This is a genomic window from Candidatus Accumulibacter meliphilus (assembly GCF_036625345.1).
Lineage (GTDB): Bacteria > Pseudomonadota > Gammaproteobacteria > Burkholderiales > Rhodocyclaceae > Accumulibacter > Accumulibacter meliphilus.
The window spans coordinates 1-115,343 of record NZ_JAZKTZ010000012.1; the positions used below are offsets into that span (position 1 = coordinate 1).

At 62.6% G+C, this 115,343-nt stretch carries 98 protein-coding genes, 1 tRNA gene and 7 pseudogenes (1 of these 106 running past the window's edge); 37 read left to right on the plus strand and 69 right to left on the minus strand.

The annotated features are described in order from the left end of the window. Window positions 1-530: pseudogene (locus V5B40_RS20370) on the minus strand (DUF1269 domain-containing protein); the annotation flags it as partial. A 448-nt stretch (window positions 531-978) separates the two neighbouring features. Here V5B40_RS20370 and V5B40_RS20375 point away from each other — a divergent pair. Together V5B40_RS20375 and V5B40_RS20380 are read left to right on the plus strand one after the other, a co-directional pair. Beyond that, a complete protein-coding gene (locus tag V5B40_RS20375) occupies window positions 979-1,542 on the plus strand; it encodes a hypothetical protein (RefSeq protein ID WP_332356222.1) in 564 nt (187 codons plus the stop codon). 175 nt (window positions 1,543-1,717) lie between these two features. Then, on the plus strand, window positions 1,718-2,344 hold the full coding sequence (locus V5B40_RS20380; RefSeq protein ID WP_332356223.1) for a TMEM165/GDT1 family protein: 627 nt from the start codon (window positions 1,718-1,720) through the stop codon (window positions 2,342-2,344). Between the two features lie 153 nt (window positions 2,345-2,497). Here V5B40_RS20380 and V5B40_RS20385 read toward each other — a convergent pair whose 3' ends face one another. The 3 genes from V5B40_RS20385 to V5B40_RS20395 form a co-directional block, all read right to left on the minus strand. Beyond that, the gene (locus tag V5B40_RS20385) at window positions 2,498-2,965 is read right to left on the minus strand and encodes an alkaline phosphatase family protein (protein ID WP_332356224.1); all 468 of its coding nucleotides are present in this window, start codon (window positions 2,963-2,965) and stop codon (window positions 2,498-2,500) included. A gap of 431 nt (window positions 2,966-3,396) precedes the next feature. Next, entirely contained in the window at window positions 3,397-3,597 is a 201-nt protein-coding gene (locus tag V5B40_RS20390) for a type II toxin-antitoxin system YafQ family toxin (RefSeq protein ID WP_434735895.1), read from the minus strand. A gap of 2 nt (window positions 3,598-3,599) precedes the next feature. After that, window positions 3,600-3,863 carry a type II toxin-antitoxin system RelB/DinJ family antitoxin gene (locus V5B40_RS20395; RefSeq protein WP_332356226.1) on the minus strand — a complete coding sequence of 88 codons (264 nt, stop codon included), beginning with the start codon at window positions 3,861-3,863 and terminating at the stop codon, window positions 3,600-3,602. Window positions 3,864-4,006: 143 nt separating this feature from the next. Between V5B40_RS20395 and V5B40_RS20400 the strand changes: the two are divergent. Continuing rightward, window positions 4,007-4,259: pseudogene (locus V5B40_RS20400) on the plus strand (Tn3 family transposase); the annotation flags it as partial. A gap of 376 nt (window positions 4,260-4,635) precedes the next feature. Here the strand turns inward: V5B40_RS20400 and V5B40_RS20410 are convergent. After that, the gene (locus tag V5B40_RS20410) at window positions 4,636-4,911 is read right to left on the minus strand and encodes a type II toxin-antitoxin system RelE/ParE family toxin (protein WP_332356228.1); all 276 of its coding nucleotides are present in this window, start codon (window positions 4,909-4,911) and stop codon (window positions 4,636-4,638) included. Beyond that, window positions 4,911-5,180: a CopG family ribbon-helix-helix protein gene (locus tag V5B40_RS20415; RefSeq protein ID WP_332356229.1), complete on the minus strand. Its 270-nt coding sequence runs from the start codon at window positions 5,178-5,180 to the stop codon at window positions 4,911-4,913. Before V5B40_RS20415 ends, V5B40_RS20410 begins: the two co-directional genes overlap by 1 nt. A 394-nt stretch (window positions 5,181-5,574) precedes the next feature. Between V5B40_RS20415 and V5B40_RS20420 the strand changes: the two genes are divergently transcribed. Next, window positions 5,575-5,706, plus strand: coding sequence for a DUF6904 family protein (locus V5B40_RS20420; protein ID WP_332356230.1), 132 nt, complete (start codon window positions 5,575-5,577; stop codon window positions 5,704-5,706). A 38-nt stretch (window positions 5,707-5,744) separates the two neighbouring features. On the opposite strand, the gene cydB is transcribed toward V5B40_RS20420, so the two are convergent. The 25 genes and pseudogenes from cydB to V5B40_RS20540 form a co-directional block, all read right to left on the minus strand. Next, complete coding sequence (cydB, locus tag V5B40_RS20425) at window positions 5,745-6,752, minus strand: cytochrome d ubiquinol oxidase subunit II (protein ID WP_332356231.1); 1,008 nt, start codon at window positions 6,750-6,752, stop codon at window positions 5,745-5,747. Further along, window positions 6,749-8,164: a cytochrome ubiquinol oxidase subunit I gene (locus tag V5B40_RS20430; RefSeq protein ID WP_332356232.1), complete on the minus strand. Its 1,416-nt coding sequence runs from the start codon at window positions 8,162-8,164 to the stop codon at window positions 6,749-6,751. Before V5B40_RS20430 ends, cydB begins: the two co-directional genes overlap by 4 nt. A gap of 18 nt (window positions 8,165-8,182) precedes the next feature. Beyond that, a complete protein-coding gene (locus V5B40_RS20435; RefSeq protein ID WP_332356233.1) occupies window positions 8,183-8,950 on the minus strand; it encodes an SDR family NAD(P)-dependent oxidoreductase in 768 nt (255 codons plus the stop codon). Window positions 8,951-9,016: 66 nt separating this feature from the next. Further along, window positions 9,017-10,222: an MFS transporter gene (locus tag V5B40_RS20440; RefSeq protein ID WP_332356234.1), complete on the minus strand. Its 1,206-nt coding sequence runs from the start codon at window positions 10,220-10,222 to the stop codon at window positions 9,017-9,019. 12 nt (window positions 10,223-10,234) lie between these two features. Next, window positions 10,235-11,781: pseudogene (locus V5B40_RS20445) on the minus strand (GMC oxidoreductase). Continuing rightward, window positions 11,778-13,655, minus strand: coding sequence for an MGH1-like glycoside hydrolase domain-containing protein (locus tag V5B40_RS20450; RefSeq protein ID WP_434735893.1), 1,878 nt, complete (start codon window positions 13,653-13,655; stop codon window positions 11,778-11,780). The pseudogene V5B40_RS20445 and the gene V5B40_RS20450 overlap by 4 nt, the downstream one beginning before the upstream one ends. Continuing rightward, window positions 13,652-14,533 carry a hypothetical protein gene (locus V5B40_RS25340; protein ID WP_434735894.1) on the minus strand — a complete coding sequence of 294 codons (882 nt, stop codon included), beginning with the start codon at window positions 14,531-14,533 and terminating at the stop codon, window positions 13,652-13,654. The genes V5B40_RS20450 and V5B40_RS25340 overlap by 4 nt, the downstream gene beginning before the upstream one ends. Window positions 14,534-14,547: 14 nt before the next feature. Further along, on the minus strand, window positions 14,548-16,005 hold the full coding sequence (locus tag V5B40_RS20455; RefSeq protein WP_332356235.1) for an efflux transporter outer membrane subunit: 1,458 nt from the start codon (window positions 16,003-16,005) through the stop codon (window positions 14,548-14,550). Next, window positions 16,005-16,337 carry a hypothetical protein gene (locus tag V5B40_RS20460; RefSeq protein WP_332356237.1) on the minus strand — a complete coding sequence of 111 codons (333 nt, stop codon included), beginning with the start codon at window positions 16,335-16,337 and terminating at the stop codon, window positions 16,005-16,007. Before V5B40_RS20460 ends, V5B40_RS20455 begins: the two co-directional genes overlap by 1 nt. Further along, a complete protein-coding gene (locus tag V5B40_RS20465) occupies window positions 16,334-17,164 on the minus strand; it encodes an HlyD family secretion protein (RefSeq protein WP_332356238.1) in 831 nt (276 codons plus the stop codon). The genes V5B40_RS20460 and V5B40_RS20465 overlap by 4 nt, the downstream gene beginning before the upstream one ends. 15 nt (window positions 17,165-17,179) lie before the next feature. Next, the gene (locus V5B40_RS20470; protein WP_332356239.1) at window positions 17,180-17,572 is read right to left on the minus strand and encodes a DUF3302 domain-containing protein; all 393 of its coding nucleotides are present in this window, start codon (window positions 17,570-17,572) and stop codon (window positions 17,180-17,182) included. 208 nt (window positions 17,573-17,780) lie between these two features. Continuing rightward, window positions 17,781-18,701, minus strand: a complete 921-nt coding sequence (locus V5B40_RS20475) for a hypothetical protein (protein ID WP_332356240.1) — start codon at window positions 18,699-18,701, stop codon at window positions 17,781-17,783. 12 nt (window positions 18,702-18,713) lie between these two features. Further along, complete coding sequence (locus V5B40_RS20480) at window positions 18,714-18,893, minus strand: hypothetical protein (RefSeq protein ID WP_332356241.1); 180 nt, start codon at window positions 18,891-18,893, stop codon at window positions 18,714-18,716. Between the two features lie 10 nt (window positions 18,894-18,903). Next, window positions 18,904-20,304, minus strand: coding sequence for an aspartate ammonia-lyase (locus V5B40_RS20485; protein ID WP_332356242.1), 1,401 nt, complete (start codon window positions 20,302-20,304; stop codon window positions 18,904-18,906). Between the two features lie 380 nt (window positions 20,305-20,684). Beyond that, the gene (locus V5B40_RS20490) at window positions 20,685-21,137 is read right to left on the minus strand and encodes an ion channel (RefSeq protein WP_332356243.1); all 453 of its coding nucleotides are present in this window, start codon (window positions 21,135-21,137) and stop codon (window positions 20,685-20,687) included. Between the two features lie 5 nt (window positions 21,138-21,142). Continuing rightward, window positions 21,143-22,174, minus strand: a complete 1,032-nt coding sequence (locus V5B40_RS20495) for a DUF2955 domain-containing protein (RefSeq protein ID WP_332356244.1) — start codon at window positions 22,172-22,174, stop codon at window positions 21,143-21,145. Window positions 22,175-22,181: 7 nt separating this feature from the next. After that, window positions 22,182-23,315, minus strand: coding sequence for an HlyD family secretion protein (locus V5B40_RS20500; RefSeq protein ID WP_332356245.1), 1,134 nt, complete (start codon window positions 23,313-23,315; stop codon window positions 22,182-22,184). Then, a complete protein-coding gene (locus V5B40_RS20505; RefSeq protein ID WP_332356246.1) occupies window positions 23,312-24,877 on the minus strand; it encodes an efflux transporter outer membrane subunit in 1,566 nt (521 codons plus the stop codon). The genes V5B40_RS20500 and V5B40_RS20505 overlap by 4 nt, the downstream gene beginning before the upstream one ends. Before the next feature lie 4 nt (window positions 24,878-24,881). After that, entirely contained in the window at window positions 24,882-26,015 is a 1,134-nt protein-coding gene (locus V5B40_RS20510; RefSeq protein ID WP_332356247.1) for an AI-2E family transporter, read from the minus strand. 305 nt (window positions 26,016-26,320) lie between these two features. Then, entirely contained in the window at window positions 26,321-26,446 is a 126-nt protein-coding gene (locus V5B40_RS20515; protein ID WP_332356248.1) for a hypothetical protein, read from the minus strand. 10 nt (window positions 26,447-26,456) lie between these two features. Further along, complete coding sequence (locus V5B40_RS20520) at window positions 26,457-27,857, minus strand: aspartate ammonia-lyase (protein WP_332356249.1); 1,401 nt, start codon at window positions 27,855-27,857, stop codon at window positions 26,457-26,459. A 208-nt stretch (window positions 27,858-28,065) separates the two neighbouring features. Beyond that, a pseudogene (locus V5B40_RS20525) lies at window positions 28,066-28,296 on the minus strand (IS1634 family transposase); the annotation flags it as partial. A gap of 377 nt (window positions 28,297-28,673) precedes the next feature. Next, on the minus strand, window positions 28,674-31,097 hold the full coding sequence (locus tag V5B40_RS20530) for a hypothetical protein (RefSeq protein ID WP_332356251.1): 2,424 nt from the start codon (window positions 31,095-31,097) through the stop codon (window positions 28,674-28,676). 73 nt (window positions 31,098-31,170) lie between these two features. Beyond that, window positions 31,171-33,234 (minus strand): putative transposase, encoded by a 2,064-nt coding sequence (locus V5B40_RS20535; RefSeq protein WP_332353452.1) that lies wholly within the window; start codon window positions 33,232-33,234, stop codon window positions 31,171-31,173. Window positions 33,235-33,584: 350 nt separating this feature from the next. Beyond that, a pseudogene (locus tag V5B40_RS20540) lies at window positions 33,585-34,586 on the minus strand (hypothetical protein); the annotation flags it as partial. Window positions 34,587-34,857: 271 nt separating this feature from the next. Between V5B40_RS20540 and V5B40_RS20545 the strand changes: the two are divergent. Continuing rightward, window positions 34,858-35,373: a hypothetical protein gene (locus V5B40_RS20545; protein ID WP_332356252.1), complete on the plus strand. Its 516-nt coding sequence runs from the start codon at window positions 34,858-34,860 to the stop codon at window positions 35,371-35,373. 234 nt (window positions 35,374-35,607) lie between these two features. On the opposite strand, the gene V5B40_RS20550 is transcribed toward V5B40_RS20545, so the two are convergent. Both V5B40_RS20550 and V5B40_RS20555 read right to left on the minus strand, forming a co-directional pair. Then, on the minus strand, window positions 35,608-36,129 hold the full coding sequence (locus V5B40_RS20550; RefSeq protein WP_332356388.1) for a hypothetical protein: 522 nt from the start codon (window positions 36,127-36,129) through the stop codon (window positions 35,608-35,610). Window positions 36,130-36,385: 256 nt separating this feature from the next. Further along, window positions 36,386-36,904, minus strand: coding sequence for a hypothetical protein (locus V5B40_RS20555; RefSeq protein ID WP_332356398.1), 519 nt, complete (start codon window positions 36,902-36,904; stop codon window positions 36,386-36,388). 134 nt (window positions 36,905-37,038) lie between these two features. Between V5B40_RS20555 and V5B40_RS20560 the strand changes: the two genes are divergently transcribed. After that, window positions 37,039-37,455 carry a hypothetical protein gene (locus V5B40_RS20560; RefSeq protein WP_332356253.1) on the plus strand — a complete coding sequence of 139 codons (417 nt, stop codon included), beginning with the start codon at window positions 37,039-37,041 and terminating at the stop codon, window positions 37,453-37,455. Between the two features lie 264 nt (window positions 37,456-37,719). Further along, a complete protein-coding gene (locus V5B40_RS20565) occupies window positions 37,720-38,787 on the plus strand; it encodes a PEP-CTERM sorting domain-containing protein (protein ID WP_332356255.1) in 1,068 nt (355 codons plus the stop codon). Between the two features lie 65 nt (window positions 38,788-38,852). Here V5B40_RS20565 and V5B40_RS20570 read toward each other — a convergent pair whose 3' ends face one another. Beyond that, window positions 38,853-40,166 carry a tetratricopeptide repeat protein gene (locus V5B40_RS20570; RefSeq protein WP_332356257.1) on the minus strand — a complete coding sequence of 438 codons (1,314 nt, stop codon included), beginning with the start codon at window positions 40,164-40,166 and terminating at the stop codon, window positions 38,853-38,855. A 460-nt stretch (window positions 40,167-40,626) separates the two neighbouring features. Beyond that, a pseudogene (locus tag V5B40_RS20575) lies at window positions 40,627-40,767 on the minus strand (IS1595 family transposase); the annotation flags it as partial. Between the two features lie 509 nt (window positions 40,768-41,276). On the opposite strand from V5B40_RS20575, the gene V5B40_RS20580 reads away from it, so the two are divergent. Continuing rightward, the gene (locus tag V5B40_RS20580; protein ID WP_332356390.1) at window positions 41,277-41,555 is read left to right on the plus strand and encodes a Druantia anti-phage system protein DruA; all 279 of its coding nucleotides are present in this window, start codon (window positions 41,277-41,279) and stop codon (window positions 41,553-41,555) included. A 122-nt stretch (window positions 41,556-41,677) separates the two neighbouring features. Here the strand turns inward: V5B40_RS20580 and V5B40_RS20585 are convergent, their stop codons facing one another. From V5B40_RS20585 to V5B40_RS20600, 4 genes and pseudogenes are all read right to left on the minus strand, one after another. Then, on the minus strand, window positions 41,678-43,966 hold the full coding sequence (locus V5B40_RS20585) for a nitric oxide reductase activation protein NorD (RefSeq protein ID WP_332356258.1): 2,289 nt from the start codon (window positions 43,964-43,966) through the stop codon (window positions 41,678-41,680). Between the two features lie 28 nt (window positions 43,967-43,994). After that, a complete protein-coding gene (locus tag V5B40_RS20590) occupies window positions 43,995-44,798 on the minus strand; it encodes a CbbQ/NirQ/NorQ/GpvN family protein (protein ID WP_332356259.1) in 804 nt (267 codons plus the stop codon). A 120-nt stretch (window positions 44,799-44,918) separates the two neighbouring features. Beyond that, window positions 44,919-46,298 (minus strand): ribulose-bisphosphate carboxylase, encoded by a 1,380-nt coding sequence (locus V5B40_RS20595; RefSeq protein WP_332356260.1) that lies wholly within the window; start codon window positions 46,296-46,298, stop codon window positions 44,919-44,921. A gap of 31 nt (window positions 46,299-46,329) precedes the next feature. Further along, a pseudogene (locus tag V5B40_RS20600) lies at window positions 46,330-46,512 on the minus strand (hypothetical protein); the annotation flags it as partial. A gap of 276 nt (window positions 46,513-46,788) precedes the next feature. On the opposite strand from V5B40_RS20600, the gene tkt reads away from it, so the two are divergent. From tkt to V5B40_RS20650, 10 genes are all read left to right on the plus strand, one after another. Beyond that, window positions 46,789-48,774 (plus strand): transketolase, encoded by a 1,986-nt coding sequence (tkt, locus tag V5B40_RS20605; protein WP_332356261.1) that lies wholly within the window; start codon window positions 46,789-46,791, stop codon window positions 48,772-48,774. 20 nt (window positions 48,775-48,794) lie between these two features. Beyond that, window positions 48,795-49,796, plus strand: a complete 1,002-nt coding sequence (gene gap / locus V5B40_RS20610; RefSeq protein ID WP_332356262.1) for a type I glyceraldehyde-3-phosphate dehydrogenase — start codon at window positions 48,795-48,797, stop codon at window positions 49,794-49,796. Between the two features lie 313 nt (window positions 49,797-50,109). Then, window positions 50,110-51,549: a pyruvate kinase gene (gene pyk, locus V5B40_RS20615; RefSeq protein ID WP_332356263.1), complete on the plus strand. Its 1,440-nt coding sequence runs from the start codon at window positions 50,110-50,112 to the stop codon at window positions 51,547-51,549. Between the two features lie 166 nt (window positions 51,550-51,715). Continuing rightward, window positions 51,716-52,654 carry a phosphoribosylaminoimidazolesuccinocarboxamide synthase gene (locus tag V5B40_RS20620; RefSeq protein WP_332356264.1) on the plus strand — a complete coding sequence of 313 codons (939 nt, stop codon included), beginning with the start codon at window positions 51,716-51,718 and terminating at the stop codon, window positions 52,652-52,654. Window positions 52,655-52,712: 58 nt separating this feature from the next. Next, window positions 52,713-53,537, plus strand: a complete 825-nt coding sequence (locus V5B40_RS20625; protein ID WP_332356265.1) for a DUF2189 domain-containing protein — start codon at window positions 52,713-52,715, stop codon at window positions 53,535-53,537. 63 nt (window positions 53,538-53,600) lie between these two features. After that, window positions 53,601-55,688, plus strand: coding sequence for a M3 family metallopeptidase (locus tag V5B40_RS20630; protein WP_332356266.1), 2,088 nt, complete (start codon window positions 53,601-53,603; stop codon window positions 55,686-55,688). A 135-nt stretch (window positions 55,689-55,823) separates the two neighbouring features. Then, window positions 55,824-56,342: a glutaredoxin family protein gene (locus V5B40_RS20635; protein ID WP_332356267.1), complete on the plus strand. Its 519-nt coding sequence runs from the start codon at window positions 55,824-55,826 to the stop codon at window positions 56,340-56,342. Next, on the plus strand, window positions 56,339-57,115 hold the full coding sequence (xth, locus tag V5B40_RS20640; RefSeq protein WP_332356268.1) for an exodeoxyribonuclease III: 777 nt from the start codon (window positions 56,339-56,341) through the stop codon (window positions 57,113-57,115). Before V5B40_RS20635 ends, xth begins: the two co-directional genes overlap by 4 nt. Continuing rightward, a complete protein-coding gene (locus V5B40_RS20645; RefSeq protein ID WP_332356269.1) occupies window positions 57,115-57,795 on the plus strand; it encodes a Crp/Fnr family transcriptional regulator in 681 nt (226 codons plus the stop codon). Before xth ends, V5B40_RS20645 begins: the two co-directional genes overlap by 1 nt. A gap of 169 nt (window positions 57,796-57,964) precedes the next feature. Then, window positions 57,965-58,162, plus strand: a complete 198-nt coding sequence (locus V5B40_RS20650; RefSeq protein WP_332356270.1) for a YgaP family membrane protein — start codon at window positions 57,965-57,967, stop codon at window positions 58,160-58,162. A gap of 49 nt (window positions 58,163-58,211) precedes the next feature. Here V5B40_RS20650 and rsmA read toward each other — a convergent pair whose 3' ends face one another. From rsmA to V5B40_RS20670, 4 genes are read right to left on the minus strand one after another with little or no spacing between them, the layout of a single operon-like run. Further along, window positions 58,212-58,991, minus strand: coding sequence for a 16S rRNA (adenine(1518)-N(6)/adenine(1519)-N(6))-dimethyltransferase RsmA (gene rsmA / locus V5B40_RS20655; RefSeq protein WP_332356271.1), 780 nt, complete (start codon window positions 58,989-58,991; stop codon window positions 58,212-58,214). Further along, the gene (pdxA, locus tag V5B40_RS20660) at window positions 58,988-60,028 is read right to left on the minus strand and encodes a 4-hydroxythreonine-4-phosphate dehydrogenase PdxA (RefSeq protein ID WP_332356392.1); all 1,041 of its coding nucleotides are present in this window, start codon (window positions 60,026-60,028) and stop codon (window positions 58,988-58,990) included. Before pdxA ends, rsmA begins: the two co-directional genes overlap by 4 nt. Before the next feature lie 5 nt (window positions 60,029-60,033). Beyond that, window positions 60,034-61,341 carry a peptidylprolyl isomerase gene (locus tag V5B40_RS20665; protein ID WP_332356273.1) on the minus strand — a complete coding sequence of 436 codons (1,308 nt, stop codon included), beginning with the start codon at window positions 61,339-61,341 and terminating at the stop codon, window positions 60,034-60,036. 8 nt (window positions 61,342-61,349) lie between these two features. Then, entirely contained in the window at window positions 61,350-64,142 is a 2,793-nt protein-coding gene (locus V5B40_RS20670; protein WP_332356275.1) for an LPS-assembly protein LptD, read from the minus strand. A 150-nt stretch (window positions 64,143-64,292) separates the two neighbouring features. Between V5B40_RS20670 and V5B40_RS20675 the strand changes: the two genes are divergently transcribed. The 12 genes from V5B40_RS20675 to hemF all read left to right on the plus strand — a co-directional run bounded on the left by V5B40_RS20675 (window position 64,293) and on the right by hemF (window position 76,285). Further along, a complete protein-coding gene (locus V5B40_RS20675; protein WP_332356276.1) occupies window positions 64,293-65,327 on the plus strand; it encodes an aminoglycoside phosphotransferase family protein in 1,035 nt (344 codons plus the stop codon). Next, entirely contained in the window at window positions 65,327-66,019 is a 693-nt protein-coding gene (gene murU / locus V5B40_RS20680; protein ID WP_332356277.1) for an N-acetylmuramate alpha-1-phosphate uridylyltransferase MurU, read from the plus strand. The genes V5B40_RS20675 and murU overlap by 1 nt, the downstream gene beginning before the upstream one ends. Beyond that, complete coding sequence (locus V5B40_RS20685) at window positions 66,016-67,323, plus strand: aminopeptidase P N-terminal domain-containing protein (RefSeq protein WP_332356278.1); 1,308 nt, start codon at window positions 66,016-66,018, stop codon at window positions 67,321-67,323. Before murU ends, V5B40_RS20685 begins: the two co-directional genes overlap by 4 nt. Next, complete coding sequence (locus tag V5B40_RS20690) at window positions 67,316-68,527, plus strand: FAD-dependent monooxygenase (protein WP_332356279.1); 1,212 nt, start codon at window positions 67,316-67,318, stop codon at window positions 68,525-68,527. The genes V5B40_RS20685 and V5B40_RS20690 overlap by 8 nt, the downstream gene beginning before the upstream one ends. 149 nt (window positions 68,528-68,676) lie before the next feature. After that, entirely contained in the window at window positions 68,677-69,504 is an 828-nt protein-coding gene (gene minC, locus V5B40_RS20695; protein ID WP_332356280.1) for a septum site-determining protein MinC, read from the plus strand. Window positions 69,505-69,615: 111 nt separating this feature from the next. Further along, window positions 69,616-70,437, plus strand: a complete 822-nt coding sequence (gene minD, locus V5B40_RS20700) for a septum site-determining protein MinD (protein ID WP_169065499.1) — start codon at window positions 69,616-69,618, stop codon at window positions 70,435-70,437. A 2-nt stretch (window positions 70,438-70,439) separates the two neighbouring features. Beyond that, window positions 70,440-70,709 (plus strand): cell division topological specificity factor MinE, encoded by a 270-nt coding sequence (gene minE / locus V5B40_RS20705; protein ID WP_332356282.1) that lies wholly within the window; start codon window positions 70,440-70,442, stop codon window positions 70,707-70,709. A 250-nt stretch (window positions 70,710-70,959) separates the two neighbouring features. After that, window positions 70,960-72,012 carry a tRNA dihydrouridine synthase DusB gene (dusB, locus tag V5B40_RS20710; protein WP_332356283.1) on the plus strand — a complete coding sequence of 351 codons (1,053 nt, stop codon included), beginning with the start codon at window positions 70,960-70,962 and terminating at the stop codon, window positions 72,010-72,012. After that, the gene (locus V5B40_RS20715; protein WP_332356284.1) at window positions 72,009-72,260 is read left to right on the plus strand and encodes a helix-turn-helix domain-containing protein; all 252 of its coding nucleotides are present in this window, start codon (window positions 72,009-72,011) and stop codon (window positions 72,258-72,260) included. The genes dusB and V5B40_RS20715 overlap by 4 nt, the downstream gene beginning before the upstream one ends. A 49-nt stretch (window positions 72,261-72,309) precedes the next feature. Beyond that, window positions 72,310-73,875 (plus strand): bifunctional phosphoribosylaminoimidazolecarboxamide formyltransferase/IMP cyclohydrolase, encoded by a 1,566-nt coding sequence (gene purH / locus V5B40_RS20720; protein ID WP_332356285.1) that lies wholly within the window; start codon window positions 72,310-72,312, stop codon window positions 73,873-73,875. A 141-nt stretch (window positions 73,876-74,016) separates the two neighbouring features. Then, a complete protein-coding gene (purD, locus tag V5B40_RS20725; protein ID WP_332356286.1) occupies window positions 74,017-75,324 on the plus strand; it encodes a phosphoribosylamine--glycine ligase in 1,308 nt (435 codons plus the stop codon). A 43-nt stretch (window positions 75,325-75,367) separates the two neighbouring features. Then, a complete protein-coding gene (hemF, locus tag V5B40_RS20730; RefSeq protein ID WP_332356287.1) occupies window positions 75,368-76,285 on the plus strand; it encodes an oxygen-dependent coproporphyrinogen oxidase in 918 nt (305 codons plus the stop codon). Window positions 76,286-76,361: 76 nt separating this feature from the next. Here hemF and V5B40_RS20735 read toward each other — a convergent pair whose 3' ends face one another. The 7 genes from V5B40_RS20735 to V5B40_RS20765 form a co-directional block, all read right to left on the minus strand. Next, the gene (locus V5B40_RS20735) at window positions 76,362-77,606 is read right to left on the minus strand and encodes a heme biosynthesis HemY N-terminal domain-containing protein (RefSeq protein WP_332356288.1); all 1,245 of its coding nucleotides are present in this window, start codon (window positions 77,604-77,606) and stop codon (window positions 76,362-76,364) included. Continuing rightward, complete coding sequence (locus tag V5B40_RS20740; protein WP_332356289.1) at window positions 77,603-79,075, minus strand: uroporphyrinogen-III C-methyltransferase; 1,473 nt, start codon at window positions 79,073-79,075, stop codon at window positions 77,603-77,605. The genes V5B40_RS20735 and V5B40_RS20740 overlap by 4 nt, the downstream gene beginning before the upstream one ends. Further along, entirely contained in the window at window positions 79,075-79,848 is a 774-nt protein-coding gene (locus V5B40_RS20745; RefSeq protein ID WP_332356291.1) for a uroporphyrinogen-III synthase, read from the minus strand. The genes V5B40_RS20740 and V5B40_RS20745 overlap by 1 nt, the downstream gene beginning before the upstream one ends. Then, window positions 79,845-80,792 carry a hydroxymethylbilane synthase gene (hemC, locus tag V5B40_RS20750; protein WP_332356292.1) on the minus strand — a complete coding sequence of 316 codons (948 nt, stop codon included), beginning with the start codon at window positions 80,790-80,792 and terminating at the stop codon, window positions 79,845-79,847. The genes V5B40_RS20745 and hemC overlap by 4 nt, the downstream gene beginning before the upstream one ends. A gap of 192 nt (window positions 80,793-80,984) precedes the next feature. Further along, on the minus strand, window positions 80,985-81,659 hold the full coding sequence (locus tag V5B40_RS20755) for a c-type cytochrome (protein ID WP_332356293.1): 675 nt from the start codon (window positions 81,657-81,659) through the stop codon (window positions 80,985-80,987). Between the two features lie 81 nt (window positions 81,660-81,740). After that, the gene (locus V5B40_RS20760; protein WP_332356294.1) at window positions 81,741-82,523 is read right to left on the minus strand and encodes a LytR/AlgR family response regulator transcription factor; all 783 of its coding nucleotides are present in this window, start codon (window positions 82,521-82,523) and stop codon (window positions 81,741-81,743) included. After that, window positions 82,520-83,500: a sensor histidine kinase gene (locus V5B40_RS20765; RefSeq protein WP_332356295.1), complete on the minus strand. Its 981-nt coding sequence runs from the start codon at window positions 83,498-83,500 to the stop codon at window positions 82,520-82,522. The genes V5B40_RS20760 and V5B40_RS20765 overlap by 4 nt, the downstream gene beginning before the upstream one ends. 124 nt (window positions 83,501-83,624) lie before the next feature. Between V5B40_RS20765 and argH the strand changes: the two genes are divergently transcribed. The 3 genes from argH to V5B40_RS20780 all read left to right on the plus strand — a co-directional run bounded on the left by argH (window position 83,625) and on the right by V5B40_RS20780 (window position 86,901). After that, window positions 83,625-85,010, plus strand: coding sequence for an argininosuccinate lyase (gene argH / locus V5B40_RS20770; protein WP_332356297.1), 1,386 nt, complete (start codon window positions 83,625-83,627; stop codon window positions 85,008-85,010). A 23-nt stretch (window positions 85,011-85,033) separates the two neighbouring features. Further along, the gene (locus tag V5B40_RS20775; RefSeq protein WP_332356299.1) at window positions 85,034-86,320 is read left to right on the plus strand and encodes a serine/threonine-protein kinase; all 1,287 of its coding nucleotides are present in this window, start codon (window positions 85,034-85,036) and stop codon (window positions 86,318-86,320) included. Window positions 86,321-86,535: 215 nt separating this feature from the next. Beyond that, complete coding sequence (locus V5B40_RS20780; protein ID WP_332356301.1) at window positions 86,536-86,901, plus strand: carboxymuconolactone decarboxylase family protein; 366 nt, start codon at window positions 86,536-86,538, stop codon at window positions 86,899-86,901. 95 nt (window positions 86,902-86,996) lie between these two features. On the opposite strand, the gene grxD is transcribed toward V5B40_RS20780, so the two are convergent. From grxD to V5B40_RS20845, 13 genes are all read right to left on the minus strand, one after another. Next, on the minus strand, window positions 86,997-87,320 hold the full coding sequence (grxD, locus tag V5B40_RS20785; RefSeq protein WP_332356302.1) for a Grx4 family monothiol glutaredoxin: 324 nt from the start codon (window positions 87,318-87,320) through the stop codon (window positions 86,997-86,999). Between the two features lie 322 nt (window positions 87,321-87,642). Further along, window positions 87,643-89,163 (minus strand): transposase family protein, encoded by a 1,521-nt coding sequence (locus V5B40_RS20790; protein WP_332352691.1) that lies wholly within the window; start codon window positions 89,161-89,163, stop codon window positions 87,643-87,645. Continuing rightward, window positions 89,160-90,062: a DUF4338 domain-containing protein gene (locus V5B40_RS20795; protein WP_332352692.1), complete on the minus strand. Its 903-nt coding sequence runs from the start codon at window positions 90,060-90,062 to the stop codon at window positions 89,160-89,162. Before V5B40_RS20795 ends, V5B40_RS20790 begins: the two co-directional genes overlap by 4 nt. Before the next feature lie 146 nt (window positions 90,063-90,208). Next, a complete protein-coding gene (gene prmC, locus V5B40_RS20800; RefSeq protein WP_434735896.1) occupies window positions 90,209-91,030 on the minus strand; it encodes a peptide chain release factor N(5)-glutamine methyltransferase in 822 nt (273 codons plus the stop codon). 87 nt (window positions 91,031-91,117) lie between these two features. Further along, complete coding sequence (gene prfA / locus V5B40_RS20805; protein ID WP_332356304.1) at window positions 91,118-92,200, minus strand: peptide chain release factor 1; 1,083 nt, start codon at window positions 92,198-92,200, stop codon at window positions 91,118-91,120. 80 nt (window positions 92,201-92,280) lie between these two features. Next, the gene (gene hemA, locus V5B40_RS20810; RefSeq protein ID WP_332356305.1) at window positions 92,281-93,543 is read right to left on the minus strand and encodes a glutamyl-tRNA reductase; all 1,263 of its coding nucleotides are present in this window, start codon (window positions 93,541-93,543) and stop codon (window positions 92,281-92,283) included. 121 nt (window positions 93,544-93,664) lie between these two features. Continuing rightward, window positions 93,665-96,544, minus strand: a complete 2,880-nt coding sequence (locus tag V5B40_RS20815; protein WP_332356306.1) for a bifunctional diguanylate cyclase/phosphodiesterase — start codon at window positions 96,542-96,544, stop codon at window positions 93,665-93,667. A 9-nt stretch (window positions 96,545-96,553) separates the two neighbouring features. Then, complete coding sequence (locus tag V5B40_RS20820) at window positions 96,554-97,726, minus strand: hypothetical protein (RefSeq protein WP_332356307.1); 1,173 nt, start codon at window positions 97,724-97,726, stop codon at window positions 96,554-96,556. Window positions 97,727-97,739: 13 nt separating this feature from the next. Then, entirely contained in the window at window positions 97,740-98,210 is a 471-nt protein-coding gene (locus tag V5B40_RS20825) for a hypothetical protein (RefSeq protein WP_332356308.1), read from the minus strand. Window positions 98,211-98,481: 271 nt separating this feature from the next. Continuing rightward, entirely contained in the window at window positions 98,482-99,615 is a 1,134-nt protein-coding gene (pbpG, locus tag V5B40_RS20830; protein WP_332356310.1) for a D-alanyl-D-alanine endopeptidase, read from the minus strand. 373 nt (window positions 99,616-99,988) lie between these two features. Beyond that, window positions 99,989-101,509: a transposase family protein gene (locus V5B40_RS20835; protein ID WP_332352691.1), complete on the minus strand. Its 1,521-nt coding sequence runs from the start codon at window positions 101,507-101,509 to the stop codon at window positions 99,989-99,991. Beyond that, a complete protein-coding gene (locus V5B40_RS20840; protein WP_332352692.1) occupies window positions 101,506-102,408 on the minus strand; it encodes a DUF4338 domain-containing protein in 903 nt (300 codons plus the stop codon). Before V5B40_RS20840 ends, V5B40_RS20835 begins: the two co-directional genes overlap by 4 nt. 268 nt (window positions 102,409-102,676) lie before the next feature. Further along, window positions 102,677-104,977 carry an NADP-dependent malic enzyme gene (locus V5B40_RS20845; RefSeq protein WP_332356311.1) on the minus strand — a complete coding sequence of 767 codons (2,301 nt, stop codon included), beginning with the start codon at window positions 104,975-104,977 and terminating at the stop codon, window positions 102,677-102,679. Between the two features lie 365 nt (window positions 104,978-105,342). Here V5B40_RS20845 and V5B40_RS20850 point away from each other — a divergent pair, with 365 nt between their 5' ends. Then, a complete protein-coding gene (locus V5B40_RS20850; RefSeq protein WP_332356313.1) occupies window positions 105,343-107,178 on the plus strand; it encodes a phosphoenolpyruvate carboxykinase (GTP) in 1,836 nt (611 codons plus the stop codon). 120 nt (window positions 107,179-107,298) lie between these two features. Further along, window positions 107,299-108,459, plus strand: a complete 1,161-nt coding sequence (locus tag V5B40_RS20855; RefSeq protein WP_332356315.1) for a pyridoxal phosphate-dependent aminotransferase — start codon at window positions 107,299-107,301, stop codon at window positions 108,457-108,459. Window positions 108,460-108,498: 39 nt separating this feature from the next. Here the strand turns inward: V5B40_RS20855 and ampD are convergent, their stop codons facing one another. The 6 genes from ampD to V5B40_RS20885 all read right to left on the minus strand — a co-directional run bounded on the left by ampD (window position 108,499) and on the right by V5B40_RS20885 (window position 113,588). Further along, window positions 108,499-109,074: a 1,6-anhydro-N-acetylmuramyl-L-alanine amidase AmpD gene (ampD, locus tag V5B40_RS20860; protein WP_332356394.1), complete on the minus strand. Its 576-nt coding sequence runs from the start codon at window positions 109,072-109,074 to the stop codon at window positions 108,499-108,501. Between the two features lie 2 nt (window positions 109,075-109,076). Then, window positions 109,077-110,432 carry a sigma-54-dependent transcriptional regulator gene (locus V5B40_RS20865; RefSeq protein WP_332356396.1) on the minus strand — a complete coding sequence of 452 codons (1,356 nt, stop codon included), beginning with the start codon at window positions 110,430-110,432 and terminating at the stop codon, window positions 109,077-109,079. Window positions 110,433-110,437: 5 nt separating this feature from the next. Beyond that, window positions 110,438-112,027: a two-component system sensor histidine kinase NtrB gene (locus tag V5B40_RS20870; protein WP_332356317.1), complete on the minus strand. Its 1,590-nt coding sequence runs from the start codon at window positions 112,025-112,027 to the stop codon at window positions 110,438-110,440. Window positions 112,028-112,036: 9 nt separating this feature from the next. Beyond that, a complete protein-coding gene (locus V5B40_RS20875) occupies window positions 112,037-112,276 on the minus strand; it encodes a PP0621 family protein (RefSeq protein WP_332356318.1) in 240 nt (79 codons plus the stop codon). 254 nt (window positions 112,277-112,530) lie between these two features. Further along, a tRNA-Pro gene (locus V5B40_RS20880) sits at window positions 112,531-112,607 on the minus strand. Window positions 112,608-112,625: 18 nt separating this feature from the next. Continuing rightward, window positions 112,626-113,588: a polyprenyl synthetase family protein gene (locus V5B40_RS20885; RefSeq protein ID WP_434735897.1), complete on the minus strand. Its 963-nt coding sequence runs from the start codon at window positions 113,586-113,588 to the stop codon at window positions 112,626-112,628. Between the two features lie 241 nt (window positions 113,589-113,829). Between V5B40_RS20885 and V5B40_RS20890 the strand changes: the two genes are divergently transcribed. Together V5B40_RS20890 and V5B40_RS20895 are read left to right on the plus strand one after the other, a co-directional pair. Continuing rightward, the gene (locus V5B40_RS20890) at window positions 113,830-114,732 is read left to right on the plus strand and encodes a DUF4338 domain-containing protein (protein WP_332352692.1); all 903 of its coding nucleotides are present in this window, start codon (window positions 113,830-113,832) and stop codon (window positions 114,730-114,732) included. Next, a protein-coding gene (locus V5B40_RS20895; protein ID WP_332356321.1) for a transposase family protein crosses the window boundary here: on the plus strand, window positions 114,729-115,343 show its start. The gene runs 906 nt beyond the window's last position; 615 of the gene's 1,521 nt are visible here — the first part of the coding sequence; it begins with the start codon at window positions 114,729-114,731; the stop codon falls past the right edge of the window. Before V5B40_RS20890 ends, V5B40_RS20895 begins: the two co-directional genes overlap by 4 nt.

Consider the following 115,343-nt stretch of genomic DNA (forward strand, 5'->3'; position numbering starts at 1 on the left):
CGGCAGCCTGCGTGCCGTCAGCCGGCAGCCGGTAAGCTGTACCTTGGCGGTGTCTGAGCACGGCCTGCAGCTTGTCTTCCTCTTCGTGCGTCAGCGAAGTCTTGATGACCTTGCCGCCGGTACCCTGCAACTCGGCCAGCACCTTGTCGGGTGTCGCCTTGCGGACCAGCACGAAGAGCACCGAAGTGCCGTTCTTGAACGATGCGGCGAGGTTCTTCATGAAGTCGTCGTTGATGCCGACGTCGGTCAAGGCGCCACTGACCGCGCCAGCACCTGGCGCCAACGGCCATGCCGAGCAGCGGGCTCATGAAGATCAGGCCGATCAGGGCGCCCCAGAAACCGCCGCTCAAGGCGCCGGCGGCGGCAAGTTTGTACATCTGATGCAGCTTCACCTTGCCCTGGTCGTCCTTGACGGCGACCACTGCATCTTCGAGATCGATGAGGTATTCCTGCTGCATCTTGCGCAGCATGGTGCGGACTTCCTCGGCTTTGAATTGGTCTTCGTAGGCGATGACTACCAGGTTGCTCATCAAGAATTCTCCTGTGCTGCGGTTGGCTTGCGGTAATTACCCGGGAGCACCGGCCCGTCGCCGGTCGCGGCGCCTTTCAATTTTTGCCAGAAACCAGCTTGCGTGGCCTTCAATGGCGACCATCACGGCTTCGCGCTGGCCGCTCTTCGCGTAGGCCCTTGCAGCGTGGACGACCTGCGGCGAATTGCGCCATCATCATAAACCCTGGCACGGCGAAGTGTTTCGGCGCCCGACATTCTACCTCAGCGCAGTGCGACCGGATGAAGCAGGCCGAAGCACATGCACGGCAAATTCGTCTGGTCGCACGACACAGAACACAAGCAGCCGAGCTTGGCAGGCCCGTCCTGGCAAACCGCTGCCGCAGACGAAGAAGTGCCTGAAAATGCTATATTTCCCATATTCCGTTTCGCCGCACCACCCTGAGCCGCAGCACAACTGGATGATTGACATGAAAACCATTCATTACTTCCTCCTCGGGATTTTCGTCTCGGCAAGCGCCGCCGCGCAAACAATCTACGAAACGCCAGGCAAGAACGGCCCCGTCTTCTCGGACCTGCCGAGTGAAGGCAGGGACTTGCCGAGTCCAGAGACGACCGAGATGAAGCTGCCGCCGCTCAACCTCAGCGACTCACCGCCTACCTCCCCGCCGGCCCAGCCGACGCCGGCTCCCGCCGCCGCGCCCTACCAGTCGCTAAGCATCAGCCAGCCAGCCAGCGGCGGCACGATCCATTCGAATACCGGCCAGTTTTCCGTCCAGGTGGCCATCGATCCGGCGCTGCAGGTCGACCAGGGAGATGTCCTGGTCGTCAGCCTCGACAACTATGTGCTGCCCAGGACGCATACAACGCTGCAGTTCGAGATCAGCGCCTCGGAATGGCAGATGGCGGTAGCCGATAATGTCGAGCATCAATTGCAGGTCTCGGTAATGGACCGTTCGGGCAAGCTGCTGCTCACCTCTGCGCCGCAGAACTTCTACGCCCACCGCGCAACCCGAAGCCACCGCGCACGATAGACTCGGCGGCGTAGAAATGGCGGCGATCGCGCGCCTTCAACATGCCTACGGACTTATTCCCGACGAGTTATACTCGCGCCGGCCTCGGGGTGTTGATCATTGAGCACCCCCAGCGTGGCTTGACCACAGTCAGGCGGCTTTTCCCGAAACCAGGATCGACCGGCGGCAGAACCTCATGGAATCTTTGGCATCCCTACTGAGTACTGGCAATCTCGTCGACCTGTCGGCCACGGCGGCAACCAGCTTTGCCCTGATCGCCGCCGCCGAGGTCGGCGACAAGAGCCAGCTGGTGTGCATGACGCTGGCCTCGCGACACCGCCCGGCGCCGGTGATGCTCGGTGCCCTGGCCGCCTTCTCCTTGCTGAATACGCTGGCGGTGGTCTTCGGGGTGGCCATTGCCAACTGGTTACCGCAATACGTGGTGGGCGCGATCGTCGCCATCCTGTTCGCCCTCTTTGGCCTGCATGCCTTGCGCGCCAAAGACGACGAAGACGATGAAGAAGTCGAGGAGAAAAGCGGCCATGGCATTTTCTTCACCACCTTCGTCTTGCTGACCGTGGCCGAGTTCGGCGACAAGACGCAACTCGCTGTCGTCGCCCTGAGCAGTACACAGCCTCCAGCCGCCGTCTGGCTCGGCGCCACCCTGGCACTGGTCGCCACCTCAGCGCTGGGAATCCTGGCCGGTCGCACCCTCCTGAAGAAAATCCCGATCGCGCTGCTACACCGGATCAGCGGCGCTTTCTTCCTGATCCTGGCGCTGGTCGCCGCCTGGCAGGCTTACACGGCGTACAGCGGAACGTAGTAGTAGCAGCGATGCTTCCCGGATGGCACCGCTTGCCCGCTGCGCGTGCTTCAGCCTGTCGGCTGGCTTTGCCCTCAGCGAGCTTGGGCGGGGGTGTCGAACTCGGGCGGCAGCTGCATCCCAACTCCCTGGCGTGTGCCACCAGGCCGGGGATCACGCTCTTCCCGAGGCTGCTGCTGCATCGGCCGATGACGTCGGGGTCCACGGTCCACTCCGGCACCGGTTGGGCGGGGAACTCGGGCCACGTGTGCGGGGGTCGCGTGGCTCATCGCGGGTGAAGACGCCCGCGAAGCTGCGGGCGGTCGCGTCACGCCCAGTGAGAGGCTCGCCGAGATCCCACATCTTGCGGAGCGTCGCGATCAGCGAGGTGTGCCGGTATTCCTCGTTGAACACCGAGCCGGGCTCGACCCAGGGCGAAACGATGATCGCCGGGACGCGGTAGCCGGAGCGGTCGAAGGTGAACCCGAACTCACCGGCCGGCGCGGCGGGGTCGGGTGGGGAGACGCGGCCGGGTGGCACATGGTCGTAGGTCCCGCCTGGCTCATCCCACCCGATGAGCAGGGCGGTGTTCCAGACGTTCGTGCCGGTCTCAGAGGTTGCTGACCGGTAGGCCTCGAACACCCGTTCCAGCAACTGGCCGTGATGAACATCTATCCATAACCGCCATTAGTAGACACCTCGAGAATGGTGAACACAAACGGCGCGACGGTCAGGTGGTCACCAACCTGCAGATCGCCGAAAACCACCGTAATCCTGAAAAGCAATGATCGCGAGCCCGTATCGTCTACAACTGTGGGCGGGGCGACGATCCGGCCACGGTGGAGCGACGTCGCCGACTGGCGCGAAGTCTCCTGCGTCGCTGTTCTCCCGAGGAGATCGTCGCGAAGGGGTCGAGTGGTCGTTGGTCTGTGCTTTGGGTTGTAAGCCGGAACCGCCGAAAATTCCATCATCTCCACGCCGGCCCTGCCACGAGCGCATCCAGGCCCAGATCGATCACCTTGCCGTCGCTTTGGAAGGTGTAGTGTTCGTTCCACATTGATGATCTGGCTTGCTCACAGGCCAAGTTCGCTGTACGAACCGAGACGGACGAGCTGGAGTACGTTGTCGTCCGGTTTTCTGTAAATCAAGACCAAGTCGGGCTTGACGTGACAATCCCGGTGGTCCATCCAATCCCCACTGAGCGAATGATCATGGCGCTTGTCGGTGCGGCCCCTTGGTTTCGCGCTTGTAGTCACGCTTGAACTGGCCTGCATGTTCAAGCTTCCGCATTCAGATCCGCCATGAGGTCCTCGACCGTGGCGAACGACTTCAGGCCACCATTGCGCGCCTCCTTCATCGCTTCGATAGTATCGATGTTCGGAACCAGTGGCTCGAACGGTAGTGCCTTCTCGAGGGCGACGCGGGTCAGCATGATGCGGAAAGCATCCGACACGGTCAGCCCCATCGCCGCAAGCACGGCGGTCGCCTCTTCCTTAATGTCCTCGTTGATTCTGGCACGGACAACAGCATTTGCGGGCATGATCTGATCCTCCAAGTTAATGAGCCACATTGTAGCTCACGCGACACTAAGGCGCATCCGTTGCGCTTTGGCCGGATGGCGGAAAGCATCCGTTTTTGGTATCTGAACGATCAACCCGAGGACACCTCCAAGTGGCCACGTCGGTCGGTGGAAAGAAGGAATTGACCGGCGCACTGACATCGAAATCGAGACCAGCAACCAGTGCGCACGCCTGATCGCCAACGCCCTCATCTACTACAACTCGGCCATCCTGTCGCGGCGGCTGACAAAGTTCGAGGCAGGCGGCAATACCAAGGCACTGGCGCTGATCACGCAGATTTCGCCAGCAGCCTGGCGGCACATCCTGCTGAGCGTGCCAAGGTGATCGACCTGGATGCGCTCGTGGCGGAGCTGGGGGAACGGAATTTTCTGGGGTTCCGGCTTACACCCCCTGTTCCCTACGGCGAACGCGGCGCAGCCAAAGCCGCCGGAGCTTTGTGGGACAAAGGGCCACGAAATCCTGGCTTGCCGGCGCGAGACGAGTTCGCTGAGGCTTTGCGCTCGATCGGCTGTGTCGTGAGCGGCGAGCAACCCATGATGGATGGCAAGAAACAGCGCATCAGCCTCGAAGGCGAGAAGCTCAGCGAGAAAGCCAGCTCAGGCTTCTATGTTGGCCACTTTCTTGCAACGTTGGCTCACCGGAAAACACCTGCAGACTGTTCTTGATTGGCGCTCCCCTTTCACGATCCTGCGCCGTGGCCTAGCTCACCCACCAGGTTGGCGGCAGGACCTATCAGCGATCCTCTCGGGTGTGCCACAGCCGCAGCACGTAGATGGAAGTTTCCGTAAGTTCATAGCGCATCTCGTAATGCCCCACGAGAATCCGGCGCACCTCGCGCGGCTCGAACTCATCAATCCGTTCGCCGATGCGTGGGTTGGCCAGCAAGGCAGACGGCGCGGCCGCGAGCGCCTGTACGGTGCGCGCAGCCGCCGGCTTGTTTACCGGGGCCATAAAATCGTATAGACGAGCCAGGTCGGAGAGCGCCTTGCCAGTCCATTTCAGGTCCATCAGCGCGGCGCCGGCAATGACGTGTCGGAGCTGAGGCTATCCGCCCATGTCTGCACGGCTTGGTGGTCGATGACCCGGCCGGCATCCACATCGGCCAGTGCCTCGCGGGTCAGACGACTGCGCTCTTCCTCCTGGTCGATCCAGGCCACCAGCGCTTGTTTCATGATCCAGCCACGCGACCTTTCCAGCCGAGCGGCCATCTGATCGACCTTCTCGGCCAAGGGGATGGGAACGTGTGCGGTCAGCACTTTGGTTTCGGTCTGTGCCATTGCGAAATCTCCTTCGTTTGCGGGACAGCTCTGCTCATTTGTGATTGAACTGTAATCATAGTGATTTACAGTGAATCATTCAAGCAAGGTGTCATCTTGAGCTGCGCTTCAGCGTAGCGTCAGGTGAACGCTCAAGTCACGTCAGATTAGGGCCGCTTTCGGCCTTGTCTGACGTTGCTGCAAGCCCAACGTCGTAGGCTTGAACCTGACAGGTTCGCCGCTAGCGTGCTTTATTTTCCGTTTTCTGAGACGACCCCACTAACGGTCATGACATGTCGAGACACCCCTGATCATGAAAGTCATGCCGCCCGCTCTTCCCCCGGCCCTTCTCCCGCAAGGAGAGAAGGGAGTTTCGTGAGTCGCATACGCGACTTTCACATTAAGGAGGCACCCGATGCTCGAATTCAAACTTACGCCACACCCTGCCGGGCTGAGCCTGTGGGGTGACTATGCCGCGCTTGAACGGCTGCATGGGTTCGTTCACCGCGTCGTCGCGGCACATGGCGTTGATGGCCGCTCAGGGTAGAAAGTCGGTTCGCCGGACAGGGTTATCGCGTTTAAAAATCAACCGTAGCCGGTGCGCACCTTGCCGCGAAACACCCAGTACACGCCGATGGTGTAGATGGCGATCACCGGCAGCACCACCACGCCGCCGTAGAACAGAAACTGCAGCGAAGCCTCCGGGGCGGCAGCATTGGCCACGGTGATGGCATAGGGCACCATGTACGGCCAGAACATCACCCCGAGGGTCAGGAAGGCGCTCACGAAAAACAATGCCGTGCAGGCAAGCGGCCAGGCATCGCGCCGTGCACGGGCAGCCCATGCCGCGCCCAGCAGGGCGACCACGCCGAGCAGCGGAAAAACCCAGCCCCAGGCGCGGTCAGCCAGGTGGCCCTGCACCACCGCGCCGGTATCGACACTCAGCACCGTGGCAAAAGCCGCAGCGATGATCACGAAGACGATGGCCAGCAGCCAGCCAATGCGCGCATAGGCCCAGTCGCGCAGCACACCGTCGCTCTTCAGGACAATCCAGCCGGCGCCGAGCAGCGCATAACCGAACACCAGGCCGATGCCGGTGAGCACCGCGAACGGATGCAGCCAGTCGAAGGAGCCGCCGACGTACTGGCCGTCGACGACGCGGATGCCACGCATCATCGCGCCCACGGCCGCGCCCTGCACGAAGGCGACGACGATCGAGCCGATGAAGAACCCCCCGTCCCACAGCCAGCGCAGGCGCTGGCTGCGGTAGCGGAACTCGAAAGCCACGCCGCGGAAAATCAGGCCGAACAGGAGCAGCAAGACAGGAATGTAGAAGGCGCTCAGGAACACCGCATAGACCGTCGGGAAAGTGGCGAAAAGCCCGGCGCCGACGATCACCAGCCAGGTCTCGTTGCCGTCCCAGAACGGGGCGATGGTGTTCATCATCGACACGCGCTTGGCCTCGTCGGCGGTGGTACCGAAGAGAATGCCGACGCCCAGATCGAAGCCGTCGAGAATCACATAGACCATGATCGCCAGGGCGATCACCCCGGCCCAGAACAACGCCAGGTCGCTGGGTGGAAGCTCGCTCATCGCTCTTGTCTCCCGGTACGCCCGGTGGCAGTAGCGGCATCGCCGGCGAAAGCCAGCGGCCGACTGCCGGTGGCGCCGCTAACAGGCGCTGGTTTCGTGTCCGGGCTTGGGCCATCACGCAGCAGACTGTAGATGTAGTACAGGCCGAAGCTGTACACGACCGCATAGACCAGCACGTAGCCGGCCAGCGAGAAGGCCACGTCGCCGGTGGTCAGCGATGGGGTGACCGCATCCCTGGTGCGCAGCAAGCCATAGACCACCCAGGGCTGGCGGCCGACTTCGGCGGTGTACCAACCGGTGAGGACGGCAATGAACCCGGTCGGAAACGACAGGTAGGTGCACCACAGGTACCAGCGCTTCGTCTCGAGTTGCCCACGCCAGCGCAGGAAGTTGCCGAACCACGAGACCGCCAGCATCACCAGCCCCATGCCGACCATGATGCGAAAGGCGAAGAACGGGATCACGACCGGCGGTCGATCCTCTTTCGGGAAGGACTCGAGCCCGACCTCGGCCGATGTCCAGTTGCCCGAGGCGATCATGCTGCCGAGCTTGGGGACGGTGATCGCGAACAGGTTGCGCTCGTTGGCCTCGTCTGGCCAGGCCATCAGCACTTCGCTGGCCGGCTGCTCGTTCTTCCAGCGCGCTTCGATGGCCGCGAACTTGGCTGGCTGATGCTTCAGCACATACAGCCCGGTCAGGTGGCCGAAAAACAGTTGCACCGGAATCAGCACCGCCACCAGACCGAGGCCCCAGTGCAGCATGACCCGGCCTTCGTCGCGGTGCACGCCGCGCAAGGTGTACCACGCACCGGTGGCGGCCACGCACATGGCACTGGTCAGGAAAGCGGCCAGCAGCATGTGCGGCCAGCGCACCATCTGCACCGGGCCGAGGACGATCTGCATCCAGTCGGCGGGGACGATCTTGCCGTCGACGATTTCGTGGCCCAGCGGCACCTGCATCCAGCTGTTGTTGGCCAGGATCCAGAACGAGGAGAACATGGTACCCAGCGAGACCATGCAGCAGGCGAAGAAATAGAAACGCGGCGACACCCGTTCGCGGCCGAGCAGCATGACGCCGAAGAAAGTGGCTTCGAGCATGAAGGCGGTGAACGCCTCGTAGCCGAGCAGCGGCCCCTGGATCGAGCCGGTCTTCGCGGCCAGCACGCTCCAGTTGGTGCCGAACTGGAAGGCCATGACGATGCCGGTAACCACGCCCATGCCGAAGGATACGGCGAAGACCTTGATCCAGAAGTCGAAGACGCGCCGGTACAGGGCATTGCCGGTGAATAGCCGCGCGCCTTCGATGGTCGCCAACCACGCCGCCAGGCCGATGGTGAAGGCCGGGAAGATGATGTGGAAGCTGATGACGAACGCGAACTGGATACGCGAAAGAATTACGGGGTCGAGTTCCATTGCCGATTCCCATTCCCCCTAGAGGCCGGGGCTTCCCTGCATGATGCCGCCGTCGGCAAAAATGGTGGTCGCCGTAACGTAACTGGCGCCGTCGCCAGCGAGGAAGGCGACGACGCTGCCGATCTCGGAAGGCTGCGCCATGCGCCCCAGGGGGATGGCATCGTCGAGCTTCTTGAGCTGCGCGGGATCGTTCATCGTCGCGGTGTTGATCGGCGTGGCGATGGCACCCGGACCGACGCCGACAACGAGGATCCCGTGCGGCGCGAGTTCGACGCCGGCGGTGCGCGTGAGCATGCGCATGCCGCCCTTGGACAGGCAATAGGGCGTGTTGCCGGGCATCGGCCAGTCTTCATGCACCGAGGTGATGTTGATGATCCGCCCACCACCGCCCTGCTTGATCATCTGGCGTGCAGCCAGCTGGGTGCCGAAGAAAGCGCTCTTCAGATTGATCGCCAGGACTTTTTCGTATTGCTCCTCGGTGGTGTCGAGAATCGACGTGCGCGTTTCCACGCCGGCGTTGTTGACCATGATGTCCACACGACCGAAGGCGTCGACGGCGGCGGCAATCAGCGTTTCCAGCTCGGCCACCTGGCTGACGTCGGCATGCACGCCGATGGCCTGGTCGCCAAGCGCGCGGACCTGCTGTTCCAGTTCTTCGGCAGTCTCGGGATGGACCACGTAATCGATGACGATGTTGGCGCCCTGGCGGGCAAGTTCGAGGACGATGGCCAGGCCGATGCCGCTGTTGCCGCCGGTGACTATGGCGACTTTTCCTTTCAGGTTCATGCTGATCTTCCTTTTCTGAGGGTGATTATTGTTGGCACAAGCTCGCGCAGCCGCGCGCGCGACATTTCAGGGCCCGGTCGGCGTAGCTTGCGGGCCGCGGACGACAAAAACGGCCAGCACCGCCATGCTCAGCGCGACTACCGTCGTCGCGCCGAAAATGACGTTCAGGTCGAGGCCGGCCCGGCTTTGCAGCGGTCCGACGCCGAATGCGGCGATACCGTAACCGATCTGGTAGAAAGCGATCAGCCCGCCGGCGACCGAGCCGGCCATGCGCGGCAGTTGCTGCTGGCCGAAGCTGATCGCCAGCGGCAGCAGCGCCGAGCAGCCGAGGCCGGCGAGCGCGAAAGTCGCAATACCGAGCGCGGGACCGCCCTTCGGCAGCAAGGCGGCGCCGACCAGTGCGGCAGTGACGACCCAGGGCAGGAGTTGGCAGCTTCGCTGCGGTGGAAAGAACTTCTCGATGACTGCGAAGAGAATCCGTCCGGCGGTCACCGAGCCCCAGAAGAAGGTCAGCGCGAGCGAGGCCATGGTCGCGCTCGCGCCAAGTTCCTTGGTCATGTACAGCGACGCCCAGTTAGCATTGATCGTCTCGCAAACGCCGTACACCAGCGCGAAGGCGGCGAACAGCCAGAAGCGCGCCGGCAGCCTGCTTCGTCCTTCCGCTCCGCCCTGGACGCTCGCCGGCGCGCCTTCGTTCAAGGGCAGGCGTCGACTGAAGAGCAGCAGCGCGACGATCGCCACCGCCACGCCCACCGGTAGTCCCCACCAGATTCCCAGGCCGACGAACAGCGCCACGAACAGCGGCGCCAGCGCGGTGCCCAGGCCGAGCAGGGCGTTCAATGCGAGCACCGCCCGGTCGACGCGCTGCGGGAAAAAGGCCGCGGCAAAAGTGTTCAGCGTCGGCACGGTAAACCCGAAGCCAACACCGAGAGACGCCGTGGCGACCAGCAACAAGCCGTAGGCCAGCGCATGCTGACGCATGACCAGGCTGCTGACGATCAGCAGCGCCATGGCCATCAGATTGGCGAGCAGGCCGAGCAGGTAGATGCGCTTCGCGCCGAGCCGGCGCGCCAGGCCGGCGCCGAGCAGCGAGGCGGTAATGGCGGTGATCGCCTGCGGCACGAACATGCCCCCGTACTCGGTGCTCGACAGGCCGTAACCATACTCGTCGGCCCCGGTGAACACCGCGCTGGCCGCCGGGAAGGTCACCAACGCCACGCCCTGCACGACGCCAGCCAGATAGACGGCAGCGATTTCGCTACGTTGGGCCATCGCGACCACCGCTCAGCGTAGGCGTTCGAGCAGGTGGTCACCGACGCGCAGGGCGTTGGCGATTGCCGTCAGCGACGGGTTGACCGCGCCGATGCTGGGAAAGAAGCTGGTGTCCACGACATAGAGGTTATCGACTTCGTGTGCCTTGCAGTTCACGTCGAGCACCGAAGTGGCGGGGTCGCTGCCGAAGCGGCAGGTACCCGCCTGATGGGCGACACCGGCGATCGGAATGTGTTTCCCCAGGTAGAGATTGTTCGGAATCACGTGCGGGTGCATGTCCATGTGCTCGAGCATCGACTGCAGCTTTTGGCGCAGGCGATCGAGAGGCTCGAGGTTGGTGAACTCGTAGTGCAGCTTGATCTCGCCCTGCGCATTCACGGTCACACGGTTCTGCGGCAGGCCCAGGTCTTCGCTGGTCAGCCAGAAGTCCACCGCGTGCCTGGCCATCTGATCGAGCGTGAAACCCGGCGCAAAACTCGGTGCGTCTTCCTTGAACATCGGTCCCTTGGACTTGCCGAGCATCTGGATGTTGCCGAGCGGAAACTCGTAATCGCCTGCGCCAAGGTAGAAATCGTTGATGGTCAGCGTTTTCTGAAACTCGGTGCTGTTCTCGCGCCGGGAAAGCGCGACCAGGGCAACGGCGTTGTGGAACATGTAATGGCGGCCTACCATGTCCGAGCCGTTGGCCAGACCACGCGGATGTTTCGCGTCGGCCGACATCAACAGCAGCCGCGCCGAGTTGGCCGCGCCACAGGAAACGACGACCACCCGGGCGGTGAATTCCTCGCGCCGGCCGTCGCGGTCGACGATGACCTTGCTGACCTCGCGGCCGCTGGCGCTGGTCTCCAGGCGCTGGACATGGGCGCCGGTGAGTAGCGTCACGTTCGGAAATTGCAGGGCAGGACGAACGGCGATGACTTCGGCGTCGGCCTTGGCGTGCACCAGGCAGGGGTAGCCATCGCAGGAATCACAACGGATGCAGCGGCTGTTCGGCCGGTCGGCCTCGTCGAGCATGATCGCGCTCGGCGCATACGAGGGGTGGTAGCCGGCACGGCGCAGGCCATCGGCGATTTCCGCGATGCGCGGCTCGTGGCTGACCGGTGGATAGGGATAAGGTGCGCTGGCCGGCGGATCGGTCGGATCGTCGCCACGCTGGCCGTGCACCTGATAAAGCTGCTCGGCCTGGGTGTAATACGGTTCGAAGCCGCGTAGCCGAGCGGCCAATCGGGCGTCAGGCCGTCGGCCGTGCGGTGGGCGGTGAAATCGTGCTCACGCAGGCGGAACAGCGCCGCGCCATACATCTTGGTCGCGCCACCGACGAAATAATGGACGCCCGGCTGGAACGGCTTGTCGTCGCGATCATGCCAGATGTCGCTGGAAACGTAGCGATTCCTGACGAAGACTTCGTTCACATCCCAGTTCTGTTTTTCGCGCGGCAGATAGTCGCCACGTTCAAGAATAAGGATGCGTTTGCCCGATGGCGCGAGCTTGAGTGCCAGCGTGCCGCCACCTGCGCCACTGCCGATGATGATCACGTCGTAGTCATAGTCATTGCTCATTCTTGGTCCTTGCTCGGCATCGCCGCCGTCGCTGCTGGCCGGGCGACCGGCAGTGAGTCGAACTGGCTGCTGCCCGGCTGAAGAAGTTTCGCCACCAGACCCGTCCAGCCAGTCTGGTGTGAAGCCCCCAGACCGCGGCCGTTGTCGCCGTGAAAATACTCGTGAAACAGGATGTAGTCGCAGAAATGCGGGTCGGTGGCCAGCTTGGGATGCGACTTGAGCACCGGCCGCTGACCGTCTTCGCCCTTCAGGAACAGGCAGCTCAGGCGACGGCTCAATTCATCCGCCACCTCATTGAGGGTCAGAAACTTGCCGGACCCGGTCGGACACTCGACCTTGAAATCGTCACCGTAGTAGTGGTGAAACTGCTGCAGCGACTCGATGATCAGATAATTGATCGGCATCCAGACCGGCCCGCGCCAGTTCGAGTTGCCGCCGAAGAGACCGCTTTTCGACTCGCCCGGCCAGTAGTCGACCTCATAGCTCGTGCCGCCGACGTCGACGCGGAAAGCTTCGCGCTCGTGGATTTTCGAAAGCGCGCGCACGCCATAGGGCGACAGGAAACCACTCTCATCAAGCATGCGGCGCAGCAAGGCCTTGGTACGGTGACCGCGCAGCAGCGAAAGCAGCACGCGATTGCCGCTGCCCGGGACACGCCAGTTCGAGATCAGGGCGGCCAGCGCCGGACGATGCTCGAGGTACCATCCCATGCGCGCCGAGAATTCGGGCAGTTGCGCGACGAGTTCGATGTCCGCCGGCTGCACGGCAAACAGCGGAATCAGGCCGACGACGGAATGCACGCGAAAGGGGATGTTGCTTCCATCGGGAAGACTCAGGTGGTCGTAGTAGAACTGGTCGGTCTCGTCCCAGAGGCCGGACGACTCGTCGCCAACGCCGTTGATGGCACCGGCGATCGACAGGAAGTGCTCGAAGAACTTGCTGGCGATGTCTTCATAGACGTGGTTATGGACCGCCAGCTCGGCGGCGATGCGCAACAGGTTGAGGCAGAACATCGCCATCCAGCTGGTGCCATCGGCCTGGTTGATGAAGCCGCCGGTCGGCAAGGGCTTGCTGCGGTCGAAGCAGCCGATGTTGTCGAGTCCCAGGAAGCCACCCTGGAAGATATTGCGTCCCTGTTCGTCCTTGCGATTGACCCACCAGGTGAAGTTGAGCAGCAGCTTCTGAAAAACGCGTTCGAGAAACACCAGGTCGCCGGGGTCGGACGGGTCGCCATGCTCAGCCTCACGGCGCTGCCGGCGATCGATCTGGAAGACGCGAAACGCCGCCCAGGCGTGCACCGGCGGATTGACATCGCGGAACTCCCACTCGTAGGCCGGTAGCTGACCGTTCGGATGCATGTACCACTCGCGGGTCAACAGGACCAGCTGCGACTTGGCAAACTCGGCATCGATCACCGCCAGCGGCAGGCAGTGGAAAGCGAGGTCCCAGGCGGCGAACCACGGATACTCCCACTTGTCCGGCATCGACAGGACTTCGGCACTGGCGACATGCTTCCAGTCGTGATTGCGGCCGTTTTTTCGTGCCGGCGAAGGCTGCGGCTGGCTAGCATCGCCGTCGAGCCATTTGTGCACGTCGTAATGAAAAAACTGCTTGCTCCAGATCATCCCGGCGAAAGCCTGGCGCTGCACGAGGCGCTCGTCGGCGTTGTCGATCTCGCCTTGCAAGTCGGCGTAGAACTGATCGGCGTCGTTGCGTCGTCGGGCGAAGATGGCATCAAAGTCGGCGAAGGGCGGCGTGGTTTTTCCACCTGCCGAGCGAGGCGCCAGTCGCAACCGCACACGCACGCTGCCGCCCGCGGGCACGCTCAGTGAGTAAAGTGCGCCGGCCTTGGTTCCGGTTTGAGCGGGATTCACCGCCGCGGTGTTGCCGGCGACGACCAGCTCGTGAAAGGCATCCTTGAAGAAGCCTGTCGCCTCGGGCTGGTCAAAGTGACGCCTGGCGTTGGTTTCGTTCTCACAAAAAAGCAGACCGGGCGCGCAATCACTCTCACCGCACCCTCGCCATCGCCATCGAAATCCAGGCGGTAGCTGCCCAACTCCGGGTGCTCGATATTGACGCCGCCGGCCACCGCCGAGAGCGCGGGTTTCGGCGTTCCCGCCTGCCACGACCATGTGTTGCGGCAGCACAACTGCGGCAGCAGCGACAGCTTCGCCGTCTCGGCGCCGCGATTGTGCGCGGTCACCAGCATCAGAATGTCATCGCTTGCCGCCTTCGCGTACTCGACGAAGACGTCGAAGTAGGCATCGTCGTCGAACAGGCCGGTGTCGAGCAACTCGAACTCGGCCTCCTCCGCACCGCGCCGCTGGTTCTCCTGCAGCAGCCGGGCGTAAGGAAATTCCGACTGCGGATACTTGTAAAGCATCTTCAGGAAGGAATGCGTCGGCGTCGCATCGAGGTAGTAGTACAGCTCCTTGACGTCCTCGCCATGATTTCCCTCGCTGTTGGTCAGCCCGAACAGGCGTTCCTTGAGCAGCGGGTCGCAGCCGTTCCACAGGGCCAGCGAGAGGCAGAGCAATTGCCGGTCATCGCTGAAGCCGGCGATACCGTCCTCGCCCCAGCGATAGGCACGACTGCGGGCGTGCTCGTGCGGCAGGTAGCTCCAGGCGTTACCGTCGGGACTGTAGTCTTCGCGGACGGTGCCCCATTGCCGCTCGGAGACGTAGGGACCCCAGCGGCGCCAGTCAGCGCGGCCAGCCTTGTCGTCAGCGAGGCGTTGTTTTTCGGCGGACAATGGCTGCAAGTTTTTCAGTGGGCTGAGTCGGGATCATGGTCGTCAGCGAGTGTCAAAGGTGACGTCGTGACACCCGGCGTGGCATCGAAACTGTCACCAAGCGCCAGATGCAGGCGGACACGGTTGGCGCCCTGGACGGCACGCAGCTTAATGACCGCCGCCTGACCCTGGAACTGCGCCGATTGCAACTGCGCGACCCAGAGCAGGTCCCGGCGCCCTGCCCGATACTGAATGGTGGCAATGCGCACGGCGGCGCTACGGCTGACCACGGCTTGCTCCTCAAAAGGTAGGCGCCTGGCCAGCAACTGCTCATTGGCCAATCCGCTCTCGACTTCACGGAAGGCAGTCAACATGAGCGCGCCGTAAGCGGCGACCGCCTGCGCCTGCTGCGCGCTGGCGATCTCGACTTGTGCGCGTAGCGCGCCGCCTTCGTAGATCGGGATCGATACGCCGATTCCGGCGGCGGCCAGCCACGGATTGAGACGCAGCAGCGAGAGCAGATTGTCGCCGAGTCGGCCAGCGGCCAGTGACAGCGAGAAATCAGGCAGCAGCGCCAGTTGCGCGGCTTCCTGCTGGCGGAAAGCGGCGAGCACTGCGCGCTCGGCGGCGACGATGTCCGGGCGGCGTGCGAGCAGCGAAATGGGCGCCCCGGCACCGGCGGCTGGCGGCAGTCTTGGGTACGACGAGGCCACCGCCAGCGCGGCGGCCGGATAGCGGCCGAGCAGCACCTCCAGGACACGGCGGACTTCGCCGGCGGCCTGACGAGATCCTTCGAGATCGCTCTGTGCCGTCTCCAGCTTGGCGCGCACGTCAACCACGTCGAGGTCGGAATCCTTGCCGGTGGAACGTCTGATTTCCACCAGCTTGAGCAGCTCCCCGAAGACCTGCACAGTCTGCTCGCCGAGTTCGACCAGCTGCCGCGTCTCGATCGCCAGATACCAGGTCTTCGCCACCAGCGCCGCCAGCGATTGCCGTGCTTGCGCGTAATCGAGCGCACTGACTTCGAACGCCGCCTCGGCCGCAGCGCGCTGGGCGCGCAGCCGACCCCAGAGGTCGACTTCCCAGGCCACGCCGACGTAGGCCAGCGTGCTGTTGAAGCTGTCGTCCTGATCCTTGGCGCGAACGCTCCTGGCGCCGAGCTGCCCAGCGATCTGCGGTGCCAGCTGCGCGCCGACGACCAGCAGCTGCTGCTCGGCGACACGCACACGCTCCGCGGCCACGCGCAAGTCGAGGTTATTGGCAATGGCTTCGGCAACGATGGCCTCGAGCAGCGGATCCTGAAAGGACTTGAGCCAGCCGTCGGCGACCGGTCCGGTCGTACCCTCCGCCTGCCAGGCAGCGGGAATGTGAGTCGTCGCCGGCAGCGCCTGCTCGACAACCTCGGATTGCGTCAAGGGGGCCTGCAAGGCACAGCCGGCCAGGGCGACGAGTCCACACAGCCCGCCGAGCAGGATAATGATTGGCGCGCGCATCAGCCGTTGAAGGGGTACAGCCAGTTGAACCAGCTGTAGGCACGGATGCCGATCTTGCGCAACACGACGAAGCCGCTATCGGGGTTGGTGTAGATCGTCGCCCGGCCCTGGGTACCGATCGGAAACTTCGCTTGATCCTCGTCATCGAGGTGGATGGCCACCGCGAACTGCCCCTGTGGCACTTCCACCGGCACGTAGGAAAAATTCGGCAGCGTGCCGCTCGGCAGCATCTGCCCGGCACTGCTGCCCTGCCAGATGGCCGCAACCTTGCCGCGGAAAATCTGCCCGGGATAGAGATCAATCGCCGCCTCGACCATCTGGCCTGGCTTCACGTACTTGAGGTTCTCCTGGAAGAAGTTGGCCAGCAGGTAGCGGTCGGCGTCGCAGATGAAAGAGGCGATGGCGCCGAAACGAACTTCGCCGGCGACCAGACCATTCCCGGCCGCACCTGCAATTTGATGAGGTAGCCGTCCTCGGGCGCCACCATCAGCGTGTTATCGAGGTAGTAGCGCGCCTGATCGAGCTCGGCCTGGATCTCGGCGACGCTCGTATTGACGCCGTTGATCTCGGAGCGATAGCGCAGCCAGGCGCGCTTCTCCTCGGCCTGCGCTTCCTTGACACCGGCCGCATGGGCCGCTGCCTGGGCGCTCCATTTCTGGGCATCTTCCTCGGGGCCGGCGCCCTGCCTGGCCAGCTTGATGGAGAGTTTTTCCTGGTATCTGGCGTACTTCAGCTCGCTACGCAACTTGACGACTTTCTCGACGTTGATCTCGATGTCGCTCTTCATCACCAGCACGTTCTGCGTGGCCTTGGCCAAGGATGCTTCAAGCTGGTTGACCTTGTATTGATAGGGACGACGGTCGAACTGGAAAAGCGGCTGCCCCTTCTTGATCGGCACGTTCGGAGCGACCAGCACCTCGGTCACCAGCGTCGGTTCGGGTAACCGCGGGACCAGCTGAATGGTGTGCTGGATGAGCTTCGCCTCGGCGGCATAAGGAGCGACGAAACGCAGGCCGAGCATGAAGATGATCAACAGATGCAGGCCAACGAAAACCGACACCACTCCCCAGGTGATGTTGAACTTCATCCACTTGAACTTGAAGAACACCAGCCACACCACGAGAGCGTAGCCAAACAGCAGCACAAAACCGAAGAGCATGTTGAGCGCTCATCGTCAACTCGGCGCGCCGCTGGCGGGCAAGGGCTCGGTCCTTGTCCTGGCCGGCGTGGCGGCCGGCGTGGAGGTAGGCGTGGCGGCAAGCGTGCCGCCGAGGCGGGCGATGTCCTCCTCGATGGCGCGTGCCTCTTCGCGCGGGAAGCGCCGGATGTCGACGATCTCGGTCGGTTTGAACGCCCAGATGAAGGCCTGCACCCACGGGTAAATGGTCGGCAGGAGGCCCGCCCAGCCCATCAGCTTCACCGCTTCCGCCTCGGGGTGGTTGCGCGCCAGGGCAATGCGCCCGGGCAGGCCGGCGAGCCAGACGAACATCGTCAGCACCGCGGCACCAGCAGCGGCGGCCGTCGCGAAAGTCGCGTAATCCCAGAAATCGAGTTCGAAGCCAAGCATTCCTGATCCCTCCAAGCTCTGAGTTCGTATCCGCAGCGGCATCATCCCTCAGTCGCCGACGCGGCTTGCACGGCAAGCCCGGTCGAATTTTGCCACGAAAAAGCCCTCGCTACCGCTGCCGTCGACAGCAAGCACCGGCGCGTCATCTTTCGCCCGGCGCCTTAACGCTGCTTTCGGCAGCCTTTTCGGCACCTGGGCCGAGCAAATTTCATCGGCAAGCAGAAACTGCGCCGGGCTTCGTCTCGGCACCAAATAGCTCGGGAAGCAGCAGGTAACTGGCCAACAGAAAGCAGAGCGCACCGACCAGAGTGAAAAGGTTGGCACCCCACAGCCAGTCTGGGTTTCCGGTAGCGGGCACAAAGAAAGCGAAGACGGCCGCGGCCATGAAGGCAATCGAGCCGAGCATGTTAAGCAACACGATCCACCAGCTCAGCTGTCGCGGCTGCCAGGACCAGAAACGGTGTGAAACCTCGAGCAAGCCCAGATAACTGGCGACCAGGAAACAGAGACTGCCGATGACGTCAGGGGCCCAGACAAGCAGTTCCTCGTCCGCCCAGGCAAGCCCCGTGATCATCGCGTCGCCGGTGTTGAAGTTGAACAACAGGGTCCCGACGAGTTGTACAAGGCTGGCGCTGTAATCAGCGTTGTGCGGTTTCCAGGAAAACCAGCGCCAGCTTCGCGCTTCTGCTCCTGTCGACACACCGATATCCGCCACATCGCCATTGATCGCCTCCAGTAGCTGCAGCCACGCAGCGCCAGTGAAGAATAGCGAGCCCACAAAGAACACCCCGTTGATAACGCTGCCAACGCCAAGCCAGGCCGGAAGCTGCTGCGGCCAGTTGGCTGCGAAACTGCCCACAGCGAAGCAGGCCGAGCCGCAGATGAACAGCACGGCGATCCACCAGGAGAGGCGACGGGGTGCCCAGAGCTGTAGCCAGGGATTGGCGACCCGTGCCGCCGCGATTTCGCTGCCGTCGCTGGCCAGGTGAAGCGGTGGCAGCGCCTTGCGGACCCGCCTTGACAGGAAGACCAGACGCCGCCCATCGCGCAAATGCTGCACCACCCGCGTCGTGAAAACTCCCGCGGTATGGTGCAGTTCTGTACTGAGCGTGTTGACGACGTTGTGCACAAGGACGACCGCTCAGAACATCAGCCGCGCCAGCAACAGGCCAGAGGGCAAGGCGATGGCGCTGGCCACAGGTCCCGGAATCAATCGAGATTCCCCGCTTTCCCGGCGACAGGCGAGCACCGGGAAATGGACCTTAGCGCCGCCGTCGCTGCGCGGCGATGTCCGGGCAATCTCGCTCGAGAAACCGATCAAGCGCTCTCCCCTACTTGTCGACGTTGCCGCTGATCAGGTTATCGAAGGAGAACAGCTCGTCCCATTTTTCCTGGCTCAGCAACTTGCGTTCCTCGACCACGATTTGCTGCAGCGACTTGCCCGTCTCGTAGCCCTCGCGTGCAATTTCCGAGCACTGCTTGTAGCCCAGCGACTGCTTGAGCACGGTAACGATGCCCAGCGAGTTGAGAACCATGTCGCGCGAGTGCTCGGCGTTGGCGGTGATTCCGCGCACGCAGTTAACGCGCAGGCTGTTGACCGCATGTTCCATTGTGAAAATCGAGGTGAACAGCGCAAAGGTGATTACCGGCTCCATGACGTTGAGTTGCAGCTGGCCGGCCGAAGCGGCCAGCGTGACGGTCAGGTCGAGGCCGATGACCAGGAAACTGGTCTGGTTCACGACTTCCGGAATCACCGGATTGACCTTGCCCGGCATGATCGACGACCCGGGCTGCATCTGCGGCAGATTGATCTCGTTGAAGCCGCAGCGCGGCCCCGAGGCGAGCAGGCGGATATCGTTGCAGATCTTGGTCAGTTTTGCCGAAGTGCGCTTGAGGACGCCGGACAGCTGCACATAGGCGCCGGTGTCGGAAGTCGCCTCGACCAGGTCGCCGGCGAGGATCAGCGTGACGCCGGTAAGGTCCGACAGGCAGCGCGTCACCTGCTCCGGGTAACCGCGCGCGGCGGTCACGGAAGTGCCGATCGCCGTCGCTCCGAGGTTGACCTCGTGCAGCAACTGGCGCACGTCGGCGATGCGGTGCACCTCCTCGCCAATGGTCGTTCCCCAGCCGTGAAACTCCTGCCCGAGCGACATCGGAACGGCATCCTGAAGGTGGGTGCGACCCATTTTCAGGACCCCCTCGAACTCCTTGCCCTTGGCGTGGAAAGCATCTTCCAGGCGGCGCAGCGCGTCCATGTAGCTGCTCAGCCGCAGGATCAGCGCCAGCCGGAACGCCGTCGGATAGACGTCGTTGGTCGATTGCCCGCAGTTGACATGGTCATTGGGGTTGACGAACTCGTACTCGCCCTTCTTGTGGCCCAGGCTTTCGAGTGCCAGGTTGGCAATGACCTCGTTGGCGTTCATGTTGGTCGAGGTGCCGGCGCCGCCCTGGATGAAGTCGGTCACGAACTGGTCGTCCATATCGCCGGCGATCAGGCGATCACAGGCACCGATGATCGCGTCGGCGATCCTGGCATCGATGACGCCGAGATTGCGGTTGGTCAGCGCCGCCGCCTTCTTCACGTAGCCGAAAGCCTTTACGAAGAACGGCTCCGCCGACATCGGGATGCCGGTAATGTGGAAGTTGTGCAGGCCGCGCATCGTCTGCACGCCGTAGTAGGCGTCGTCGGGCAGTTCTTTCTCGCCCAGGAAGTCCTTTTCGATTCGTGCCATTGCGGTTCCTTTCGCTTGCGTGAGAGGCGACTGCCACAGCAGCTTGACAGCCGTGTTTCAGAGAAATACAACGATTGGCGTCTTGCAGCCGGCTTTCGAGAACGCGTCTCCAGCGTACGCTCGCGTGCCGCTTCTGCCCTCCACCACGTTTCCGGTCGCCAATAATTGGCGGCAACCGCCGTCGGTTCTTTCCCGAGTCGCAATTGCCGCGTGCAGACGCTGCGCTGATTTTAGCCGATGGTGCCGACGGTGACCGCAGTTTAAACGGGCCCAGTGACGATGATCCGCTAATTGTCGGCTCTCCCAAATCGGCGCCAGAGAGTTAACGACCAGGCCCGAGTCGACTTCGACCACGGGTAAGTTCGGCTCTTTCGATCCTCTTATTGGGCTGCCGCATTCGCCGGATGCCCCTTTGTCAGGTGCTGCACGATGCCGAGCAGGGCCGCACTGGACAGGCCGAGCATCAGGATGCCATTGAGCGCCTCGAGCGGGCCGAGAAGTTTCCGGTCGTTGCTCATGACCACGTCCCCATAGCCGAGCGACGTGAAATTGACGCCCGAGTGGTAAGCCGCCTGATGGAAGTCAGTGAACTCTCCGAGCCACAAGAACAGGGCGCCCCACAGCATGATCTGCAGAAAATTGCCCAGCATCATGATCACCATCGCCATCAAAAGCCTGCGGGTACCCGTGAGCAGTGCCCTGCCCAACCCCGGTTCGTCCGCGTGGCGCACCACGTAGCGGACGCTCCAGAGAGTGAACATCACCTGCACGGTCAGGCAGATCATCATCGTCAGCAAGCCGATTGCCAGGTTAATCAGTATCATGCCGCTCATCTCCTTCAGCTGTGGTGGAAAAACAAGGCCTCGCTTCTCGACGCGCGCCAGCGCTCGAGCAGCCAGACGGTCGCCCAGGCATAGAGCGCGACGCCGACGAACAGGCAGACACGAACGGCGGACGCCGCGAGTACACCCTTGCCGCTGGCGCTGTCCTCGATCGCCGGCCCGAGCAGGATCAGCATCGTTATCAGCGCGTTGTTCCAGAATGAGGGCGAGAATGTCGTCGCCTTGACGCGGAAGAGCCGCGCGCCGGCCCACAGAGCAGCCGCCATTATCCACAGCATCAGCATCCACAGGTTCGGCCACAGCGACAGGCCGAACCAGACGACCAGAGCCATTCCCGCCCCCATCAGCGTCGATCCCAGCAGTTCCCGACCGGCGGAACGGGTATCGGTCGAACCGGCCTGCTGGCCCAGAGACACCGTCTTCATGATCGCCGCCAGATAGAACGAGGGGTCGGTGAGTGCCAGAACGAACACTGGCAGCACGACCAGCGTGCCGCGCAGGGCGATCCAGCTTGCCGTCTCACGGCTGGGGCGTGGTGGCTTGGCTGCCTTCGCGGCCGGCTCTTGCGCGTCGGGAAAGAAGGCATGCGAAAAACCGCCGACCAGGCTGCCAACGGCGATGCCAACGGCCAGCGCCACGCTGATCGCGGTGACGAGCGCCTGGTCGGCCACCCCGGCGACCGGGATCAGCGTGAAGGCCACGACCAGAATCATTGTCAGCGGGTTGCCGGTGCGGATACCGAAGAAGAACAGCGCGTAAAGGATGACCCCCGTCAGAAGCACGCCGGCCAGCGCGTAGTTCTCCAGCAAGGGGACCATCAGCACCCCCATCACCAACAGTCCGGCAAACAGCAGGGCGATGACCACGGCCTTGGCCGGCGGGATCGGCGGGCCCGGCTTGCACAGCACCACCATTGCCATCAGGCAGACGATGTACGGAAGCGACAGGGCCAGGCCGTAGGCAATCAGGACGGCCAGACCGAGTCCGACGGCCAAGCGCAGAACCGCCTTGTCAGCCGGAGCGATCATGATCGGCTCAGTAGAGGTAGGAGAGCCAGCTCATCAGGCGGATGTAGGCCGCGCCGAGCGTGTTCATCAGGAAGTTGTCGCCGGTGTAGACCATCACCTCGGCCTGACCGCCGATGCGTACCTTGCCCAGACGCTTTGCCTCCGTCGCATCGAACTCGACAGCCACCGGGAAGCGCTGCGCCTGGCGCAGCCAGTCGCGACTGTTTTCGATCGTCGGCAGCGTTCCCGGCGGCGCCTGCTGGGCGGAGCTGACGCCGCTGCCAACGCTGCGCACGCGGCCTTTCAGCACTTCGCCGGGGAGCATATCGAGAACGATGGCCACTTCGTCGCCGGGTTCGAGGTTGCCGAGGTTGTTCTCGGTCATGTCCGCGCTGATCCACAGGTCGCGGATCGCAATCAGCGTCATCACCGGCGCACCTGCCTGGGCGAACTGACCGACTTCGGTGCGCAGATCGGCGACACGGCCGCCGGCGGGGGCGACCACTTTCGTGCGCGCCAGGTCGAGCGCGGCCTTTTCGATCGCCGCGCGCGCGCTGCGCAACTGTGCGTTGTTGTCACCGGCCTCGCCGGCGGCTTCCTGCGCCTTGCGCACGTCGGCTTCGGCAGCCTTTGTCCGGCTGCGCGCCTCGACCCCTGTCGCCTGTGTGACCTCCAGTCGGCGCACCGATATCGCGCCGGGATCCTCGGCGTAGAGCGCCTCGTGCCGCGCCGCGTCCTTTTCGGCCTTGACTTGATTGGCCTGCGCTGCCTGCAGCGAGGCGCGCGCGGCGGCCACGGTCTCCACCGCGGCATTGACTGAACTGCGCACCGCTTCGAAGTCCGAGCGGCTGCGTTGCAGCGCGATCCGGTATTGCTCCGGGTCGATGTCGAAGAGCGCTTGCCCGCGCCCCACGTCGTCGTCGTTCCTGACGTGAACCGCGAGCACCTTGCCCGCCACCTCGGCGGCCACCGGCACCACAAAAGCCTGGACGCGGGCCTGCGAGGAGTACGGAGTGACGCGATCGGCGGCAAAATACCAGAGCAGGCTGCCGCCGATCAGCGCCAGCACGACCGTCGCGCCGATACGGCTTGCCTTCCCCGCTTGCGGCGCTTCGCTGGCGGCTACGGTCGACGGGTCCTGGCTGGACGATTCCTGGCTCATCGTGCTTCCCTCTCTGGTGTGATCTGTGGCGGACCGGCATCGGGTGGCGGCAGAGGTACTGCCAGCATGTCCCGCCAGGCGCTGCGCTCGGCCATCGTCTCGCGCATCGCGTCGTCAACCAGCGGTCGATTGCGCCCCTGCTGCCAGCCACCGCCCATCGCCTTGTATAGCGTGACCAGACTCTGTGCAACATTTCCCATGGTGTTGACCTGCCGCTCCTGCTGGCTGAACAGCGCGCGCTGCGAATCGAGTACGCGCTCGAAGCCGGCCATCCCCTCTCGGTACTGGAGGGTGGCGATAGCGAGCGAACGCCGCGCCGCCTTGACCGCCTCCTCGAGCAGGGGCAGCTGGTCGCGGTTGGCGACGAAGCCAACGGCGGCGTCATCGACTTCGCGCGCCGCCGCGAGCACCGTCCCCTGGTACTGCTCATAGAGTTGCTGGAAGCGAGCGTCCTGGACCAGCACCTCGTTGCTCAGGCGGCCGTGGTCGAAGACGTTCCAGACCAGGCTCGGGCCTATTCCCCAGGCGAGTGTCCGCGGCGAACCGGACAGCGACGTGGCCGAAAGGCCGAGCGATCCCAGCAAGGCAATCGACGGGTAGAGGTCGGCGACGCTGACGCCGATCAGCGCCGACTGCGCCGCCAGTTGCATCTCCGCTGCGCGCACGTCAGGGCGGCGGCGCAGCATCCCTGCGGGCATGTCGGCGACGACTGCGAGCCCGGCCTGCGGGATGCGTTGCCGGCCTGCCGCCATTTCCGGCAGAGGTCCCGGCGGGCGGGCGAGCAGTACGGAGAGCGCGTTTTGCGTCTGGCGCAAGCTGCCTTGCAGTTGCGGAATGGAGGCAAGCGTGCTCAGGTACTGCGATTTCGCCTGCTGCACGTCGAGTTCGGAATCGTTGCCGTGCTTGAACAGCCGTTCGGTGATCTCCAGGCTGCGCTTCTGCAGTGCCGCGTTCTCGTGGGCGATGGTCAGGCGCAACTCAAGGGTGCGGATCACCGCATATAAAGAGGCCGCCTGCGCTGCCACCAGCACCTGCATGTCGTCGTACTGGGCGATGCTGGCGAAGTAAGCGGCGTCGGCGGCCTCGATGCTGCGCCGGAACTTGCCCCAGAAATCGATTTCCCAGCCGACGCCAAAGCCGATGCTGTACGCCGTCAGCGCGCTGTCCGGCCCGCTGCTCGCCTCGGTTCCCGTGCGCAGTACCGCGCCGGTCACCTGCTGCTGTTGCGGATAGAGCAGGCTGCCGGCGATCGCCAGCTGCGCGCGCGCCTCGAGGATGCGCATGCCGGCTGTGCGCGCGTTCGGGTTGGCACGCTGCGCCTCGGCGACCAGTGCGTCAAGTACCGGGTCGTCGAAATTGCGCCACCATTCATCGCCCTCCGGCCGCGGACGCTCGCCCTTTTCCGCTGCCAGCGTCGCCAGCGAGCCACCCGACCAGCCAGCCAGCGCCGGCACCTCGGGCCGCTTGAAGTCCGGCCCGACCGCCGCGCAGCCGCCGAGCAACAGCGCGGCAGCGAGGGCAGGAAGGCGCGGACCGTTGGCGCCGGCGAAGCACCGCCGCATCGGCTCAGGCGGTGGTGGAGGAGGAATCGGCAGCAGCCTGCGTCGGTGTCCGTTCCGGGTTGTCAGCGACCCAGCGCATGAAGATCTGGTAGCCCAGCGCCAGCAAGGTCGCGCCGATGAACATGCCGAGGATGCCGGTCGTGGCCATGCCACCGAGCGCGCCGATCAGGATCACCGGCATCGGCGCATCGACGCCGCGGCCGAGCATCAGCGGTTTCAGGACGTTGTCGGCCATGCCACCGACGAACAGCAGAACGGAGTAGGCGGCAGCGGCAACGGTACCGTAGTCGCCGCTCGTCCAGATCCAGCCGATCACCGGCAGCGTGACGAACAGCGCTGGCAACTGTGCGATGCCGAGCACGAGGACGACCACGGCCAGCACGCCGGCGAATGGGACGCCGGCGATCATCAGCGCGACGCCGATGATCAGCGCCTGAATACAGGCGATGCCGATGACGCCCGAGGCGACGGCACGCACCGTCGCCGTCGACAGCGTGGTGAACTCCTTGCCGCGGGCCAGCCCGGCGATACGTTCGAAAATCTCCAGCATCGCCTTGGCGCCCGCTTCGCCCCAGGCCATCATGATGCCGGCGACGATGAACGAGAAGATGAACATCAACAAGCCGCCGCCGAGGCCGGCGACCATGCCCAGTGCCTTGGTCGCCAGTTGGCCGATCTTCGGCTGCATGGTCTTGACCAGTGCCGGCAGGTCGGCGTGCGCCTGCGACCAGAACGCATGCACTTTCTCGCCCACCACCGGCCAGGAAGCCACCTTGTCGGACGGCGCCGGCACCTGGATCGTGTTGTCGCGCACGCCGTGGACCACGCCTTGCACCGAGTCGCCGAACTGGCTGGCCAGCATGACGGTCGGCGTGATGATGACGGCGACGGCGAGCAGCACGATCAGCGTCGAGGCGAGCCCCTGCTTGCCACCGATCCGCGCGGCGAGCATCTGGTGCAGCGGATAGATCGTGATCGCCAGGATCAGCGCCCACAGCATCATCGACATGAATGGCGAGAAGATTTTGTAGCACAGCAACACCAACGCCAGGACCAGGCCGGCGCGGATAAAGACGTCGAGCAGGCGACGTGACAGACGGTCTTCCAGTGCGTAGTCTGGTTCGCGGGGTGGGGTCATCGGGGATCTCCTTCTATGCGGCGGTGAATGGGGCCGGCAACGGTGATGGCGGCACGCCACCCCATGTGGCGGCGGCGTGAATGTAGCACACCACAGCGTCGCCACGCATAACATGCCAGCTGACGCTATGAGCTTGATTCATCGGCGAATTCGAAGCGAACGACGAGAACGAAGAGAAACTGGAGCGGCCTGGCGGCCTGCCGGAAATGCGGCGAGGATCTGGGCGAAGCGAACCCATTGAGCACGGGAGACGGTCGAAGCGTGCTCCGCAGCTGGCGGGCACGGCATTCGACCGCTACTGGCAATCAATACTTGATGTCCCGCTTCTCCTCGCGGCCATCCTGTTTCGTTTCGCGTGTGATCATGGTCTGGCCGGCATGCTCGCTACAGCGCGGCCACGCCCGGAAAATCTCGCTCGAAAAGCCGATCAAGCGCTCTCCCCTACTTGTCGACGTTGCCACTGATCAGGTTATCGAAGGAGAACAGCTCGTCCCATTTTTCCTGGCTCAGCAACTTGCGTTCCTCGACCACGATTTGCTGCAGCGACTTGCCCGTCTCGTAGCCCTCGCGTGCAATTTCCGAGCACTGCTTGTAGCCCAGCGACTGCTTGAGCACGGTAACGATGCCCAGCGAGTTGAGAACCATGTCGCGCGAGTGCTCGGCGTTGGCGGTAATTCCGCGCACGCAGTTCACGCGCAGGCTGTTGACCGCATGTTCCATTGTGAAAATCGAGGTGAACAGCGCAAAGGTGATTACCGGCTCCATGACGTTGAGTTGCAGCTGGCCGGCCGAAGCGGCCAGCGTAACGGTCAGGTCGAGGCCGATGACCAGGAAACTGGTCTGGTTCACGACTTCCGGAATCACCGGATTGACCTTGCCCGGCATGATCGACGACCCGGGCTGCATCTGCGGCAGATTGATCTCGTTGAAGCCGCAGCGCGGCCCCGAGGCGAGCAGGCGGATATCGTTGCAGATCTTGGTCAGTTTTGCCGAAGTGCGCTTGAGGACGCCGGACAGCTGCACATAGGCGCCGGTGTCGGAAGTCGCCTCGACCAGGTCGCCGGCGAGGATCAGCGTGACGCCGGTAAGGTCCGACAGGCAGCGCGTCACCTGCTCCGGGTAACCGCGCGCGGCGGTCACGGAAGTGCCGATCGCCGTCGCTCCGAGGTTGACCTCGTGCAGCAACTGGCGCACGTCGGCGATGCGGTGCACCTCCTCGCCAATGGTCGTTCCCCAGCCGTGAAACTCCTGCCCGAGCGACATCGGAACGGCATCCTGAAGGTGCGTGCGACCCATTTTCAGGACCCCCTCGAACTCCTTGCCCTTGGCGTGGAAAGCATCTTCCAGGCGACGCAGTGCGTCCATGTAGCTGCTCAGCCGCAGGATCAGCGCCAGCCGGAACGCCGTCGGATAGACGTCGTTGGTCGATTGCCCGCAGTTGACATGGTCATTGGGGTTGACGAACTCGTACTCGCCCTTCTTGTGGCCCAGGCTTTCGAGTGCCAGGTTGGCGATGACCTCGTTGGCGTTCATGTTGGTCGAGGTGCCGGCGCCGCCCTGGATGAAGTCGGTCACGAACTGGTCGTCCATATCGCCGGCGATCAGCCGATCACAGGCACCGATGATCGCGTCGGCGATTTTGGCATCGATGACGCCGAGATTGCGGTTGGTCAGCGCCGCCGCCTTCTTCACGTAGCCGAAAGCCTTCACGAAGAACGGCTCAGCCGACATCGGGATGCCGGTAATGTGGAAGTTGTGCAGGCCGCGCATCGTCTGCACGCCGTAGTAGGCGTCGTCGGGCAGTTCTTTCTCGCCCAGGAAGTCCTTTTCGATTCGTGCCATTGCGGTTCCTTTCGCTTGCGTGAGAGGCGACTGCCACAGCAGCTTGACAGCCGTGTTGGAGAAAAACGATCCGGTGCGCCTGCGGAGCCAACTTGCCAGGACACGCCGGCTGCAAGCTTACGCCACATTCCGGCCCGCGAACGCAGCACTCAGCGAAGTCGGCCTGTTGCGTCCCTCACCGCCACCTTGATTCCAGCCAGTGGCTGCCGCGAGCACTGATCGGACGGATTTCGAGGAAGGAGGTTTTCACCGTGCGGAAGTTGCGTTCGACTTTTTGCAGATCGCGATAGCGCTCATCCACGGTCTTCGCGTCCATCAAGTCCGTCGGAACGTTGGTTTCCAGGAGGTAGCAGCCGTCGAGCAAGCTATCTTGGGCTTTGGCCTCCTCGTCGATGGCGCAAATGACCGCCTCCTCCAAAGTGAGCGTGACGAACACGCTTCGTGGGCATGGCCGTCTCCTTAAGGGTCGTGCGTGCAAAGACGTTTTGCACGCAGTGGAATGAAAGGCCAGCTCACCCAGCGTCCTCAAGATCCCTGCGCACAAGGAGTCAACGAGACGCCGCGAACAATAATCGACGAATCGCCGAACCCGCAGCGGCGAGCGTCGGCCGACACCTTGTCGCCGCTGACGCGACAGTCCGGCGATCAGGTCGCCGCATTAATGTGAAAGTCGCGTATGCGACTCACGAAACGCCCTTCTCCCCTCGCGGGAGAAGGGCCGGGGGAAGAGGGGGGGCGGTCATGACTTTCATGATCCGGGGTGTCTCGACATGTCATGACCGTTAGCTGCCCGATCGCCACCAGAACTTATAGGACTTATAAGGGCTGCCGGCCGATGGTCCCCACCAGCCCGGCACGATAGGCGGCCGAGCCGACAAGAACCCGTTCGCCCTGTATCTGCGCACGTCGCGCCAGAAGTCCCAGGCGAGACGCGACCTCGGCATTCTCGCTGCGATCCAGGAATTCGTAGAGCGAAGCGACAGCCTGAGTCAGGCGCTTCTCGTCACTGGCTTGCTTGGCATCCAGGCGTGCCGCATACCAGTCACTGGCGAGTACGCTTTCGCGCGAAAAAAGCGAACGCACTTCCGGCGACTCCAGCCCGTGGCCATCGGCGGTCTTGCCGTGCGCCATGATTTCCAGCACCGCTTTCAACGGCGGGCAGGCCAGGGAAATCGTGCCATCAGTGAAGTAGCTTTCGGCAACCCGCTGGTGGGTGGCGACGATATTCGCCACGCCGTCGGCAAAGATGTCCATGTCCTGCAGCTCGGGGCGCAGCATTTCCTCGGTGAACACGGCATGCGGATGCAGAAATATGCGGCCAAAGTAGGTGCTGGCCATACGCGCGGTCATGCGATAGCCGAGCCGGCTGGCCAGCACCGGCTGACCACGGTGCTCGAAATCGTCCACACGTTCAAGGGCACCCCGGGCAATCAGATTCTTGGCGTCGCGTTCACTGGGGCTCATGCGGGCAAAGACTTCGGGCACCAGCAGACTGACGTCATGATCAACGCGCATGTTTGGCCCGACGTAACCGGCAGAGGAAACCCAGCCGTCGTAGCCAGTGAGTGCGAAGGAGACGAAAGCCGCATTGAGGTCGATGATCGCCGGCAAGGCATTGAACGGTCCCTTGGTCAAGGCGCCCTCCGAACCCGCCCCGGTCGTCGAGGGTGACTTGCCGGTCATTGAGCTGATGAACTCGATGAACAGCTCGGGCAGTTCCATGTAGTGCAAGGGATTGTAGGGACATAGCGCCCGGATGCCTTCCTCCGGAGGATTGTTGCGGCGACCGGCGGCGACCACATGGACCGGGGTCATGAGCGGCTCGGCAGTTGACTGCCTGCGCAACAAACGCATCGCCAGCCTGGCGATTTCCGTGTCTTCCGGGCAGGCGAGGTCCGGGCGCAACTGCAGATAGCGCGGGTTCTTCGTCGGCTTCCCATCGACGATACGCGGATGTGCCGAGGAGACGAAATAAGCGGGGGATGATCCCTCGGGCGCTTTGGCCGCAGCCAGGATCAGGTTCTGCATCGGTGGGGAAAACTCATTGAAACCGATCGCGTCATCGAGCAGTTCGCGCGCATCCGCACCGTCAAGCGGCTGGAAGTTTGAGATAAAGGTCCCGGGTGTCGCGATATCCGCTTCGGCCTGGCCATCGTAGCCGCGATGAATGGCGTCGTCGGGCCTTTGAAACAGGCGGCGCTCGCAGTTTTGCAGGTACTTCCGTGACAAGCTCCCCGATTCTCCGGCAATCGCTTCCGCGGGGGCGACCACACTGGCGGTGATGTCGTCCTCGGTCTGCACCTTGCCGGCGGGGTGAAAGTCATGCCGCAGGCCGAAGACACGCCAGGCGCCGTCCTTCTCGAAACCCACGCGCAGGGTATTCACGATCAGCGTGCTTCCGTCCAGCTTCAGTGAATTCCCCGGACGACCGTTGATCAGATCCACGGAGTAATGGCTCCGCCAGCTATCGCCCCATTCCGGGCGGTGAAAGCGCTTGACGACGAAGACCAGCTCCTTGATATGTTGCGGAATAGCGCTCAACCACGTGTTGTAGGCCTCGTTATAGTCCCGTCTCGACGGGGTGAGCAGCTTGATGACGCTACCCAGCGAACGGTCAGTGCTCAGTATGAGTCGCTTATCAAGGCCGTTCCTTTCCGGATCGCTGTAGCGCTCGGAGAAATCACGCGCCAGAATGGCGGCAACCGCGTCCATGTCCTTTTCCACGTCGGCAACAAAAACGTGGCCGACAAGTATGGCGTCCGAAATCGCCTTCGATATCTCGGACTTCCCTCCCCCGGAAACAGTGGCCGGCTTGTGGCAGGCAGTCACGTCCGCCGAGGTTCCGACGAGGTTCCACTGGCGATGATCCGCACGCGATGACTCCATGTGTACCCGGTAGCCGTTGGGGCCCATATAGGTCTTGCCGGCCTGCAACTTGATCGACGAGGTCTCGCCATCAGGGCTTGGCCAGGAGACGGTCCGCGAGCGCAGGCTGAAAGTGGATTTCGCGGGCACCAGGACGACATTGCGCTGAACGCGATCAATGGCATGCCCGGCCAACTGCCCGACAAAGCGTTCAGGATCGCGTGCCAGCACCTCTTGCAGCGAGTAGTCATCGCCCGCCGTCAGATCGGTGTACTCCTGACCCTCGTTATAACTCGGAAACACCAGCGCGCCGCCGGAATGCTCTTCTTCGGCGGAGCCAAACAGGTTCGCCGAATAGCTGATCTGCGTCTTCACCTCTTTCTTCAGACCTCCCGGAATCCCCGGCGAACGTGGTCTAATTTTGGACAGTAGGTCGGCGAAGGCCGTCTCATAGCGGAGACTGGCCGACCTCGATGCGCAGCCATTTTCCGCCGGGAATTCTGGCGCCGAGACCAGTGAGCTTACGGCACAGCTGTTCTTGGGCATAACGGCGGGCGGGTTGCTGTAGCGGCTCCAGGCGAACGACCACCCAGTGCTCGTCACTGCGTACCCAGCCATGGCAGTTGAAGATCGCATAGAGCAGGTCCACCCGATCGCTATCCTTGGCATAGCTGTCGTTAAGCCAATCGAGAAGCTGGCGGCGCACGTTCCATACGGAACTCGTGACGAAGTCGAAGAGATTCTTGCCCTCGTTATCGATGGCGTTGAAGGAGCGGTAATCGGACAGCCCCGTGACATTGACGCGCTCGGGCAAGCGAGCCTTGTCAGCCTGGAGTTGTTTGAGTTGCGTTTCGCTCACGGCGATGGCCGCAGCAAGCCGCCGATGCCGACTGTTGTGGCGCTCACTTCCGTCCCGATTGAAGCTGGGTTGAGTCTTGGCCTGTTGCTTGTAAAGCTTGGCAAGATGGCCCTGGGTGCTCGCGATCTGCTGCGCAAGCCCTTTGATCTGGGGATTGGCGATGTCCTGTTTGTCGCTCTCGGCCAAGCCGAAACCCGGATGGTAATGATAGGGATGACGCCCCTTGAGGTGTTTGAAAGTGTTCTCCGAGGCGCCCCAGCGACTGAGCATCGCGGTCAGCACCTCTTGCGGCGACCACTGAAGGTCAGCGTCCCAGCAGAGCACGCTGATGCGGTGATTGGTGCGCAAATTCCACAACACCACCCGGCGCAGGTCGAACGTATGCACCGACTCGGCCGTGCCGGTGTCGGGATCGGTTTTAGGTGGGTAGACGCACGTCTTGGTCTCTTCGAACAGGCGATAATCCGTGCCGTTCATCGCTACGCTGTGCGTGAAGTCTGCGGCCGGCAAGGCCATGAGCCGCGCAGGATTGGCGTTCTTCTCCCAAGTGATGAAGGGCGTGCGGCTGCGCACGAGTTCGCTGAAAAAGCCCAGTCCATCGCCCTCACGGTCGAAGACCTGTACCGGCGGGGTTCCCAGGGACTGTTGTCGCGCATACTCGCCAAGCCTCAGAATCTGGGCGCGCAGGTCTCCCTTGCCCTCCTGAATGTCGAAATAGACGATGCGCCCCTGTTCGTCACAAGTGACCAGATTGGTCTGTCCGGGCATCGGCATCCGCCGCTGTGTATTCCACGCCGCATGCACCTTGTCCTGTCCGGTATAAGGCAAGAGATGACCGTCCGTAAACCACAGCCGGGTGGCGACCAGGCCGCAGCGGATCTGATCGGCAAAAAACGCCTTCAGCAGCGCACCGGCCCGAGACTTGCCGGCGACGTCATGGAACCAGGACCACAGCGTGTCGAGAGCGGGTAGCCGCCCCAAGCCCAGGAGCCGTCCCGCCTCCTCGCGCCGCTCATGTTTGAGCTGCTCGATGGAGCGGATGTTACGCACCGCCATCAGCACGAACACCTGGAAGATGCGCCAACCGTTCCCGAACAGCTGGGAGAGCCGTTGCATCCACTGCCATTGGCTCATCAGGACCAGCAAGACAGGGAAAATGCCGGCATAGCGGCTGGCTTCCCAGTCATGGTGTTCCGCATAGGGAAGCTCGATCACTGCGGCGGGAACCTGTTCCGGTGAGGCCTGCTCCGCGACTGTCTGGCGGCTCGGCTGATCGACACGCACGACCTCTTCGAGGGGCGCTTCCTCCAGCGCACACCGCGCCGCGGCTTCGCCATCCCACGCGAGTTCCTCTTGGGTCACTTCCGCAGTCAGCCGCTTCTCGACACGCCGCAAAGCTTCGAGTTCGCGGGCCTTGGAGCCGGGGCGGCGTTTGTCAACATGCAGCCGACCTTGCCGTTCTTCGCTCACGCTGCGGCTCGGACTATAGCCATGCAGCAGGCCGGTCACCCCAAATAGCCGATAGCACTCGCGATAGTTGTGCAGCGTCTGGCGACTGAGATTGAGCACCTCGGCCAAGCGCGTCTGGTTCAGCTTCCTCTGTAATAACTCAACCACCAGGAGGCGCCGCTCGGCCTTGTCGGCAAGATTCACCCGTTTGCTCAGACTGCCATGATGATAAAGGTCACCCTGGCTGCGAGGGCCACGCGGAAGGTGCAGACAATAGCCTCTGCCCAAGTCGAAACGGCCTTCCTGCTTAACCGCTGGTTCCAATAACTCGCTCTGCGTCACCCCTCACCCCCAGGTCCCCGCTGCCTGACGCGATTCTAGCATGAGATTTATGCTTATTGCACTTGTTATTGCGTATTTACAATAGGATATAAGCATCGTTGTCCAATAAACGTTTTCCGTTCCCGGCGTGACGAAGGTCCAAAAAACGACGATAAGGCTTTTGAATCACGCGGTTAGCGGGGCGTCTGAGTCGCAATTCCGGGAGGTCTGTTCTTGCAGTAACCAAAATAATTGTCGGCAATGAGGGTCACCACCACGCCACGCTCGTCCCGCGCGCACAACTTGAATGCACTACCCCCGTTATACAACTCGGCTTCATTCCTGTAGCACATGCCATCGCGCCGCTGCAGCGGCGTCGCCGCATCCCAGTGCGGGAGACCGAGCAGGTGTTTGGGCACATGCGTGAGATGCGGCGCGAGAATCACGCAACCGGTGTGGCCGGTCCAGCCATCCGGGTCGAGCGAGGAATCATTTTCAGGCAGATAGGGATCGCCGGCATTGCCAAAAATGCTTTCGACGAAATCGAGATTGGCGACCAGCGCCCCGGGCACGAAAAAGCGGGTTTCCATGCGCTTCTCGGTCGTAAATCCGGGCACGGCAGGCACCACCAGGGGACGCAAAAGCAGGGACACGAAGCACATCGCCGGTGCCTTCTCGCCCGCGGTAAACGGTAGCTGCATCGATTCGGGCGGCGGATTCAGGGCCAGGGCAAGCAGCTTTGAAAAAGCCAATTTGGGCACCGCCCGCTTGTCGTCGGGAATTGGCAAACCACCCTCGACGATGTGGAAAACGCCGGCGGTGGTGCGCCGATCGCTGGCGGGATTGTGCAGGACCCCATTGCGCAGACGATAGCTGCTGAGCAGCGGCGACTTGTAAAGATCCCCATTGGCGGGCAGGGAAATGCCGCGCGCCAGCCCGGGCTGGTCGAGCACCAGGGTTTTCCCCGGCAAACGGGGTGCGCGACCGACATCGGCAAGATACTCCTTGAGAAAATTCTGAATCCGGGTATCGACAGGACAAAGCCTGTCGGAAAGTCGACGGCTCATTTCCCGCTGCCGCGCGAGAATTGGTGCCATGATTTCGGTGATGGACGCGCCATCATCGCCGGCCGCGAGGGGCAATTCGAGCAGGGCAAGGCGAAGATTGATCGCCGCGTTCAACGCAGCAGTAGTGGCAGATAAGGGGGCGACAGCGGGATTTGGGGTGGGATCCATAGGGGTTTCTTCCAAAGGTTGAGCACAGGGAATGCAGCGGTCAGCAGCGAAATGCTGCGCCCGACAGCTTGTTGGTAAAGAGCGCCGTGACAAACGCGACCTGGCCAAAACAGGCTTGGTCCGCAGGACTCTTCAAGGGGAGGCGCGATCTTGTTCGTGTGCCGGTCCGTCATCGACCGGGGCACCGGATTGGTCCGCAAGGCCAGTAGAACATGAACTCAAGCAGGCGGCAAGTGACCCGTCCGCGCTTGGGCAACGGCTGGAATGGCGGATGCGCCGCGAGCAGGCCGTCGCCGACGCGCTGTTTCCCGAGCGCTGCGAGCAGTTCCTTGACCACAGGGTGCTGAGCGCGGACGAGCGGCCGCAAGTAGTTCTGCCGATCCGCGTAAAAGCTCAGTCTCCGCTCGTAGTAAAGCGGCTCGACCGCGTCGTCCAGGACCATCAGCAACAGCAGGAAACGCTTGTCAGCGACGTAGGTGACGCACCCATAGTTGGTCAGGATGCCCCGCTGCCCCAAAGCAAGCGGGGATGGTTTGCGGGGCGGCGGGAGAGCCATCGATATTTGAGCTCAGAGGCTGGTCGCTTCGGAAAGTGCTCCTTGATCAGTCGAACGCCATCCTCGGCGCTGATGACCTCGACCGTCGCGCCCTGGAAGGTCCTGCTCGGGGTTGAGAAGGTCGAATCCGGCATGGCCGCTCTCGTCGATCCGGAGGCTCTTCATTCAGCGTTTCCCCGACACTATGTTCTGACGCCTATCCGCTCGGCTAGATCGAGCACCACATCGTAAGCGTCGGCATCGTCCAGCAGGCTGCGTGAGTCAGCTTCCGGTCGAAGGGCTCCATCAGGGATACGGTCACCAATAGGAACAACAGCCCGCGCCGAATCGTCCTGCTTTTAAACCCAGGACAGGGGAAACGGTCATCACTTTCATGATCCGGCGTATCCCGACATGTCATGACCGTTAGGCATGAGCGATCGCCTGAACCTCGTCGATCGCCGCCGCCATCACGCGCTCGGCTGCCTATGCCAGCAAATCCTGCGGCCGCTTGCCGCCCAGGAAGCTGTTGTCCGAGTGGAACCAGTAGGCCATGCCCCAGCCATCCTTGTGTTCGGAGAAGGTCTCGATGATCTTGGCGAGCGCCTTCACCGGCCGGAAGCCAGCGTCGCGGTCCAGCCCATAGCCCGGGAAGCAATCGACGCCGCCATGGTTGATGGCGAAGATCGGCCCCTGCTTCTTCCATTTATTGGGCTGGGCTCTGGGGTTACGGGTCCTCAGGCCTGCCAGTTGCGCGACGTCGGCCGCGTTCAACCAATCGCCGCTTTCCAGCACAGCCTTGCGCGTCCGCACCCGCATGGCTGCTTCCTTGAGCAAGCGGGGAGGCGGCGGTGTCCGCGGCACCAGAACCTCGGCCAATCGCTCCAGCGACTCCCGGTCATGGCGCTCCAGCAATACCTCGAACATGGAAGATGCCACGTTGGTGAAATTCTCCGCCGGGGCCTGGAAGATGTTCGGTTTGATGTGCTCGAACGCAACCACCAGCACGCGGTCAGCATGCGAATCCCCAAGACGAGCCTGCGCCTCCTTTGGGGTGCCAACCAATGTCGAGACCCCTGGATGGTCTGACACGACGCTCGTGGACACTCTCCTTTTTGGGTTATCACGGTTATTCGATTCTAGCCTATCTACGATAACCTTGATGGCGCACGTTCCTTGGGGGCCAGCGCGCCTTGGCCGCAGGAAGGACTCCATGAAATCCGTCGTTGAGTGCCTATCGACCGAAATTGGACTACCTATGGGGTCACCTCTTTCCCCGTGCCTTCGGCAAAAGTAAGGACCTGGCCCCGCGTGCGCGCACGAGGCACGGTGGAGCCGTCCTGCGGCGCGAGATGGCTCGCGCCAGAGCATGCTGAGGGTCGCGGAGCATTAAAAAGAAGGGCGGGCGGATCGCGATGGCATGCCGGCGCGAATTCTGGACGAATTGATTCTCGCGTAGCGCTACGCGGAGAGTGCTGCCGGGATAGCAAGAGGGATCGCTGGCCGGCCATGAAGGGCTTGCCATGGCCTGGGCGATGACGCCGCTGCGAAAGAACGCCGCGTTGGCGGCAAACTGCCTGCAGGGCATGCGCGCCGTACCGAAGCCGATCTTCAGTTCTTCCAAACTTCGCACCAACACTTCGGTACCGCCTTGTATCCACGCCACGGTCAGGCTCGGCCGATGCTTGATCGCCACGGTCTGATTCACTCGGTAGTGCTCGGCCTTGTCGTCGGCCAGCCTCTCGTGCGCCTGCGAGCACAGCCCCGCGGTGATTTTGGCCACCAAAATCTTGCAAGAGCTATCGCATGAAAGACCAGATCGAGGCGTGACTGGCGCCGTTTGCCCGTCGATCTGTGCTCGCTCGTCATTCGCCGACGCCTATCCGGGCGGCATTACGCGCGAACCGGCGTGCGCTCATGACGACGACTTCCGCAGATAGGCAACGCGCCTATCGACCCAAGCGAGCCTGCGCCGGCGAAAACAGCGAACGCCGTTTGCAGACCTGGGGCTCGACCGCAGCGGCTCTCGCCCTTGCTCGCTTGGCCCGCCACACCGGAATGACTCGACGGGCTTTCCTCGAAAAGCTCACTGTCGACGCCGATCAGATCGTCAAGCAGGCCCTGAGCGACGAGGCCTTCGATCAATACCTCGCGTTACTGCGTAGCAAACGGTCGTTCGCCTCCGCAACCCATCGCTACCGCCCGCCGTCAATTTCTCCCGACAGGCGCTATCACCTGTTCCGTGGCACGCCCCTTTCGCCGCGCTTGGCCAGATCCGCCATGCCGAAACCCCCGCATCAAAACCCCGATCGATCGCTCGAACGACCGCACTGAACCGCCAATCACCGCTCTCACGGCCAGTCCTCAGGCCCGACTTGCAAACCGCCTAATTCCACCGAAATGGGCGCCGCACACAGGGGTAGGGCTGTCGAAAAATCTTACACGTCTTTTCTTCTGGTCTGGTTGGTAACTATTAAATAGCTTACTAAACAACTAGTTGATGTGTTTATCGCTGTTTGGCACGACTATTGCTTTACACTTTCCGTAGTCCTCGCTACTTAACCTAAACCCTAATGATCTTCTTGAAGGAGAGTTCTTATGAGTTCATATTCAGTTTTGCCGAACCTGTCCAAGCACTGTTCGGCCGCGCTGGGAGCATTGGCAATTTTTGCGTCCGGAGCTGCTTTTGCTGACACCATCTCCCCAACCAGCTACAGCGCCAGCCTCGGCATCGGGGAAAGTGCTACCGTCCGCAAGACGGTTGTGGTTGAAGAGTCGACCAGCACGGCACTCGTCGATATCATGTTCGTGTTCGATACCACCGGCAGCATGGGTGGCGCCATCAACGGCGCAAAGGCCTCGGCCACCAGCGTTCTCAACACGATCGCGGCGACGTATGGCAATACCTTCAGCGGTGCGGGTCAGTATGACGACCCGGGCAGCTCGATTGTGGCCCCGCTCTCCGCTAGCGTCGCCGCCACGCAGGCGGGGATCAACACGCTGTTTGCATGCTACGGCAGTTGCGGCGGAGATTCCCCTGAAGTGGGCTACGACGGCATCGGCAAGGCTGCGGCTGACACCGCATGGCGTGCAGGTTCCAACCGGTTTATTGTGGCCTTCGGCGATGCTTCGTTCAAGAACGGTACCTACAACCAGGCGAGCACCAGCGCGGCGCTGACCTCTGCGAACGTTGAGCTCTTCGGTGTCAGCTTCGGTGCTTCTTTCGATGCCTCGATGGCTACCCTTGGCGCTACTGTCTACCCGAGCTCCACCAGCCCGGACGATATCGCCGACGCCATTCTGGCGGGCGTTTCGGCCGGCTTTGCGAACTACACCAATGTGACGGTGGGTGACCTGGGTGGCGGACTGCCTGAAATTGGCGTCTCGACCGTGTGTGTCTCGGCCGATACCGGCGCCTGCGTCGGCGCCGATGCGGTGGGCACCTATGACCGGTCGATCGAGCGTACGTTCACCTACGACGTAACCTTCACGCGCCTCGCTGCTGGCGACAAGAGCTTTGACACCTTTGCCCTGGTGGACGGGGGCATCGTAGCCACAGAAGCCGATCGCTTCACTACTGGTGAGACCGTTCCTGAACCGGCATCTTTGGTCCTGATGGCTGTTGGCCTGCTCGGTATGGGTGCAACTCGGCGCCGCCGCTCGTAACGCAAAGGGCAAATCGTCGCACAACGAAAAAGCGGCCTTCGGGCCGCTTTTTCGTTGCCTGATCATCATTTTGGCGAGATTTGCTGCAGTAGTTTTTTTGCGTCCGGCGCGTTCTTGAAGTTCTTGTCCAACTCAAGTGCTTTTTTCAGCATTAAGGCGGCTTCACGCTTTTTCCCCTGTTCGAAGTAAACAACACCGAGGTGGTAACGAAAGCTGGCATTCTTCGGGTTGTCAGCCACGGCTTTCTCCAGCGTTTTGGCAGCAGGCTCGAGTTCGCCGCGGGCATAATGAACCCAGCCCAGGGTGTCAAGCAAGGTCGTCACTTCTGGCGCGAGTTCAATTGCCTTTTTGGCCCACCCCAACGCTTCGTCCAAATGTTCCTTGCGCGCTGCGGCCATGAACGCAAGGTTGTTGTACGCACCGTACATCAAAGGGTCATTCTTCACGGCGGCCAGATAGGCCTGCTCGGCTTCCGCCCAGCGTTGCTGCCCTGCAAGCACGACGCCGAGTTTGAAGTAGGCAATCGCCGGCTTGTTGCTGGCCTTAGCGCCCGCACCATAGGCTGCTGCCGCTCCGTCAAGATCGTTCTTGGCCAGGTACAGATCGCCGCGGTCGATGTATGCTGGCAGAAAGTCCGGGGCAATCGCGTTGCTTCTTTTCAGCGCTGCCAAGGCTTGATCGATCTTGGCCTGTGATGCGTAAAAGCGCGCCAGTGAGTGCGTCGGTATTGGATCCGTCGGCGCAAGCATTGCCGCCTGCTCGTATTCTGCAACGGCTGCGTCGAAGCGATTCAGCACCGCCAAAGTGGCGGCGAGGCCCAGATGCGCTGGCACACTGCTCGCGTCGAGTGCGATTGCGGCACGGAAAGCTTCTTCTGCCAGGCTGGGGTTTTTTAGGCCGCGCAAATAGTTCTCTGCCAAACTGATCTGGGCATATGCGGATTGCCCATCCAGGGCAATCGCCTTTTTGAAGGTGGCTTCGGCATTGACAAACTGACCACGCCGAAACTGAAAGTGGCCCAATACGAGCTGCGCATACGCGCTGCTTGGGTCAGCGGCGATCGCCTTCTGCAACCAGGATTCAACCAGAGCAACATCGTTTTTCCGCCCCGCGATTTCGGCCAGGCCGATGTAGGCCGGGGAATATTTGGGATCGATCCTGGCCGCTTGCGTGAATGCTGCCTCAGCCGCTTTTAGGTCGTCGGCGTGAAGGGCTTTCAAACCCTCGTCGACCTCGCCCTGCGCAGGCGAAGCACCAGATACTTGATTGCTCGGAAAACCTGGCCGAACAAGCTCAATTTGTGCGGCTTGGGGCAATAGCGGTTGCGACGCCAAAATGGCCGCGACAAGGCCGGCGACAATTGATGGTCGATAATTCATGAGAGTTAAGCCCTCCAGGAACGTGGATTGATAACACCCGGGCTCCGCCCGCATGCAAACCTACGCATTTTCAATAGTAGCGATCGGTTAATTGTAATAATCGCCCGTGAAGTACTGGCCGTTGCAGTGCATATAATGACCAAGGAAGCAAAACAGGCAACGGTTTGGGAGAGCGAGTATCTTCGGCACTGTCAGCACTGTCAACCGTACTCACCAGGACTGGAGTCGAAGAGGACGCGCGGGGGGGGTCGCGAAAACTGATAGCCAACCTCGATAAATCAACAATGAAACATGGCATAGATCGTGCTTTACCTTGTGTACGGACAAACTCAAGTGCGTTCAGCGACAATTATTGCCAGTGTCATTATTTCACGCCGCGTTATCACTGGCCGCCAAGTTCGCCAAGAACGGTGAGCTATCAAGGGTTGCACGAATTGCCTATTAACAATTCTACTCCTGATCAGCGCTGTGCTTCAGCCAACCGGAGCCAGACCTTGGGGCGCTTGCCTGTCGCGGCGGCGACACGGATGAGGCGTAGCAGGATGACCTTGAGGTCGAAGCGGCGGTTGAAGCGGTATTGCGTCTCCGACCGGTAGCGGTAGGCGCACAAAGAAGCGCCTGATGCGCTCACCGCAGCCGCGAACGAAGCGCGCCTCGCGAAACCTTGTGCCACCGGGAGCGGCTATGCCAGCCTCGATCAGGCATTGAAACGAATGCGCCGTAACCAGGCGCAGTTTGTTGCGCATGCTTCAACGTCCCGAGCTGCCGCTACACAACGACCTCAGTGAGTCGAATATCCGCGACCACGTGAAGAAGCGCAAGATCGGCGGCTACCCGTAGCCAGTCGGGCCGCCGCTGCCGCGACACCTTCGCCAGCCGCAAGAAAACATGTCGCAAGAAGGGGCTGTCATTCTGGCAATATCAGGAAGTCCGCATCTTCGACTGGCATCGAATTGCGCCGCCTCTTGGGCAGTGGATCTTCGAGGCCTCGCCGACGGCGGCCGTTCCCTGACGTGCCCCTGAGGCACCTCCCTGGCGCTATTGCGGGCGCTCTTTCAGAAGGGCGGATCGACCAGCTGCGGGAGCTGATGGCGGCCAATCCTGCCGTGGATCGAATGCAAGAACCTGGCCTCATCCATTTTGGCTCGCGCCGCCCGGGAGATCGCTGCCGACTGGCAAGTCCAATACAGTTACCAGCCGCTCTTGCTCGAAACTTTCGTCGCGCAGTCACCCTTTCGCGGCACGCCTTACCAAGCGGCCAACTGGCTCTGCCTCGGAAAAACCACCGGTCGCGGCAAGCGCGATGTCCGCCACCAAGCCTTGCTGTCCATCAAAACCATCTGGGTCTATCCTCTCGACCGGCACTTCAGACGTGTGCTCCGCGGGTGACCGGATCGTTCCGACGCCAGCCCAAGCGCATCCACGAATGCCCGGGCTTATTGCGAAGTTACTGGTTGCAATATTTCGCACTGCCAGCTGCGCGCACGCGCATCGCCGCTGCTCTTCCCTGCTTACCGGGTCAGCGCCATGAACAGCTCCGGCAAACGCTCCGGCAGACGCTCGATGTTGTCGATCACCGTATACCGGCGGCCGAAGATGTCGCCGACGTATTCATCGGCCTTGCGGTCGAGGTTGATGCAGTAGGTGAAAATGCCTTGCTGGTCGAGGTCCTCGACCGACTTGCGGGCATCCTCGATCAACAGGCGCTCGTCATGGACGTCGATGTCGGCGGGCTGGCCGTCGGTGAGCAGCAGCAGCAGTTTCTTGTCGGCTTTCTGCGCCGCCAGGTAGTGCGCGGCGTGGCGCATGGCGGCGCCCATGCGTGTCGAGTAGCCGGCCTGCATCGCGGCCAGACGGGCCTTGACGACGTCGCCCCAGCGCTCGCTGTAGCCTTTCAGGTGCAGGTAGCGGACGTCGTGGCGGCTGTCGGAGTGGAAGCCGGCGATGGCAAAAGGGTCGCCGAGTTGCTCGATCGACCAGGCGAGCAGGGACACCGCTTCCTGGCTCAGTTCGAGAATGCTCTGCTCGCCGCCGCTGGCGCCGACCTTGACCTTGTCCGCCAGCGACTGCGAGAGGTCGAGCAGGACCAGCACCGCCAGGTTGCGCCCGTCGGTGCGGTGGCTCATGTTGATGCGCGGATCGGGGCTGGCGCCGCCCTTGAAGTCGATCAGCGAGCGCAGGGCGACATCGAGGTCGAGTTCGCTTCCCTCTTCCTGGTAGCGAATGCGGACCTTGTCCTGCGGCTTGAGGATATCCAGCAGACGCTTCAGACGCCGGGCCAGGGCGGCGTGCTTTTCGAGCAGGCGGTCGATATCCCCGGCGTCACCCGCCGGATGCAGCGATTCGTAGAGGCTGACCCAGTCCGGCCGGTAGCTCTGGCTCTGGTAGTCCCACTCGGGATAGTGACGCGGCGGCAGGCGATCGACGTCGGCAGCGACGGGCGTCGGGCGCTGCTCGTCGAACGTTTCCTCGTCGTCGCTGAGTTCGTGGAAGCGCCACAGGTGGCGGTTGTCGTCGCGATAGCCGACCTCGGTATCGGCGAAATGGATATTGGCCAGCTGGTCGCTCTGGCGGCGGGTGCGGGCGATGTAGGCCAGAGCCAGTTCGGCGATTGCTTCGCTGCTGGACTCGCCCTGCGCCATCGTCTCGTGGAAGTGACGCACGAACTTGAGCAGCTCGGCGTCCTGGTAGCCATGTTCGGCATCGAGCAGCGCGCGTGAGACCATGCTCAGGCGATGACGCAGGCAGGAGGTGGTTTGGGGATCGCAGGCGCCGGCGCGCGGCGTCGGGTGCAGGGCCAGGAAGATGCGGCGCATGCCCGGGTAGGCACGCATGACCAGCACCTCGATGCGGCTGTCTTCGAAAACCTCGATCGCCAGGCGCTGCATCGGGCTGCAGTTGTCGGCGAACATCGGCGTACTCCAGCGGCGATGGCCGGCAATGTGCGCCAGGGTGGCGCGGTAGCGGTCGATGCCGGAAACGCCCTGCGCGTCGTCAAGGACATCGGGCAGGCGGATGCCGGAGGCGTCGTAATACGGCAGCGGTCGCTGCTGCTGGTCGGGATCGGTCGGATACGGTACGAGTCGCGTGCTGTCGCCCCACAGCCCGCGCAGGTAGAGGTCGAGCAGGCGCCCCTTGTCGACCAGCAGGGTGCCGTGGCGCTCGCGCTGCAGCACGGCGCGGCTGTCCGCCGACTTGAGGCTGAAGTAGTCGCGTTGCCGCTCGGGATGATTGGGGTAGTTGCGGATGCCGTAATCGACCCAGTTGCGCAGCCCGGAGATCGATAGCTGCTTGAGCAGGGTCGGTGCCTGCGCAAGGAAATCGGGCAGGCCGGGGCTGGCGAAAGTCTGATGGATACCGTGGATCGAACCGGTGGTGCGCTCGGTGAACTCCTGCGTCAGGTCCAGGTAGCGCTGCAACTGCTGGCGCGAAGGCAGACGCCGGGCGACGGCGGCCAGGGTCTGCAGGAAGGGAGTGATCGCCTTGGCATTCGGTGATTTCCAGAGCGCATGCATGCTGGCGGTGACCGCCGGCAAAGCCGCTTCGCCGACCAGAACGGCGATCGGCGGCCACTCTTCAAGGAAAGCCAGTACCGGCTCGACGCCACGGCCCATGCCGCCGAGGAAGCGCGCCGTATCGAGATAGCCGGCGACCCCGTCGGCCGAGAGCACCGCCAGCGCTTCACGCATGCAGTCCTCAAAGACTTCGCCGACCTGCGGGAAGCCGCAGGCGAGCTGCTCGCGGTAGCCGCGCAGGCGCTCGTCCCACGAAGGGGCGGCGCTATCGTCAGAAGGGGTCATTGCCTGAACCTGTACTCGGCAACCGCGCTCAGGCGAAAGTGGCGTCGATCGCGTGGTCCAGCGTATCGCGAATGTCGCGATCGTCGGTGATCGGACGCACCAGAGCCATGCGACAGGCATCGACGGGAGCGACACCGCCCTTGATCAGGGTTGCCGCATAGACCAGCAGGCGCGTCGAAATCCCTTCGTCGAGGCCGTGCCCCTTGAGGCGCCTTGCCGCGGCGCCGATACTCACCAACTGCGCAGCAGTCGCTGCGTCGATGCCGCTTTCGCTGGCCAGGATGGCGATCTCCAGACCCGCATCGGGGTAGTCGAACTCGAAAGCGGTGAAGCGCTGCTTGGTCGACTGCTTGAGGTCCTTCATCAGGCTCTGGTAGCCGGGGTTGTAGGAGATCACCAGCTGAAAATCGGCATGCGCGCGCAGCAACTCGCCCTTCTTGTCGAGCGGCAGGGTGCGCCGGTGGTCGGTCAGCGGATGGATGACGACGGTGGTGTCCTGACGCGCTTCGACGACTTCGTCCAGATAGCAGATGGCACCGATGCGTGCCGCGGTGGTCAGCGGTCCGTCGAGCCAGCGCGTGCCGTTGGCTTCGAGCAGGTAGCGCCCGACCAGGTCGGACGCGGTCATGTCTTCGTTACAGGCGACGGTGATCAACGGCCGCTCGAGCTTCCAGGCCATGTATTCGATGAAGCGCGATTTTCCGCAGCCGGTCGGCCCCTTGACCATCACCGGCAGACGCGCCGCATAAGCCGCTTCGTAGAGCGCGACTTCATTGCCCTGCGGTTGGTAGAAAGGCTCTTCGCGAACCTTGAACTGCTCCTTGTCGGTCATGGCCTGGTCCTGTTCCTTTGGCGATCGCTGTTCTGAAGAAAGCGACACGACGGGCGGGTCATGGGGTCTGAGGGTCTGCGCATACTCCCGCCTTAGCCCCTGCCCCGCCCGCCGCGCCTGTTAGCGATGGGCGCCGAGCTTGTCGCGCCAGCCAGGATAGAGGGTATCGGCATCGCCCGGGAAGGATTCGAAAGCACGCGCAAATTCCTGATGCTCGCGAGCCCATTCGATCGGGTCGGCGCCAGCTTGCCAGCACTCGTAGGCCTGGCGCAGTGAAATCGCGCCGGCGGCGGGGCTGTCGATGTGGCCGTAGGAACCGCCGCCCGAGGTGTTGATGACGTTGCCGTGGCCGAGGTTGGCGAAGAAGCCGGGCAGGCGCAGGGCGTTCATGCCGCCGGAGATGATTGGCGTCGTCGGCTTCATGCCGTACCACTTCTGAAAGTAGGCCGGGCCCTGATATTCGTCGCGTTCGATGATGTAGGCGATCGCCCGGTCGTCGGCCGTGCCTTCCATCTTGCCGTAGCCCATGGTGCCGACATGAATTCCCGAGGCACCCTGCAGGCGTGCCATCTTGGCCAGCACGTAGGCATCGTAGCCGCGCTTCGAGCTTGGCGAAGTGACCGCGCCATGACCGGCGCGGTGGTAGTGCAGGTACTGGTTGGGGTATTGGCGGCGCGCGGTGGTAACCATGCCCGGACCGCCCACGTAGCCATCAACCAGGAACGCGACCTTGTCGGCGTCGGGCCCGAAAGTTTCGAGGATGTAGTCGGCACGGGCGCACATTTCGTAGTGATCGTCGGCGGTGATGTTCGCCGAGAAGAGCTTCGCCTGGCCGGTCTCGTCCTGCGCCCGCTTCATCGCGTCAACCACCAGCGGCATGACTTTCTTCATCGGCGCAAACACCTGGTTGCCCTGCGGCTCGTCGTTCTTGATGAAGTCGCCGCCGAGCCAGAACTGGTAGGCGGCCTTGGCGAAGGGTTCGGGGCGCAGCCCGAGTTTGGGCTTGATGATCGTCCCGGCAATGTAGCCACCGTCCTTGAGTGGGCGACCGAGAATCCGCCACATGTCGGAAATGTCCCTGGCCGGACCGTCGAACAACTGCAGCGCGCGCTCGGGCACGTAGAAGTCGTAGATCTTGGCGTGCTCGATGTCGCCCATGCCCTGATTGTTGCCGATCACCAGGGTCAGGAAGGAAACGATCATCATCCGTCCATCGGTGACGTTGCGATCGAAAAGGTCGAGCGGATAGGCAATGCGCATCTCTTCGCTGGCTTCGTCGATCAGATAGACCAGCGCATCGACGCCGCGGGTGAAATCGTCGGTGGTACACACCTCGACGTTGGTGCCGGTGGACGACTCGGCGGCGAAATGTGCAGCCGCCTGCAGATAGTCGTAACCGGCCTTGGGCTTCATCTTGTAAGCCACCAGGATATGCTTGCCGCCACTGATCAGCTCGTCTTCCCTGAGGCTGAGGTCGGCGTAACGATTCGATTGGTCCATGCTTGTCTCCGTGTCGAGTAATGGTGAAGGGCAACTTGCCGCAGGTGACGACCGACCACTCCCAGTCCGGGCCAAACTGCGCAAAGGCGCGGTTGAAGGCCAGGCGCTGAGCGTCGCGTTTGATCTCGGCGAGCGTCCCGTCAACGTGGAAAATGAGCGCCTGCAGCTTGACCGTTTGCCGCCGCTCCGCGCGGAAAAGGAGGCTGCTGCTCATGCGGCGTTCGGCCGGCGGGTTGTGCATTCGGGTCACCTGGCGTCGTTCAATCCTGGCCAGTGTAGGCGGCCCAATAGATAATTAAAAGTTAAACTTTTTTCTGTTTATAGTTAGCTTTTACTATTCAAAAGAGGGCAGCGTATGAGCAATGCCTATCTGTAGTGACAAGCAGGCCCCTCCGCGCGCTGCGTCACAAGGGGAGGTGGCAATGCCCGCTGTTTTGGCGGATAATTTGCCCATGCTAGCTATCGCCCCACTCCTGATCGGTTAATTATCGTGCCTCTTGCATCCAGCGACCTGACCAACGTCATCCGTGCCCTTGCCATGGATGCGGTGCAGCAGGCCAACTCCGGCCACCCTGGCATGCCCATGGGAATGGCCGAAATCGCCGAAGTGCTCTGGCGTCGCCACCTGCGACACAACCCGGGCAATCCACACTGGTCAGACCGCGACCGTTTCGTTCTTTCGAACGGTCATGGCTCGATGCTGCTCTACGTGTTGTTGCATCTCACCGGCTACGACGTCTCGCTTGACGACCTGAAGAACTTCCGTCAGTTTCGCTCGAAGACGCCCGGACACCCGGAAGTGGGTCATACCCCCGGAGTGGAAACAACGACCGGGCCGCTCGGCCAGGGTCTGGCCAACGCCGTCGGCATGGCCATTGCGGAGAAGGTTCTGGCCGCCGATTTCAATCGCCCCGGCCACGACATTGTCGACCACTCGACCTACGTATTCCTTGGTGACGGTTGCCTGATGGAAGGGGTTTCGCACGAAGCCTGCTCGCTGGCAGGCACCCTCGGACTGGGCAAGCTGATCGCCCTCTACGACGACAATGGCATCTCCATCGACGGCCATGTCGAAGGCTGGTTTACCGACGATACCCCGCAACGCTTCGCCGCTTACGGCTGGCAGGTGATCGCCGCCGTCGACGGACACGACAGCGACGCCGTCGACCAGGCCCTGCTTGCGGCACGCGCCGAGCGCGAGCGCCCGACGCTGATATGCTGCAAGACGCGCATCGGCGAAGGTTCGCCAAACAAGGTGGGTAGCCACGACGTTCACGGCGCGCCACTCGGCAGCGCCGAAGTCGCCGCCACGCGCGCGCATCTCGGCTGGCAACACCCGCCCTTCGAAGTCCCGGCAGCCGTCTATGAGAGCTGGGACGGCCGCGTCCGCGGCCAGGTCCTGGAAAGCGACTGGCAGGCGAGCTTTGCGGCCTATCAGGCCGCTTTCCCGGAATTGGCCGCCGAGTTTTTGCGCCGCATGCGCGGCGAGCTACCGGCCGACTGGAACATGTGCTCCGCACAAGCGCTGGCCGAAGTCGCGGCCAAAGCCGAAAACATCGCCACCCGCAAGGCTTCGCAGAACGCGATCAGTGCCTTGGCGCCGCAGCTACCCGAACTGCTTGGCGGTTCGGCCGACCTTGCCGGCTCGAACCTGACCCTGTGGAAAGGCTCGCAGGGCATCAGCCGGACCCAGGGCGGCAACTACCTCTATTACGGGGTGCGTGAATTCGGCATGACCGCAATCGCCAACGGCCTCGCCCTGCACGGCGGCCTGATCCCGTACACCGCGACTTTCCTGGTCTTCTCGGACTACGCGCGCAACGCGATCCGCATGGCGGCGCTGATGAAGCTGCGCCAGATCATGGTCTACACGCACGATTCGATCGGCCTCGGCGAAGATGGCCCGACCCACCAGCCGGTCGAGCACGTCGCCAGTTTACGCCTGATCCCCAACCTTGACGTCTGGCGCCCGGCCGACGCCAGCGAAACGATGGTCGCCTGGATCGCCGCTCTGGAACGTGCTGACGGCCCGACAATTCTGGCGCTCTCGCGGCAGAATCTGCCGACGGTCAGCGCCGGCATCGCGCCCGACATGATTCGCCGTGGCGCCTATGTTCTGGCAGACTGCGCGAACCCACAGGCCTTGCTGATCGCCACCGGCTCGGAGATCAAGCTGGCACTCGACGCACGCCAGGCGCTCGCCGACGACGGCGTCGCCGTGCGTGTCGTCTCGATGCCTTGCGCCGAGGTCTTCGACCGCCAGGACCGGGCGTACCAGGAAGCAGTCTTGCCACGTGCGCTACCGCGCGTGGCCATCGAAGCGGGCGTGAGCAATTTCTGGCGCAAGTACGTCGGACTTGATGGCGCCGTTATCGGCATCGATCGTTTTGGAGAGTCGGCACCTGCAGGCCAGGTGTTCGACTTTTTCGGTTTCACGGTGACCAATGTGGTCACGACCGTGAAGTCAGTGTTGTAATTTCTCAAGGAGACCGTTTCATGACAATCAAAGTAGGGATCAATGGCTTTGGCCGTATCGGACGGATGGTGTTTCGCGCTGCTGTGCAAGATTTTTCGAACGACATCGAAATCGTCGGTATCAACGACCTGCTCGAACCCGATTACCTGGCGTACATGCTCAAGTATGATTCCGTGCATCGTCGTTTCCAGGGCACGGTTGCGGTGGATGGCAATTCGCTGATCGTCAATGGCAAGAAAGTCCGCCTGACGGCCGTCAAGGATCCGGCCGAGCTGAAGTGGGACGAAGTTGGTGCGGACATCGTGGTTGATGCAACCGGTCTTTTCCTGACCACCGAGTCGTGCCAGAAGCACATCGCCGCCGGCGCCAAGAAAGTCATCCAGAGCGCACCGAGCAAGGACGAAACGCCGATGTTCGTGTTCGGCGTTAATGACAGCAGCTATGCCGGCCAGACGATCATTTCGAACGCTTCCTGCACCACCAACTGCCTGGCCCCGGTGGCCAAGGTGTTGAATGACAACTGGGGCATCAAGCGTGGCCTGATGACCACGGTTCATGCGGCAACCGCGACCCAGAAAACCGTTGATGGTCCGTCCAACAAGGACTGGCGTGGCGGTCGTGGCATCCTCGAGAACATCATTCCGTCCTCGACCGGTGCTGCCAAAGCCGTCGGCAAAGTCATTCCCGAGCTCAACAAGAAACTCACCGGCATGGCCTTCCGCGTGCCGACGTCGGACGTCTCGGTCGTTGACCTGACTGTCGAGCTGAACAAGGACGCCACCTACGAGCAGATCTGCGCAGCGATGAAGGCGGCCTCGGAAGGCCCGATGAAGGGCGTTCTCGGTTACACCGCCGACAAAGTGGTGGCCACCGATTTCCGCGGCGAGACCTGCACCTCGGTCTTTGACGCGGACGCCGGCATGGCGCTTGACGGTACCTTCGTCAAGGTCGTCGCGTGGTACGACAACGAGTGGGGTTATTCCTGCAAGGTGCTGGAAATGATCAAGGTCATGGCGCGCTAAACCGCCGTTCAGGGGCGCCTTCGGGCGCCCCTCTCGTATTCTTCCCTTCTCTTGCTGCGCTTCCTCGATCGACGCTTTCCTGTGCTTTTTCGGTGCAGGTTTTTTGCGCCACTTCGGCGCCTGATGGATCTGCTCGGTGCAACCCTGCAGCCGTCGCCGTCGATCGCCGACAAGATCGGAAATCCTCGTTGAACCTGATGGTGCCCATCGCTGTCCCAGGCAGCGGCAGGAAACCCTGCTCGTGCCCCCTAATCAGCGCCCGGAAACAGGCCCCAGACAAAACCACTGTCTGCACACGAATAATAGGAAACTCATGTCCCGCGATACCAAGATCGTCGCCACCCTCGGTCCGGCCTCGTCGGATCCCGATGTACTCGAACGCATGATCCGTGCCGGCGTCGACGTCGTGCGCCTCAATTTTTCCCACGGCAAGCCGGAGGATCACGTTGCACGTGCGCAACTGGTTCGCGAGGTAGCCGCCCGCGTCGGACGCCCGGTAGGCATCCTCGCCGATCTGCAGGGTCCGAAGATCCGTGTCGGGAAGTTCGCCGACGGCAAGATCCGGCTGGAGCAAGGCGCGCCCTTCATCCTCGACGCCAAGTGCGAGTTGGGCAATATCGAACGCGTAGGTCTCGACTACAAGGACCTGACGCGCGACGTCTCTCCGGGCAGCGTCCTCCTGCTTGATGACGGTCGCATCGTTCTTGACGTGCAGCGCGTGCTCGGCTCCGAGATTTTTACGGTCGTTCGCCACGGTGGCGACTTGTCCGACAACAAGGGTATCAACCAGCAGGGAGGTGGCCTTTCGGCGCCCGCGCTGACCGCCAAGGATATGGAAGATATCCGCAGCGCGGCCGCCATCGACGTTGACTATGTCGCCATCTCCTTCCCCAAGAGTGCGGCCGACATGTACATGGCCAAGCAACTGATCCATGCCGCGAACGGACATGCGCAGACCATTGCCAAGATCGAACGCCTCGAAGCGGTGGCCGCGCTGGCCGAGATCATCGCCGCTTCGGACGGAATCATGGTCGCCCGCGGCGACCTCGCTGTCGAAGTCGGCGACGCCGCCGTACCTGCGCTGCAGAAGCGCATGATCCACATGGCACGCGAGAACAACAAGCTGGTGATTACCGCTACGCAGATGATGGAGTCGATGATCGTCTCGCCGAACCCGACCCGTGCCGAAGTCTCTGACGTCGCCAACGCGGTTCTCGACGGCACCGACGCGGTGATGCTCTCGGCTGAAACCGCTGCCGGCAGGTATCCGGTGGAGACTGTTGAAGCGATGGCGCGAATCTGCCTGGAGGCCGAAAAATCCTCCGAAGTGACTCTCGAACGTGAGTTCCTCAATCGCGTTTTCACGCGCATCGACCAGACGATTTCGCTGGCCGCCATCTGGGCGGCTCACCACCTCAAAGTCAAGGCCATCGCCGCGCTCACCGATTCCGGTTCGACGGCTCTCTGGATGAGCCGCCTGAACTGTGGTGTGCCGATCTACGCGCTGACGCCGCGGGCTGAGGCGGTAACCAAGATGAGTCTCTATCGGGCCGTTTCCCCGGTACACATGAGTCATCAGCCAAGCTCCCGCGATGAACTGCTCGACGCGGCGGAGCAACAGTTGATCAAGGAGGGGGTGGTCGCAAAGGGAGACTTCATCGTCATCACAGCCGGAGAACCGATGGGCAATAGCGGCGGCACCAATACGATGAAGATTGTTCGCGTCGGCGAAAAGAAGGCTCCCGCGGCCTGACCGGAAGGCGTGCCGCAGAACCCGTCACGGAGATCGCCGCCGGGCCGTTCCGGTTGGCAAAACGCCGCGGACCGACGCGGCGCTCTTGGCAGCCAGGATGTGTCCTATAATCCCAACGCTCGACTTTCGCACTGGCGACGACCCATTTCCTAACCGGATCAGCAACGTGACCGATGCCATCTTTGAATCGACGATCAAGAGCCTGCCCCTGCTAGGCCGCGGCAAGGTGCGCGACATTTACGCCGTCGGCGACGACAAGCTGCTGATCGTCACCAGCGATCGCCTCTCGGCCTTCGACGTCATTCTGCCCGACCCGATTCCCGGCAAGGGCCAACTGCTCACCCAGTTGGCCTGCTTCTGGTTTGAAAAACTTGCGGCGATCGTCCCCAACCAGATGACCGGGATCGACCCGGAAAGCGTGGTCGCGGATGACGAGCGGGCCCAGGTCCGTGGCCGCTCGCTGGTCGTCAAGCGCTTGCGGCCACTACCGATAGAGGCCGTCGTGCGTGGTTATCTGATCGGTTCGGGGTGGAAGGATTACCAGGCCACCGGGGCCGTCTGCGGTATCCCGCTGCCGCCGGGACTATGCCTCGCGAGCCCCTTGCCGGAGCCGATCTTCACGCCGGCGACGAAAGCCGCCATCGGCGATCATGACGAGAACGTGTCGTTCGAGCGCGCGCAAGCCGACTGTGCGAGTGCGCTCGCCGACCTCCTTGCCGTCGCCGGCAAAAGCGGCGCCGAGATTGCCACGCAGGCACGCGCCGTGGCGATCGCTCTTTACAGCGCCGCCGCCGAGCATGCCGCTACGCGCGGCATCATCATTGCCGACACCAAATTCGAGTTCGGCCTCGATGCTGCCGGCACGCTACACCTGATCGACGAAGTCCTGACTCCGGACTCGTCGCGCTTCTGGCCAGCCGATGACTACCGCGCGGGCAGCAATCCGCCGTCCTTCGACAAGCAGTACATCCGCGACTATCTGGAAACACTGCCCTGGAACAAGCAGGCACCCGGCCCACGCTTGCCACTGGCGATAATCGCCGGAACGCGTGCCAAGTACGCCGAGGCCTTGCAGCGCCTCACCGGAGAGAAGCCTGTCCAGTGACCGCCGCGCAGGCTCGGCGCATGACAATCGGCCGACGCCCCTTCAGCAAGGAGACCGCATGGGTCTAGAAGCCACGTCATCCGAGCGACGCCGAGCGCCGTTGAAAGTTCGCAGCGTCGCCGTCGGCCAGCCCCTGGTATGGTTGGCCGCGGCCTGGCGCGACATGCGCGCCAATCCCATCGCCAGCGTCTCGTATGGCCTGCTGTTCGCCATCATTGGCGACCTGATCACCATTTTTGCGTGGCGGCAAGGCCACCTCTTCATCGCCGCCACTTCCGGCTTCCTGCTGATTGCGCCCCTGCTCTGCGGCGGACTGTACGAGATCAGCCGCCGCCGCCAGGCCGGCCAGTCTTCGACTTTCCTGGAATCGCTGGCGGGCGGCCGCCGCAACGCCGGCGAACTGATCAAACTCGGGCTGCTGCTGGCCATCATCGGACTATGCTGGGAACGCGTTTCGACGCTGCTCTTCCTGGTCCTGGCACCACATATCCCGCCTGACCTGCTGATCTTGCTGGCCGAGATGCCCAAGCTGCCGGAGAATCGCGATCTGATGATCATCTGGTTGATGAGTGGTGGCAGTCTGGCTTTACTGGTCTTCGCCATCACCGTCGTCTCGGTGCCGCTGCTGCTCGATCGTCAGGTGGACTTCATCGTCGCGATGCGCACCAGCCTGAGTGCCGTCGATGCCAACATACGCTTGATGGTCTTCTGGGCGGCACTGGTTGCAGCGCTGACCGTGTTAGGCATCGGGACCTTGTTTTTTGGCTTGATCGTTCTCATGCCCTTGATCGGGCACGCCTCCTGGCACGCCTATCGCGACCTTGTAGAACAGCGAACCGCCAGCGACCATCCGGACAGCCCGCCAGTCACAGCCAGACGCTAGCCCTGGCCGGAACACGCGCCCGGCGCTCGGCGAGCACCCTCCCCTGCACCCACGGAACCCTTGATGACTGCTACCACCCCGTCCGAAAATCCTCTTCTTGACCTGTCCGGCCTGCCGCGCTTCGACGCCATCGCGCCGAGCGACGTGCAGCCGGCGATCAGCCAGCTGCTCGATGACTCCCGCGCGCTGATTGTGCGGCTGACTTCGCCAGGTGCCGCGACGACCTGGAACGACTTTGCCGCCGCGCTGACCGACGGCCTCGAACCGCTGTCGCGCGCCTGGGGAATCGTCGGCCATCTGCACGCGGTCAATGACGTCCCCGAATGGCGCGAGGCGTATAACCACATGCTGCCCGAAGTCTCGCGCTTCTACGCCGAGTTCGGCCAGAACCTCAAGCTCTTCGCCGCCTACCAGGCAATCGCCGAGAGTGCTGAATACGCACGCCTTTCGCCGGCGCAGCAGCGCATCATCGACAACGAGATTCGTGATTTCCGACTCGCCGGTGCGCAGCTGCAGGACGATCAGAAGCCGCGCTTCCAGGCAATTTCCGAGGAACTCTCGCAGCTCTCGGCCAAGTTCTCGGAAAACCTGCTCGACGCCACCAACGCCTTTTCCGAGCTGGTAAGCGACGAGGCAGAACTTGCCGGCCTGCCCGAAGACACTCGCCAGGCGGCGCGCGAGGCGGCCGAGAAAGACGGTCAGAGCGGCTGGAAGTTCACCCTGCACATGCCCTCCTACTTGCCGGTAATGCAATACGCCGACAGTCGCCGCCTGCGCGCGCAGATGTACCGTGCCTACGCCACGCGCGCCTCGGAATTCGGGCCTGCCGAGCTCGACAATACGCCGCTGATCGGCCACATCCTCCGCCTGCGCCGCGAAGAAGCGCAAATGCTGGGCTACGCCAACTTCGCCGAAGTCTCGCTGGTAGCGAAGATGGCCGTGTCGGTGCCACAGGTCCTCGACTTCCTGCGCGACATGGCGGTCAAGGCCCGGCCTTTTGCCGAACAGGATATCGCCGAGCTGCGCGCCTTCGCGCGTCGCGAGCTGCAACTCGAAAACATGGAAGCCTGGGATGTTGGCTACGTTTCCGAAAAGCTCCTGCAGAAGCGCTACGCCTTCTCGGAGCAGGAAGTAAAGCAGTATTTCACCGAAGAGAAAGTCCTCAGCGGTCTCTTCAAAGTCATCGAAACGCTGTTTGGCGTCTGCCTGAAGCCTGACAGCGCGCCGCTCTGGCACCAGGACGTCCGCTTTTTCCGTATCGAAACACCGGCCGGCGAACTCCTTGGCCAGTTCTACCTCGATCTTTACGCCCGCGCAACGAAGCGTGGCGGCGCCTGGATGGACGAAGCAATCACTCGCCGCCGACGGTCGCCGGGATCGCTGGCGAGCGACGCCATCCAGAAGCCGGTGGCCTATCTCAACTGCAACTTCTCGCGGCCGATCGGCAGCAAGAATGGCCTGGCACGGCCGGCCCTGTTCACGCATGACGAGGTAATCACCCTTTTCCACGAGACCGGGCACGGCCTGCATCACCTGTTGACGCGCGTCGATGAGCTGGCGGTCGCCGGTATTCACGGCGTCGAGTGGGACGCCGTCGAACTGCCGTCGCAGTTCATGGAGAACTACTGCTGGGAGTGGAGCGTCGTGCAGGAGATGAGCAGCCATGTCGACACCGGCCAGCCGCTGCCGCGTGCGCTGTTCGACAAGATGCTGGCCGCCAGGAACTTTCACAGCGGTATGCAAACGCTTCGCCAGATCGAGTTTTCGCTCTTTGACCTGCTGCTGCACAGCGACTTCGACCCGGCTGAAGAGGGCAGTGTCCTCGATCTGCTCGGCAAGGTGCGTCGTGAAGTTGCGGTTCTCGTGCCACCCGCATGGCATCGCTTCCCGAACAGTTTCGCGCACATCTTCGCCGGTGGTTATGGCGCCGGCTACTACAGCTACAAGTGGGCCGAGGTCCTTTCGGCCGACTGCTACGGCGCTTTCGAAGAGGCCGGCGACCCCTTCGACCAGAACACCGGCCAACGTTTCCTGAACACCATTCTGGCGGTCGGCGGCAGTCGTCCGGCGATCGAAAACTTCCGCGCCTTCCGCGGTCGCGATCCGCAAGTCGACGCGCTGCTCAGGCACAGCGGCATGGTTACCGTGTAACGGTCCTGCCATGTCGAGGCTCGCCACATCATGAAAGTCACGACCGCCCCCCTCTTTCCCGGCCCTTCTCCCGCACGGGGAGAAGGGAGGTTCGTGAGTCGCGTGCGCGACTTTCCCAGTCAAGGAAACTTACCCATGGACACGACAAGCGCCCTGCGTTTCGCCTGCATCGCCACGGCATTGCTGGCCGCTACCGCCGCCAGCGCGCAAATCACTTACCGCTGGGAGGACCCGCGCAGCGGCATCACGGTGATCTCCGACCGGCCACCGCCACCGGGAACGCGCGACGTGACCGTCACGGAAGGACCCAGCATCGCCGCCGAGCAGCAGCAACTGCCCTACGCCCTCCGCCAGGCGAGCGAAAAATTTCCGGTGACCCTGTTTACCAGCGCCAACTGTGGCGCCTGCGAGCAAGCGCGCGCACTGCTCAATGGCCGCGGCGTTCCCTTCTCGGAAAAGCTGCTCACCAGCCAGGAAGAGCTGACGGCGCTTGGTCGGCAACTGGGCGGAGACGCCGTACTGCCCAGCATCAGTGTCGGTCGGCAAAATGCGGCCGGGTTTGCGGCCCCCAGATGGAACGAGCTGCTCGACTTCGCTGGCTATCCGGTCAGCGCACCCTACGGCTTCAAACCTGCCGCTGCGCCCAGCCAATGAAAATCGCCAGCTGGAACGTCAATTCACTCAAGGTCCGCCTGCCGCAGCTGCTCGACTGGTTGGCGGCGCGACAACCCGATGTCGTCTGCCTGCAGGAGACCAAGCTCGACGACCCGTTTTTCCCGACGCAGGAGCTCGCGGCCGCCGGTTATCACGTCGCCTTCTCCGGACAAAAGACCTACAACGGCGTTGCTCTGCTGAGCCGCGAAGCGCCGACAGATATCGTTTGTGGCAACCCCCTTTACGCGGATCCCCAGAAACGCCTGCTGGCGGCAAGCGTGAACGGGATGCGTGTCGTTTGCGCCTACGTGCCGAATGGCCAGGCGGTCGGCAGCGACAAGTACGCCTATAAGCTCGCCTGGCTGGAGGCGCTGCTCAACTGGCTAGGCGAGCAACTGGCCGACAACCCACGTCTGGTCCTGGCTGGTGACTTCAACATCGCCCCCGACGACCGCGACGTGCACGACCCGGCGGCCTGGGCTGGACAAATCCTGTGTTCCGAACCCGAGCGCGCCGCTTTCCAGCGCCTGCTCGGCCTTGGCCTGGAGGACAGTTTTCGCCTTTTCGAGCAGCCGGAGAAAAGCTTTTCTTGGTGGGACTACCGAATGCTCGGCTTCCAGAAGAACCGCGGCCTGCGCATTGACCACGTCCTCCTCTCGAACGCACTCGCCGAGCGCTGCACGGCGGCCGGCATCAGCCGCGAATTACGCAAGCTCGAGCGGCCGTCGGATCACGCACCGGTGACCGCGGAACTGACTGACTGGGCCGACTGATGCCTGGCACGCCAGTGGGCAGCCTGCCGCCATCCCTGCTCGCGCTCTATCCAAGCCTGCGTTCGCTAGCGGCCGAACAACTGGCGGCCCTCGGCCAGCAAATGGCTCAGCGCGATCTGCCCGCCGGCACGCAACTGTTCAGCGAGCGGCAGGACTGTATGGGTTTCCCGCTGCTTCTCGCGGGCACGATCAAGGTCGTGAAAAGCACCGCCGGCGGTCGCGAGATCCTGCTCTACCGTGTCGAACCGGGCGGCTCGTGCATCATCAGCTCGAGCTGCCTGCTCGGTCACACGCCGTATTCGGCGCGTGGCATTGCTGAAACCCCCCTGTCGCTAATGCTTTTGCCAATCGCGAGCTTCGAAAAACTACTCGCCGAACATGCGAGCTTCCGCAACTTCGTTTTCCACCTGTTTGCCGAACGCATCGCCGAACTGATGCAACTGGTCGAAGAAGTCGCTTTCCACCGCCTTGATCAACGCCTGGCAAAACTGCTCCTCGCCAAGGGTGAAACCATCCATGCCACTCACCAGGCGCTGGCCGAAGAACTCGGCAGCGTCCGCGAGATGGTCAGCCGTTTGCTCAAGGGCTTCGCCCTACAGGGACTGGTCAGGCTGGGTCGTGAACAGATTACGGTGATCGACCCGAGCGGACTGCAGCAACTGGCCGACGGCTCGCGCTGACAGTGTCTGGCCGCGTGCGTGCGTGCCAGACCGCGCGCTCTTTGCGGCGCTGCCCTTGGACTACTCCCTATTTTTTGTCTCCGCTTTCCTCTGTGACTGCAGTTACATACTGCAAGGCCGTAGCGATGTACGCTGTCGTCTTCACTAAACAAGGTTCACGGAGCCAATCATGAAAACAAACGTCGGTGGAATCGACAAAATCCTGCGTATCGTCGTCGGTATCGTGCTCGTCTCGATGGCTGCTCTGGGCGTCGTCGGCGCCTGGGGCTGGATCGGTGTGGTCCCGCTGCTGACTGGTCTGTTCGGCGTCTGTCCAGCCTACTTGCTGCTCGGAGCCAACACCTGTGCGGTCAAGAAAAGCGGCTGAACGGCGAGCAAACCGAGCGCACGGCGTAGCCAGTCTCGGTACGCCGTTTTCATGTCAAGGTGTTGGCCAGGCGAACATAGTCGGCAACCGACAGTTCCTCTGCCCGGCAGGTCGGCGAAACGCCGAGCGCCGCCAGCTGATCCTCGTCAAGCATTCCCCTGAGACTGTTGCGCAGCATTTTGCGGCGCTGCCTGAAAGCAGCGGCGACCAGCGCAGCGAAGTGTGCTTGGTTCACCACCGACAAGGCTTCCGGGGGACGCGGAATCAGGCGCACCAGCGCCGAGTGCACCTTCGGCGCCGGATCGAACGCTTCGGGCGGCACGTCGAGCAGGCGCTCAATGACGAAGCGGTATTGAAGCATCACCGTCAGCCGGCCGACGTCGCCGCTTCCCGGCTCGGCGACCATGCGCTCGACGACTTCCCTTTGCAGCATGAAATGCATGTCGCGCACGCAAGTGCCATAGCCAGCAAGATGAAAGAGCAGCGGCGTCGAAATGTTGTACGGCAGATTGCCGACAATGCGCAGCTGGCCGCCAGCGGCGCTGGCCAGGCGGCCAAAATCGAAAACCAGCGCATCGCCCGCGTGCACCGTCAGTTGCTCGGTCGGATAGCTTTTCGCAAGCCGGGCAACAATGTCGCGATCGATTTCGACGACGTGCAGGTGGTCGAGTCGCCGCAGCAGGGGAGCGGTCAGGGCGCCCAGCCCCGGGCCAATCTCGACCACCGTCTCGTCACGCTGCACCGCCAGCTGGTCGATGATCTCGGCGATGACCTGCTGATCGACCAGGAAATTCTGGCCAAAGCGCTTGCGCGCGACATGCGTCGTCATGCGCTCACTTGCTTGCTGCCGCTGGCTTCAGCGAGCGGAGCCACCCGCGCCACCCGAGCCACCATCTCGATGGCCTGCTCGATGGCCACCAGCAAGCTGCCGGGATCGGCTCGTCCGCTGCCCGCCAGTTCCAGCGCCGTGCCATGGTCGACCGAGGTGCGGATGATCGGCAGGCCCAGCGTGACGTTGATGCCCTGGCCAAAACTCGCGTACTTGAGCGCCGTGAGACCCTGATCATGGTACATGGCGAGAACGCAGTCGCCGCGTTCGAGGAGCGGCGGAGAAAACATCGTATCGGCTGGCAAGGGACCGAGCAGGGTCATGCCTGCGGCACGCAGGCGCTCGAGAACCGGCGTAATCACTTCGATCTCTTCACGGCCCAGGTAGCCTCCCTCACCGGCGTGTGGATTGAGACCGGCAACCAGAATGCGTGGGCGGGCAATCCCGTACTTCGCCGCCATCTCGCAATGCAGAATGCGCAGGGTTTCCTCGACAGCACCTTGGGTAACCGCCGCTGGCACGTCCCGCAGCGGCAGATGCGTGGTCACCAGGGCCACCCGCAAACCGCCGCCGGCGAGCATCATGACCACACGTGGCGTTGCCGTCTTTTCCGCCAGATACTCGGTGTGCCCGCTGAAGGGAATCCCGGCGTCATTGATGATGCCCTTGTGCACCGGCGCGGTAACCATGGCCGCAAACTCGCCGCTCTGGCAGCCGTCCAGCGCCCGGTCCAGCAGCGCCAGTACGTAAGGGGAATTGGCCGCATCAAGATGACCGGGCCTGACCGCGGCAGCTACAGGCAGATGCAGAACATCCAGGGTGCCGACTTGTGGCGACAGAGCCGCTTGCCAGTCACGCAGTGTGCCGGGAAAGTGCAATGCCGCAGCTCGCTCGGCGAGCAGCGAGCGATCCGCCAGTACAACGATTCGCGCCGGAAAGCGAGCGTCCAGCGAGCAGTGGGCCAGGCGTAGACAGATCTCGGGACCGATGCCGGCCGGTTCGCCACTGGTAACGGCAATCACCGGCGCGCGCGACATGGTACTCATCTTTCCTCCAGGCGAAGCTCCACGTAGGCGCGGTCCCGCATCTGGCGCAGCCAGTCCTGATAGGCCTCGTCCCGCTTGCGCTCGCGTAGCACCTGCCGTGCCGCAGTGCGCTGACGATCACTCGATACATCCTGGACGCGCCGCTCGGTGACCTCGATCAAATGGTAACCAAAAGGCGATTTCACCGGCTCGCTGAGCTCGCCAGGAGCCAGTTTATTCATCGCCCCCTCGAACTCCGGTACCGTGTCACCGGCGTAGATCCAGCCAAGATCCCCGCCTTTCGACGCCGAGCCGTCCTGCGAGAAAAGCCTGGCCAGATCGGCAAAGTTCTCACCGTGCTTGATGCGTTCGTGCAGAGTTTCCACGGTATGTCTGGCCTCCGGTTCCGAGACCACTTCGTTCACCTTGATCAGGATGTGCCGGGCGCGCGTCTGCTGAACCGCCGGCAAGGCGCCACCGCCCCGCTTGCCGAGCAACTTGACCAGATGAAAGCCGTTCGAGCTACGCATGACCGGCGACACCTCGCCCACCTGGAGCTTCGCGGCCACTTCGGCAAACATCGTCGGCAGGCGATTGAGTGAACGCCAGCCAAGATCGCCGCCACGCAGACCATCCGGCGCATCCGAATAAGCAGCAGCCAGTTGGGCGAAGTTCTCGCCTTGCCGCAAGCGCTCGACGATCTGATCGCTCTTTGCGCGTAGCTGTTGAATCTGCTCCGGGCTTGCCGACTCGGGGGCACGCAGCAGAATATGCGCCATCTGGTACTCTTCACCACCGGCCTGTCCCGCCTCGCCCGCCAGATAATTGTCGATCTCGCCTTCGGAAATGAAAATCCGGCTGTCAACCTCGCGCTCACGCAAGCGCGCAATGGTCATTTCGGCGCGAATCTCCTCGCGAAAGCTGGCAAACGCGATACCGTCCTTTTCCAGCGCCACGCGGAACTGCGCGAGCGTCAGATGGTTATTCGCGGCAATACGTTGCAGCGCCTGGTCAAGCTGTGCATCGTCGACGCGCAAGCCCACCTCGCGGGCAAACTGCAACTGCACCTTGTCGATGACCAGGCGTTCGAGCATCTGCTTTTCGAGCACCTCCCGCGGCGGCAGGGCGGTCCCCTGTCGCTGCAGTTGCCCCAGCGCGGAATCCAGACGCGAACGCAACTCGTGATGGGTTATCACTTCGTCATTGACGACGGCAACGATACGGTCGGTAGGCACCGGCTGGCTGCCTTGCTTTGCAGCGCCTTGTGCCGCCGCCACCCCGACGAGAACGAGGGATAGCAGCAACGCGCGAAATATAAGCATCATGGTCACCCTTACTGTTCGGCCAGAGCCGAATCGGTCTGCGGCTGATTGGCGACGCCGTAACCGGGAATCCTGCGCTGCAGGAGGTTGATCGGACTCGATCCCAGGCGCGAGAAATCGCTCAGTTCAAGTTGCACAAAGGCTCTCGTCGTCGCGTCCGCCTCGGTGGTCTGCAGACGCTGACCGACGACGCGCACCACCCAGCAACCAGCGTTGTATTCCAGGCCACCGATAATCTCGATCGGCTGGTTCTGAAGAAAAGAGTAGTTGTAGCGGCCTACCGCCTGCAAGCGGCCAGTAATCGGCCACTGCCCGGCAACGTCGACCTGTTTGATCGGCGTCACCGCCTGCGGATTGTAGCTGTAGGACGCGTTGAGCAGCTTGCCGGCTGCCGGGAAATAGCGCGTTCCGATCGAAAAGCGGTCGGTCTGCTGATTGTCGACGTCGTACTGCAGCGCCGCGTCGGCATAGACTCTAGGCAACACCTGCCCGGTAAAACCGGCCAGGAAATCGGACCTGTTCCACTCCCTGGTTGTGGTCCCGGGCAACGCGACCTTGTCGTCGGTAAAATAAAGTCGCTGCCCGATCATGCCGCGCATGATCTCGTTCCCGGAAGCCGGATCGATCAGGCGCGAAGAGAGAGCGGCGGTCAATTGATTGGCGTTGTTGATACGATCCCAGCCGGAGAACTGGTTGTCGGCAAAAATCTGTGCAAAGTTGAAGTCGGCCAGCGCGGTATCGAAGATCGGGATGTCATTCTGATCTTCGTACGGGATGTTGAGGTAGTAGAGACGTGGTTCGAGGGTCTGCGTGTAGTCGCGACCGAACCAGTTACTGGGGCGCTCGAAAGTCATCCCCGAATCGACGCTGAAGATAGGCAGATTGCGATTGATCGAAGTCGGGAGGACGTTCGCCGAGCCCGGATAGGACAATGCATAGTTCGTGACATTCACCCCAAGCCGCGGCGTGACATACCACCCTGGAGTGACGTAGGGGATTGAAATCTGCGGCTGCATGACCGTCCGCTGTCCCTCGACGGTCGACGCATCGGGACGAACAAAATCAGTGTACTGCCCGAAGAAGGCGCTATCGGTCGAGTAGAAGTCGGGCTGCCGCGCGTTTACGGTGATTTGCGGCATGAGCTGATAGGGTGGCGTGACCGGATTCTCGGGGTCCGGCTGCAGCGTCTGAAAGGACTGCACGTTGGCCGTCGCGTTCCACCAACCGCCCCCACTATAGGTCAGCAAACCTTGCTGCAGAAGCTGCGTTTCGGACGTCTGGGTGATCTCGCTCGACAGGTCAGTGTAGTAGTCGCTGTCCGAGACGCGGTTGTAGTTGATGGCGCCAGACCAGCCACCCATGAGCTGATTGTGCGTCAAGGCGACACCCCAGCGATCCCTGTCCGCCACGCGATCATTCGGCAGGTACTCGCCGCGGACATTGCCGACATAGGTCCCGCCATACGCGGTGTTGAGGTAGCGGAAGTCGGTGCCCATCAGCAGGCCACGTTTGCTGAGCAGCGTTGGCTCAAATGTGGCGTCCATGTTCGGCGCAATATTCCAGTAGTACGGCAGAGTCAACTCGAAACCGCTGTCACTACTGGAACCATAGCTTGGCGTCAGAAAGCCCGATTTACGCTGGTTGTTGAGCGAAAAGGAAAACCACGGCGAGTAGAGAATCGGCACCCCGAGGAAATGGACGGTGGCGTCGTTACCGCTGCCCACCTCATTGTCGTAGTCGAGATGCAAAGCGGCGGTACTGAGATACCAGTCGTCATTGCCAGGCTTGCAGGTGGTGTACGTAGCCGAGCTCAGACTAATTTGGTTCTCGCCTTCGAAGTCAATGCGCTGCGCTGCGCCGCGTGCTTCCGTCGTCCCGTCGGCACCAACGCGATGCTTGACTTTGGTCTCCCCTGGCGCCACGCCGTAGGAACGAGGTGCTGCGAAACCGCTGGAGAACCCGCTGCCGAGCTCGCTTGGTGCCAGGTCGGGTGCCCCCGCGCCGCCAGATTCCGCACCCGGCGCCTGACGGGGTGGGCGCTTTACGAAATAGGAAGCATCGTCGAAGAAACCAAATTGATCTTCGAGCCGCATCCGCATCCTGGTACCCGAAACAACGTCATCACGCTGCTGAAAACGCGCACTCCCGACCGCCTCGACTTCGTCGTCCACCGGCCAGTAGGTCATCCGGTCGGCGGTCAATACCTTGTCGAGCTGGCGCAATTCGGCATTGTCCTGAGCAATAACTTCCCGGTCGACGATGCCCGATATCCTCTGCGCGCTCAGAAAGGTCGCTTGCGACCCGGCTTCCGTTTGAGCTGACTGCGGCCCGGCGTTTTCCGCTGCCGAGGGCGCGGCAGCAGCTTCGGCTTGCGTGGCCGGCACCGGTGCGGGCGCCGGCGCAGGCAAGGACATCGTCGTGGGCACCGCCTGCTCAGCAGGCAGTGGCACGGCGACCGTCGTGGTGCTCATGGTGGCCGCCGCTGCGTCGGGGGCGTGTGTCGGCGCCACACTCTCCTGGACCTCGGCCGCACTGGCCTCCGGCATCTCCTCGAGCGGCTCGGCCAGGCTTTCCTCGGGCTCGCTGATCACCGGCAGCGGCTGCGGCTGAACCGGCGGCTGAACGGGTGGCTCCTGGAGCGGCACGGCGGGTGCCGCTGCCGGCAAGCCAAGCAAGGCAGGATCGACGCGCAGCGCTGGTTCCGTCTGCGCCTGCGCGACGCCAGGCAGGCTGCCGGCAAGCGCACTGGCGACACTGCAGCAAAAGATCAAGGTCAGCGGCTTGCGCCGAAAGGGAAACGTCATTCCAGAGTCGTCAGTGGAGGAGGATGCGACGGATTGCTCGGGTGCCAGGCGGTGGGGTCATTGGCTTCTTGCCTGCGACGGCGCTTCCAGCCGTGCCCGGATGGTAAAATCGGTCGCACATTTTAGCATCATCGTTCAAGGAGAAGCGGCATGCCGCGTACCACCCTGCTGCGCAACTGGCTCGGCCAGGTCTTCGAGTCGGCGTTCCCCGGCTGGGATGTGCACCTCGAAGCGGCCTCGGCCGACGCCAGCTTCAGGCGTTATTTCCGCGTCCTGCTCCCCGATCAAACGACGCGCATTGTCATGGACGCGCCACCAGAGAAAGAAGACTGCCGCCCCTTTATCCAGGTCGCCGCGCTGTTTCGCAGGGCCGACGTGCATCTCCCCGAGGTCCTCGTCAGCGATCTCGAACAAGGCTTCCTGCTGCTCTCCGACCTTGGCAACACCACTTACCTGAGTGCCCTGCAAGGCGACAGAAGCGCCGCGGCACGACTCTACGCCGACGCCAACCGGGCTCTGCTCGCCATCCAGCTCGCCAGTCGACCCGGTGTGCTGCCGGCATACGACCGCGACCTCCTCAGCCGCGAGCTGGCCTTGTTTCCCGAGTGGTACCTGCGCCGCCACCTCGGAGTGAGCATCGACGAAGGCATGCAAGGCACTTTGCAAAAGGTGTTCGAAGCGATCCTGGTCAATAACCTGCAACAGCCACAGGTCTATGTCCATCGCGACTACCACTCGCGCAATCTGATGCTCGTCGGCGAGCCCGCGCCAGCTTTTCCGAGCAACCCCGGCATTCTCGATTTCCAGGATGCGGTCTACGGGCCGCTGACCTACGATCTCGTCTCGCTTTATCGTGACGCCTACATCGACTGGCCGGAAGATCAGGAGCTCGACTTCGTGATCCGCTACTGGGAAGGGGCGCGCCAGGCCGGACTGCCGGTGCAGGCCGATTTCCACGACTTTTATCGGGACTACGAATGGATGGGCGTGCAGCGCCAGCTCAAGGTGCTCGGCATCTTTGCCCGCCTCTGCCATCGCGACGCCAAGAGCGATTACCTGGCCGACATGCCGCGCGTGCTGGGCTATCTGCGTCGTACCTGCGAGCGCTACAGCGAACTGCGGCCGCTCGCCCGCCTGCTCGACGTGCTCGAGAAGCGCCCGCTCAGCGTCGGCTACAGCTTCTGATGAAGGCCATGATTCTCGCCGCCGGCCGCGGCGAACGCCTGCGACCGCTCACCGACAGCACCCCCAAACCACTGCTCATGGCCGGCGGCAAAGCGCTGATCGTCTGGCATCTGCAAGGCCTGGCAAGAGCCGGCTGGCGCGAGGTGGTGATCAACCATGCCCATCTCGGTGAACAGATCGAAGCAGCACTTGGCGACGGCAGCGACTTCGGCCTGCGCATCGCTTACTCGCCCGAACCGGTCGGAGCGCTGGAAACCGCAGGCGGCATCGCCACGGCACTGCCACTGCTTGGCGAGGATCCCTTTCTGGTGGTCAATGGCGACATCTGGTGCGACTGGGACTTTGCGCAGGCCAGGCGCATCGCCTGCCTTCTCGACAAGCGCCGCGCCCACCTGCTGCTGGTCGACAATCCAGCGCACCATCCCGGCGGCGACTTCTGCCTCGACGGCGAAGACCTGCGCACGACGACGGGGAGGCGCGACGGCGCACTCACCTACGCCGGCATTGGCGTTTTCTGGCCCGATTTCTTTGCCCCTGTGGCGGCCGGCGTCAAGATGAAGCTGCGCCCCTTGCTTGACGCCGGCATTGCCGGTGGCACGGTCACTGGCCAACGACACAACGGCCGCTGGGTCGACGTTGGCACCAGCGAGCGCCTTGCCGAACTCGACCTGGCGCTGGCGCAAAACCGATGAGCCACACAGCCCACGCCAAACGTCGCCAACGCGTACTCGACAGCCTCGGTGACGGCGTCGCCGTCCTGGCCACGGCTCCCGAACGTCTGCGCAACCGCGATTCCCATTATCCCTACCGCTTCGACAGCTACTTCTGGTACCTGAGCGGCTTTGCCGAGCCCGAGGCGGTGATGGTTCTGGTCGGCGGCGATAACGCGAAAGCGATTCTCTTCTGCCGCGAGAAAAATGCGGAACGCGAAACCTGGGACGGTTTCCGCTACGGACCTGAGGCCGCGGCCGCGGCCTTCGGCTTTTGCGAAGCGCATCCGATCGGCCTTCTTGACGACATGCTGCCCAAATTGATCGCCAACCGCGCGGCCCTGTGGCACTCGCTGGGTCACGACAGCGAATGGGACCGGCGCATCACCAGCGCCCTGAATGCGGTTCGCACTCAGGGGCGCAGTGGCACGCGCGCGCCCGGAGAAATCCGCGACCTGCGCGGCTTGCTCGACCAGATGCGACTGATCAAGGATGGGCAGGAGATCGAGCTCATGCGGCGCGCCGCCGACATTGCTTCGGCCGGCCACAGCCGCGCCATGCGTGCCTGCAAACCGGGCATGGCCGAGTACGAACTCGAAGCCGAATTGAGCTACGAGTTTCGCCGCCGCGGTGCCGACGGCCATGCCTACACGCCCATCGTCGCCGGCGGCGCCAACGCCTGCATCCTGCACTATGTCGACAACAACAAACTGCTGGCCAGTCAATCACTGGTTTTGATCGATGCCGGCTGCGAGGTCGCTGGCTACGCCTCGGACATCACCCGCACTTTTCCGGTCAGCGGACGCTTTACCGCCGCCCAACGCGAGGTCTATGAAATCGTCCTGGCGGCGCAGCAGGCGGCGATTGCCGCAGTACACCCGGGCGCCTCGTTCGCCGCCTATCACCAGGCAGCGCTGCGCGTCCTGTCACAGGGGCTGATCGATCTCAAGCTGCTCAGCGGCAGCGTGGACGGCGCCATCGAGAACGAAGCCTACAAGCCCTGGTACATGCACCGCACCGGCCACTGGCTCGGCCTGGATGTTCACGACGCCGGCGAATACAAGACCGGCAGCGCCGAAGAGGACTGGGTCAGGCTGCTTCCCGGCATGACCCTGACCGTCGAGCCGGGCCTCTACTTGCGGCCCGGCAGTGGCGTCCCCGAGCATCTGCACGGCATCGGTGTGCGCATCGAGGACGATGTCCTGGTGACCAGCGACGGCTGCCTGACCTACACCAACGCGCCACGAACAGTCGCCGAAATCGAGGAAGTGATGCGCCATGAGTGAACAGCTGAAGAGTACCGACAGCACCACCGGCGCCAGCGATGAGAGCAGCGTCGACGTCGACGTCGCCATCATCGGCGCCGGGCCGGTCGGCATGGCGCTGGCCCTGGCGCTGGCGGCGGGGTCGCAGCGCGTGCTGCTGCTCGACAGCCGCCCGCATGCTGCGGCCTGGGCCGGCGATCCGCGCGCCTTGGCGCTGGCACACGGTAGCCGCCAGCTACTCGAAAGCCTCGGCGCCTGGAACAAGGCTGCAGCGACCTCGATCGCCACCATCCACGTTTCGCAGCGTGGCGGCTTCGGCCGCACGCTGATCGACGCCAGGGAGTATGGAATCGCCGCACTCGGCTACGTAATGCGCTACCGCGATCTCGCGGCCACCCTCGACGCGAGCATCGATGCGCACAACACGGCAACTCAGCGCCTGCACAGCCGCACCGTGCTCGGCATCACCACCGACAGCGAGGCCGCCGAGATTACTCTGGCCGCACCCGCCGCACCACGCCGTATCCGGGCCAAACTCGTCGTCCATGCCGAAGGCACTCCCGCCAACGACCCCGCCGTGCGCGTGTACGATTACCGGCAGCACGCCGTGGTCGCCGAGGTTCGCCCCGTTCCTGGCCACCAGCAGCGGGCATGGGAACGTTTCACTCCCGACGGTCCGCTGGCGCTGCTGCCGCTGGCCCAGGACTACTCGCTGGTGTTCACCGTGCCGCCGGAAAAAGCCGCTCGCTTGCTCGACCTCGACGAGGGGGCTTTCCTGGCCGCCTTGCGTACACAGTTCGGCAACCGCCTCGATTTTGTCGCCAGCGGCCCGCGCGCCAGCTTTCCTCTTGCGCTGCGCGTGCGCGAACAGCTGCTCGGCCCACGCCAGGTATGGATCGGCAACGCCGCACAAAGCCTGCACCCGGTCTCCGGCCAAGGCTTCAACCTTGGCTTGCGCGACGCCTGGGAACTCGCCGCCGCGCTGCTCGCCAACGCCAGCGGCGACGCCGGTGATGCCGCCACCCTGGACAGCTACGCCCGCGCTCGCCGCCTCGACCGCAAGGGCAGTATCGCTTTCACCGACGGCATCGTGCGCGTCTTTGGCAATGACCTGGCACCGCTACGCATCGCGCGTGGCCTCGGACTGCTGGCGCTCGACATCTTGCCGCCGCTGCGCCATTTCGTTGCCAGACGCATGATCTGGGGTGCCCGGGCCTGGCCATAGACCGTCGACGCCAGACCACTGGCGCCGGGTGAGCGCTCGTGCCAGCGGCTGCAGGCGACGGAAAGGTCGTCACGGCAGTTCGCTTTTGCGGATGATTCCGCTAGACTTCGTCGCTTCCCCAGTCCCTGCCAAAGCGCCCTGACGATCCCATGCCGCAAAACAACATCACCCCACCGCTGATTGAGTTCAAGGGAAGCACCTTGCCGGTCGTCACGGTCAGCCTGCGATCCCTGCAACTCGGCGAACTCGGCGAAGCCGCCAATGCCCTGTTCGGCGACGATCCGTTTTTCGATGGCGAGGCGGCGGTGCTCGACTTGTCACAGGCCGGCGCGGTGTCGTCGGCGAAATGGCAGTTCTTGAAGGAGCTTTTCCGAACCCACGGGCTGAATGTGATGGGTGTACGCGGCGGCAGCGACGAGCTTCGCCAGAGCGCCCGCACCGCCGGCCTGCCGACCTACGCGGCGGTCGACCGTTCGGCACGCGCGCTGCCACGCGCGGATGAGGAGCGTTCAGAGCCACCGCCAACCGGCGTGCCGGCAATGGAGACAGCAGCGCCGCCGCCAGCGCCTGCGGCAACGCGACCGGAAGCGAAACCCGAGCCCAGCACCGGCACGCTTGCAAGCACCAAGTCGGCAACGCTGTTCCTCACCCGGCCTTTACGTTCCGGGCAACAGATCTATGCTCGTGGTGGCGACCTGATCGTTCTCGCCGCGGTCAACTCCGGAGCCGAAGTGATCGCCGACGGCCACATCCACATCTACGCCCCATTGCACGGTCGCGCGCTGGCAGGCGCCAGCGGCGACACCGAGGCGCGCATTTTCAGCACCCGTTTCGATGCTCAGCTGGTCTCGATTGCGGGCCTCTATCGGACTTTCGACAGCGGCGTCCCGGCCGATCTGGCAGGCCAGACGGTACAGGTCAGGCTCACTGAAAAAACCGGCGACAGCTTGGGGAAACTCGTCGTCGAGCCGATCTAGACGGATTAACAACGATGCGGGCACTGGCAATGCCATTTCAACGACGGCGCCAGACAGCAGAACTCCCATTCTGCGGGTAGAATCCCATCTTTAACCTGCGGGGAAAGATCTGTGACACGTATTGTCGTCGTAACGTCCGGCAAGGGGGGGGTCGGCAAGACCACCACTAGCGCCAGCTTCGCATCGGGCCTCGCTCTGCGTGGTTACAAAACTGCGGTCATCGATTTTGACGTCGGCCTGCGCAACCTCGACCTGATCATGGGCTGCGAGCGCCGTGTGGTCTATGACCTGGTCAACGTTCTCAACGGCGAGGCAACGCTCACTCAGGCGCTGATCAAGGACAAGCATTGCGAGAACGGCAATCTCTTCGTCTTGCCGGCTTCACAGACTCGCGACAAGGATGCGCTCAGCGAAGAAGGAGTGGAGAAAGTTCTCAAGGAACTCGAACACATGGCCTTCGATTACGTCATCTGCGATTCTCCGGCAGGCATCGAGCGCGGCGCGGTGCTGGCCCTGACCTTTGCCGACGAGGCGCTGGTGGTCAGCAATCCCGAGGTGTCCTCGGTACGCGACTCGGATCGTATCCTGGGCATCATCCAGGCCAAGTCACGCCGCGCCCTGAGCGGCGGCGAGCCGGTGAAGGAGCATCTGCTGATTACGCGCTATTCGCCCAAACGCGTCGAGGACGGGGAAATGCTCTCGTACAAGGACGTGCAGGAGATACTGCGCGTGCCGATCATCGGCGTCATTCCCGAGTCCGAAGTGGTACTGCAATCATCAAACGCTGGCTCGCCGGCGATCCACCTTGCCGGTAGCGATGTTGCCGGCGCTTACCTTGACGTGGTTGGCCGTTTCCTCGGCGAAACCATCCCGCTACGTTACGTCGACTACGAGAAGCCCGGCCTGTTCAAGCGATTCTTCGGGGGGAAATAAGGATGTCCCTGTTCTCCCTGATCTTCGGCGGCAGCAAGCCCAGGACGGCGGCCATTGCCAAGGAACGCCTGCAACTGATCATTGCCCACGAACGCCATGGCAGCAACCATACGCCGGACTTCCTGCCAGCCTTGCAGCAGGAACTGATGGCCGTGATTTCCAAATATATCTCGGTCAACCCGGACGACATCAAGGTGGCAATCGAGAAGCAGGGAAACATGGAAGTGCTCGAGGTGAACATCGTCATGCCGGACACCGCCAACAAGACCTAGGTTGACGCTCAACGGCCAAGCGGGGCGGCACGGCGCCAGAATGAGAGCCACAGGGAGGCTGCCGCCGCGCACGCGGAAAGCGGGGCCTGGCTGCCTACCTGAGGTACTGCTTGGCGATTGGACTGTGCGGGGCCACGTGATACCAGGCAACGCGACTGATCAACGTCGTCGGTAAGCAAGATCGTCTGTTTTTCGGGCGCCAATCGCGGTAGAATCCCGGTCTTGCCTTGCGCCCCGGCACCTCACCGCCATGGAATTCCTCGGATTTACGCTTCGCAACAACCTGTTTGTCGCACCAATGGCAGGTGTGACCGATCGGCCTTTCAGGCAACTTTGCAAAAGCCTGGGCGCCGGCCTCGCGGTCTCCGAGATGGTGACCTCGAACTCGCTGCTCTACGGTAGCGCAAAGACCCGCCGGCGCGCCAATCACGAGGGCGAAGTGGCGCCGATCTCGGTGCAGATCGCTGGCGCCGACCCCATCATGATGGCCGCTGCCGCGCGCTACAACGTCGATCGCGGAGCGCAGATCGTCGACATCAACATGGGCTGCCCAGCCAAGAAGATCTGCAACGTCATGGCCGGCTCGGCCCTGCTCCGCGACGAGCCGCTGGTGGGAAAGATCCTCGCGGCGGTGGTCAATGCGATCCCGCAGACACCAGTGACGCTGAAGATCCGAACCGGCTGGGACAGCAGCAACCGCAACGCCCTGAGCATTCTGAAAATCGCCGAGCAGTCGGGTATCCGGGCCCTGGCGATGCACGGACGGACACGCGCCTGTGGCTACAGCGGGCACGCCGAGTACGACACCATCCGCGCGGTGAAGGCCGAGGCGCACATTCCGCTGATCGCCAACGGCGACATCGTCTCACCGGAAACGGCAAAGTTCGTTCTCGACAGAACCGGCGCCGACGCGCTGATGATCGGCCGCGCGGCCCAGGGCCGCCCCTGGCTGTTCCGTGAGATCGAGCATTTCCTGAACACCGGCACACATCTGCTGCCGCCCCGAGTCACGGAGATTCATCGCATTCTGCTTGCCCACCTGGAAGACCTTTATCTCTTTTATGGCACGGAGACCGGCGTGCGCATCGCGCGCAAACATATCTCCTGGTACACCAAGGGCCTGGTCGGATCGGCCGCCTTCCGCCACATGATGAACCAATTGCCGACCATCGCCCTGCAGCGGCAAGCGGTCAACGACTTTTTCCTGATGCTCGCCGAGCATAACGAGCACCTGCCCTACGTCAATAGCGATCCGGCCGCGCCGGTGCCAAGCAACGCCCATTGTGAGGATCTCGCCGCATGAAGCGACATCACGACGATGAAGAAGATATTGCCAGTTTCGTCCGCAAGGCGCTGGAAAGCTATTTCCTGCACCTTGACGGCGAGAAGCCGGCACCGGTTTACGAGATGGTGATCAAAAGCGTCGAACGCCCGATGCTCGAAGTCGTTCTCAAGCAGGCCGGCGGCAACCAGACTTTCGCTGCCGAGATACTCGGAATCAACCGCAACACGCTGCGCAAGAAGCTGGTCGATCACCGGCTCATCGCCTGAACGGCCTTCTTGCTCCAATCCTCCTTCCCCTGCCGCAGACCTGCCCACCATGAAAATACGTCAAGCCCTGATCAGCCTCTCCAACAAGGATCATGCTCTCGAATTTGCCCAGGGCCTGGTCGCCCACGGCGTCAAACTGCTGTCGACCGGCGGCACGGCAAAAATGCTGCGTGATGCCGGCCTGGAAGTGACCGAGGTCGGTGATTACACGGGCTTTCCGGAAATGCTCGACGGCCGCGTGAAGACACTGCATCCGAAGGTACACGGCGGCATCCTCGCCCGCCGCGATCTGCCCGAACACCTGACGACCATTGCGCAACATGGCATTCCGACCATCGATCTGGTTTGCGTCAATCTCTATCCTTTCCGTGAAACGATTGCCAAACCCGAGGTGACGCTCGCCGAGGCAATCGAGAACATCGACATCGGCGGTCCGGCGATGCTCCGTTCGGCGGCCAAGAACTACACCGGCGTGGCCGTGGTCACCGATCCTGACGACTACCCGGCGCTGCTCTCGGAAATGGCGGCCAACGAGGGCGCCCTGACGGCGGCCACCCGCTTCGCCCTGGCCAGGAAGGCCTTCGTACACACCGCGCGCTACGACGCGGCAATCGCCAACTGGCTGACTTCTCTCGATGAAAACGAACAGGTGCAAGCTTTTCCGGAGCGCCTGCAACTCGCTTTCGATCGCGGCGAGACGCTGCGTTACGGTGAGAATCCACACCAGCAAGCCGCTTTCTACCGTGATCCGGAACCAGTTTCCGGTTCGATCGCCAACTACCGGCAACTGCAGGGCAAGGAGCTCTCGTACAACAACATCGCCGACGCCGATGCCGCCTGGGAGTGCGTCAAGAGCTTCGCGACTCCGGCCTGCGTGATTATCAAGCACGCCAATCCCTGCGGCGTCGCGGTCAGCACCGATCTGCTGTCGGCTTACGCAAAAGCCTTCCAGACCGACTCGACGTCGGCTTTTGGCGGCATCATCGCCTTCAACGGCACGGTCGACACCGACGTCATCCTGGCCATGAACTCGCGCAAGCACTTCGTCGAGGTCCTGCTCGCTCCCGCGTTCACGGCTGCCGCCCGGGAACTGCTGTCCGGAAAGCAGAACCTGCGCGTCCTGGAGCTGCCACTGGCCAGGGTCTACCACGGCTTCGAGATGAAACGCATCGGCGGCGGCCTGCTGCTACAGACGCCCGACAAGTTCAACGTTCAAGCGTCCGACCTGAAAGTTGTCAGCGCCCTGGCGCCGAACGAGTCGCAAATTGAAGACCTGCTTTTTGCCTATGGCGTCGCCAAGTTCGTCAAGTCCAACGCCATCGTCTTCTGTGGTCACGGCATGACCCTGGGCGTTGGTGCCGGCCAGATGAGCCGCGTCGACTCGACCCGAATTGCCGTAAGCAAGGCGCAAGGCGCCGGCCTCGATCTGGCCGGCTCGGTGGTCGCTTCGGACGCCTTCTTCCCGTTCCGCGACGGTATCGACGTTCTCGCGGCCGCCGGTGCCAAGGCTGTCATTCAGCCCGGGGGATCGATGCGCGACGAGGAAGTGATTGCCGCCGCCAACGAGCATGGCCTGACGATGGTGTTCACCGGCGCCCGCCACTTCCGGCACTGAGCAAATTTCAACGAGGACGGCGGCAGTTAAGGGTATGCCAGGCTCTCTTGAGCCAACTTCAATACCCGGAGTTCAATGGCGATCGTTCTGCTGCGGACCAGCAGCGGGCAGCCGTGACCGCCCTGAGGGGAGAGGATTTTTATGAAACTACTGGTCATCGGTTCAGGCGGTCGCGAGCATGCACTCGCCTGGTGTCTGGCGAAGACGCCTGGTCTGCAGAAGGTCTTTGTCGCGCCGGGCAACGCCGGCACGGCTGCGGACCGAGCGCTTGAAAATGTCGCCATCACCGATCTCGACGCCCTCGCCGATTTCGCCGAAGCGCAAAAGGTGTCGCTGACCGTCGTCGGCCCCGAAGCGCCCCTGGCTGCCGGTATCGTCAATCTTTTTCGCGCCCGTGGCCTGAAAATCTTCGGCCCGAGCAAGGAAGCCGCGCAGCTTGAAAGCTCGAAGGACTTCGCCAAGCGCTTCATGGCCAGGCACGGCATTCCGACGGCGCGCTTCGCCAGCTTTAGCGAGCGCGCTCCGGCGCACGCCTACGTCGACCAGGAAGGCGCGCCAATCGTCATCAAGGCCGATGGTCTGGCCGCCGGCAAGGGGGTGGTGGTGGCGATGACTCTTGACGAAGCGCACGCCACGCTTGACCGCATGCTGCCGGCAGAAGGCACAAACGTGCCGAAAGGCGGCCCGCCGGCACAGGTGGTCATCGAAGAGTTCCTGGAAGGCGAAGAAGCCAGCTTTATCGTCATGGTCGACGGCAAGGACGTACTGCCACTGGCATCGAGCCAGGATCACAAGCGTATCGGCGACGGGGACAGCGGTCCCAACACCGGCGGCATGGGTGCCTACTCGCCGGCACTGGTGGTGACGCCAGAGGTTCACGCCAAGGCGATGCGCGAAATCATCCTGCCGACAGTCAGGGGAATGGCTGCGGAGGGCACCCCCTACACCGGCTTCCTCTACGCCGGACTGATGATCGGCAAGGACGGCTCGGTGAAGACGGTGGAATTCAATTGTCGCCTGGGCGACCCGGAAGCCCAACCGATCCTGATGCGCCTTAAGTCCGACCTGTTCACGCTGCTCGACCACGCGGTCGCCGGCAAACTCGACCAGGTCGAAGCCAGTTGGGATCGCCGCGTGGCGCTGGGCGTCGTGCTTGCCGCAGCCAACTACCCGGGTACACCGCGTACAGGGGACGTCATCAGCGGTCTGCCGAAAGTCAGCGAATACAACGAATACGGCGAGGACAGCGAAGACAGCCACATTTTCCACGGCGGAACGAGCGAACGCGATGGCCAGACGGTCACCGCCGGTGGCCGCGTACTTTGCGTCACGGCGCTCGGCGACAACGTCAAGCGAACGCAGAAACGCGCCTACGACCTGATTATCGGGATTCACTTCGACGGCATGCAGTATCGCCACGACATCGGCCACCGCGCCGTGCAGCGATGAGCAATGCAGCAAGGCAGGCCTGCTCGGCCAGCGAAAGTTTGCGATGATCGACACGGCCCTCCTGAGCAGCTACTTCACCGGCCTGCAGACGCGCATTGTCGAGGCGCTCGAAGTGATCGAGGGTGCGCCGGGGCAAGCCTTCCGCGCCGATGCCTGGCAAAAAGCGCTGGGCGAACCGCTCGCCGGCAATGGCTGCACCAGCATTATCGAGGGTGGCCGCGTATTCGAACGCGGTGGGGTTGCCTTCTCGCAAGTCAGCGGCTCCGCGCTGCCCGCTTCGGCGACCGCAAAACGCCCCGAACTGGCCGGTCGCGCTTTTGAAGCCATGGGTGTCTCCCTGGTATTACACCCGGAAAACCCTTATTGCCCGACGGCGCACATGAACGTGCGCGCGCTGGTGGCGAGCAAGGCCGATGCTCCGGCGGTATGGTGGTTCGGCGGCGGCATGGACCTCACCCCCTACTATCCGGTCAGTGAAGACATCCGGCATTTCCACGCCACCTGCAAGCAAGCTTTGCAGCCGTTCGGCGATGACGTCTACAGCCGTTACAAGAAGTGGTGCGACGAGTACTTTTTCCTCAAGCACCGCAAGGAGCCACGCGGAGTCGGTGGCGTCTTCTTCGATGATCTGAGCGAGGGCGGCTTTGAGCGCTGCTTTGCCCTGACGCAAGCCGTCGGCGAAGCGTTTACCGAAGCCTACCTGCCGATCATCGACAAGCGCCGGGACCTGCCCTACGGTGAACGCGAGCGTGACTTCCAGGCCTATCGGCGCGGGCGCTATGTCGAGTTCAATCTGGTCTGGGACCGCGGCACGCTTTTTGGCTTGCAGTCGGGCGGACGAACGGAATCCATCCTGATGTCACTGCCGCCGATCGTCAAATGGCGTTACGACTGGCAACCCACAGCCGGCAGCCCGGAGGCCGAACTCTACGAGATGCTGCAACCGCGCGACTGGGCCTAGTAGGGCCTAGCCTACGGTGCAAGTCGCAGACGCGGTTCACGAATCTCGCTTCTCCCGGTGCGGGAGAAGAAGGGGCTTAGCCAGGCAATCGAGGTACTGACGGTGACTGCTGAGCTGAGCTGACAGCCAGTCGAAGCAGCTGCGTCGCCGGGCGCAGGGCGACCTGCTCGGCAGCTGCCCGGTAGTGCGGCATGGCCTCATCCCAACGTTCGGTCTGTTCGAAGAGGCGGGCAAGTTCCAGCCTGACTGCGCGCTGATCGACCAGCGATAGCGAAGCCTCAAGGTAGATTTGCGCCTTGCCCCACAAGCGCTGCTGCAAGCACAGGCGGCCCAAAGTGAGTAGTAGTTGCGCGTCCTCGGGATGCTGCGGCAGCCATTTCTCGGCGCGCGCAATACAGGACGTCAGGTCACGGCCCCGCACCTGGCCATAGAGTTGTACCAGATCCGAATCCCACTGCGTGTCGAGTTGCTTCTCGATCATCCGCTGCGCCTCATCGTCAACCCCGTGTTCAAGCAAGGCCTGGCAAGAGGTGTGCGTCAGCCGCAGGCTACGTTCCTTGGCCGGTATGGCGCGCAGGTAGGCCAGCAATTGGCCCTCGTCCGCCACCTGCTGCTGGCGGATGGTTTCCTGATGGGCCTGGGTCTTTATTTCCTGCAGCAGTTCAGGCGCCAAAGCTTCGCGCTTCTCGAGTACGCGCGCCAGTTTCAGGACCTCCGGCCAGTTGCCGCAACCCTGCTGGGCACGTAGTTCAAGGCGCAGGGCCGCAATGTGCCGACCAGAAACGTTCTGCAGCGCCTGCAACACGCTGACGGCCTCACCGTATTGTTCATGGTCAATGGCCATCTCTGCTTCCAGCATCAGCCGTGCAGGGTCCAGTCGCGGGTTGTTAACGCGACCCAGCCACTCCTGCTCTTTCTCGGGTTCGCGCAAACCATGCGCCGCTCGCGCTGCCAGCAGCGCTGCCAAGCCCGGATCCTGCCCGGCAGTGTACGCCTCGCCGGCTTTCTTCAAGGCCTGTGTGAAACGTCCTTCGAAAAGCAGGCGAATGGCCTCGTGAAGCGACGCCGTGGCTTTCTCACGACGGCGACGTGAGCGATAGCCGCCAACGCGACTTGGCAGGGAGAGCGCCAAGCCAATGGTGCGCAGCACCAAGAACAGCAGCACGAAGGCGAGAACGAAGAGGATGATCGCCAGACTGAGGGCGACCTCAATGCGATACGGCGGTACGATCAGCAGCAGATAGCCGTCGTTGACCCGTGCTGTCAGCGAAACGCCGACAGCCATGGCAGCAAGTGCCAGTAGCCAAAGTAGTCCTCTCACTGGCGCTCCTGACCAAGCTTGACGGTCTTGACTGCAGACCTGCTTTCGTTAAGCGTCGGCATCTCGATGTTGATCTCGGTGGCGATGAGCTGTTCGAGATTGGCTTGCGCCGTCTGCAAGGAGGCAGCGCTGGAATCGAAATAGCGATTCATCCACGCCTGAGCATGCTTGAGCTCGTTCTGGAAAGTCCATTGATCGCGGGCCAGCAGAGCCAGGCGGGCATTCAGCAAACGCAACTTGAGATTTTCGCGCAGAAAGAACGCCTGCCCGGGCGTCAGCAAGGCCGGCTCATCGCGGTCAAAACGCTGGATGCGGACCAGGGATTTCACTTCGCCCCAGACCTCACGACCGAATCGCTGCCACAACTCGGCGCTGACCAGTTTCTGCCAGAACTCGACACTGGTCACCGCCGGCCATTCGGCAGGCTCTGGCGCCGGGGCTGCCTGCGCGGCATCTTTCCCGTCGTCGCCAGGCGCCGGGGAACGCCCATCGACCGCCAGGGGAATCGTATCGAGAGCATTGATGACGCTTTCCAGACGCAAGCTCATGGCCGCAACATCGATCTGCGGCAAGGCGCGCAGAAGTTCGAGATCGCTGCTCAAAACCTTGCGCAGACTGACGAACTGTGGCCGGCTGCTCGCCGCCAAACGGGCTTCGGCACTTTGCAGGGCGAGGACGGCGGCCTGCACGTTGCCTGCCAGCTGCAACTGCTGAGCGGCCATGGTCAGGCTTTGCTCGACCTCGGCCAGCGCCAGCTCATCCCGGTTGCGAGCCACATCCTGGTACAACTTCTCGAGCATCGCCTGCTGGCTCTGCGATTCACCAATCTTCGCCTCAAGCGCAGTGAGGCGGCCGAGGAGGCCAGCCATCTGATCGTTCGCCCCCTTGGAGAGGGCGCGAATTTCCGCGCCACTCGAATCGCTATCGGCCAGGCGGCGAGCCAACTCCTGCTGCGTATCGGCCATCTTCTGCCGGGTTTCGAACCACTGCCAGGCCACCAGACCAAGGGCTATCAGCACCACCAGCAACCAGGGGTTGCGCCAGCCAGGTGGCTGCTGACTCGCCGCGGCCGGATTAGCCGCTGACCCGCTTGCCGCCGGCTGCCCCCTCGCAACTGACGCACCGTCAGACACCGGCTCACCAGCCACGGCTGGCGTCGCTGCAGGATCCTCGACAGCGGCGGGTGTCGCTGCGGCGGGGGTGGAGCCATCGAGCGTTGGCTGCGCGTCAGGCAAGGGCTCTTGTTCGGCCAGGGGCTCAGCTTCCGATGCCGCTCGCTCGGCCTCCGGTAAGGAGTCCTTTTCGGGCAGCGGATGCGTCTCCGGCCGCTGCTCACTCGCCGGGAAGGACTCGCTCTCCGGCAATGTCCGAGATCCCGGCGACGGCTGCTCGTCTGCTGGCGACTTGTCAGCAGACGCAGCGGCAGCTTGCTCGGGGAGTGAAGACCTTGGGTCGATTTCTTCTTTCATCATGACCGCCAATTATATACGTTCAGAGCAGCAATGATCCCAGCATCTGCCGGTTCGGTCAGAATCACCCGCTGCAAACCAAGTTTCTGCGCCAGCTCGGCAATTCGTGGGTGCGGCACGAACACCGGAGTAGTGCGCAGAGACGCACGCGCGGGGGCGTCGAGCAGGTCGACCAGGTTACGCAAACCCTCGCTGGATGAAACTGTGAGCGCGTCAAGCTGCTCGCTGCGCCACAGCGCTTCAAGCACTGCCGCACTGTCGGGCGCGGAGCGCTGATAACAACTCACGTAGTCGACCTCGGCCCCGCGTTCTCGCAAGCTGTCGGCAAGCAACTCACGGCCGCCGTTGCCGCGAAAGATCACTACCCGTTTCCCGGCAACGCAAGGCCGCTGCAATGCCGGAAGTTCGAGCAAGGCTTCGGAATCGAAGCGTTCAAGCGGCGCCAGCGTATTCTTGATGCCGTACGCCGCCAGCAAGGCGACGCTCCCCTGACCAATGGCCACTGCCTGCAAGTCGGCCGGCCAGCCGCGGGAAGAAAGGATCGCCGGAACACTGTACTCGACGGCATTCGGGCTGATGAAGACAGCCAGTGCATAAGCATCAAGCTGTGCGATCGCCGCGCGCAGCGGTTCCGGCTCGTCAGTCGGCGCGATATCGAGCAATGGGAAAAGCAGCGGCTCTCCGCCCTCTTTGGCAATCCAGGCGGCCAGCCGGGGTGCTTGCGCACGTGGCCGCGTAACGACGATTCTCTTGCCGTACAGAGCCCCGGTCATTGGCCTGCCGAAAGCTGATCAAGAATGGCGCCAGCGCCCTGGTCACGCAAGCTCTGCGCCAAGCCACGGCCGACCGACTCGCCGTCCTCCGCGGCGCCACGCAACTCACCCGCAAGCAGTTGCCTCCCGTCCGGAGTAGCGACGAAGCCACGCAGCCACAGCCGACCGTTTTCAAGCATCGCATGTGCGGCCAGCGGGAGCTGGCAACTGCCGCCCAGCGCGCGTGAAAAAGCACGCTCCGCAAGCACACATTGAGCCACTGCCGGATCGTTGAGCGGCGCCACCAAGGCGATCAGATCGGCGCGCTGCGCTGGCACCTCGATACCGAGGACGCCTTGCCCCGGCGCCGGCAAGGACTGCTCCGGGGTCAACAGCGACGCAATTCGGCCAGGCAGACCAAGTCGAATCAGGCCCGCGGCGGCGAGGATTATGGCGTCGTACTCACCCGCATCAAGCTTGCGCAGGCGCGTATCAAGATTGCCGCGCAGGCTTCTGATGACCAGTTCGGGGTAGCGAGCGCGCAGACTCGCCTCGCGGCGCAGGCTCGAGGTGCCGATCACGGCCTTGGCCGGCAGGTCGTCGAGGTCGGCAAAGCGATTGGAAACAAAGGCGTCGCACGCATTCTCACGCGACGAAATGGCGCCCAGGACGAAGCCATCTGGCAGGTCCATCGGCAGGTCCTTCATCGAATGCACGGCGAGGTCGGCCTGACCGTTCTGCATCGCCACTTCGAGTTCCTTGATGAACAAACCCTTGCCACCGATTGCCGACAGCGGGCGATCGAGAATCTGGTCGCCGCGAGTGGTCATGCCCAGAATCTCGACTTTGCGCTGTGGGTATAATTCGGCAAGACGTCCGCGCACATGCTCCGCTTGCCACATGGCAAGCCGCGACTCTCGCGAGGCAATGACGATACGCGACTGATCTGGATTTGCAGAGTTCAAGGCAGGTTTCCGGTAAGCGCGCTGCCAACCCTCGCCAGAAAGCCGGTGCGCGAGGGCGGCATCACCCAAAAGGCATCTTGATCAGGGGACGATTCTAACATGCTTGGCGTGCACGCTTGCTCCGACACTGAAGTCGTTTTCTCGACGCTCGCGACAGCGAGGAAACCGGCCTGCGCCGACGAGCGGTGATTCCTACTGCTCGGCCACCTGCAGAGTCGTCAAATAGGCCAGGACGTCCTGGACATCGCTGACCTTCAGGGTGTACAAGACTCCCGTCTTGGCACCTTCTTCGTCGTGCGGGCGATCCGCCTCGAGGTAGGCAGCGATCTGCTTCTGCAGGTAGTTCGTATATTGGCCCACCAGCATCGGGAACATGCCGCGCCCCTGCCCGGTCTTGCCATGACAGACGGCGCACTTTTTCTGGTACACCGCCTTGCCGTTTTCGATATTACCGGCGGCACGCGGGACGATCATCACTTTCTCCATCGCCAGCAACCGCGCCAGGGCGTCATCGCTGTCCTTGAAGACCGGCGGCCGTGTCGGCAGTTCGATCTGCGCCAGGTAGGCGGCGAGCAACTTCATGTCTTCATCGTCGAGTTCGCGCGCCCGGGTGTACGGATACATCGGCAGGTTGATTCGCAACTGACTCTGGAAGGCCTGCAACTGCTGCTCCACGTATTTCGGCGATTGGCCGGCGATGCGTGGGTACTCGCCTTGCTTGCCACCAGCCCCGAACGGGCCATGGCAGGCGGCACACGGGCCATAAACTTCCTTCGCACGTTCCAGATCGAGCGCCGCAGCCGGCAGAATGACGCCCCCCCCGAGCAGGATATAGAAAAATTTTCTCAAGCCTTGAGCGTACTTCATGAAGACCTCGTCGGATGGCAGCGGGAATTATAGGAAAACCGTCACCGGCGACCTTGATGAGTGTCAAGAAGCGACCGCCGATCAGGAACTGAGCCGGCGCGCAAAAGACTTGAGCAAGGGCCACTGCCGGCGACTGACGGGCAGCCGCTCGGGAACGTCGCGTAGAATCGCCTGCCATTGCGTCTCGGCGTCGTCGCCAGCGCCACTCTTCTCGAAGCCGGCAATCGCCTCCCGCGCCGCCAGCACACCGCGATGCAGACGAATGAATTGGGCGCCGAATTCCTGCTCAAGATGGGTCAGCGACTCGTCAAGCAGGAATTCGCGATCACCGGTACGTGCTGTGACGTACTTCAGGTCAGCCCGGAAGTAGACGATCTCGGCAACGGCAATCAGCAACAGCCGGCCCCGTTCATGGCAGGAAAGATGACTTCGCGCTCCCTGTGGCAGTTGCGCGAGCAAGGCCGAAGGCAGCGGGTGGCGGTGAACTTTTCGCAGCGCCTCCAGCAGACGCAAGGCGCGCACCGGCTTCACCAGATAGTCGACGGCGTTGAGCTCGAAGGCCTGCACCGCGTAGGCATCATAGGCCGTCACAAAAATTACCGCCGGCGGGTATTCGAGCCGAGAAAGGTGAGCTGCGAGTTCAATGCCGTCCATTTTCGGCATGCGGATATCGACCAGCGCCACATCAACCCGCAGACCCTCGATGGCGGCGAGTGCACGCAGGCCGCTGTCGGCTTCGGCGACGATCACATGCGGCAGCTCCAGAGCGATATCGGCCAGCAAATCACGCAAACGCGCCAGCGCTGGCGCCTCATCGTCGCAAATCAGCAGCAATAGCGGCGAAGCGAGCGCAGGCGCATTCATTGCCGCTGCGCCCGACAAGGCAGGAGGATACGTACCCGATACTCGTGCCGGCCGTCGCCGAGCGCTACCGCATCGGTATCGAGTCGTGCTTCAAGGTCGTAGTACAGTGCCAGACGCTCGCGGATATTGTCCAGCGCCATGTGGCTGCCGCGCGGTTTCTCGTCACCGCCTGCGCAGGGATTGACGATATCGAGTTGCAAGGCATCAGCGCGGCGCGCCAGGCGAATGCGAATAGTACCTGGATCACCCAAGGGCTCAATGCCGTGATAAACAGCATTCTCCAGCAGCGGTTGCACCATCAGTGGCGGCACTTTCAGATGCAGCGGCAAATCAGGTGCGAGATCCCATTCGACGTGCAAGCGCTCGGCAAGACGCAATTTTTCGAGGGCCAGATACTGCCGGCACAGGGCGAGCTCGTCGGCCAGCGGCACCAACTCGCGATGATCACGCATCAGCACGCGAAAAAGGTCGGCCAATTCCTCAAGCGCCGTCTCGGCGCGTCGCGGATCGGCGCGAATCAGCGACAGCACCGCATTCAGGCTGTTGAACAGGAAATGCGGCCGGATGCGCGCACTCAGCGCCTGTAATCGCGCCTCGACTAGCGCCGGCGACAAGGCCCCGGCACGCAAGGCAAAGTAGGCAAGCATGAGCCCGGCCGCCAGCGCAGCCAGCAGGCCCGCCCTGAGCAGAGCCTGGCCACCACCACCAGCATCGGCGAAGATCAGGTGACTCCACAGCGCCGACAACACGATCGCCGAAGCGGCGGCCAGCAACAACACCAGCGTGCGCCCGATCCAGGCAGGTGCTCGCTGCAGGCTGTTGCCGAGTACTGCCAGCAGCGCCAGATTGAAAAGCAGCAAGGGCTGCACCCAGGCCGCCATGTCGATGAAGTGCTGCAGGCTGTCCTGCACACCCTGGCTCTGAACCAGTGCGGCAGCCAGCGCCAGCAGGTTCACGCCGAGCAGAATTCGCAACATGACTCCGGAATTCCGGAAATCCGGTAGCGGCTGGCCGGCCGGGTTTTGCTTTATACTTGCCATCACTCGAAGTGGTGCCTGTCCAAGGTTCTACGAGAGATTCTAGCCCAGGAACCCCTCCCGCATGAACCCATCGGATTCTTCCCAATACACTTGGGCCGGCCGTTTCTCCGAGCCGATGTCCGAACTCGTCAAACGCTATACGGCCTCGGTGAATTTCGACCGCCGCATGTGGCGCCAGGATATTCGCGCCTCGGTCGCGCACGCGACCATGCTCGCCAGACAGGAAATCATCAGCGCCGGAGACCTCGCCGATATCGAGCGCGGCATGGCACAGGTGGGCCGCGAGATCGAGAACGGCAGCTTTGTCTGGTCGCTCGACCTCGAAGACGTCCATCTGAACATCGAGAAGCGCCTGACGGCTCTCGTTGGCGACGCGGGCAAGCGCCTGCACACCGGCCGCTCGAGGAACGACCAGGTAGCGACCGACATTCGCCTGTATCTGCGTGACGCGATCGACGCGTTGCTGCCACTGCTGCGTCAGTTCCAGACCAGCCTGCTAAACCTGGCTGAAAAGGAAGCCGCCACGCCGCTTCCCGGCTTCACCCATCTCCAGGTCGCCCAGCCGGTCACTTTCGGCCATCACCTGCTCGCCTATTTCGAGATGATGCAACGTGACGCCGAACGCTTCAGCGACTGCCGCCGCCGTACCAACCGTCTGCCCCTCGGTGCAGCGGCGCTGGCCGGCACCACCTATCCGATCGACCGCCATTTCGTCGCCGAGCTACTGGGCTTCGACGGTATTTGCGAAAACTCGCTCGATGCGGTTTCCGACCGAGACTTTGCGATCGAATTCTGTGCCGCCTGCGCGATGTTGATGATGCACCTGTCGCGCCTGTCCGAAGAACTGGTGCTGTGGATGAACCCGCGCTTCGGCTTCATCAGGATCGCAGATCGCTTCTGTACCGGCAGTTCGATCATGCCGCAGAAGAAGAATCCCGACGTTCCGGAACTGGCGCGTGGCAAGACCGGCCGCGTGTACGGTCACCTGACGGCCTTGCTGACCCTGATGAAGGGCCAGCCTCTGGCCTACAACAAGGACAACCAGGAAGACAAGGAACCGCTGTTCGACGCCATCGACACGGTCAGCGACACTTTATCCATTTTTGCCGAGATGATTGCCGGCATCACCGTCAATCCTGAAAGAATGCGCGACGCCCTGGCCGAAGGATTCGCCACCGCAACCGACCTCGCCGACTTCCTGACCCGCAAGGGCCTGCCTTTCCGCGACGCCCACGCAACCGTCGGCCTGGCAGTACGTCGCGCCGAGGAACTGGGTGTCGACCTGGCTCAACTCCCGCTCGCCGAGCTGCAAAGTTTCTCACCGCTGCTTGACGAGGAAGTCTTTGCGGTGCTGACGATCGACGGTTCGCTGGCCGCGCGCGCGCACATCGGCGGCACAGCGCCGGAGCAGGTCCTGGCAGCCATTTCCCGGGCCCGTCGCGGTTAGTAGGTCCGCCGCAGCGTCCGGCAATGGAGAAGATCGGCAAATACGAGCTGATCCGCGAAGTCGGCCACGGGGCAACGTCTACCGTCTATCTCGGCAGCGACGCATTTACGCAGCGCGAAGTGGCGGTCAAGGTCGCCTTTCCCGGCATCCTGAAAGACCCCAAGCGGGGCAGACTCTACACCCATCTGTTCCTCAACGAAGCGGCACTGATTGGTAAACTGTCGCACCCGCACATCGTCCAGACCTATGACGCCGTCGTGGACGACCACATCTGCTACATCGTCATGGAATACGTCGCTGGCGGCACTTTGGAAACGGTCTGCGCGCCCGGCCAGCTATTGTCGGTCGAACGCATCGTCGAGATCGTTTTCAAGTGCACCCGGGCACTCGACTTCGCCTTCCAGGCCGGCATCATCCACCGCGACATCAAGCCGGCGAACATCCTGCTCACGTGCACCGACCACAACGAAGGCGACATCAAGATCTCGGATTTCGGTGCGGCGATCATCGGCTCACCCGATCGCACGCTGGTGCAGGGGATCGGCTCACCCGCCTACATGTCGCCGCAACAGGTAAAAGAGCAGGCGCTCGATCAGCGGACCGACATCTACTCGCTGGGCGTCGTCATGTATCAGCTGCTGACCGGTCAATTGCCTTTTCAGGCGCGCACCAGTTACGACATGATCTACCAGATCATCAACGCTGAACCACGCCGGCCGTCGACGCTGCGCCGAGAGGTCCCGCCGGCGCTCGACGCTATCGTTGCCCGTGCGATGAGCAAGCGACTCGATACTCGCTACGCTAGCTGGCAAGAATTTGCGCAGGATCTGGCACAGGCCTTTCGCGCGCGGCAACCGAAAGTGCCCGCCGACGAGATCGCCGATCTCGAGAAGTTCGATACCCTGCGTGGCTTCCCATTCTTTGCCGATTTTTCTGACGTCGAGATGTGGGAGATAGTGCGCTTCTCGCAGTGGAGCCGCGCTTCGCCCGGCACTCTGATCATGCGCGACGGCGACCTCGGGGACTTCTTCTGCTTCCTGGCAGAAGGCGAGTTGAAAGTACTCAAGAGTGGCCTGATCCTGGATATGCTGACGGCCGGCGACTGCTTCGGCGAAATGGCCGTCATCGGCAAATCAAACTGCACACGCGTCGCCGATGTCGTCGCCCTGACCGAAGCCAAGCTGGTGCGGATTACTGCCCGCTCATTGCGGTCGTCTTCGGAAGCCTGCCGAGTACACTTCTATCAGTCTTTTCTGGCAGTCCTGAGCGAGCGCCTGACGTCGGCGAACACGCGACTGGTAAGCTTCTGAAAGTGCGTCGCCGGCGGCGAGATAGAGGCAGGAGCCAGTGCAGCAAGCAGCCGCCCCGAGTGATGGCACGGCAGTCGTCCATTACGCATTGGCGTCGCCGCTATTGATGCTGCCCGGATCCCCTACCGAGCAAAGCTCCGGCACCGGAAACTGGTTGCCAAAGAAAGCTCCACCACGGTATATTAGTGTTTTCTGATAAATGGAGAGAAACGCTGATGAGTAAATCGTTCGGCACCATTACCAACGATGTTTCCAAGGCCATCGGCAGCCTGCGTCGGGACATCCCGGAGACCATCCAGAGCTTCAATGCGCTGGCCAAGGCATCCCTCTCGCCAGGCGTGCTTTCGGCGCTGGATAAAGAACTCATCGCCTTGGCGATCGGGGTCTCCAGCCGCTGCGATGCCTGCATCGGCTTTCATGTCAAGGCGCTGATTCGCCTGGGTGTCAGTCGTGAGCAACTCATGGAAACGCTTGCCGTCTGCACCTACATGGGCGGTGGCCCGGCACTGATGTACGCCGCGGAAGCCGTAAGGGCCTACGAGGAATTGAGCGTGGGCAAGTCGGCAACGGCCAGCACTTGATGAAAGCCAACGCAGCGACGCGCGCTACGGTGGCCTGGCGTGCGCAGCGCCTTGGCAGTGCGCCACACCGCCCGACCGGCAAGAAGCCTTGGTGATCAGGCCGGATCAACCAGGCCGTCAAGAAGCTTCTGCAACTCACCGTCTTCGTACATCTCACGCATGATGTCGCAGCCGCCGACAAACTCGCCGCGCACGTAAAGCTGCGGAATCGTTGGCCAGTTGGCGTAGGACTTGATACCGCTACGGATTTCCGGGTTATCGAGTACGTTCACGCTCAGGTAGCTGGACACTCCGCAGGCCTTGAGGATTTGCACCGTTACCGACGAGAAGCCACATTGCGGCGCCTGCGGCGTCCCCTTCATGTAGAGGACCACGGGGTTGCTGGTTACCTGTTCTTTGATCAATTGCTGCGCATCCATCGTAAAACCTCTTAGTGACTAGTCGTTATGAAAAACACTCAACAGAGCAGTGTAGCGGCTGGCGGCACCCAGCGTCAATCGAGTTGGCCACCACTCAGCCCTGACGCATGACCCAGCCGAATCAGGCTCATTTGCCGGTAACGCCCGCTTTTGCGGTCGAGGCGGTCAAATTGCGGTTGGCTAGCGGCAAAGGACGGGTGGTGGAGTCAGCCAGGAGGATGCCGAAAGAATTTTTTGGACGGCGGTACGATCGCCAGGCGAGCCTTTCCGAACGCGGCGTACGCCGCGCTCGAGAGGATGTTTCGGGTACGCCTGTGTGAGGTCACTCAAGTTGAAGCAGGAATGGAGCGGCGAGGAGCGCGCGGATTCGTGCTGGGTCGAGCCAGGGGGCGGCGCAGGAGCTTCGAATGAAGGCGATGGCACCGCGCACGCCGAGTTGCTGATAGAGATCGCGTAGCTGTCGGGTGAAGCGTGCCAGGGTATTGAACACATGCGCCAGGCGCATGAGGAGGTGATAGCCTTTCATGGCATTCCAGTCGAGGGCAAAGGCATGCTCGTAGTGGTAGCCCTGATGTTTTTCGACGAGGAAGCCCGCTTCGATGCCCCAGCGGTGGCGGGCCCCGAGGTTGCAGCGCTCATGGACATTGTCTTGGCTGAGCGGTTGGCTGGAGAGCCAGGCGTGGCGCGATGTTTCGGTGACGGTCCTGGCCTGTTCATCGATCTTCTCCCAGCTTTCCTCACAGACCACCAGATTCAGCTTGAGACGCTGACGCCCGTTGGCAGCGAAGGCGTAGTCGATGTCGTTGACCCAGCTGAAGTGTTGTCGGCGTCTTCCCCAACCGCGCTGCACAACTTGTGGCTTCAGGGCGTGGAGCGCGCGGAACTCCTGCCAGACCGTGGACAAATCCTTGTCCTTGAGCACGATCATGAACTGCCAGTGGGCGCGCAAGCAGCGCCGCATCACCGGCCCGTTGGCGTAGAGGCCGTCGAGCAGGAGCAGGATCGGCAGGCGGGGGAACAGCGTCTTGAGCCGGTCGCTCAAGCGCACAAAGCCGCGCAGCTCGCAGTCCTGCTTTTGCGCTTCGGGTTCGCCCAGCGCGTGTTCGAGGAACTCGCTGAGCAGTGGGATGACCAGGCCGTTGTGGAAGGCAAAGCTGGCCTCGAGGACGTAGACGAAGTACTGGGTGTGACGGGTTTCGTCCTTGCCGACGGTACGTTGCAGGAGTTCCTCCGTCCAGAGGGTGTCGCCAGCGAGCTTCTGTGAGCCGTCGATGGCGATCGGATAGCAGTGGTCGATCAGATAGCGGCGAAAGTTCTTGCCGCGAATCAGCCGCCTCACCAGATCGACGTGGGCCTGTTCGAGCTGTTCAAGGTCAATGTCGCGCAACAGCCGAAACAGGGTGTCGGCGTGTGGCAGGGTATCGATCTCCGGGAACAGCAGGTGGAGGTTGGCCATGAACTGGGGACGGGATATTTCGCGGTTGGTCTCGCGCCGGGAGGAGAACTGAAAGACGAACATCAGCAAGCCGTAGAGCAGAAGCACGGTCAGCTTGTGCCGGCGCTTTTTGGGATCTCTCGGGTCGGGAATTTGTTCCAGTTGAGCGAGCAAGGCGGGCAGCTCTTTGCGCAGGAGGCGCATCTGTTTGCTCACGGCGTCCTCGCGGGCCTTTTGTTCCTCGTCGACGGTCGCGAAGGCCGAGCTTCTGTTGGGCAATGGAGCGGCTGAGTGGGGGACTTGTCCCGTTGCGCGCAGCTTCGCGTTCAGTACCTTCTCCTGCCGTTTCTTCTCTGAGCGCAGCTTCTTGATGGCCACGCGTGTCGGGCGACGGCAAGGTTTGCTCATGACCGCGGGCTCCCCGGCGCGGCACACAACGAGGCGCAAGCATCCGAGGTCAGCGCTTTGACCCACACCTGGCGGGGCGTGCTGTGATAGGACTGGCCAGGGCGGGCCAGCCCGCGCCCGCTGCTTGCCCCAAGCAACTGCCAACCGGCGGCACGGTAGCAGGTGCCGGCATAGTGACGCGGATCGACGAAGGTCTCCAGCAGCAGGGGCTCGAAGCCCCAGTGTTCGAGCCAGTCCGCGCGTGTGCGGCGCGCGAGTTGCCCGAGCACATGACTGGCCAGATGCGGCACCCGGACGTGCGGAAAGATCAGGAAGCGGCTGTTGTTCACCACCCGCGCCAGGTTCTCGCGGCGGGCCTGGGCCGTCCAGCCGATCCACTGATCGCGCACGGCCACCGCGCGGGCAGCACCGGACAGCAGGACGCAGCCCAGCCGCCGGTCGCCCGCCGTGATAAAGTAGCGCAGCCGGTAGCCGAAGGCCCCCTGGAAACCCAGCGGGTGCCAACGCGCCACCAGCGCATCCCACTGCGCCACCCGGGTCGCGTCGCGAACCACTTCCAGGGACACCGGCGCGAGCGCCGACAGGGCGCAGTGCACCGCCGGCTCGGCAACGGGGGCGACGGATGCCGAGGGCGGCGCGCAACGGCGCGGCGGCGAGGGCCTCAACGCAGGCAGTACCAGCAATCCGGCCGCCTGCAAACGCTCCAGGAAGTCCAGGCAGGCGCTGATCTTCGCCGTCCCCGTCAGGGTGGTCCAGCCCAGGTGCTCGCAGACCGTCGCCGCCAACTCCTTGCGTGCCAATCCCGGCAGCCACGCGACCGTCGCGCAGAGCTCGGCAATCTCCGTCGCGCTGAACACGCGACCACAGTGCACCCATTCCCCCGCACTCGTTGCAAGCATCGCAAAACCTCCGACTGAAGCGCAGATTGATTACGCTCCACCTATCCTGCCAGAAGTCCGCCCGGCTGTCTAGCCCTCTTGTGCGAAGGTTTTTTTTGCCTGCCCACCGCAACGCCTTGCCACTACTGGGCCGGCGTCGTCATGCTTCAGCGCTGGCCACCACTAACGCGTTCAATCCCCGCCAAATCACGCCACGAATCGAGCTCGACCAGCCTTTGCTCAGCCAACAGCTGCCGCACCGCAGCGGCCTGGTCGTATCCGTGCTCAACCAGCACGCAACCACCCGGCCGCAGATGCGCTGCCGCGCCGTCGATGATCGCACGCAGACAAGCCATACCGTCACCACCGACCACCCCGTCCGTAAGCGCCATACGTGGCTCGAAAGGCAAACCACTGTGCTGCAGGTGCTGATCCGCATACGCGATATAGGGCGGGTTGGCAACGATCAGATCGAAACGACTTCCTCCGAGCGGCGCATACCAGTCACCCAGCAGAAAACTGACCTCCACCGCGTGCCGTGCAGCATTGCCACGGGCCACGGCAAGTGCTGCCGACGACAGATCAACTGCCGTAACCGACGCCCCCCGGCATAGCCGAGCCAGGGTCACCGCCAGAACACCGGAGCCGGTACCGAGATCAAGTATCTGCGCGTGGGGCAAGGACTGTAGATGTTCGGTTGCCAGGTCGATCAGGAGTTCCGTCTCCGGACGCGGAATCAGCACCGCAGGCGTGACGAAAAACTCCAGGCCGTAGAATTCCGCGCTGCCGACAAGATAGGCCAGTGGCTCACCTTCAGCACGGCGACTGACCAAGGTATTGAGCCTGGCCAGCTGCTCTGCGGAGAGCATCCGCGTCGGGTGGGCGATCAGATCGGCGTGTGTACAGGCCGTTACGTGCTCAAGCAGCAGACGCGCATCGAGGCGCGCGATGCGCTGGCAGGCCAAGCGCCACGCAGCGTCAAGCGTCATTGGCATCGGGGGCAGCGCAGGCGTAGCGACGAAGTGGTGAGCAGCCGCCGCCAGCGCAATTTCCAGTCTTCGCTGCGGCCAAACGTCTCACTCGCTCTCGGCGAGCATCGCCAGCTGATCTGCCTGATACTCTGCGGCCAACGCCGCCAGCAATTCGTCCAGGTCGCCATCCATGATCGCTTCGATCTTGTACAGGGTCAGGTTGATGCGGTGGTCGGTGACTCGACCCTGCGGGAAATTGTAGGTGCGAATGCGCTCCGAGCGGTCACCGCTGCCGATCAGATCCCGGCGCGTGGACGCCATGTTCGCGTGCTGCTCACGCTCCTGCACGTCCCTGATGCGTGCCGCCAGGACCGACAAGGCCTGGGCCTTGTTCTTGTGTTGCGAGCGATCATCCTGGCATTCGACGACGATCCCCGTCGACAGGTGGGTAATCCGCACCGCCGAATCCGTCTTGTTGATGTGCTGTCCGCCGGCACCCGAAGCGCGGTAGGTGTCGACGCGAATATCGGCCGGGTTGATCTGCACTTCCTCGAGCACATCGGCCTCGGGCATCACCGCCACTGTGCAGGCGGAAGTGTGAATGCGCCCCTGCGTTTCGGTGTCCGGAACGCGCTGCACGCGATGCGCACCGGACTCGAACTTGAAGCGCGAGTAGACGCCGTTACCAATGATGCGCGCAATAACCTCGCGATAGCCACCGAGGTCCGAAACGCTGGCCGAAATGACTTCGACCTGCCAGCGCTGGCGTTCGGCGTAGCGCGTATACATGCGAAAGAGGTTGCCGGCAAAGAGCGCCGATTCTTCACCACCGGTACCCGCGCGCAGCTCAAGAAAGACGTTGCGATCGTCCTTGGCGTCCTTGGGCAGCAGCAGTTTCTGCAGCTCTTCCTCGATCTGCGGCAGGCGCTCCTTGACAGCGGTGACTTCCGCTTCGGCCAGTTCCTTCATTTCGGGATCGGCGAGCATCTCGATCGCCGACGACAGTTCGCCCTCGGCTTGCCGCCAGGTCTGGTAGAGAGCGACCACCGGGCCAATTTCGGCGTACTCGCACGACAGCTTGCGGAACTCGTCCATGTCTTGCGTTGCTTCGCTGCTGGCCAACATGCGGCCAAGTTCGTCAAGGCGACCGCTCAGCTGTTCAAGTTTGTCGCGAATGCTCTGGTTCATGAGAAAGTCGCTTAAAGCGCGCCACGCTACGAAAAGGATTCCAGGGAATCCAGCAGCCTGGCGTCGGTTGCCGAAGTCGGCTACTCGCCGAAGCGGGAATCCGGATGGAGATGGAACAGGCGTCCGACCAGCGTCTGCAACTCGTCCTGGTCAGCACCGGCCTGGTTCAAGGCCTGCGTCGGTGCATGCAGAAACTTGTTGGTCAGACGATGCGAGAAACGTTCGAGGACGCGGGCCGGGTCTTCACCTTTGTCCAGCAGTTTCAGCGCGTGCTCCATCTCGTGGCGACGCGCACGGTCAGCAGCATCCCGCAGCGAACGAATGAGCGGCACTGTAGCACGCGTGGCCAGCCAGCGCAGGAAGCTCTCAACGCGTTCGCCGATGATCGACTCCGCGTCCACCACCGCGGCCTGGCGCGACTCGATACCCGATTCAACGACCTGCGCCAGATCATCAACCGTATATAAGAAAACGTCGTCCATTTCACCAACCTCGACCTCTATATCGCGCGGAACGGCCAGGTCGACCATGAACATCGGGCGATGACGGCGGATCTTGATCGCCCGCTCGACCATGCCCAAGCCGAGGATTGGCAGCGGGCTAGCGGTGCACGAAACGACAATGTCGAACTGCGACAAGCGCTCACCGATGTCCTCCAGCCTGATCGCCGTCCCGCCCAGACGATTGGCCAGGACCAGGCCGCGCTCGACCGTCCGGTTGGCGATGACCACCTGCTTCGGGCGCTGTGCCGAGAAATGCGTGGCGCACAGTTCGATCATCTCACCAGCGCCGATGAAGAGAATCTTCTGATCGGCGATACGTTCGAAGATCCGCTCACCCAGGCGCACCGCGGCAGCGGCCATGGAGACCACATTCGCCCCGATCGCCGTCGTCGACCGCACTTCCTTGGCCACCGCGAAGGAGTGCTGAAAGAGTTTGTGCAACGTCGTACCAAGAGTGCCCGCCTCCTCGGCAACGCGTACCGCCTCCTTCATCTGGCCGAGAATCTGCGGCTCGCCGAGAACCATCGAATCCAGCCCACTGGCAACCCGGAAGGCATGTCGAACGGCATCGCGCTCGGGATAGGTATAGAGGTAAGGCGCGATCTCATGGCGCGCCAAACGATGGTAGTCGGCGAGCCACTGCGTCGCCGCGTCAGGGACATCGCTCGCAACGTACAGCTCGGTACGATTGCAGGTCGACAGGATCGCCGCCTCGTGGACCGCTTTGCAGTGGGCCAGGTCCGCCAGAGCCCGAGGCAGGCTTTCGGCATGAAACGCCATCTGCTCGCGAACCGAGAGTGGTGCTGTGTGGTGGTTGATACCAAGGGTGAACAGCGCCATGCTTGGGGGACGGTAGGCAATAGGAGTGGCAAGTCAGCAGGCGATTATAGCACCGCCGCCGGACGCCTCCCCGAGGGTGGAATTGTGCCGAACCGTGCCGAACCCTGCGCAAGCTCTCTGCTCAGGCAATCTCCGGATCAGGCTTGCCGATGAAGTAACCTTGCGCGTAGTCCACCCCGAAGGTGCGCAACATATTCAGTGCGCGCTCGTCTTCCACGAACTCGGCCACCGTCTTCTTGCCAAAGCCGCGCGCGACCTCGGCCAACGCCCGCACGAAGACCTGATCATCGGGGCTGTCGACCAGGGTGCGGACAAATGAGCCGTCGATCTTGACGTAGTCCACAGGCAACTGCTTGATGTAGTTGAACGAGGAAAAGCCAACCCCAAAATCGTCGAGCGAAAACGCGCAGCCGAGTTCTCGTACGGCGTTCATGAAGGCGCGTGCTTTGGAAAAATCTGATACCGCCGCGGTTTCGGTGATTTCAAAGACCACATGGCTCGGCAGCAAGGCGCTACGCGAGAGTTCAGTGCGGATGAAGGAGAGCAAGCGCGGATCATTGATGCTGACGCCCGACAGGTTGATCGAGAATTTGTAGTATTTTCCGGCAGCAAACAGGCTCAACATCTTGCCGAAAACCTCATGGATCACATAGCGATCGATTTCGCGTATCAGTCCGCTGCTCTCGGCAACTTCCATGAACACCCCGGGCGGGATCGGCGAGCCATCTTCTGCCCGCATGCGTACCAGAGCCTCGTAGTGACTGACCTGGCGAGCGCGAATATCCAGGATCGGCTGGTAATGCACTATGAATCCGCGATCGCCCAGTGAGCGATTGATCATCTCCTCCCAGTGCAGACGGCTCTGCATCTTCTCCTGGACGCCCTCCCCGTCCGAATAGAGGTGCCAACCAGCGCCGCCCTTGGACTTGGCCTGATACATCGCGATATCGGCATTGGCGAGAAGCTGCTTGACGTCCATCGTGGCCTCGGAAAAAACGACGATGCCGATACTGGCAGACACACGATGGTTCGCTCCCAGGCCCGGGAATTTGATCGCCGCGAGTCGTTTGTTGATCTTCTCGGCCACCTGGACGGCCCCGTCATCATCGCATTCGTGCAGCAGAATGCCGAGTTCATCGCCGCCCAGGCGACCGAGCAGGTCGCTGCCGCGCGCTACATGGCCGACGGCGTCGGCAACGATCCGCAAGAGCGCATCGCCTGCCTGGTGCCCGTTCAGATCGTTGACGTACTTGAAACCGTCGAGGTCGAGATAGAGCAGTGCCCCGTCACGCGCCGAACGGCCGGCGCTGGCTAGCGCCTGCTCAAGTTGATCCTGGAAATGCTGGCGATTCAACAAGCCGGTCAAGGGATCGCGCTCACGCAATTGCTTGCGTTGCTCGCTCAAATCCTTGACCTGCAACTCGGCGAGCTTACGTTCCGTGTGGTCGATCCCGACCGAGAGGATCATCACCACATCGCTCGACCCGGAAAGACGTGAGTGGTTCCAGGTAATCTTGTACGGTGAGCCGCTCGCGCTCGCCAGTATCGACTCCAGTTGCACGTCATCGAGTTCGCCTGCGGCAATTTTCTGCACCGCCTCGTCGATCGCCGGTTCCGAGGAGCCATCCGGGCAGACCAGTTCCGGAAAGCGCTTGCCTTGCAAATCGTCTTCCGTCCAACCCAACAGCTGCCGTCCGTAGCGATTCAGGGTAAGAATCTGGCCGTCGCTAGACTGCGTCAGGATGATCACCTGCGCGGTATCGAGCAGATTCTTGTTGAAATCGCGCTGCTCCGAAATTCCCTGCAGCATTTCCTCCATTTGGGCAGAATGAGCCGCGACGTCGCTCTCCAGCGTTTCCAGCCGATACGACAGGTCACTCGCGGCCTTGTCGAGGCTGTCGATCTCGTCATCGACCAGACGCCGAGCGCGCGGTGCAATCCTCGCCCGCGCCTCGGCAAAAGCGCTACGCCCGAGCAATGGAATCGCCCGCACCGCCCGGGTCATGCGTTGCAGGGGCGCGTGTACCAGCAGCGCCAACAACAGCAGCGAGAAGAGCGAAGCCGCCAACTCGCCCAGCAAGCGGTCCAAGACCGACTTGTCAATATCGGCACGCGCCTGGGTGAGATCGTCGACCACCACCAGCAGAGCTGACGACTGCGCGTCAGCGCGGGCGTCAAGCGCCAAAAACGACAACTCGAACTCTTGGCCACCGTACAACAGCTTGCGCCAGGCGCTCTCACCACGCAGCGGCGGAAGCGCCGTCAACTGCTGCAGCAAGGGCAGGTTGCGCTCCACATTGCTGAAGCTAATCACCTGCAGACCCAGGGCAGACAGTGCATTTTTGCCTGCCGGCCTGGCGACCGGAACGAGAACGCCAAGATCAGCGCCGGACAGGCGGTGGAAAGAAACCACCACGTCGGCCAGAGAAGTGCCCAAGACCACCGCTCCGGCAACGCGACCGGCCACGAGGATTGGTGCCGCGGCAAACTGCGTGCACAGTTGCTCGCAGCGCGTCCAGTGCATCGCCCGCTCCTGCCCGATGACGTCGCGAACCTGGGCGCCCTGCTCCTCCTCGACAAGTGCATTGGTGCGCCAACTCGCCACGGGAGGACCACTTGGCGCGTAAACCTGCAGCGAGTCCAGCCCGAGATCGAGTTGCAGCACTGACCAGTAGCTGTCGAAGTGCCGTCGCAGCAAGGCATTGCCCGCCGGCGTCTGAAAAAGATCGACGCCGACCGAGTCCAGAGCGGCCAGCATGCCGGCCAGAGCCTGCAAGCGGAGTCCGAAGTCGGTACGCAACGCAAACGCCTGTTCGACCAGGCGTTCTCTGGTCGCCGTCCGCTGCACTTCGAAGCGCGTCGTCAGGTCATGGAAGTGAAGCCAGGACAGCGCACCGTTGACCGACAGCATCACCCCTCCCAGGATCAACAAGATCTTCCACCTCAGACTGAGGAAGCCGAAGGTGCTGCGCACTTTCGTCGGTGGCGGAGGGGTTGACATCGGAAGAGGCTAGAAACGGAACGAGCCGAGGAGCATGAAGCTGTCCCAGTAACGACGGAGATCCTGCGCATTGGGATTGTCCTGCACCGCCAGAAAGCCGGTACCGTCAACCTGATGCGCTTCCGCACGGAGCATGAACTGCGGAGTGACGTCGAAGCGGACGCCAAGGGTCCAGTCTTTGGCATAGCGCGTAAAGCCGGGCAGACCGGTGGCTGCCGCAAAATCCCGGCCATTGCGATCGCCCTTGTCGGCATAGTACACATCGTAGCGCAGGAGCGCTTCCCACTTCGGCGCCAATCGGTAGGTAGCCTGCAGATAGTAACTCTCGCCAAGCGCATCGCCGTTGTAGAAGAACGGACCAAAATCCTTGACCGAGATACGACGACTCGCGTACTCACTCGTCAGGCTCCAGTTCTCGGCGTTGTACTGGGCTGAAAAGATTAGTGGCGTCAGCTTGAAACGGCCTGCGCCGAGGCGGTCAGCGTAGCCCGGCTTGTAGCGCAGATCGAGATGCAGGGCGGTGAACCCCAGGCGATACCTGCCGCCGGAACCCTCATACATGACCTGGAAATCGGGTGCCAACTTCGCATCGAGGTGACCAGGCGGGTTCAGGCCGACGAGGGCGACTGTGGCAGCATCGGTGTCTGTCTGCGGTTGCCCGAGAGCGAGGCTGGCCGAAAGCGAACCGGCTTCATAGTAGCGTTCGAGGTAGACCTCCCCACCGTCGGCCGAAACGGTCAAGTTGCGTGTTCGATCGAAGTAGATCGATTGCGGCAGGATGATGCTCGGCCGGGTAAAAGGAACGTCGCGCGTCTTGTTGTACAAACCGTAGGCCGTCTTGATCCGTCCCACGCGCACGCCGCTCCGCCCCTCCTCACTGGAGGCCATGGTCCAGTCGAGCAGACCATAATCGAGGCGCACGCCGCCATCATCAGTGCCGCCGGCCCGGTGCGAAAGCAACTGGGCAGACAGTTGAACGTCGGGCGTCAGCCGCCAGGAAGCATTGGCCCCGACCTCGCTGTACTCACTGCTGATCTGATCGTCGCTTTGCCCGAAGAAGTTGTTGTCCGAGGTGTTGACCAAGGTCAGCGAAAAGAAGCCATGCAACTGCAAATCGCCGTCCAGAAAATCGATGGCCCGTGCGAACCCGGCCGAGAGCGAAAGCAGCGCTATCATGGCCATGCCAGAGGCGGCCCTAGCGAACCTGGAGTACACGGACATTGTGATCAACCTCGCTCGCCTTGATGTAACCCATGGCGCCTGGGGTGGACGCCACCCGAGACAGAATCTCCTGGGTCGAAGCAAGCTGTTCGGGGTATTGCCCCTGACCCGAAAAAACCTGACGGTCCCATGCCATTCGTAATTGGTGGGGGAACACCTGCAGCACACTCTTGCTGAAAGTGGCATGCTCGGGCGCGTCATCCCGCAGAACAAAGACCTTCACCGCGGTGTTGTTCGGCCATTTCTGCAAAAGCATGCCAAAGATTGCGCGCAAGGTCGCGCGCGAAATCGCTTCTTCGCTGGTCGCCGGATGAGCGACGGCAACCATCTCCGGCTCAGCTGGCTGGGCCTGCGCTTTCCCGGCAGTCAGAGCGGCCGCCAGCAGGCAGAGCAATAGCGCCCGGCCAATCCAAGTCACGAATTTAATGGTAAGAAGCTTTTCCATCACGGCGCATCCTACCAGACAAGCAACGCAAGAATTCGCGCACCAGCAAACGCGGGAGGGCGATTTTCCCAAGCGGCAGTCAAGCCACCGCTGCGCCCACGGCCGGATTCCCGACGCAGCGCCTGACAGCAGCCCTGAAGCACGACCCCTGCACGAAACCCCCACCCCTCCGGCACGGGTCGGGAATGATCGCAGAAACCACGCCTGATCGGGTGCCCCATCGACAAAAAAAAAGCCACGGCGCACCGTGGCTGTCGACCGCTGTTGGAAGTCACGCGGGCGTTGCTTTGCCCGCTGCCGACGCGCTCTCCATCCAGCGCTTGATACGATTCGCATCGCCGATACGAGTCTGCTTGCCAGACGAATCAAGCAGTACGATCACCACCGGTCGATCGGCGACGCGCGCCTGCATGACCAGGCACTTGCCCGCCTCCTGAATGTAGCCCGTCTTCGACAGACCGATTTCCCAAGCCGGGCTCTTGACCAACTGATTGGTATTGCGATATTCGAGGTCACGCCCTTTTACTTCGGCGGTGACACCGGAGGTCGTCGAAAACTCGCGAATCAAGGGGTAGCGATAGGCGGCGGCAACCATTCGTGCCAAATCGTGCGCGGTCGAAACGTTATTGCTGGTCAGGCCGGTGGGATCCTCGAAATGCGTTCGGCTCATTCCCAGCGACGCTGCCTTGCGATTCATCGCCACAATGAAGGCCCCCAAGCCGCCCGGATAGTGACGTCCAAGGGCGTTTGCGGCACGATTTTCCGAAGACATCAGCGCCAGCAAAAGCGCCATTTCACGGGTGAGTACAGAGCCCACCTGCAAGCGTGATCGACTCCCCTTCAGGTAGTCGACATCGTCGTCGGTAATGGTAATCGGTGCCTGCAAGTTGGGCATCGAGTCAAGTACGACCATCGCCGTCATGATTTTCGTGATCGAAGCGATGGGAACAACGATTCTGGCGTTCTTCTCGTACAGGGCCTCACCGCCATCCTGCGCGATCACCAGGGCCGAGCCCGAGCGGACCGCCAGATGCTCCTGGCCATGCCATGCCATCGACGGGGCTACATTTCCCGGTCTCCGATCTGCGCGCGAAGACTTGCTGTTTCCCGCCCGGGCAGCCGAACTACTCGCCTTGGCCACGCGGGTGGATTTGGCCTTGGCCACGCCGGTCGATTTAGCCTTCGACACCGGCGGTACTGTCTTGCCTTGCTGCGCGACGATCTTGCTCGAACTCTGTTTGCTGACCGGTCGCGCCTTGGCCTTTTGCGTCGTCGGTGCTTTGCTTTTCTGCACTTCGCTCTTGCTGCCAGCCTTGTCTGCCGCGTGCACCACCTCCATTGAGGCCAAACCGGCACCCACCACCAGTACGCCCCACAGCACTACTGCTCTCAGCATCGTCCGCATCGCAAGCCTCCTGCATGATCCGATAATTGGCAACAATTCCCGCACAGCCCACCACCCGCGAACCAACAGCTGAAAAAATAAGGGGATAGACAGACTAAGTAATGTAGCACATCAAGTCTTCGGAGTCCAAGAAAGACGTTTACGCCCAGCCCTGACGCATGACCCAGCCGAATCAGGCTCATTTGCCGGTAACGCCCGCTTTTGCGGTCGAGGCGGTCAAATTGCGGTTGGCTAGCGGCAAAGGACGGGTGGTGGAGTCAGCCAGGAGGATGCCGAAAGAATTTTTTGGACGGCGGTACGATCGCCAGGCGAGCCTTTCCGAACGCGGCGTACGCCGCGCTCGAGAGGATGTTTCGGGTACGCCTGTGTGAGGTCACTCAAGTTGAAGCAGGAATGGAGCGGCGAGGAGCGCGCGGATTCGTGCTGGGTCGAGCCAGGGGGCGGCGCAGGAGCTTCGAATGAAGGCGATGGCACCGCGCACGCCGAGTTGCTGATAGAGATCGCGTAGCTGTCGGGTGAAGCGTGCCAGGGTATTGAACACATGCGCCAGGCGCATGAGGAGGTGATAGCCTTTCATGGCATTCCAGTCGAGGGCAAAGGCATGCTCGTAGTGGTAGCCCTGATGTTTTTCGACGAGGAAGCCCGCTTCGATGCCCCAGCGGTGGCGGGCCCCGAGGTTGCAGCGCTCATGGACATTGTCTTGGCTGAGCGGTTGGCTGGAGAGCCAGGCGTGGCGCGATGTTTCGGTGACGGTCCTGGCCTGTTCATCGATCTTCTCCCAGCTTTCCTCACAGACCACCAGATTCAGCTTGAGACGCTGACGCCCGTTGGCAGCGAAGGCGTAGTCGATGTCGTTGACCCAGCTGAAGTGTTGTCGGCGTCTTCCCCAACCGCGCTGCACAACTTGTGGCTTCAGGGCGTGGAGCGCGCGGAACTCCTGCCAGACCGTGGACAAATCCTTGTCCTTGAGCACGATCATGAACTGCCAGTGGGCGCGCAAGCAGCGCCGCATCACCGGCCCGTTGGCGTAGAGGCCGTCGAGCAGGAGCAGGATCGGCAGGCGGGGGAACAGCGTCTTGAGCCGGTCGCTCAAGCGCACAAAGCCGCGCAGCTCGCAGTCCTGCTTTTGCGCTTCGGGTTCGCCCAGCGCGTGTTCGAGGAACTCGCTGAGCAGTGGGATGACCAGGCCGTTGTGGAAGGCAAAGCTGGCCTCGAGGACGTAGACGAAGTACTGGGTGTGACGGGTTTCGTCCTTGCCGACGGTACGTTGCAGGAGTTCCTCCGTCCAGAGGGTGTCGCCAGCGAGCTTCTGTGAGCCGTCGATGGCGATCGGATAGCAGTGGTCGATCAGATAGCGGCGAAAGTTCTTGCCGCGAATCAGCCGCCTCACCAGATCGACGTGGGCCTGTTCGAGCTGTTCAAGGTCAATGTCGCGCAACAGCCGAAACAGGGTGTCGGCGTGTGGCAGGGTATCGATCTCCGGGAACAGCAGGTGGAGGTTGGCCATGAACTGGGGACGGGATATTTCGCGGTTGGTCTCGCGCCGGGAGGAGAACTGAAAGACGAACATCAGCAAGCCGTAGAGCAGAAGCACGGTCAGCTTGTGCCGGCGCTTTTTGGGATCTCTCGGGTCGGGAATTTGTTCCAGTTGAGCGAGCAAGGCGGGCAGCTCTTTGCGCAGGAGGCGCATCTGTTTGCTCACGGCGTCCTCGCGGGCCTTTTGTTCCTCGTCGACGGTCGCGAAGGCCGAGCTTCTGTTGGGCAATGGAGCGGCTGAGTGGGGGACTTGTCCCGTTGCGCGCAGCTTCGCGTTCAGTACCTTCTCCTGCCGTTTCTTCTCTGAGCGCAGCTTCTTGATGGCCACGCGTGTCGGGCGACGGCAAGGTTTGCTCATGACCGCGGGCTCCCCGGCGCGGCACACAACGAGGCGCAAGCATCCGAGGTCAGCGCTTTGACCCACACCTGGCGGGGCGTGCTGTGATAGGACTGGCCAGGGCGGGCCAGCCCGCGCCCGCTGCTTGCCCCAAGCAACTGCCAACCGGCGGCACGGTAGCAGGTGCCGGCATAGTGACGCGGATCGACGAAGGTCTCCAGCAGCAGGGGCTCGAAGCCCCAGTGTTCGAGCCAGTCCGCGCGTGTGCGGCGCGCGAGTTGCCCGAGCACATGACTGGCCAGATGCGGCACCCGGACGTGCGGAAAGATCAGGAAGCGGCTGTTGTTCACCACCCGCGCCAGGTTCTCGCGGCGGGCCTGGGCCGTCCAGCCGATCCACTGATCGCGCACGGCCACCGCGCGGGCAGCACCGGACAGCAGGACGCAGCCCAGCCGCCGGTCGCCCGCCGTGATAAAGTAGCGCAGCCGGTAGCCGAAGGCCCCCTGGAAACCCAGCGGGTGCCAACGCGCCACCAGCGCATCCCACTGCGCCACCCGGGTCGCGTCGCGAACCACTTCCAGGGACACCGGCGCGAGCGCCGACAGGGCGCAGTGCACCGCCGGCTCGGCAACGGGGGCGACGGATGCCGAGGGCGGCGCGCAACGGCGCGGCGGCGAGGGCCTCAACGCAGGCAGTACCAGCAATCCGGCCGCCTGCAAACGCTCCAGGAAGTCCAGGCAGGCGCTGATCTTCGCCGTCCCCGTCAGGGTGGTCCAGCCCAGGTGCTCGCAGACCGTCGCCGCCAACTCCTTGCGTGCCAATCCCGGCAGCCACGCGACCGTCGCGCAGAGCTCGGCAATCTCCGTCGCGCTGAACACGCGACCACAGTGCACCCATTCCCCCGCACTCGTTGCAAGCATCGCAAAACCTCCGACTGAAGCGCAGATTGATTACGCTCCACCTATCCTGCCAGAAGTCCGCCCGGCTGTCTAGCCCTCTTGTGCGAAGGTTTTTTTTGCCTGCCCACCGCAACGCCTTGCCACTACTGGGCCGGCGTCGTCATGCTTCAGCGCTGGTTTACGCCATCGCCACGCACCCTGCCGCCGCGTCAAGCGAGATCGCTCAGCGCGGCGGCATCGGATTTCTCGAACAGCAGCCAGCGGGTCGAAGTACGACCGCGCCCGACGCTCAGCGCTCGCTCATCAGCCGGTCGACAACCGCCAGAGCAGTCATGTTGACCAAGCGGCGCACCGTCGCCGTCGGCGTCAGGATATGCGCGGGCTGCGCAGCTCCGAGCAGAATCGGCCCGATGGTGACGTTGTTACCCGAGGCGACCTTGAGAAGGTTGAACGAGATGTTGGCCGCATCAAGGGTTGGCATTATCAACAGATTGGCCTGCCCTTTCAAGCGCGCGTCACTCGGAAACACGCGCTGGCGGATTTCATCATCGATGGCGGCGTCACCGTGCATCTCGCCCTCGGCCTCCAGGCGTGGCGCGCGCTCCTTCAGCAGACGCAGCGTGTCACGCATCTTCAGGGCCGTCGGCGTATTCTCCGAACCAAAAGACGAATGCGAAAGGAGCGCCACGCGCGGGGTCACACCGAAACGGCGAACCGTGTCGGCAGCGAGCAGCGTCATATCCACCAGTTGTTCAGCCGTTGGCTCGTAGTTGATATAGGTATCGGCGATGAACAGGGTGCGATCAGGCAGCAGCAGCACACCCATCGCGTACAGACTCTTCACCCCCGGCGCCAGACCAATGACGTTCTCGACGTGCTCGCGGTGATTGCGGTGACGACCAGAAGTGCCGCAGATCAGGCCGTCGGCGTCGCCCATGCGGACCATCAGCGCCCCGAAAAGCGATGGCCGACGGCGCACCTCACGCTTGGCGAAATCTACCGAAACGCCCTTACGCTCCATCAGCCGTCGATACTCTCGCCAGTAAGTTTCGAAATGATCGTCAAAAAAACTGCTATGGCCGGCACAAATGACCTCGAAGTCGATTCCCGGACGAACGCGCAGGTTCGCGGCCTCAAGCTTGCGGGCGATATCACCCGGATGGCCGATGAGAATCGGTCTGGCGATGCCTTCGTCGACGATCACCTGCACCGCGCGCAGCACGCGGTCGTCACCGCCTTCAGCAAAGACGATACGTCGCGGCGCCTGCCTGGCCTGCGAAAAGACCGGCTTCATGATCAGGCCGGAGTGATAGACAAACTCGTCAAGGCTGTCCTGGTACACCTCCAGGTCCCTGATCGGTCTCGTAGCCACCCCTGATGCCATGGCCGCCTCGGCAACTGCCGGTGCAATCTTGCTGATCAGGCGAGGATCGAAGGGATTCGGAATCAGGTACTCGGGGCCGAAGTTGGCGACCTTCTCGCCGTACGCCTTGAGCGCCACCTCGGACTGCTCGGCACGCGCCAGTTCGGCGATGGCCCTGACTGCTGCCAGCTTCATCGCCTCTGTGATGGTTGTCGCTCCGACGTCAAGCGCGCCACGGAAGATGAACGGGAAGCAGAGGACGTTATTCACCTGGTTGGGATAGTCCGAGCGCCCGGTGGCCATGATCGCATCGCTGCGCACGGACTTGACATCCTCCGGGAGGATCTCCGGATTGGGGTTGGCCAGCGCCATGATCAACGGCGAAGGCGCCATCTTGGCCACCATCTCCTTCTTCAGGACGCCACCGGCCGACAAACCCAGGAAGACATCGGCGTCGGCGATGACCTCGCCGAGCGTGCGCGCGTCGGTCTGCTTGGCGTAGCGCGCCTTGATCTCGTCCATGTCCTCGACCCGCCCCGCGTACACCAGCCCCTTGATGTCGGTCACCCAGATGTTCTCGACCGGAATTCCGAGCATCACCAGCAGATCGAGGCAGGCCAGGGCCGCAGCGCCAGCGCCGGAGGTCACCAGCTTGACCTTGTCGAGATCCTTGCCGAGCAGGTGCAGGCCATTGAGAATCGCCGCCCCAACGACGATCGCCGTACCATGCTGATCATCATGGAAGACCGGAATTTTCATCCGTTCGCGTAGTTTCTGCTCGACGTAAAAACACTCCGGCGCTTTGATGTCCTCAAGATTGATGCCGCCAAAGGTCGGCTCCAGCGAAGCAATGATCTCGACCAGTTTATCGGGATCGCGCTCTTCAATCTCGAGGTCGAAAACGTCGATGTTGGCGAACTTCTTGAACAGCACCGCCTTGCCTTCCATGACCGGCTTGGCCGCCAGCGGACCAATCGCGCCGAGTCCGAGAACAGCCGTCCCATTGGTGATCACACCCACCAGATTGGCGCGCGACGTCAGCGTGCTCGCCTCGGCGGGAAACGCGACAATCTCTTCGCAGGCGGCAGCCACCCCCGGTGAATAAGCCAGCGACAGGTCATAGTTATTGGTCAGTTGCTTGGTTGGCAGTATCGCCACCTTGCCCGGTTTCGGATTGCGGTGGTAAAAGAGAGCGGCTGCACGCAGCTGGTCTTTTTCTTTGCTCATGACTTATTCTCCTGGCAGCGTATGACAAGCCACAGCGGATGCTGATGGCGCCCCAACAATCGACTAACGATCAGCCCCGAAGTGCTCCAGGCAGCCTTGCCGACAGTACGGCAGGTGTCAATGGATCGTCAGTTCGAGTCGGACCTGTGGCATAATTACACAAACACAGACAACCTTGCAGTACCAACGCCTAGCATGCCGAGCCCCCCCGCCTGCACCGCGTTTTTGTTTTCCAGCCGCGACCGACGCGTCGCCCCCGACTGAGCTGGACGGGCCATCGCCGGTCCGGGCTCCGTTGGTCCGCTTCCGCGCGCGCCACGCCACGGTAAATTCCGCTCCTCCACCTACTTTAGAGAGTGATTACCATGAACCAAAGTGTTTCCATCAACGCCCCGGACTACGTCAAACATGAAGGCCTGAAAAAATGGGTGGCCGAAATTGCGGCCCTCACCGAGCCCGCCCAGGTCGTTTGGGCCGACGGCTCGCAGGAAGAGTACGATCGTCTCTGTGCCGAACTGGTAGAAGCCGGCACCTTCACCAAGCTCAAGAAGCGCAAGAACTCCTTCCTCGCCTTTTCCGATCCGTCGGACGTGGCGCGCGTCGAAGACCGCACCTACATCTGTTCCGAGAAAAAGGAAGACGCCGGCCCAACCAATAACTGGGAAGACCCGGCCAAGATGCGCGAAATACTCAAGGGCGTCTTCAAAGGCTGCATGAAGGGTCGCACGATGTACGTGATTCCCTTCTCGATGGGCCCGGTTGGCTCACCGATCGCGCAGATCGGCGTCGAGATCACTGACAGTGCCTACGTCGTGGTCAACATGAAGATCATGACCCGCATGGGCAAGGCCGTTTTCCCGGTCCTCGGCACCGACGGCAGCTTCATTCCCTGCGTGCATTCGATCGGCGCACCCAAGGAAGTCGGCCAGGAAGATCCGCGTTGGCCATGCAACCCGACCACCAAGTACATCGTCCATTATCCCGAAACACGCGAAATCTGGTCCTACGGTTCCGGCTACGGTGGCAACGCGCTGCTCGGCAAGAAGTGCCTGGCCCTGCGCATTGCCTCGAATATGGCGCGCGATGACGGCTGGATGGCCGAACACATGCTGATCCTGGGCGTCGAATCGCCCGAGGGCAAGAAGCATTACGTCGCTGCCGCCTTCCCGTCGGCCTGTGGCAAGACCAACTTCGCCATGCTCGTCCCGCCAGCCACCCTGAGCGGCTGGAAAGTGACCACCATCGGCGACGACATCGCCTGGATCAAGCCGCGCAAGGATGCCAACGGCGTCACCCGTCTCTACGCCATCAACCCGGAAGCGGGCTTCTTCGGCGTAGCCCCCGGCACCAATGACAAGACCAACTTCAACGCCATGGCCTCGCTAGCCGAGAACACCATCTTCACCAATGTCGCGCTGACCGACGATGGTGATGTGTGGTGGGAAGGCATGGGCCCGGCCCCCGAGCACGCCATCGACTGGCAGGGCAACGACTGGACGCCAGCCATCGCCAAGGAGAAGGGCACCAAGGCCGCGCATCCGAACTCCCGCTTCACCGCTCCCGCCTCGCAATGCCCGTGCATCGATGAGCAGTGGGAGAGCACGGAAGGGGTGCCGATCTCGGCCTTCCTGTTCGGTGGCCGTCGCGCCTCGACGGTGCCGCTGGTCTGCGAGACAGTTGACTGGGATCACGGCGTCTATGCTGCTGCGACGCTCGGTTCGGAAACAACGGCCGCCGCTTTCGGCGCGCAAGGTGTGGTTCGCCGCGACCCGTTCGCAATGTTGCCATTCTGTGGCTACAACATGGCCGACTATTACAACCACTGGCTGAAAATGGGCAGCGCCGCCGACACGCCGGTACCGATCTTCATGGTCAACTGGTTCCGGATGAACGAAAAAGGCGAGTTCGCATGGCCGGGCTTCGGCGACAATGCGCGCGTCCTCAAGTGGATCATCGACCGTTGCGAAGGCAAGGTTTCAGCGAACAAGACCACCCTCGGCTGGATGCCCAACTACGAGGACATCGACTGGTCAGGAAGCGATTTTTCGAAGGAGGAATTCGCCAAGGTCACCAGCCTCGACAAGCAAGCCTGGAAGAGCGAGCTTGATGGCGTCAAGGAATGGTTCGAGAAGATGGGCAACAAGTTGCCTCCCAAGCTGGCAAGCATCCGCGACGAACTCGAGCAAGGCTTTGCTGCCTGATCCGTGATCCCGACCCCAGCCTGGTCGTGGAAAGCCGCCTTCGGGCGGCTTTTTTTTTTGGCCTCGATCACGCGCAATCGTTAAACTGGTCCCTTTGCCAAGAAGCGCTACCGACGAACCATGCCGACCTTTCCCGCCAGTCGCCTTGCTCACATCGCCCCCTTCTACGTCATGGAACTGATGGCCCGCGCCAGAGCGCTGGAAGCCGAAGGACGCGACATTATCCATATGGAGGTCGGCGAACCTGATTTCCCGACCCCCGAGCCGATTGTCGCCGCCGCGCAGACGCATATTGCCAGCGGCCGTGTGTTCTACACGCCAGCTCTCGGACTTCCCGAATTGCGTGCAGCCATCGCTGCTTTCTATACCACGCGCTATGGCGTCGATGTCCCGGCGTCACGAATAGTGATCACTGCTGGCGCTTCAGGCGCCTTGCTGCTGAGCATGGCCTGCCTCGCGGAAGCGGGCAGCGAATGGTTGCTCTCGGATCCGGGTTATCCGTGCAACCGCAATTTCGTGCGCAGCTTCGACGGACGACCGGTCAACATCCCGGTTCGCGCCGAGAACAACTTTCAGCCAACGCTGGCCGAAGTGGAAGCGCATTGGACGGAACGTACGGCCGGTGTTTTGCTGGCTTCGCCGGCCAACCCCACGGGCACCCTGCTCGATGACGATGTACTGGCCGATATCGCCGACTTTGTGCGCCGGAAAGGTGGACAACTGGTGGCCGACGAGATCTACCACGGCCTGACCTACGAGCGTGACGCAGCAACGGCTTTGCAGTTCGGTGATGACATTTTTGTCGTGCAGAGCTTTTCCAAGTACTTCAACATGACTGGCTGGCGACTGGGCTGGCTGGTTGTTCCCGAGCGTTTCACACGCGACATCGAGAAGCTGGCGCAAAATCTGTTCATTTCGCCATCAACGCCGGCCCAGCATGCGGCGCTGGCCGCATTCTCGCCAGCCACCCTCAGCATCCTCGAGGAACGGCGCCGGGAGTTCAAGCGCCGCCGCGACTTCCTGGCGCCAGCGCTGGACGAGCTCGGTTTCCGTCAAGCGGCCAAGCCGGAGGGCGCTTTCTACGTCTACGCCAATTGCAGCGAGCTGACCGACAACAGCGATCGCTTTGCGCGCGACTTGCTCGAGGCAGCGGGCGTGGCCATCACGCCCGGCCTCGACTTCGGTAGCAACCAGCCCGAAAAATACGTGCGCTTTGCCTACACGGCCAGCGTCGAACGTTTGGCTGAAGCCGTCGACCGAATTCGCCGCTTTCTCGGCTGAGCGCTCTTGAAAACGGCCTCTACTCGATGCGCCAGGCCGTCAGCGGCAAGCTCCCGGGAAATCACCGATCGACGCCAGCTGACGCCAGTCGAAACAAGGGCCCGGGTCGGTCTTGCGACCGGGCGCGATATCGCTGTGGCCAACAACGGCTTCAATCGGGTAGGCCATGCACAAGGCGCGGATCAGCTCGCGAAGAGCGCAGTACTGCGCCGTTTCGAAAGGCATGTCGTCGCAGCCCTCGAGTTCGATTCCCAGAGAAAAATCGTTGCAACGCTGGCGTCCGTTCCAGCTCGACAGACCCGCATGCCAGGCACGTTGGGCGCAGGAGACGAACTGAATCAGCTCGCCGTCACGACGAAGCAGAAAATGCGCCGAAACCCGCAAGCTACTGATTTGCGCGAAGTAGGGATGAGCGGACGCGTCCAGACAATTGCTGAATAGACCAACAATCCCCTCACCACCGAACACTCCCGGCGGCAGGCTGATCGCATGCACCACGATCAATGACACGACTTCTCCTTCCGGGCGAGCGTCATGATTGGCCGATTCGACTCGCCTTGCGCCGGGCAACCAACCGTCAGCCGCCGGCTCGCCAACGACAGCATCGCGCCGCAGCGTCACTCCTCGATGCCCAGGCGCTCGATGCGATAGCGCAAGGAACGGAAGCTCACACCGAGCAGCCTGGCGGCCGCCGTACGATTGAAAGCGGTTTTGCTCAAGGCCTCCAGGATCGCCTGCTTCTCGATACGGTTGATATAGTCGTCGAGCGTTTCCCCGTCCCGGCCGACGCTGTCACCAGGTGCCGCCCTCGGCGCCAGTTGCAGATCGTCAACGACCACCGCATTGCCAACGCACAAGGCGGTGGCGCGTTCGAGAATATTTTCAAGTTCGCGCACATTGCCTGGAAAACTGTAGTTTTCCAGTGCGCGCAAGGCTTGCGGCTCCAGACGCGGCGGTTTCTCGCCACAGATGCGTGCCAGCAGAGCCACCACCAGCGGCGCCACATCTTCGTGACGCTCGCGTAGCGGCGGCATGCGCAGCTCGATGACGTTCAGCCGATAGTAAAGGTCCTGGCGAAAGAGCCCCTCATCGACGCAGGCCTTGAGCGTTTGATGGGTCGCCGAAATGATGCGTACGTCGACGATTTCTTCGGCGGCACTACCCACCTTGCGGACTTTCTTCTCCTGCACGGCACGCAACAGCTTTACCTGCATCGCCAATGGCAAATCTGCGACTTCGTCGAGAAAGAGCGTCCCTCCTTTAGCTGCCTGGAAGAAACCCTCGCGGTCACTATCGGCGCCCGTGAAAGCCCCCTTGCGATAGCCGAAGAATTCGCTCTCCATGAGATTTTCGGGAATCGCACCGCAATTCACGGGGACAAAGGGTGCCGCACGTCGTGAGCTTTGATCGTGAATCAGGCGCGCAGCGAGTTCCTTTCCGGTTCCCGACTCGCCCGAGATATAGACCGGCGCCTGACTTCGCGCCAGCTTGTCGATCAACTGGCGAACATTCTCAATCGCCGCCGAGGCGCCGATCAGTTGGCCTGCCGCGGCGGCCGCCTGCCTGTCGCCCTCGTCGCCCTTCTGGCGCGGCAAGCGCAGGGCCGATTTGATCAGGCTGCGCAACTGCTCCAGGGCGACCGGCTTGGCCAAGTAGTCAAAGGCACCCGCCTTGAGCGCAGCGACGGCGTTCTGGGCGCTGCCGAAGGCCGTGATCACCGCCACTGGCGTCTCCCCGTAATGCTCGCCGATCAGCTTGACGATTTCAAGACCGTCACCATCGGGTAGGCGCATGTCCGCGATACACAACTGATAGTGCTGCCCTGCGAGAAATCCTCGCGCCTCGGCAACGCTTGCCGCACAGTCTGCGGACAAGCCCATACGCGCCACCGTCAGGTCGAGCAGTTCACGAATGTCTGCCTCGTCATCAACCACCAGCACTCTCGCCAACTCGCCGCGCGGGCGACGCTCCATCTTGACTAGTGACACCCTGAAGACCTCCCCAACAAACAAAAATCGGCCCCCGGCCCGGAAGCGTGCAGTTCGAGCAGGGTAGCGTTTGCATCGCACAACTCGCGCGCGATGTAGAGACCCAAACCGGTACCACGATGATGCGTCGTAAAGAACGGCTCGAAGATGTGTTCGCGCTGCGCCTCGCCAACCCCTTCACCGTCGTCAATGACGTGCAATTCCACCTGCGTTTCTGCCTTGCCGTCACAAGCCACTAGACGCACACTGCCGGCAATGCGCTGCGAATGGCGCAGCGCATTGCCGAGAAGATTTCCCAACACCTGATGGAAGTGCGAACGATCAAAACAAAGGGCCGCCACACCCGACAACTCCAGGCGCACCACATCGGCCGACAGCGCCTCTTTGGCCAGATATTCCTCGACCAACAACGGCAAGGTCGCACGCAAGTCGATCAGTTCCCGATAAGCGCGATCCCGACGCCCAAGCTCCAGCACATCGCTGACGATACGCTCGAGCCTGCGGGTATTATCCAGCATGATGCGCAGCAAGCGCTCGTACGTCTCGCCACGGCGTTCTTCACGCAGCAATTCGCCAGCATGACTGATCGCCGATAGTGGATTGCGGATTTCGTGCGCAATGTTGGCCGTCAGGCGCCCGAGGGCGGCCAGCTTCAGCTGCTGAGCCTGCTCCTGCAGGCGACCCAGATCCTCAAGAAAAACCAGCACATCGCTGTCCGAACTCTCACTCGGCGCAAACCTCGCTCGCAACTGCATGCCACTCGCAGGAACTCGCGCCAGCACCACCTCGTCACTGCCGCTCCGACACCACTCGACGAAACCGAGCGCCAGTTCAGGCGAATATTCGGCCAACACATCTTCGTGGCTGCCGTCGAGGCCCAGCACTTGCCTGGCGCGCGGGTTGCACTGCTTGACCCGACCATCACGGCGAAGGACCACCACGCCGTCCTGCATTTCCTCGATGACCCGCTGACTGATCAGCGTTTGGTTGTTCAGATCGACACCACGCTGAAGCGCCAGGGCCTCGTTGGCGATGACCCGGCGGGCCAGCAAGCGAGCCGAAACCGCCACCGCAAAGAAGCCGGCACTAAACAAGCCGGCGTGAAAGAATCCGGCCACATCGATATCGTGCTGTAGAGCCCGGTAGGCGTGCTCGAACAGCAGCGCCAGAGTGGCCATCGCCGCATAGAACAACACCAGGCGCCCCTCCCCGACCAGACCGGCACCGGCCAGTGTCACCAGCAGCATCGCGCCAAGGCCGCTATCCAGACCGCCGCCAATATGGATCAAGAGCGTCATCACCAGCACATCGACCAGCACACTGGCCGTCAACTGCATTCTGGCATGCCAGCGATGACGAAACGCCAGGATCACTGCCAGCGTCGTGCTCAACAGGTACACGCTGGCCAAGGCCAGGTGCTGCAGACTCTGGTTCGGACTGAGGATGGAAAAAGCCGAGGGATAGAGCAGCGCCGACGTGAACAGCAGCGTGGCGACAACGAAACGGTAGAGGTTGAAGTAGCGCAGAGACTTCCAGTGCGTCGCGGAGAAATGCTCAACGCCGAGCGTTGCGGAGATCAAGATGGCCGCTCAGGCGTCGTCGGACGCGCTATCGTCGAGATGGGCTGCGCTGCAGTAATAGCGGCCCTCGACGAGAATACTCTCGCTCACCGGCTGATTGACGCCGCAGCGCGCGCACTGCACCATGCGTTCGGGATCGCGCTGGACAGCGGTGTGGCGGGCAGCGCTGCCGCGTGACGACATCCGCGACTTGCGCCAGAACCACCACACGGCCCAGACCAGCCCGATTAGCAGTAGATATTTCGTCATTGAAAGACAAGCCGAGAGCAGCGTTCAAGCATAGCCTGGGCTCCCCCGGACGGAGACGCCGCAAAGCACAGGATGGCAGAAGCAAGCCTCGCCAGCGAAGACCCGCAGCGGCGAGAAACTCGCTCGCATTATGGCGCAGGCCACCGGTATCGCGATTACCGCGAGGAGGATTGCGGCTTGTCACATCACGGATCACGCGCAACCACGAATGTCACGCTATGCAGCAACAGCCAGAAAGGCCGTGGTGAAACGGTTGGTCGGGGCGAGAGGATTCGAACCTCCGACTCCTGCGTCCCGAACGCAGTACTCTACCGGGCTGAGCTACGCCCCGACCGAGGCGACAACTGCGCTAATGATTTCTAGCAACAGCGAAGAGGCATAATTCTAACAAGGAATCCTTGTATTGAGAAGCAGGAAGAACATCGAGAGCGGCGGCAGCAAGTTCAGCCTCGGCCTTGGCCTTCTGCTTCGCGTATTGCAGCGCGCCGCTTGCACGAATGGCGGCCAGGACCAGCGGGAAATCGTTGCGGCCGCCGTTCTCGATGGCGCGCCGTACGCAGGCAGCCTGTTCCGGGTTGCCATTGCGCAGCACAAAAATCAGCGGCAGAGTCGGCTTGCCTTCAGCCAGATCATCGCCCAGATGCTTGCCGGTCTCAACTTCGGACCCCGAGTAATCGAGCACATCATCAATCAACTGAAACGCAGTACCCAGGTGGATGCCGTAAATGGCCATCGCCTTTTCGACCGCTGCGTCACCACCACCAAGGATGGCACCCAGTTGCGCAGCCGCCTCGAACAACTTGGCTGTCTTGTAGCGAATGACCTGCAGATAGCCTTGCTCATCGATCCCCGCGTCATGGCAGTTCATCAACTGCAGCACTTCACCCTCGGCGATGACGTTCGTCGCATCCGACAACACCTGCATGATGCGCATGTCGTCGACCACCACCATCATCTGGAAGGCCCGCGAATACAGGAAATCGCCAACCAGCACACTGGCCGAATTGCCGAACAGGGCATTGGCCGTTTCACGGCCGCGCCGCAAATCTGAGCCATCGACCACATCGTCATGCAACAAGGTCGCCGTATGGATGAATTCAATCACCGCCGCCAACTCGTGATGATGGCGGCCTCGGTAGCCCAATGCCCCGGCCGACAGCAACACCAGCGCCGGACGCAGCCGCTTACCACCGCTCTGAACGATGTACTCGGCGACCTGACAGACCAAAGCCACCTCGGAATGGAGGCGCTGGCGGATCACCGCGTCAACGGCCTTCATGTCCGCCCCGATCAGGCTATACAACTGCTCCATTCTCACGAGAAGGCACCTTGGCACAAAACCCGCGAATCTTAGGCGCCGGCCGGTCTTGCGTCAAGCGACAGATGGCCGTGACGATCCAGCGCTGAAGCATGACGACGCCGGCCCAGTAGTGGCAAGGCGTTGCGGTGGGCAGGCAAAAAAAACCTTCGCACAAGAGGGCTAGACAGCCGGGCGGACTTCTGGCAGGATAGGTGGAGCGTAATCAATCTGCGCTTCAGTCGGAGGTTTTGCGATGCTTGCAACGAGTGCGGGGGAATGGGTGCACTGTGGTCGCGTGTTCAGCGCGACGGAGATTGCCGAGCTCTGCGCGACGGTCGCGTGGCTGCCGGGATTGGCACGCAAGGAGTTGGCGGCGACGGTCTGCGAGCACCTGGGCTGGACCACCCTGACGGGGACGGCGAAGATCAGCGCCTGCCTGGACTTCCTGGAGCGTTTGCAGGCGGCCGGATTGCTGGTACTGCCTGCGTTGAGGCCCTCGCCGCCGCGCCGTTGCGCGCCGCCCTCGGCATCCGTCGCCCCCGTTGCCGAGCCGGCGGTGCACTGCGCCCTGTCGGCGCTCGCGCCGGTGTCCCTGGAAGTGGTTCGCGACGCGACCCGGGTGGCGCAGTGGGATGCGCTGGTGGCGCGTTGGCACCCGCTGGGTTTCCAGGGGGCCTTCGGCTACCGGCTGCGCTACTTTATCACGGCGGGCGACCGGCGGCTGGGCTGCGTCCTGCTGTCCGGTGCTGCCCGCGCGGTGGCCGTGCGCGATCAGTGGATCGGCTGGACGGCCCAGGCCCGCCGCGAGAACCTGGCGCGGGTGGTGAACAACAGCCGCTTCCTGATCTTTCCGCACGTCCGGGTGCCGCATCTGGCCAGTCATGTGCTCGGGCAACTCGCGCGCCGCACACGCGCGGACTGGCTCGAACACTGGGGCTTCGAGCCCCTGCTGCTGGAGACCTTCGTCGATCCGCGTCACTATGCCGGCACCTGCTACCGTGCCGCCGGTTGGCAGTTGCTTGGGGCAAGCAGCGGGCGCGGGCTGGCCCGCCCTGGCCAGTCCTATCACAGCACGCCCCGCCAGGTGTGGGTCAAAGCGCTGACCTCGGATGCTTGCGCCTCGTTGTGTGCCGCGCCGGGGAGCCCGCGGTCATGAGCAAACCTTGCCGTCGCCCGACACGCGTGGCCATCAAGAAGCTGCGCTCAGAGAAGAAACGGCAGGAGAAGGTACTGAACGCGAAGCTGCGCGCAACGGGACAAGTCCCCCACTCAGCCGCTCCATTGCCCAACAGAAGCTCGGCCTTCGCGACCGTCGACGAGGAACAAAAGGCCCGCGAGGACGCCGTGAGCAAACAGATGCGCCTCCTGCGCAAAGAGCTGCCCGCCTTGCTCGCTCAACTGGAACAAATTCCCGACCCGAGAGATCCCAAAAAGCGCCGGCACAAGCTGACCGTGCTTCTGCTCTACGGCTTGCTGATGTTCGTCTTTCAGTTCTCCTCCCGGCGCGAGACCAACCGCGAAATATCCCGTCCCCAGTTCATGGCCAACCTCCACCTGCTGTTCCCGGAGATCGATACCCTGCCACACGCCGACACCCTGTTTCGGCTGTTGCGCGACATTGACCTTGAACAGCTCGAACAGGCCCACGTCGATCTGGTGAGGCGGCTGATTCGCGGCAAGAACTTTCGCCGCTATCTGATCGACCACTGCTATCCGATCGCCATCGACGGCTCACAGAAGCTCGCTGGCGACACCCTCTGGACGGAG

Bases quoted from the DNA above. Each gene is read 5' to 3' on its own strand.
- rsmA (WP_332356271.1), bottom strand. From the start codon at position 58,991: ATGACGACGCATGTCGCGCGCAAGCGCTTTGGCCAGAATTTCCTGGTC.
- V5B40_RS20380 (WP_332356223.1), top strand. From the start codon at position 1,718: ATGGAATCTTTGGCATCCCTACTGAGTACTGGCAATCTCGTCGACCTG.
- V5B40_RS20410 (WP_332356228.1), bottom strand. From the start codon at position 4,911: ATGGACCTGAAATGGACTGGCAAGGCGCTCTCCGACCTGGCTCGTCTA.
- V5B40_RS20565 (WP_332356255.1), top strand. From the start codon at position 37,720: ATGAGTTCATATTCAGTTTTGCCGAACCTGTCCAAGCACTGTTCGGCC.
- V5B40_RS20855 (WP_332356315.1), top strand. From the start codon at position 107,299: ATGCCGACCTTTCCCGCCAGTCGCCTTGCTCACATCGCCCCCTTCTAC.
- V5B40_RS20715 (WP_332356284.1), top strand. From the start codon at position 72,009: ATGAAGCGACATCACGACGATGAAGAAGATATTGCCAGTTTCGTCCGC.
- prmC (WP_434735896.1), bottom strand. From the start codon at position 91,030: ATGACGCTTGACGCTGCGTGGCGCTTGGCCTGCCAGCGCATCGCGCGC.
- purD (WP_332356286.1), top strand. From the start codon at position 74,017: ATGAAACTACTGGTCATCGGTTCAGGCGGTCGCGAGCATGCACTCGCC.
- V5B40_RS20430 (WP_332356232.1), bottom strand. From the start codon at position 8,164: ATGGAACTCGACCCCGTAATTCTTTCGCGTATCCAGTTCGCGTTCGTC.
- V5B40_RS20395 (WP_332356226.1), bottom strand. From the start codon at position 3,863: ATGCCCGCAAATGCTGTTGTCCGTGCCAGAATCAACGAGGACATTAAG.
- gap (WP_332356262.1), top strand. From the start codon at position 48,795: ATGACAATCAAAGTAGGGATCAATGGCTTTGGCCGTATCGGACGGATG.
- V5B40_RS20485 (WP_332356242.1), bottom strand. From the start codon at position 20,304: ATGGCACGAATCGAAAAGGACTTCCTGGGCGAGAAAGAACTGCCCGAC.
- hemA (WP_332356305.1), bottom strand. From the start codon at position 93,543: ATGGCGCTGTTCACCCTTGGTATCAACCACCACACAGCACCACTCTCG.
- pbpG (WP_332356310.1), bottom strand. From the start codon at position 99,615: ATGCGGACGATGCTGAGAGCAGTAGTGCTGTGGGGCGTACTGGTGGTG.
- minE (WP_332356282.1), top strand. From the start codon at position 70,440: ATGTCCCTGTTCTCCCTGATCTTCGGCGGCAGCAAGCCCAGGACGGCG.
- V5B40_RS20415 (WP_332356229.1), bottom strand. From the start codon at position 5,180: ATGGCACAGACCGAAACCAAAGTGCTGACCGCACACGTTCCCATCCCC.
- V5B40_RS20595 (WP_332356260.1), bottom strand. From the start codon at position 46,298: ATGGACCAATCGAATCGTTACGCCGACCTCAGCCTCAGGGAAGACGAG.
- V5B40_RS20495 (WP_332356244.1), bottom strand. From the start codon at position 22,174: ATGATCGCTCCGGCTGACAAGGCGGTTCTGCGCTTGGCCGTCGGACTC.
- V5B40_RS20665 (WP_332356273.1), bottom strand. From the start codon at position 61,341: ATGATGCTTATATTTCGCGCGTTGCTGCTATCCCTCGTTCTCGTCGGG.
- V5B40_RS20685 (WP_332356278.1), top strand. From the start codon at position 66,016: ATGAGCCACACAGCCCACGCCAAACGTCGCCAACGCGTACTCGACAGC.
- V5B40_RS20760 (WP_332356294.1), bottom strand. From the start codon at position 82,523: ATGAATGCGCCTGCGCTCGCTTCGCCGCTATTGCTGCTGATTTGCGAC.
- V5B40_RS20790 (WP_332352691.1), bottom strand. From the start codon at position 89,163: ATGAGCAAACCTTGCCGTCGCCCGACACGCGTGGCCATCAAGAAGCTG.
- cydB (WP_332356231.1), bottom strand. From the start codon at position 6,752: ATGAGCGAGCTTCCACCCAGCGACCTGGCGTTGTTCTGGGCCGGGGTG.
- V5B40_RS20490 (WP_332356243.1), bottom strand. From the start codon at position 21,137: ATGAGCGGCATGATACTGATTAACCTGGCAATCGGCTTGCTGACGATG.
- V5B40_RS20505 (WP_332356246.1), bottom strand. From the start codon at position 24,877: ATGCGGCGGTGCTTCGCCGGCGCCAACGGTCCGCGCCTTCCTGCCCTC.
- xth (WP_332356268.1), top strand. From the start codon at position 56,339: ATGAAAATCGCCAGCTGGAACGTCAATTCACTCAAGGTCCGCCTGCCG.
- V5B40_RS20825 (WP_332356308.1), bottom strand. From the start codon at position 98,210: ATGGAAAAGCTTCTTACCATTAAATTCGTGACTTGGATTGGCCGGGCG.
- pdxA (WP_332356392.1), bottom strand. From the start codon at position 60,028: ATGTCGCGCGCGCCGGTGATTGCCGTTACCAGTGGCGAACCGGCCGGC.
- V5B40_RS20435 (WP_332356233.1), bottom strand. From the start codon at position 8,950: ATGAACCTGAAAGGAAAAGTCGCCATAGTCACCGGCGGCAACAGCGGC.
- V5B40_RS20890 (WP_332352692.1), top strand. From the start codon at position 113,830: ATGCTTGCAACGAGTGCGGGGGAATGGGTGCACTGTGGTCGCGTGTTC.
- purH (WP_332356285.1), top strand. From the start codon at position 72,310: ATGAAAATACGTCAAGCCCTGATCAGCCTCTCCAACAAGGATCATGCT.
- V5B40_RS20795 (WP_332352692.1), bottom strand. From the start codon at position 90,062: ATGCTTGCAACGAGTGCGGGGGAATGGGTGCACTGTGGTCGCGTGTTC.
- V5B40_RS20560 (WP_332356253.1), top strand. From the start codon at position 37,039: ATGACGACGACTTCCGCAGATAGGCAACGCGCCTATCGACCCAAGCGA.
- V5B40_RS20590 (WP_332356259.1), bottom strand. From the start codon at position 44,798: ATGACCGACAAGGAGCAGTTCAAGGTTCGCGAAGAGCCTTTCTACCAA.
- V5B40_RS20625 (WP_332356265.1), top strand. From the start codon at position 52,713: ATGGGTCTAGAAGCCACGTCATCCGAGCGACGCCGAGCGCCGTTGAAA.
- V5B40_RS20420 (WP_332356230.1), top strand. From the start codon at position 5,575: ATGCTCGAATTCAAACTTACGCCACACCCTGCCGGGCTGAGCCTGTGG.
- V5B40_RS20755 (WP_332356293.1), bottom strand. From the start codon at position 81,659: ATGAAGTACGCTCAAGGCTTGAGAAAATTTTTCTATATCCTGCTCGGG.
- V5B40_RS20465 (WP_332356238.1), bottom strand. From the start codon at position 17,164: ATGCTCTTCGGTTTTGTGCTGCTGTTTGGCTACGCTCTCGTGGTGTGG.
- V5B40_RS20670 (WP_332356275.1), bottom strand. From the start codon at position 64,142: ATGACGTTTCCCTTTCGGCGCAAGCCGCTGACCTTGATCTTTTGCTGC.
- V5B40_RS20775 (WP_332356299.1), top strand. From the start codon at position 85,034: ATGGAGAAGATCGGCAAATACGAGCTGATCCGCGAAGTCGGCCACGGG.
- V5B40_RS20630 (WP_332356266.1), top strand. From the start codon at position 53,601: ATGACTGCTACCACCCCGTCCGAAAATCCTCTTCTTGACCTGTCCGGC.
- prfA (WP_332356304.1), bottom strand. From the start codon at position 92,200: ATGAACCAGAGCATTCGCGACAAACTTGAACAGCTGAGCGGTCGCCTT.
- hemF (WP_332356287.1), top strand. From the start codon at position 75,368: ATGATCGACACGGCCCTCCTGAGCAGCTACTTCACCGGCCTGCAGACG.
- V5B40_RS20885 (WP_434735897.1), bottom strand. From the start codon at position 113,588: ATGGAGCAGTTGTATAGCCTGATCGGGGCGGACATGAAGGCCGTTGAC.
- V5B40_RS20585 (WP_332356258.1), bottom strand. From the start codon at position 43,966: ATGACCCCTTCTGACGATAGCGCCGCCCCTTCGTGGGACGAGCGCCTG.
- murU (WP_332356277.1), top strand. From the start codon at position 65,327: ATGAAGGCCATGATTCTCGCCGCCGGCCGCGGCGAACGCCTGCGACCG.
- V5B40_RS20740 (WP_332356289.1), bottom strand. From the start codon at position 79,075: ATGAAAGAAGAAATCGACCCAAGGTCTTCACTCCCCGAGCAAGCTGCC.
- V5B40_RS20520 (WP_332356249.1), bottom strand. From the start codon at position 27,857: ATGGCACGAATCGAAAAGGACTTCCTGGGCGAGAAAGAACTGCCCGAC.
- V5B40_RS20645 (WP_332356269.1), top strand. From the start codon at position 57,115: ATGCCTGGCACGCCAGTGGGCAGCCTGCCGCCATCCCTGCTCGCGCTC.
- V5B40_RS20675 (WP_332356276.1), top strand. From the start codon at position 64,293: ATGCCGCGTACCACCCTGCTGCGCAACTGGCTCGGCCAGGTCTTCGAG.
- V5B40_RS20650 (WP_332356270.1), top strand. From the start codon at position 57,965: ATGAAAACAAACGTCGGTGGAATCGACAAAATCCTGCGTATCGTCGTC.
- V5B40_RS20820 (WP_332356307.1), bottom strand. From the start codon at position 97,726: ATGGCCATGATAGCGCTGCTTTCGCTCTCGGCCGGGTTCGCACGGGCC.
- V5B40_RS20440 (WP_332356234.1), bottom strand. From the start codon at position 10,222: ATGGCCCAACGTAGCGAAATCGCTGCCGTCTATCTGGCTGGCGTCGTG.
- V5B40_RS20840 (WP_332352692.1), bottom strand. From the start codon at position 102,408: ATGCTTGCAACGAGTGCGGGGGAATGGGTGCACTGTGGTCGCGTGTTC.
- V5B40_RS20510 (WP_332356247.1), bottom strand. From the start codon at position 26,015: ATGACCCCACCCCGCGAACCAGACTACGCACTGGAAGACCGTCTGTCA.
- V5B40_RS20390 (WP_434735895.1), bottom strand. From the start codon at position 3,597: ATGCAGGCCAGTTCAAGCGTGACTACAAGCGCGAAACCAAGGGGCCGC.
- V5B40_RS20765 (WP_332356295.1), bottom strand. From the start codon at position 83,500: ATGTTGCGAATTCTGCTCGGCGTGAACCTGCTGGCGCTGGCTGCCGCA.
- V5B40_RS20500 (WP_332356245.1), bottom strand. From the start codon at position 23,315: ATGAGCCAGGAATCGTCCAGCCAGGACCCGTCGACCGTAGCCGCCAGC.
- V5B40_RS20850 (WP_332356313.1), top strand. From the start codon at position 105,343: ATGAACCAAAGTGTTTCCATCAACGCCCCGGACTACGTCAAACATGAA.
- grxD (WP_332356302.1), bottom strand. From the start codon at position 87,320: ATGGATGCGCAGCAATTGATCAAAGAACAGGTAACCAGCAACCCCGTG.
- pyk (WP_332356263.1), top strand. From the start codon at position 50,110: ATGTCCCGCGATACCAAGATCGTCGCCACCCTCGGTCCGGCCTCGTCG.
- V5B40_RS20745 (WP_332356291.1), bottom strand. From the start codon at position 79,848: ATGACCGGGGCTCTGTACGGCAAGAGAATCGTCGTTACGCGGCCACGT.
- V5B40_RS20455 (WP_332356235.1), bottom strand. From the start codon at position 16,005: ATGCGCGCGCCAATCATTATCCTGCTCGGCGGGCTGTGTGGACTCGTC.
- V5B40_RS20375 (WP_332356222.1), top strand. From the start codon at position 979: ATGAAAACCATTCATTACTTCCTCCTCGGGATTTTCGTCTCGGCAAGC.
- V5B40_RS20865 (WP_332356396.1), bottom strand. From the start codon at position 110,432: ATGGAGCGTCGCCCGCGCGGCGAGTTGGCGAGAGTGCTGGTGGTTGAT.
- V5B40_RS20835 (WP_332352691.1), bottom strand. From the start codon at position 101,509: ATGAGCAAACCTTGCCGTCGCCCGACACGCGTGGCCATCAAGAAGCTG.
- V5B40_RS20875 (WP_332356318.1), bottom strand. From the start codon at position 112,276: ATGACGAAATATCTACTGCTAATCGGGCTGGTCTGGGCCGTGTGGTGG.
- V5B40_RS20570 (WP_332356257.1), bottom strand. From the start codon at position 40,166: ATGAATTATCGACCATCAATTGTCGCCGGCCTTGTCGCGGCCATTTTG.
- V5B40_RS20470 (WP_332356239.1), bottom strand. From the start codon at position 17,572: ATGCTTGGCTTCGAACTCGATTTCTGGGATTACGCGACTTTCGCGACG.
- V5B40_RS20815 (WP_332356306.1), bottom strand. From the start codon at position 96,544: ATGTCAACCCCTCCGCCACCGACGAAAGTGCGCAGCACCTTCGGCTTC.
- V5B40_RS20845 (WP_332356311.1), bottom strand. From the start codon at position 104,977: ATGAGCAAAGAAAAAGACCAGCTGCGTGCAGCCGCTCTCTTTTACCAC.
- argH (WP_332356297.1), top strand. From the start codon at position 83,625: ATGAACCCATCGGATTCTTCCCAATACACTTGGGCCGGCCGTTTCTCC.
- V5B40_RS20690 (WP_332356279.1), top strand. From the start codon at position 67,316: ATGAGTGAACAGCTGAAGAGTACCGACAGCACCACCGGCGCCAGCGAT.
- V5B40_RS20545 (WP_332356252.1), top strand. From the start codon at position 34,858: ATGCGCCGCGAGCAGGCCGTCGCCGACGCGCTGTTTCCCGAGCGCTGC.
- V5B40_RS20635 (WP_332356267.1), top strand. From the start codon at position 55,824: ATGGACACGACAAGCGCCCTGCGTTTCGCCTGCATCGCCACGGCATTG.
- V5B40_RS20780 (WP_332356301.1), top strand. From the start codon at position 86,536: ATGAGTAAATCGTTCGGCACCATTACCAACGATGTTTCCAAGGCCATC.
- dusB (WP_332356283.1), top strand. From the start codon at position 70,960: ATGGAATTCCTCGGATTTACGCTTCGCAACAACCTGTTTGTCGCACCA.
- minC (WP_332356280.1), top strand. From the start codon at position 68,677: ATGCCGCAAAACAACATCACCCCACCGCTGATTGAGTTCAAGGGAAGC.